Source organism: Hymenobacter sediminis (assembly GCF_003231285.1).
Taxonomy (GTDB): Bacteria; Bacteroidota; Bacteroidia; order Cytophagales; family Hymenobacteraceae; genus Hymenobacter; species Hymenobacter sediminis.
In genome coordinates this window covers 285619-400961 of the sequence record NZ_QKNS01000001.1, presented here as the reverse complement: position 1 = coordinate 400961, position 115343 = coordinate 285619, and the positions used below count along the sequence as shown (strand labels likewise).

At 58.2% G+C, this 115343-nt stretch carries 84 protein-coding genes and 1 riboswitch (1 of these 85 running past the window's edge); of the genes, 52 read left to right on the top strand and 32 right to left on the bottom strand.

Annotated elements, in window-relative coordinates; genetic code table 11:
* Positions 1-29: 29 nt before the first annotated feature.
* Together DNI29_RS01640 and DNI29_RS01635 are read left to right on the top strand one after the other, a co-directional pair.
* On the top strand, positions 30-1229 hold the full coding sequence (locus DNI29_RS01640; protein WP_110976326.1) for a glycoside hydrolase family 1 protein: 1200 nt from the start codon (positions 30-32) through the stop codon (positions 1227-1229).
* Complete coding sequence (locus DNI29_RS01635) at positions 1229-1957, top strand: phospholipase D-like domain-containing protein (RefSeq protein WP_110976325.1); 729 nt, start codon at positions 1229-1231, stop codon at positions 1955-1957. Before DNI29_RS01640 ends, DNI29_RS01635 begins: the two co-directional genes overlap by 1 nt.
* Positions 1958-2071: 114 nt before the next feature.
* On the opposite strand, the gene DNI29_RS01630 is transcribed toward DNI29_RS01635, so the two are convergent.
* Complete coding sequence (locus DNI29_RS01630) at positions 2072-3670, bottom strand: PA14 domain-containing protein (RefSeq protein WP_110976324.1); 1599 nt, start codon at positions 3668-3670, stop codon at positions 2072-2074.
* A gap of 237 nt (positions 3671-3907) precedes the next feature.
* Between DNI29_RS01630 and DNI29_RS01625 the strand changes: the two genes are divergently transcribed.
* On the top strand, positions 3908-4399 hold the full coding sequence (locus DNI29_RS01625) for a methylated-DNA--[protein]-cysteine S-methyltransferase (protein ID WP_110976323.1): 492 nt from the start codon (positions 3908-3910) through the stop codon (positions 4397-4399).
* A gap of 12 nt (positions 4400-4411) precedes the next feature.
* Here DNI29_RS01625 and DNI29_RS01620 read toward each other — a convergent pair whose 3' ends face one another.
* Positions 4412-5296, bottom strand: coding sequence for an alpha/beta hydrolase (locus DNI29_RS01620; RefSeq protein WP_110976322.1), 885 nt, complete (start codon positions 5294-5296; stop codon positions 4412-4414).
* A gap of 164 nt (positions 5297-5460) precedes the next feature.
* On the opposite strand from DNI29_RS01620, the gene DNI29_RS01615 reads away from it, so the two are divergent.
* Entirely contained in the window at positions 5461-6183 is a 723-nt protein-coding gene (locus tag DNI29_RS01615) for a tetratricopeptide repeat protein (protein WP_110976321.1), read from the top strand.
* 76 nt (positions 6184-6259) lie between these two features.
* Complete coding sequence (locus DNI29_RS01610) at positions 6260-7009, top strand: hypothetical protein (RefSeq protein ID WP_110976320.1); 750 nt, start codon at positions 6260-6262, stop codon at positions 7007-7009.
* Positions 7010-7193: 184 nt separating this feature from the next.
* Here DNI29_RS01610 and DNI29_RS01605 read toward each other — a convergent pair whose 3' ends face one another.
* Positions 7194-9686, bottom strand: a complete 2493-nt coding sequence (locus DNI29_RS01605; protein WP_110976319.1) for a M4 family metallopeptidase — start codon at positions 9684-9686, stop codon at positions 7194-7196.
* Positions 9687-9979: 293 nt separating this feature from the next.
* On the opposite strand from DNI29_RS01605, the gene DNI29_RS01600 reads away from it, so the two are divergent.
* On the top strand, positions 9980-10765 hold the full coding sequence (locus DNI29_RS01600) for an SDR family oxidoreductase (RefSeq protein WP_110977259.1): 786 nt from the start codon (positions 9980-9982) through the stop codon (positions 10763-10765).
* 147 nt (positions 10766-10912) lie between these two features.
* Here DNI29_RS01600 and DNI29_RS01595 read toward each other — a convergent pair whose 3' ends face one another.
* Positions 10913-11800, bottom strand: a complete 888-nt coding sequence (locus DNI29_RS01595) for an ATP-grasp domain-containing protein (RefSeq protein ID WP_110976318.1) — start codon at positions 11798-11800, stop codon at positions 10913-10915.
* Between the two features lie 185 nt (positions 11801-11985).
* Positions 11986-13296, bottom strand: a complete 1311-nt coding sequence (locus DNI29_RS01590; RefSeq protein WP_110976317.1) for an amidohydrolase — start codon at positions 13294-13296, stop codon at positions 11986-11988.
* 171 nt (positions 13297-13467) lie between these two features.
* Between DNI29_RS01590 and DNI29_RS01585 the strand changes: the two genes are divergently transcribed.
* A complete protein-coding gene (locus DNI29_RS01585) occupies positions 13468-14106 on the top strand; it encodes a phosphatase PAP2-related protein (RefSeq protein ID WP_110976316.1) in 639 nt (212 codons plus the stop codon).
* A 16-nt stretch (positions 14107-14122) separates the two neighbouring features.
* Here DNI29_RS01585 and DNI29_RS01580 read toward each other — a convergent pair whose 3' ends face one another.
* Positions 14123-14908, bottom strand: coding sequence for an SDR family NAD(P)-dependent oxidoreductase (locus DNI29_RS01580; protein WP_110976315.1), 786 nt, complete (start codon positions 14906-14908; stop codon positions 14123-14125).
* A gap of 125 nt (positions 14909-15033) precedes the next feature.
* Positions 15034-15849: a phytanoyl-CoA dioxygenase family protein gene (locus DNI29_RS01575; protein WP_110976314.1), complete on the bottom strand. Its 816-nt coding sequence runs from the start codon at positions 15847-15849 to the stop codon at positions 15034-15036.
* A 228-nt stretch (positions 15850-16077) separates the two neighbouring features.
* Here DNI29_RS01575 and DNI29_RS01570 point away from each other — a divergent pair, with 228 nt between their 5' ends.
* From DNI29_RS01570 to DNI29_RS01555, 4 genes are all read left to right on the top strand, one after another.
* Positions 16078-16854, top strand: coding sequence for a WG repeat-containing protein (locus DNI29_RS01570; RefSeq protein WP_110976313.1), 777 nt, complete (start codon positions 16078-16080; stop codon positions 16852-16854).
* A 64-nt stretch (positions 16855-16918) separates the two neighbouring features.
* A complete protein-coding gene (locus DNI29_RS01565) occupies positions 16919-17710 on the top strand; it encodes an energy transducer TonB (RefSeq protein WP_110976312.1) in 792 nt (263 codons plus the stop codon).
* A 185-nt stretch (positions 17711-17895) separates the two neighbouring features.
* Positions 17896-18210, top strand: a complete 315-nt coding sequence (locus tag DNI29_RS24815; protein WP_162303471.1) for an energy transducer TonB — start codon at positions 17896-17898, stop codon at positions 18208-18210.
* Between the two features lie 75 nt (positions 18211-18285).
* Positions 18286-19842, top strand: coding sequence for a hydroxymethylglutaryl-CoA reductase (locus tag DNI29_RS01555; protein WP_202910355.1), 1557 nt, complete (start codon positions 18286-18288; stop codon positions 19840-19842).
* Positions 19843-19924: 82 nt separating this feature from the next.
* On the opposite strand, the gene DNI29_RS01550 is transcribed toward DNI29_RS01555, so the two are convergent.
* The 3 genes from DNI29_RS01550 to DNI29_RS01540 all read right to left on the bottom strand — a co-directional run bounded on the left by DNI29_RS01550 (position 19925) and on the right by DNI29_RS01540 (position 22229).
* Positions 19925-20473: a hypothetical protein gene (locus DNI29_RS01550; protein WP_202910354.1), complete on the bottom strand. Its 549-nt coding sequence runs from the start codon at positions 20471-20473 to the stop codon at positions 19925-19927.
* Between the two features lie 274 nt (positions 20474-20747).
* The gene (locus tag DNI29_RS01545; RefSeq protein ID WP_110976310.1) at positions 20748-20939 is read right to left on the bottom strand and encodes a hypothetical protein; all 192 of its coding nucleotides are present in this window, start codon (positions 20937-20939) and stop codon (positions 20748-20750) included.
* An 81-nt stretch (positions 20940-21020) separates the two neighbouring features.
* Positions 21021-22229 (bottom strand): homogentisate 1,2-dioxygenase, encoded by a 1209-nt coding sequence (locus DNI29_RS01540; protein ID WP_110976309.1) that lies wholly within the window; start codon positions 22227-22229, stop codon positions 21021-21023.
* A 238-nt stretch (positions 22230-22467) separates the two neighbouring features.
* Here DNI29_RS01540 and DNI29_RS01535 point away from each other — a divergent pair, with 238 nt between their 5' ends.
* The gene (locus DNI29_RS01535) at positions 22468-23451 is read left to right on the top strand and encodes a transglutaminase-like domain-containing protein (RefSeq protein ID WP_110976308.1); all 984 of its coding nucleotides are present in this window, start codon (positions 22468-22470) and stop codon (positions 23449-23451) included.
* Between the two features lie 219 nt (positions 23452-23670).
* Here the strand turns inward: DNI29_RS01535 and DNI29_RS01530 are convergent, their stop codons facing one another.
* Positions 23671-25353, bottom strand: a complete 1683-nt coding sequence (locus DNI29_RS01530; RefSeq protein ID WP_110976307.1) for a S41 family peptidase — start codon at positions 25351-25353, stop codon at positions 23671-23673.
* A 423-nt stretch (positions 25354-25776) separates the two neighbouring features.
* On the opposite strand from DNI29_RS01530, the gene ruvX reads away from it, so the two are divergent.
* From ruvX to DNI29_RS01500, 6 genes are all read left to right on the top strand, one after another.
* Positions 25777-26187 (top strand): Holliday junction resolvase RuvX, encoded by a 411-nt coding sequence (ruvX, locus tag DNI29_RS01525; RefSeq protein WP_110976306.1) that lies wholly within the window; start codon positions 25777-25779, stop codon positions 26185-26187.
* Positions 26184-26783, top strand: coding sequence for a peptide deformylase (gene def / locus DNI29_RS01520; protein WP_110976305.1), 600 nt, complete (start codon positions 26184-26186; stop codon positions 26781-26783). The genes ruvX and def overlap by 4 nt, the downstream gene beginning before the upstream one ends.
* A 39-nt stretch (positions 26784-26822) precedes the next feature.
* Positions 26823-27686, top strand: coding sequence for a DUF4241 domain-containing protein (locus DNI29_RS01515; RefSeq protein ID WP_110976304.1), 864 nt, complete (start codon positions 26823-26825; stop codon positions 27684-27686).
* 32 nt (positions 27687-27718) lie between these two features.
* On the top strand, positions 27719-28696 hold the full coding sequence (locus DNI29_RS01510) for a zinc dependent phospholipase C family protein (protein ID WP_110976303.1): 978 nt from the start codon (positions 27719-27721) through the stop codon (positions 28694-28696).
* Positions 28697-28948: 252 nt separating this feature from the next.
* The gene (locus DNI29_RS01505) at positions 28949-29320 is read left to right on the top strand and encodes a DMT family protein (RefSeq protein WP_202910353.1); all 372 of its coding nucleotides are present in this window, start codon (positions 28949-28951) and stop codon (positions 29318-29320) included.
* Between the two features lie 205 nt (positions 29321-29525).
* Positions 29526-31862: a patatin-like phospholipase family protein gene (locus DNI29_RS01500; protein ID WP_110976301.1), complete on the top strand. Its 2337-nt coding sequence runs from the start codon at positions 29526-29528 to the stop codon at positions 31860-31862.
* 156 nt (positions 31863-32018) lie between these two features.
* Here DNI29_RS01500 and pulA read toward each other — a convergent pair whose 3' ends face one another.
* The 4 genes from pulA to DNI29_RS01480 all read right to left on the bottom strand — a co-directional run bounded on the left by pulA (position 32019) and on the right by DNI29_RS01480 (position 36514).
* Complete coding sequence (gene pulA / locus DNI29_RS01495) at positions 32019-34028, bottom strand: type I pullulanase (RefSeq protein WP_110976300.1); 2010 nt, start codon at positions 34026-34028, stop codon at positions 32019-32021.
* Positions 34029-34077: 49 nt separating this feature from the next.
* The gene (locus DNI29_RS01490) at positions 34078-34815 is read right to left on the bottom strand and encodes an alpha/beta fold hydrolase (protein ID WP_110976299.1); all 738 of its coding nucleotides are present in this window, start codon (positions 34813-34815) and stop codon (positions 34078-34080) included.
* Between the two features lie 95 nt (positions 34816-34910).
* Complete coding sequence (locus DNI29_RS01485) at positions 34911-35519, bottom strand: TlpA family protein disulfide reductase (RefSeq protein ID WP_238387973.1); 609 nt, start codon at positions 35517-35519, stop codon at positions 34911-34913.
* A 65-nt stretch (positions 35520-35584) separates the two neighbouring features.
* On the bottom strand, positions 35585-36514 hold the full coding sequence (locus tag DNI29_RS01480) for a LysR substrate-binding domain-containing protein (RefSeq protein WP_110976298.1): 930 nt from the start codon (positions 36512-36514) through the stop codon (positions 35585-35587).
* A gap of 293 nt (positions 36515-36807) precedes the next feature.
* On the opposite strand from DNI29_RS01480, the gene DNI29_RS01475 reads away from it, so the two are divergent.
* From DNI29_RS01475 to DNI29_RS01455, 5 genes are all read left to right on the top strand, one after another.
* On the top strand, positions 36808-37485 hold the full coding sequence (locus tag DNI29_RS01475) for a response regulator (protein ID WP_110976297.1): 678 nt from the start codon (positions 36808-36810) through the stop codon (positions 37483-37485).
* Entirely contained in the window at positions 37485-38861 is a 1377-nt protein-coding gene (locus DNI29_RS01470) for a HAMP domain-containing sensor histidine kinase (RefSeq protein WP_110976296.1), read from the top strand. The genes DNI29_RS01475 and DNI29_RS01470 overlap by 1 nt, the downstream gene beginning before the upstream one ends.
* A gap of 232 nt (positions 38862-39093) precedes the next feature.
* On the top strand, positions 39094-39369 hold the full coding sequence (locus DNI29_RS01465) for a hypothetical protein (protein ID WP_110976295.1): 276 nt from the start codon (positions 39094-39096) through the stop codon (positions 39367-39369).
* Between the two features lie 54 nt (positions 39370-39423).
* Positions 39424-40365, top strand: coding sequence for an SdiA-regulated domain-containing protein (locus DNI29_RS01460; protein WP_110976294.1), 942 nt, complete (start codon positions 39424-39426; stop codon positions 40363-40365).
* Between the two features lie 260 nt (positions 40366-40625).
* Positions 40626-42143: a catalase gene (locus DNI29_RS01455; RefSeq protein WP_110976293.1), complete on the top strand. Its 1518-nt coding sequence runs from the start codon at positions 40626-40628 to the stop codon at positions 42141-42143.
* 80 nt (positions 42144-42223) lie between these two features.
* On the opposite strand, the gene DNI29_RS01450 is transcribed toward DNI29_RS01455, so the two are convergent.
* The 8 genes from DNI29_RS01450 to DNI29_RS01415 all read right to left on the bottom strand — a co-directional run bounded on the left by DNI29_RS01450 (position 42224) and on the right by DNI29_RS01415 (position 53039).
* Positions 42224-43705: a M16 family metallopeptidase gene (locus tag DNI29_RS01450; protein WP_110976292.1), complete on the bottom strand. Its 1482-nt coding sequence runs from the start codon at positions 43703-43705 to the stop codon at positions 42224-42226.
* A gap of 11 nt (positions 43706-43716) precedes the next feature.
* Positions 43717-45165 carry a M16 family metallopeptidase gene (locus DNI29_RS01445; RefSeq protein ID WP_110976291.1) on the bottom strand — a complete coding sequence of 483 codons (1449 nt, stop codon included), beginning with the start codon at positions 45163-45165 and terminating at the stop codon, positions 43717-43719.
* A 156-nt stretch (positions 45166-45321) separates the two neighbouring features.
* Positions 45322-46659, bottom strand: coding sequence for a family 1 glycosylhydrolase (locus DNI29_RS01440; protein ID WP_110976290.1), 1338 nt, complete (start codon positions 46657-46659; stop codon positions 45322-45324).
* Between the two features lie 191 nt (positions 46660-46850).
* Positions 46851-48539: a GMC family oxidoreductase gene (locus tag DNI29_RS01435; RefSeq protein ID WP_110976289.1), complete on the bottom strand. Its 1689-nt coding sequence runs from the start codon at positions 48537-48539 to the stop codon at positions 46851-46853.
* A 94-nt stretch (positions 48540-48633) separates the two neighbouring features.
* Positions 48634-49233, bottom strand: a complete 600-nt coding sequence (locus tag DNI29_RS01430; RefSeq protein ID WP_110977255.1) for a gluconate 2-dehydrogenase subunit 3 family protein — start codon at positions 49231-49233, stop codon at positions 48634-48636.
* A gap of 189 nt (positions 49234-49422) precedes the next feature.
* A complete protein-coding gene (locus DNI29_RS01425; protein ID WP_438834624.1) occupies positions 49423-50268 on the bottom strand; it encodes an SDR family oxidoreductase in 846 nt (281 codons plus the stop codon).
* 305 nt (positions 50269-50573) lie between these two features.
* On the bottom strand, positions 50574-51707 hold the full coding sequence (locus DNI29_RS01420; protein WP_110976287.1) for an alkene reductase: 1134 nt from the start codon (positions 51705-51707) through the stop codon (positions 50574-50576).
* Positions 51708-51908: 201 nt separating this feature from the next.
* On the bottom strand, positions 51909-53039 hold the full coding sequence (locus DNI29_RS01415) for a PA14 domain-containing protein (protein WP_110976286.1): 1131 nt from the start codon (positions 53037-53039) through the stop codon (positions 51909-51911).
* A gap of 250 nt (positions 53040-53289) precedes the next feature.
* Positions 53290-53402: riboswitch (SAM riboswitch) on the top strand.
* A 72-nt stretch (positions 53403-53474) separates the two neighbouring features.
* On the opposite strand from DNI29_RS01415, the gene metH reads away from it, so the two are divergent.
* From metH to DNI29_RS01375, 9 genes are all read left to right on the top strand, one after another.
* Positions 53475-57185 carry a methionine synthase gene (gene metH / locus DNI29_RS01410; RefSeq protein WP_110976285.1) on the top strand — a complete coding sequence of 1237 codons (3711 nt, stop codon included), beginning with the start codon at positions 53475-53477 and terminating at the stop codon, positions 57183-57185.
* Positions 57186-57415: 230 nt separating this feature from the next.
* Positions 57416-58372: a methylenetetrahydrofolate reductase [NAD(P)H] gene (gene metF, locus DNI29_RS01405; protein ID WP_110976284.1), complete on the top strand. Its 957-nt coding sequence runs from the start codon at positions 57416-57418 to the stop codon at positions 58370-58372.
* A gap of 108 nt (positions 58373-58480) precedes the next feature.
* Positions 58481-58960 carry a tetratricopeptide repeat protein gene (locus tag DNI29_RS01400; RefSeq protein ID WP_110976283.1) on the top strand — a complete coding sequence of 160 codons (480 nt, stop codon included), beginning with the start codon at positions 58481-58483 and terminating at the stop codon, positions 58958-58960.
* A gap of 306 nt (positions 58961-59266) precedes the next feature.
* Entirely contained in the window at positions 59267-59836 is a 570-nt protein-coding gene (locus tag DNI29_RS01395; protein WP_110976282.1) for an energy transducer TonB, read from the top strand.
* Positions 59837-59970: 134 nt separating this feature from the next.
* Complete coding sequence (locus tag DNI29_RS01390) at positions 59971-60501, top strand: hypothetical protein (RefSeq protein ID WP_123823025.1); 531 nt, start codon at positions 59971-59973, stop codon at positions 60499-60501.
* 163 nt (positions 60502-60664) lie between these two features.
* Positions 60665-62230: an N-acetylmuramoyl-L-alanine amidase gene (locus DNI29_RS01385; protein WP_162303469.1), complete on the top strand. Its 1566-nt coding sequence runs from the start codon at positions 60665-60667 to the stop codon at positions 62228-62230.
* Between the two features lie 367 nt (positions 62231-62597).
* Complete coding sequence (locus tag DNI29_RS01380; protein ID WP_110976279.1) at positions 62598-64001, top strand: L-lactate MFS transporter; 1404 nt, start codon at positions 62598-62600, stop codon at positions 63999-64001.
* A 36-nt stretch (positions 64002-64037) separates the two neighbouring features.
* A complete protein-coding gene (locus DNI29_RS24705; protein WP_202910352.1) occupies positions 64038-64193 on the top strand; it encodes an MFS transporter small subunit in 156 nt (51 codons plus the stop codon).
* 94 nt (positions 64194-64287) lie between these two features.
* Entirely contained in the window at positions 64288-64716 is a 429-nt protein-coding gene (locus tag DNI29_RS01375) for a putative signal transducing protein (RefSeq protein ID WP_110976278.1), read from the top strand.
* Positions 64717-64791: 75 nt separating this feature from the next.
* Here DNI29_RS01375 and DNI29_RS01370 read toward each other — a convergent pair whose 3' ends face one another.
* Positions 64792-67683 carry a T9SS type B sorting domain-containing protein gene (locus DNI29_RS01370; RefSeq protein WP_110976277.1) on the bottom strand — a complete coding sequence of 964 codons (2892 nt, stop codon included), beginning with the start codon at positions 67681-67683 and terminating at the stop codon, positions 64792-64794.
* 415 nt (positions 67684-68098) lie between these two features.
* Between DNI29_RS01370 and DNI29_RS24385 the strand changes: the two genes are divergently transcribed.
* The 4 genes from DNI29_RS24385 to DNI29_RS01355 all read left to right on the top strand — a co-directional run bounded on the left by DNI29_RS24385 (position 68099) and on the right by DNI29_RS01355 (position 72733).
* Positions 68099-68257 (top strand): chryseobasin-related MNIO class RiPP peptide, encoded by a 159-nt coding sequence (locus DNI29_RS24385; protein ID WP_162303468.1) that lies wholly within the window; start codon positions 68099-68101, stop codon positions 68255-68257.
* 24 nt (positions 68258-68281) lie between these two features.
* Positions 68282-69412 (top strand): multinuclear nonheme iron-dependent oxidase, encoded by a 1131-nt coding sequence (locus DNI29_RS01365; protein WP_238387972.1) that lies wholly within the window; start codon positions 68282-68284, stop codon positions 69410-69412.
* A gap of 183 nt (positions 69413-69595) precedes the next feature.
* Positions 69596-72130 carry a hybrid sensor histidine kinase/response regulator gene (locus tag DNI29_RS01360; protein WP_110976276.1) on the top strand — a complete coding sequence of 845 codons (2535 nt, stop codon included), beginning with the start codon at positions 69596-69598 and terminating at the stop codon, positions 72128-72130.
* A gap of 84 nt (positions 72131-72214) precedes the next feature.
* Positions 72215-72733, top strand: a complete 519-nt coding sequence (locus DNI29_RS01355; RefSeq protein ID WP_110976275.1) for a hypothetical protein — start codon at positions 72215-72217, stop codon at positions 72731-72733.
* A 2-nt stretch (positions 72734-72735) separates the two neighbouring features.
* Here DNI29_RS01355 and DNI29_RS01350 read toward each other — a convergent pair whose 3' ends face one another.
* Positions 72736-73980: a molybdopterin molybdotransferase MoeA gene (locus DNI29_RS01350; protein WP_110976274.1), complete on the bottom strand. Its 1245-nt coding sequence runs from the start codon at positions 73978-73980 to the stop codon at positions 72736-72738.
* Between the two features lie 243 nt (positions 73981-74223).
* Between DNI29_RS01350 and moaC the strand changes: the two genes are divergently transcribed.
* Both moaC and DNI29_RS01340 read left to right on the top strand, forming a co-directional pair.
* Positions 74224-74712: a cyclic pyranopterin monophosphate synthase MoaC gene (gene moaC / locus DNI29_RS01345; RefSeq protein ID WP_110976273.1), complete on the top strand. Its 489-nt coding sequence runs from the start codon at positions 74224-74226 to the stop codon at positions 74710-74712.
* Positions 74702-75889, top strand: a complete 1188-nt coding sequence (locus DNI29_RS01340; protein WP_110976272.1) for an NTP transferase domain-containing protein — start codon at positions 74702-74704, stop codon at positions 75887-75889. The genes moaC and DNI29_RS01340 overlap by 11 nt, the downstream gene beginning before the upstream one ends.
* A gap of 212 nt (positions 75890-76101) precedes the next feature.
* Here DNI29_RS01340 and DNI29_RS01335 read toward each other — a convergent pair whose 3' ends face one another.
* Both DNI29_RS01335 and moaD read right to left on the bottom strand, forming a co-directional pair.
* Positions 76102-76521, bottom strand: coding sequence for a molybdenum cofactor biosynthesis protein MoaE (locus DNI29_RS01335; protein WP_110976271.1), 420 nt, complete (start codon positions 76519-76521; stop codon positions 76102-76104).
* Positions 76522-76772: 251 nt separating this feature from the next.
* Positions 76773-77015 carry a molybdopterin converting factor subunit 1 gene (gene moaD, locus DNI29_RS01330; RefSeq protein ID WP_110976270.1) on the bottom strand — a complete coding sequence of 81 codons (243 nt, stop codon included), beginning with the start codon at positions 77013-77015 and terminating at the stop codon, positions 76773-76775.
* Positions 77016-77170: 155 nt separating this feature from the next.
* Here moaD and moaA point away from each other — a divergent pair, with 155 nt between their 5' ends.
* The 7 genes from moaA (at position 77171) to DNI29_RS01295 (ending at position 83473) form a co-directional block, all read left to right on the top strand.
* Positions 77171-78178 carry a GTP 3',8-cyclase MoaA gene (moaA, locus tag DNI29_RS01325; protein WP_110976269.1) on the top strand — a complete coding sequence of 336 codons (1008 nt, stop codon included), beginning with the start codon at positions 77171-77173 and terminating at the stop codon, positions 78176-78178.
* Positions 78179-78754: 576 nt separating this feature from the next.
* The gene (locus DNI29_RS01320) at positions 78755-79561 is read left to right on the top strand and encodes an alpha/beta hydrolase (RefSeq protein ID WP_110976268.1); all 807 of its coding nucleotides are present in this window, start codon (positions 78755-78757) and stop codon (positions 79559-79561) included.
* 102 nt (positions 79562-79663) lie between these two features.
* Positions 79664-80209, top strand: coding sequence for an RNA polymerase sigma factor (locus DNI29_RS01315; RefSeq protein ID WP_110976267.1), 546 nt, complete (start codon positions 79664-79666; stop codon positions 80207-80209).
* A gap of 6 nt (positions 80210-80215) precedes the next feature.
* On the top strand, positions 80216-80512 hold the full coding sequence (locus DNI29_RS01310; RefSeq protein ID WP_110976266.1) for a hypothetical protein: 297 nt from the start codon (positions 80216-80218) through the stop codon (positions 80510-80512).
* Between the two features lie 90 nt (positions 80513-80602).
* Positions 80603-81298 carry a ClpP family protease gene (locus DNI29_RS01305; RefSeq protein WP_110976265.1) on the top strand — a complete coding sequence of 232 codons (696 nt, stop codon included), beginning with the start codon at positions 80603-80605 and terminating at the stop codon, positions 81296-81298.
* 88 nt (positions 81299-81386) lie between these two features.
* The gene (locus DNI29_RS01300) at positions 81387-82577 is read left to right on the top strand and encodes a glycoside hydrolase family 88 protein (RefSeq protein WP_110976264.1); all 1191 of its coding nucleotides are present in this window, start codon (positions 81387-81389) and stop codon (positions 82575-82577) included.
* A 77-nt stretch (positions 82578-82654) separates the two neighbouring features.
* Positions 82655-83473, top strand: a complete 819-nt coding sequence (locus DNI29_RS01295) for a DUF2490 domain-containing protein (protein ID WP_110976263.1) — start codon at positions 82655-82657, stop codon at positions 83471-83473.
* Between the two features lie 9 nt (positions 83474-83482).
* Here the strand turns inward: DNI29_RS01295 and DNI29_RS01290 are convergent, their stop codons facing one another.
* From DNI29_RS01290 to moeB, 3 genes are all read right to left on the bottom strand, one after another.
* Positions 83483-83824: a hypothetical protein gene (locus DNI29_RS01290; protein ID WP_110976262.1), complete on the bottom strand. Its 342-nt coding sequence runs from the start codon at positions 83822-83824 to the stop codon at positions 83483-83485.
* Between the two features lie 6 nt (positions 83825-83830).
* Positions 83831-84994 carry a putative sulfate/molybdate transporter gene (locus DNI29_RS01285; protein ID WP_110976261.1) on the bottom strand — a complete coding sequence of 388 codons (1164 nt, stop codon included), beginning with the start codon at positions 84992-84994 and terminating at the stop codon, positions 83831-83833.
* Positions 84995-85420: 426 nt separating this feature from the next.
* Positions 85421-86527: a molybdopterin-synthase adenylyltransferase MoeB gene (gene moeB / locus DNI29_RS01280; RefSeq protein ID WP_110976260.1), complete on the bottom strand. Its 1107-nt coding sequence runs from the start codon at positions 86525-86527 to the stop codon at positions 85421-85423.
* A gap of 292 nt (positions 86528-86819) precedes the next feature.
* On the opposite strand from moeB, the gene fdhD reads away from it, so the two are divergent.
* From fdhD to DNI29_RS01255, 4 genes are all read left to right on the top strand, one after another.
* A complete protein-coding gene (gene fdhD / locus DNI29_RS01275; RefSeq protein ID WP_110976259.1) occupies positions 86820-87695 on the top strand; it encodes a formate dehydrogenase accessory sulfurtransferase FdhD in 876 nt (291 codons plus the stop codon).
* 638 nt (positions 87696-88333) lie between these two features.
* The gene (locus DNI29_RS01265) at positions 88334-88657 is read left to right on the top strand and encodes a DUF7009 family protein (protein ID WP_110976257.1); all 324 of its coding nucleotides are present in this window, start codon (positions 88334-88336) and stop codon (positions 88655-88657) included.
* Between the two features lie 45 nt (positions 88658-88702).
* Entirely contained in the window at positions 88703-91261 is a 2559-nt protein-coding gene (locus DNI29_RS01260) for an FdhF/YdeP family oxidoreductase (RefSeq protein WP_110976256.1), read from the top strand.
* A gap of 448 nt (positions 91262-91709) precedes the next feature.
* Positions 91710-94262, top strand: a complete 2553-nt coding sequence (locus DNI29_RS01255) for an FdhF/YdeP family oxidoreductase (RefSeq protein WP_110976255.1) — start codon at positions 91710-91712, stop codon at positions 94260-94262.
* Between the two features lie 91 nt (positions 94263-94353).
* Here DNI29_RS01255 and tamL read toward each other — a convergent pair whose 3' ends face one another.
* Both tamL and DNI29_RS01245 read right to left on the bottom strand, forming a co-directional pair.
* Entirely contained in the window at positions 94354-96801 is a 2448-nt protein-coding gene (gene tamL / locus DNI29_RS01250; protein WP_110976254.1) for a translocation and assembly module lipoprotein TamL, read from the bottom strand.
* Positions 96802-96872: 71 nt separating this feature from the next.
* Positions 96873-102368: a translocation/assembly module TamB domain-containing protein gene (locus tag DNI29_RS01245; protein WP_110976253.1), complete on the bottom strand. Its 5496-nt coding sequence runs from the start codon at positions 102366-102368 to the stop codon at positions 96873-96875.
* A gap of 206 nt (positions 102369-102574) precedes the next feature.
* Between DNI29_RS01245 and DNI29_RS01240 the strand changes: the two genes are divergently transcribed.
* From DNI29_RS01240 to DNI29_RS01225, 3 genes are all read left to right on the top strand, one after another.
* A complete protein-coding gene (locus DNI29_RS01240) occupies positions 102575-103027 on the top strand; it encodes a carboxypeptidase regulatory-like domain-containing protein (RefSeq protein ID WP_110976252.1) in 453 nt (150 codons plus the stop codon).
* Positions 103028-103226: 199 nt separating this feature from the next.
* Positions 103227-105962: a 4-alpha-glucanotransferase gene (locus tag DNI29_RS01235; protein WP_110976251.1), complete on the top strand. Its 2736-nt coding sequence runs from the start codon at positions 103227-103229 to the stop codon at positions 105960-105962.
* Positions 105963-106907: 945 nt separating this feature from the next.
* Positions 106908-115343, top strand: partial view of a T9SS type A sorting domain-containing protein gene (locus DNI29_RS01225; protein ID WP_123823023.1) — the 5' portion only. Its footprint extends 153 nt past the window's final position; 8436 of the gene's 8589 nt are visible here — the first part of the coding sequence; the start codon lies at positions 106908-106910; the stop codon falls past the right edge of the window.

Genomic DNA, 115343 nt, shown 5'->3' with positions numbered 1-115343 from the left:
GCCTTTATGTTTCCCGACCTTCCTGCACTATGCGCAAAGACCTTTCCGCTCCCTCTCCTTTTCAATCATTCTGGATGGCTGGTTTCGAGTGCACCGACCAGCAAAATGCCTTTGGCAACCGCGTAGATTTTCTGACCCTTACGGGCCACCTGCAGCTTCTCGACGACGACTACCAGGCAGTGCAATCCTTTAACATGAGCACCGTGCGCGAAGGGATTCGCTGGAGCCAGGTAGAGCGCACGCCCTACCATTACGACTGGAGCACGGTGCAGGTGCTGCTGGATGCGGGGCGCCGCTACGGTATTCAGCAGATCTGGGACCTGTGCCATTTCGGCTACCCCGACGACCTAACGCCCCTGCACCCTATGTTCGCGCGCCGCTTCACGCACCTGTGCCGGGCCTTCGTGGAGTTTTACCGCAGTCAGCGCCCTGATGATGTGCTGATCGTCACGCCTATCAATGAGGTCAGCTTTATGAGCTGGCTGGGAGGCGATGTGCGCGGTACCTCGCCGTACTGCGTGGGCCAGGGCTGGGAAGTGAAGCGCGGTCTGATGCGGGCCTACATTGAAGGGGTGGCGGCCCTGCGCGAAGCCGACCCCAGCATCCGCATCCTGACCACTGAGCCGTTGATTAACATTGTGCCCCGTCCTGGAGCCAACGCCGGAGAAGTACGCCGGGCCCGTGAGTTTCATAACAACCAGTTTCAGAGCGTGGATATGCTGGCTGGGCACTTGTGCCCGGAACTGGGTGGCCGACCTGAGTACCTGGATTTGCTGGGCTTCAATTTTTACTATGACAACCAGTGGCAGTTGGACCCACACCAAACCCTACCCTGGGCCAACGAGCACAACGACCCACGCTTCCGCTCCCTAAGCCACTTGCTGAAGCAAGCGCATCGCCGCTACGGCCGCCCCGTGGTGCTTACTGAAACCAGCCACCCGGGCCAAGACCGCCCCCAGTGGCTGCGCATGATAGCACGCGAATCGGCGCGGGCCCTGAAGGCAGGAGTGCCACTGCTGGGTGTGTGCCTCTACCCCATCATCGACCGGCCCGACTGGGACCACCTTACCCCCTGGCATCGTGCCGGTCTTTGGGATGCCGACCTGACCCAACCCGCACCGGGCCTTACCCGCGTGCTGCATGAGCCCTCGGCCGAGGCGTTGACAAAGGCCCAGCGCCAAGTGGCCAAGGTGCTACCCCAGCAGGCCGAGCTAATCCCTATTTCCTGATGCCGCTATCATCTTCTAGTGTTTCTGCCCCCGATCTGCTCCGGCAGTTTCGTCAGGCCTTTACCGATGTCACCCTTTCTTCAACAGAAGCCCAGCAGCTGCGCCACCAGCTAACCGCTTTTGCCCAGCAGGGGGGCGATGTGGACCAACTGCGCCACGAGGTGTTCATGCTGGCGAAAGACCGGTTTAATACCTTCCAGGACAAAGCTGTGGTGGAGTGGCTAGAGGCGGCCAGCATCCTGCTCCCGGAGGCTGGTACCGCTCAGGCCGTACCTTCTCATGCGGAGGCACAGGTGTATTTCAGCCCGGGCGAGGAATGCGTGGCAGCCATCCGTGGCTTTATCCACAATGCCCGCCACACGCTGGATGTGTGCGTATTCACAGTGGCCGATGACCGGCTTTCGGCGGCGCTGCTGGTGGCCCACCAGCGCGGGGTGCGCCTGCGCCTGCTCACCGACAATGACAAAGTACTGGACCGGGGCTCCGATGTGCGGGAGCTACACTTTGCGGGCATTCCTGTGCGCACCGATTGCACGACCAATCACATGCACCACAAATTTGCCATTGCCGATGGCCAACTTGTGCTAACAGGCAGCTACAACTGGACCCGTTCGGCGGCCCAATACAACCTCGAAAACCTGCTCATCACCCCCGACGCGGCCATAGTAAAGCGCTACGCCGCGGAGTTCGAGCGCCTCTGGGGGGTTCTGTCGGAGTTTAAGGGGTAGGAAGAACAGGTTTTCACTCCTGATAGTACACAATCCGGCCCGCTGCCTACCCCTATGAAACAGGGTAAACAGCGGGCCGGATTAGGTAAGAACACTAGCCTACAGGCGAAACCTTTATTTGGCGGCCTGGGCTTGCGAGCCTTCTTCCGAAGGACGCCTAATCATGAGAGGCAGTTTAGTGGTTTCGGTGCCTACGGTCAGGTTCAGGTTGTAGTCGCCGGCGGGCAGGTCGCTGAAATCCAGGGATTGGTGGTGCGGACCGGCCGCTTGCTTGCGGTAGTCGGACACCCGCACGGCAATACCGCGCTGGTTGTACAGCACCCACCCCAACGGCTTCTCTTGCCCTAATTGATAGGACATCTGTACCACTCCTTTGCTAGGGTTAGGATACACACTCATTTTGTTGGTACCCACGCCCGGCAGGCTCATAGCGGCTGCTACGGGCGGGGCCTCGGCAGGCGCCACGGCCGTTAACTTCCACTGCTGAGCTTCCTTGCCGGAGTAACGACGCTGCTCTACTCCGCCGCCTTCAGCAACATCAGCAGAGTCTCTGGCAGAAAGTGCCTTGCGGCTGTGCTTAGCCAACAGCTTGTAGTAGCCGTCACCTACTTCCTCAATACGCCAGATCTGGTTGTTGCCGCTGTAGTAGTTCCAGAGGCTCATGGGAGCCCCGTTGGAGGTAGAGCTGCCCAGCACTTCCAGCACCTTGTTGCTTCCCTGCACTGAAATACGGTAGAATCCTTCGCCAGCTGGCTCAATTCGCCACTGGGGCGCCTTGGCCTTGCTGTTAGGATCCAGCACCCGGCTGGCATAGCGGCCTTCATCAGGAACTTCCAGCGGAGCCCCAGTGGTGCGCACCGTCAGGGTGTACACGCCGGGAGCCAGCGGGGCAGCAGGGGTAGCTGCAGTGGCTTTGGCTTTAGCAGCCTTGGCGGCAGCTTTATCGTCGGTTTTGGGTTTGGCAGCAACAGCGGCCGGGGCGGGCTTAGCGGGTGCCTTGGCTTTGGCCGGAGCAGCGGGGGTAGGGGCTGGCTTGGCAGGTGCCGGCTTAGCGGCCGCAACCGGAGCTGCCTTCGGGGCTGCAGGCTTGGGAGCTGCGGCTTTAGCCACCGGAGCCGGCTTGGCACCGGCCGGATCGGGGGTAGTAGGCGAGCCTAGAGGATAGAGGTTGCCCATTGGAATAACCTGAGCCGCCTGGCCCGGCGGTACCCACTGCAGCTGAATGCCCGCGTCGCCGCCCCCGTCGGTATACTCCAGGCGAATGGTGGTTTTCTCGCCAGCCGCCAAGCTCACGTTTGGGTCCAGGTCTGTGTTCTTCTTACCGTCCCAGGTGTCCAGCACCTTTTTCCCGTTTACCCATAGCCGCACCTCATCGCCGGTAACGGCCACGAAGCGGTAGCGGCCAGTAGCCGGAGCTGCCAGCAGACCTTCCCAACGCACCGAGAAGTTATCGGCTGGCACGCCCGGAGCCGGCGCGGCCGCACCCCAGCGGAAGTCAATGGCTGCATCGAGGCGCTGCAGGGCCGGGGCGCCTGCCAACGTGCCGTTGGTGAAGTAGAAGGCCGTGAGGCCGGTGCCCAATCCCTGCACGGGCTTTGCGGCCAGGCGGGCTGCCGCTTCGTTCCGGACTGGCGCGGGTGGGAGCGCCGCGTGAGCGGAGGTACCACCGGACAGGCCCAGCCAGGCAACGGAACAAGCTAGTAGATATCGCACAATATGGAGGCTTTGAATGAACAGATCAGAAGGGAAGCGAAGCGGGCCCGCGGACCGGGCATTTTTAGACGTTTCCGGGTTTGTGCTATTTCAACAAGGTAGGCCTTTTCCAGCACTATCTCTCCATCTCACTGCCAGTCTGTGCTTTTCGCTTCCGAACAGGTTTACAAATATCGGGCTTTACGGCGTAGGTACCGCCCTTCGCCTGTGTATTTTTGAGTTTTCTGTTTTGTTACGATGACCTACACAACGGCCTACCTGCCCACGCCCTTAGGCGTGCTGGAATTGCAAGCTTCTGATACAGGACTGCGGGCCGTGCAGTTCGTGCAGGAAGCCGTAGCCCCTACCCTACCGGGTCAGGTTCCGGACTGCCTGCGCGAAGCCTACCGCCAGTTGCAGGCCTACTTTCAGCGGGAGTTGCGGGAGTTCGACTTGCTGCTGGACGTGACTGGCGGCACCGAGTTTCAACGGCGGGTGTGGGCTACTCTGCCCTCCGTGGCCTATGGGCGTACAGCTTCCTACCTCGATCTGGCCCGGCAACTGGGCAACCCGGCCGCCGTGCGGGCGGTAGGAGCGGCCAACGGACAGAATCCCCTTACAATCATCTGGCCCTGCCACCGCATCATCGGCTCGGGTGGGCAACTGACGGGCTACGCCGGTGGCCTCAACCGCAAGCAGTGGCTACTGACCTTCGAGCAGCCTGCTGTGCAAACCTCTCTGTTCAGCTAACGAGCAAGCTGCTCAGGTGCCTACCCCTACAAAGCGCCGCAACTCCTGGTAAATAATATTGCCAGACCAGTAGAGCTGTAATACCATAGGAACGTGCTTCTTCCCGGGTAGTACTTGGTAGTAAGGGTGGTGCCCCAACGCCGTGAGCTTCTGCCGAAACTGGGCGCTGCTACTCGCAATAGACGGATAGGTTTCTCCGCCCACGAATAAAAGAAAAGGTGGTGTTTGGGCCGTAACATGATGGTAAGCCGATACTTCTTGCCACACTGCCGGCTGCCGGCCAAACGGCACCAAGTACTGTTCATCACCGGGGTACTGCATCTTCTGCAGATAATCGTACATATCCAGACCAGCCGGATCGTCCAGAATAGCTCCTTTGCAAGGATTTTGCGCTACTCCTCGGCGCTCAAACAGCCGATTATCGGCGGTGAGCAATGCTGCTAATCCAGCCCCGGCCGAGTGACCCATCAGAAAAATGCGCGCCGGGTCGCCGCCGTATTCTGTAATGTGAGTTGCCGTCCAGATAACGGCCCGAGTACAGTCGTCGGCCATTTGGGGCACCATCACTTGCGGGGAAAGCCGGTAGTTGATGACTACCGCCACCACGCCTTGTTTGGCCAAGCGCCGGCCAATGAACGAGTAAAAATTCTTGTTGCCGCTGTTCCAGTTGCCGCCATGAATAAACACTACCACCGGCCGCAGTGCTGGGCTAGCGGCCTTGGGCGCGTACACATCCAGTAGGTGTCGCTCAGGGTGGTAGGATGAGTCAGTAGCTGGCACATAAGAAATGTTGGCCGAGCGGCGGCTGGGGCGAGCCAAGGCATACTCGGTGGCTACAATCAACAGAAGCAGAAGTGCCAGGGCCGTGGGCAACGCCCGGAATAATAAGGTGTGCATACAGAGGAGAACAGGTAGGCAGCTACGAGGCCGGGTTGCCACCGGATTGAAGGAAGCAGCGTGCTTCAGCCAACGCGCAACGGCGGTGGAGGTTGCCTGGCTTGTTTTATCTTTGGCTATTCCCGACGGCGCACTTATTGCTTGCCGCGGCTCGTTAGGCATTTATGAAATCGACGATTGTATTGGCAGCTACTGCGCTGCTTCTTTGGGGGGCTACTCCCGCTCAGGCTCAACGCAAAGGAAAAACCGGAGCTTCGGACCTGGAAATGACCCTGGCCGCCCGGCGTTTGCAGCCCCTGTTTGGGGGGCTGGCCCCGGCTCAGGCCGAGCAGCTGGTGGGTTCTGCTTACTTGAACCAGGTAGCAGGCAGCTTTGCCTCGCGGGCCGAAGCCAGCCGCTTTTTCACCACTAAAGGCTACGAATACCTATCAGAAAGTCAGCCCGATACCGCGGCCTACCGCTTCAACCTGGCCTGGCTTCTTGACCCGAAGAACGCGGATGCCTACCGGGGTCTGGGCATTGTGGCCAGCCGCAACCCTACCCCCGACCAAGCCATCAACCTCCTGACCCAGGGCCTGGCGTTGGCTCCTACCAACACGCTTCTGCTCAGCGACCTGGGCACCAGCTACTTGATTCGTTACGAGCAAGGCAAAAAGAAGAAGGATCTGACTACCGGCATTGGGTTGCTGGAGAAAGCCACCACGCAGGACGCTACCAATGCCGTGGCGTGGCAGCAACTGGGCCGGGGCTACTACTACCAGGAGAAATACGACCAGGCCTGGGCCGCGGTGCACAAAGCCCAGAGTACCGATATGAGCGCCGTTGATTTCAGCCTGGTGTCTGACCTGCTGGCCCACCTACCCGACCCCCAGGGCAAATTCAAATAAACCAGCGCTGCCGGTCGTTACGCAACGACCACCCATCGGCCCGCGTATGCCGGGGGCTCACTTACCGTCTGACCGCGTGATTATTCGCCCGCTTTTGCCCGCTTTGCTGCTGACCCTGGCTAGCACCCAGCTTGCTACCGCCCAGGATGGCGGCCCCGAACGCCGCCGCCGCCATTACGATGGCAACGCCCGCCCCTATTACCGTGGCCCGGTGCGGCTCACCTTAGGCGGAGGGGTAGGCCTGTACAGCGGCGACCTGACCAGCGGGCTAAGCGAACAGCTGGTAGGGCCGAGCTTCAGTGCGGGGCTGTTGTACAAGGTGAGGCCGCATTGGCTGGTAGGCGGCGAGTTTTCCTACGTGCAGCTGGGCGCCAAAGACCAGCTGCCTGAGCGAAACCTGGCCTTCCGGACAAAGGCCGGCTCAGGGGTAGTGCTTTTCCGGTTCGAGCCCCTGCGTGATGAAGGCGCCTTTGCCGATCCGCGCAAACCTGCAGCCCTAATCAAGCCTTACCTAAAGGCAGGGGTAGGCTTTCTGCTGTATAGCCCCAAGGCCTACAACGGCACCCTGCGCCCCGACGATAACACCACCTTCCTACCCTCTGAGCGCAACGACTACCCCGCCATGGCTTTGGTGGCACCAGTCGGACTGGGCCTTACCTTGCGTCTCACACCTAAGCTAAACGCTTCTATTGAAGGCTCTTACTCCTTCATCAGCACTGATCAGCTCGACGACATCAGCCCGGCAGGTGGCCGCTCAACCTCTGACCGCAACGATGGTTACGGGCAGGTGGAACTGAAGCTGGAATACGCTCCGTGGCGCCGCTAACGACCTGCATATCTAAAGGAGCACCTCACTGTTAAGTGGCATGCCCCGTAGATGATATGCTACCCATACACAACAGAAAAGCCTGGTTTCTCAACCAGGCTTTTCTGTTGTGTATTACCTCGCTACACCAAACGAGCCCGCCAAATGGCGGGCTCGCGAGGTTAAGGTACCAGAGTTACTACCCTTATTGCTTCACGAAACGCTCGTGGAAGGTTTTCTGGCCGTCGCTGATGGACAGAAGATAGGTGCCTTGGGCAAGGGCGCTGATGTTGAGCGTGCCGTTTTCGAAACGGGCATTGGCTACGCGGGCGCCGCGCAGGTCCGTTACCGTAGCTGATACCACTGGAGCCTTGCTGGCCAGTACCACCTGCATTTCATTAACGGCCGGGTTAGGGAACAACACTACGGCTTTCTCCACCGCCGAGCTCAGGGTTGCCTCCGGGGTAGCGCTGCCGCCGGTAAGCGAAGCCACTACTGTGGAAGCCGAGGTGCCGCCCGTGATGGTAAGGGTGTAATCTTCGGTTTCGCCGTAGCTGTAGTTGTTGCAGCTCGTTGTGGCCGAGGCGTCGCTCATAATCACGCGCATCCGGGTGTTGCCCGACTTAGCGGTGGCGGGTACCGTGAAAGTAGCCGCGAGAGTGCCGGTGCTGGCCGAGGAACCCGATATCACCAGTTCGCCGGCATCGGTGAAGACGCCATTCTGGTTGTAGTCGATGTACACCTTCCAGTACTCTGTGTAAGCCGTGGAGGCAAAGCCCGCCGAGAAGTTGATGGTTTGCGAGGAGCCAGCAGCAACCGTAGTAGAAGTGGCCGTGCCGTTGTAGTAGCCCCCATCAGCCGTCGAAGTACGAGCAATGGTGCCCAGCTTCACGTAATCAATCCACTCGTACGCTACGTTGTTGCCCTTAGAAGTGCAGTACGTTACGGGAGTAGGGGTGGGGGTTGGCGTGGGGGTACCACCAGAAGCGGCGCCTACCCCTACAGCGTACCAAGCATCAGTAACCGCCGTTACCTGGGTTGAAGCAGCACCGTACAAGTCAGTAGCGGCCTGAATGGTAGCGGTGCGGGCGCTGGCGTAGGTAGCCGATGAGGTGAGGTACACACTTTCGGCGCGGTAGGCAATTTTGGCGGCGTCATCCATGCCAATGCCGGTTACTGAATAGACGCTGCCGATGTCGTTGGTACCGCTTTTCCCTACTGCCAGGATATAGAACCAGTGGTTGAGCACCCCGGAGTTAGTATGCACCCCGCCGTAGTCGTTAGACTGCGTAGGCGAGGTAGTAGTAGCTTTCCAGTAGGTGCCCTTGTAGGTATCAGGCTGGCCTTGGGATTTCGGGTCGCTCATGGAGCGAAGGGCAGGCCGCACCTTGTCGATGTCTTCGCCAATCAGCCAGGTAGATTTAGTCAGACCCAGCTTAGCGGTGGTGTACTGCTCCACGGCAGCACCCCAGATATCGGAGAAGCCCTCATTGAGCGCCCCCGATTCGTTTTGATACACGAGATTAGCCGTTTTCTCGCAGACTGCGTGGCCAATTTCGTGGGCGCACACATCGAGGGCGGTTAGGGGGCGGAAGCGGGTAGCGCCGTCGCCGTAGGTCATTACCGAGCCGTTCCAGTAGGCATTCTCAAACCCTACTCCGTCGCCGGGCGTGTCGTCGAAGTGCACGTAGCTCTTGATTTTGGCGCCGGCGTTGTCGTAGGAATTGCGGTTATGCACCAGCTTCCAGTAGTCGTACGTTGACTGGGCTCCGAAGTGAGCGTCGCCGGCTACGTTATCGAAGTTAGTGTTGTTGTACTCGGTCCAGTTGTTGTCGGCGTCGGTGAAGTCAACGGCGGCGGTGTAGCTGCTACCCTTCTTGGCATTATAGGTTTCGATGCCCAGGCCGCGGGTGTACTCGCGCAGGCGGTACTGCCCCGTAGTAGTCGATTCGTTGGCCAGCGTGCGGGTGCCGCTGTAAGCAGTAGCAAACGTGGCAGTGGCAGCAGCATGCTTAATAATAGCGTCTTGCAGTACCACTTCCCCAGAAGTAGCATCAACGTAGATGTAGGCGCGGCTCAAGGGCTGCTGAGCATACACATTAAACTTCCAGGCCAGGGTAGGCTTGCCAGCTTTCTGGGGGGTAGTAGAGCGCATGTTGCGCACAATTACCAGCTCGCCCTGGGGCTTGTAGGTAGCAGCCGGATTGCTGAGCTCTGCCTTTAGGCCAGCTTCTTCGCGGGCATCTTCCCACATGTACTTCTTAGCGCCCACAAAAGCCAGGGCCCGCTCCAGGGCGGCTTCGGCACTAAGGGAGGGGGTAGTGCTGAGGGCCAACAGGCGCTCGAACTGCCCGCTGATGCCGGTTACGTCGCCTTGGCGGGCGTGTACCGTATAATCAGCGTGCTCTACCCGAATGCCTTTGTAAAACTGCTGATACTTCTCGTGCACGTAGCCCAGGTTGTCGGAAGCCGTTTTGGTGGGCACCATCTGGTCGTCGGAGGAAAGCTGGAGCTGCTCGCGCAACGCTTTGCCCGCTTCGCTAAACTTGTACGCTTTGCCCGCGCGGAACTGCACGAGATAGGGCGTACCATTGTCGTTGAGGGCCCGGCTCTGCACCCGCGAGAGGTCCTGAGCGATAGTAGTGGAGGTTAAGCCACCAAGCAACAGTAAGGTTGCCGCGGAGTATTTGTTGATCATACCGTGTGGGTTGGTCGTGAAAATTGAAATTGAACTAAATGAGTACCGGCCCTGCTACCATCATCGCCGACAAAAGATTCCATCTAAATTAAATATTTTTTAACCAACCACCCCTTTTATAAAAACACCACCCTATTACAGGCCTTAACTTTAAATTATTCCAAATTTGACATTCCAAATTTGAAACCGTTCACAGTATTACAGCAGCAGGTTTTATGTCCAACGGCTTCAAATCTGACCTAAAAAGAGAAAACGCCGATCATAAAATTTTAAACATTCCTAAGAACACGTTCATGCAAGATTCCTTTCCTTCATCTAACCGCTGGAGCTTAACTGGCCAGGTAGCGCTGGTCACCGGGGCCTCAAAAGGCATAGGAGCGGCGGTAGCTACCGAGCTGCTTGCCCTAGGCGCAACCGTGGTAGCCGTAGCGCGCACCGCCCCCGACCTGGAGCAACATGTAGCGCAATGGCGGCAGCAGGGCCTCGATGCTCATGCGCTAGCAGCTGACATCAGCACCGCGGAAGGCCGAAACCAGTTGCTGGCAACAGTGGCCGAGCAGTGGCCCCAGCTGCATATCCTCGTTAATAACGTGGGCACTAACATCCGCAAGCCCACTTTGGAGTACTCTGAGCAGGAATACCGGCACATTCTGTCTACCAATCTCGACTCGGCCTGGGAGCTGAGCCGAGGGGTGCAGCCCCGGCTTGCGGCCGCTGGCGGGGGTAGCATTGTAAATATCTCATCGGTGGCCGGACTGGCGCACGTGCGCACCGGGGCAGTGTATGGCATGACCAAGGCTGCACTGGTGCAGCTCACGCGCAATCTGGCCGTAGAATGGGCCGGCCTAAACATTCGGGTGAATTGTGTGGCACCTTGGTACATTCAGACGCCGCTGGCCGCTGGCGTACTCAGCAACGAAACTTACCTGAACGATGTACTCAGCCGCACACCCATGCGCCGCGTCGGGGAGCCGGAGGAAGTTGCTGCCGCCGTGGCTTTCCTCTGCTTACCCGCCGCCAGCTACATCACCGGCCAAACCTTAAGCGTCGATGGAGGCTTCTCAGTGAATAGCTTCTAGAGAGTAACGACGCGCAGGCAGCTCAAACCCTGTCCCTTGGACAGGCCTGATAATCTAAGAAGCCCTTATCGTATGGATACGATAAGGGCTTCTTAGGTCCGGAGGGGGTAGGAAACTGGAGGGCGTAGTGCCTCCTCGCCCGTTCAGCTACTTTGCTATTTCGTTACTTAATTGGCGCAGCGCGGCGTTATAGCGCTGCAAGGAGCCCTCGGAGGAGGCCAGGTAGAGGAAGGGCTCAATCAATTCCAGCTCCATCAGCAAGAACTCGCCATTCTGGTCCAGTCCATCGACGCGGGCGTAGAGGCAGTCGGCAGCAAACTCCCGCACAATGGCATCGGCGGCCCGGCGCAGGTGAGCGGGTGCCTCGCGGGGTTCAATACCGCCGCCGAGGTAATGCTGCACCCGGAAGTCGCCGGACTTGGGCGTTTTCAGAACGCAATGGCTGAACTCGCCACCGAAGTAGATGAGCGACCATTCGCCTTCTTCCTGAATCTGGGGTTGGAAAGGCTGCACCAGGAAATCCTCATCGCGCAGCAGCTCCTGCAGTTGGGGCTGCCGCACCGATGACTCCTGCCGAGTCAGCACAAACGTGTTTTTGGCTCCACCGCTCACAGCTGGCTTCACTACCAGCGTATCGTGGCCGAGCGCGTCAAACAACGACTCTGTTTCAACGGCTTGGCCACGGCTCAGCCAGTGGGTAGGCACAATGCGGACACCGGCCCGCTCCATATCGAGCAGGTACTTTTTGTCGGCGTTCCAGCGTACGGTAGCAGCCGGGTTCAGCAGCTTTACTCCAAGACTTTCCATCCGGTCGAGCCACTGATAGAATTCCCCTACCCGGTCGAAGTAATCCCAAGGCGACTTTACCACGACTACATCATAGCGCAGCCAGTCTACGGCCGGATTGGTCCAGACGCGGGGCTCCACAGTATGCCCCTGCTCACGCAGGTAGCGGGTAAGCAGGCTGTCCTCGTCGTCGACGTTGGGGGCAGCGTACTGCGCGAGGCTTTCACAGGTAACAAGACCAATATTCATCACAGGTTGTTCGGATTTGGGGGATGCAGACGTGGATTGGTTGACAGTCTGAACGGGCTACTAGACGGCAAAGGACTGTTCGGGTTGCGCCCAGCCTTGTTTTTGCCCCAAAGGTGATTATTACGCGGTCATCAGCTGCCGAGAAGCAGCGACGAGAATCTGCGAGATTCGTCTCAGGCCATAACTTATTTCTTTCCGGCTGAGAGATAGTCAACGGCCAAGGTAGCCAGGGTTTTTACGCCGAGCGTCAGTCCGCTTTCATCTACGAAGAAGCCAGGAGTGTGGTGCGGGGCTGTTTCGGCGGGGTTCTTGCCTTTGGGCATGCCACCCACAAACACGAACATGCCGGGTATTTTTTCCTGGTAATAGGCAAAGTCTTCGGCCCCGGTCACGGCTTTCTGCACGCTCACGTTGGCGGCTCCGGCAGCGCTGTTCAGGCTGGGCACCATCTGGGCCGTGAGGCGCGGGTCGTTGTAAGTAACGGGGGCATAGTTCACAATTTCGACCTCGGCAGTGGCTCCGGCGCTTTCGGCAATGTTGGTGGCGGTGCGGCGTACGGCGGCCCAGATCTGCTGCTGCATTTCCTTGCTCAGGCTGCGGATGGTACCCGTCAGCTCCACCTGCTCCGGAATAATGTTGTTGCGCACCCCGCCATGTACCATGCCCACTGTCAGCACGGCCGCGTCTTCGGTGAGCTGGAGCTGGCGGCTGATGATGGTTTGCAGGCCCATGATAATCTGGGCGGAGGTTACAACGGGGTCAACGGCCAGCCAGGGGTAGGCACCGTGGGCCGACTTGCCTTTCACCCTAATAGTAAACACATCCGAGGAAGCCATTTCACCGCCGGGGCGGTAGGAAAGCTTGCCTACCTCGGTCTGGGCCTGAATGTGTACCCCGAAAATGGCATCGACCTTAAGGTTGCTGAGTACGCCTTCCTGCACCATGAGCTTGGCCCCACCCACTACACCCGGTAAGGAGCCTTCCTCGGCGGGCTGGAACACGAATTTTACGGTGCCGCTCAGGTCTTTTTTCATCTGGCTGAGCACTTCGGCCGCGCCCAGCAGCATGGCTACGTGGGTATCGTGGCCGCAGGCGTGCATCACGCCTACTTCCTGCCCGTTGTAAGTGGTGCGGGCTTTGGAAGCGAAGGGTAGGCTATTGCTTTCCGTTACGGGCAGGCCATCCATGTCGGCGCGTAGGGCTACTACGGGGCCCGGCTTGCCCCCTTTCAACAGTCCAACTACACCGGTGCGTGCTACCCCCGTTTGCACCTCAATCCCCATCTTTTTCAGTTGCTCAGCAATGAGGGCAGCGGTGCGGGTTTCCTGGTTGCCCAGCTCGGGGTGCTCATGAATGTCGCGCCGCCAGGCAATTACCTTACTTTCCTGCTGGGCAGCGAGTTTGGCAATTTGACCATGGAGGGCGCTGGTTTGTGCCAGCGCGGGCGTGGCAGTCAGCAGGCAGGAGGCGAGGATTGCAGCGTTGAAAATCTTCATTAAACAGGCAGGTCAGGAGGTTGCGGAGAATAGTCAGCTGAAAAGGTACGCCGCAAAGCGGTTCTGAAGGAATGCCCCAATCAGAAAAACTCAGCCGTGGGGCTACCTGCCTTTGTTAGTAGGTTTGCGCGTCATTTCACGGCTGGATTTCGGCCCCGACTACGCATTTACATGTCTGCTGACCTTTTTACCTGGCCCGAGGCCTGGCGGCAACCGGCTTTCCGGCGGCGGCTGGGGGTAGTGCTGGCCCTGCTCCTGACGCTGGCAGCCGTGCTGCCGCGCTTCTTCGCTTGGGTGCAGGCCCGCCCCGGCACCATTCTATCTGATCCGCTGCTGGCTTTGCTGCCGGCCCGCGACGTATCGGGGCTCACCTTCGCGGTTATCTACTTGGGCATTGCGTTGGGGGTAACCACGCTGCTGCCCCGGCCCTACCCCCTGCTGTGGGCCTTAACTGCTTACCTGCTGCTGCACCTGCTGCGTTGCACTACACTGGCCCTGCTCCCGCTGGAACCGCCTATCGGACTCATCATGCTTCGCGACCCGTTGGTGGAGCAGCTGTTTTACGCGGCCCCTGCGCCTATAACCAAGGACTTATTCTTCTCAGGTCACACTGCCACGCTGCTGCTGCTGGCCCTGGCTGTGCCGGCGGGCTGGCGCCGCTGGGTATTGTTCGGGACTACTCTGGTTATTGGGTTGCTGGTGATGGTGCAGCGCGCCCACTATAGCTACGATGTGCTGGCTGCTCCTCTATTCGCAGGCCTGAGTTTCTGGCTGGCGCAGCGGCTCATTCCTACCCCATCGGCTAAATAAAGAGAACCGGAAGAAGTTACTTCAGATGTTTCTCGTAGATACCGGCCGCAATGCGCTCTGTAATTCCCTTGGGCACCAGAGCTGTTAGCGCCGCCGATACTTTGTTTAACGCCCCCGGAATTGCCTCGGCCTCACCCGAGAGCATAGCGGCAATACCGAACTCGGCTACCTGGGCAGGCGTCATGGATACTTTGTTGGCTACAGCCTGCAGTTCGGAGTTCATGCCAGCCCGGTCGGCGAAGTCGGTGGTGGTAGCGCCGGGGCTGAGGCAGGTGACGGATACGCTGGTGCCGCGCAGCTCGTAGCGCAGGCCCCGGGAGAAGCTGATGATGAACGCCTTACTGGCTGCATAAAGCGTGAGCGTGGGCACGGCCTGGTAGGCGGCAGTGCTAGCCACGTTCAGGATATAGGATTTGGGCTGGCGACGCAGGGTAGGAAGCAGGGCATGGGTCAGCTCCACAGGCAGGTGCATATTCAGCTGCAGCATGTTCTGCTGCTCGGCTAGCGGCAATTCTTCAAAGCGCCCCCACAGGCCATAGCCCGCATTATTTACCAGCACGGCTAGTTCCGTAGTTTGGGCCATTACCCAGGCTGCCACCTGTTGGGCCGCGCCCGGTGCGGCCAGATCCAGCGCGAGATATTGGGCTTGCCGCCCTAACTGTCGGGTTTCGGCTGCCACCTGCTCCAACTGGTCGGCGGAGCGGGCCACCAGCAGCACATCGTAGCCGCGGCGGGCTAGGTCCAGGGCCATGGCCCGGCCAATGCCGCGGGAAGCTCCGGTAATTAGGGCAGCTTTTTTCAAGGGGCTTGAGGTAATAAAGTGAAAAGAGATGAGGTGAACAGTGACAGGGAAAAAGTAACAGGTGACAGGCTCGCAGTTACAGCTGCTTACTTGTCACCTGTTACTTTTTCCCTGTCACTCTATTACTATTTCACCAGGTGGAGAAACCGCAGATAGAAAGGCGTAGGGCTGTTTTCGTGCTTGGGCTCGTACTTACCGGCAATAATGGGCACGTACATCACCCGGCGGCGCGACACCTCACCCACCAGCGGCGACTGCGCCACGCGGTGCCACATGCGGCCGTCGTGCACGGTTAGGTCGCCGGGCTCGGTTTCCACGGCTACCTCATTAGGGTCGGGGCCTACGTCTTTGTAGTACTTCTTACGAAAGAGGATGTCGCGCAGGCCCTGGCGGTGCGTACCCGGAATGACGCGCAGACCGCCGTTGGTGGCGGGCGTACCATCCAAGTGCAAGCCCACGTTCAGCATCGGCCCAATTTTCTTGCCGTAAAACACGTCGCGCAGCGAGTCAGTATGCCAGCCCATCTGCGAGAACTCCGAGCCTTCCACGTTCACGTAGTGGTTGATAACGAGGCCATCTTTCTCGTTTTCGCCTACCCGGCCGCCGGGCGCTTCCAGCAGGGGAAACAGGGCCGTAAAGCGCGGGTCCTGCAGAAACTCGTGCAGCACGGGGCTATGGTGCGAGGCAAAGGCAAAGCGCTGCACAATCGGCGAGCCATCCACGTCCTTGCCATATTTAATCGGAACGCCGTTCACCTTCTTCACATCATCGGCCAGCCACTGGCGCTGCACCTCCTGGGAGGCTTGCAGCAGGCTTTGCACGGTTTCGGGGGAAATAAAGGCGCGGAAGTGCAGAAATCCGTGTTCCTGAAAGAAGGCCAACTGTTCAGCAGTAAGGCTTTCTCCTAAAGTAAAGCGCGGATAGGTTAGTTGTGATGACATAAGCAAAGGCGGTCAAGCAAACAGCCTAGTGAGGGGACGCAAAGATACGATGCTGCCGTTTTCACCACAGAAAAAGCGCGGCTCACACCGAAAAACCTGCGAAGCAGAAGGGCAAAATTGTGTTTCTCTGGGTGAAGAACGAGTGAACCAACCGCTCAAAGCGTATTTGGTTTGCACTGCGTGCGTACCTTAGCTGAAATAGCCGGTGCCTTCCCGACCCCGACCTGCATGAAACGCCCTCTGTTGCTGCTGCTTTTGCTGCTGGTTGCCAGTACCCCGGCGTGGGCCCAAACGGCAGCCTCGCGCCTTGTGCCTTTCCGGCAGGGTAGCAAGTGGGGCTACGCCGACCAAGCCCGCCGCCTTATCCTACCCCTGCGCTACGACGAAGCCGGCCCCTTCGTGCAGGAAATTGCCTGGGTGCGCCAGGGCCAGCTGTACGGCTACATTGATGGGGGCGGCAACCCCGTTACGCCCATACAGTACACCCGCGCCAGCACCTTCCGAAACGGCATTGCCGCAGTAGAGCTGAACGGCGAAACATTCCAGATTGGGCCTACCGGTCAGCGCCTGCCCGACGCGCCCCCGGCCGAGCCGGAAGAGGAGCCCCTGGAGCACGGCGACCTGGTGCGCAAGGAGGGCAAGGTGGGTTTCCGCTTCACGGTGGGCTCGGGCGTGATACCAGCCATCTATGATGAAATTCGGGAGAATTACAATGGACTCTTGTTTGTGCGGTTGGGCGCTAAGTGGGGGGTAGTAAACAGCAGCGGCAAGCTGGTGCAGCCCCTGCGTTACGATGCCATCCGGCTCACGGGCAACCTGCAATTTCCGGTGGTGCAACAAGGCAAGCTATTCGGCTACCTCGATGAAGACGGCAACACCCTCACGGAAGTCCGCTACCCCCAGGCTGAGCCCTTCCTCGGCGACGTGGCCCGTGTACTGGCCCCCGACGGTCAGCCCGGCTACCTCAACGCCAACGGCCAAGAGTTCTGGGAAGAGCAACGGTGAAATGGTGAGTTGATAGGCTGGCAACGTATATTCCGGCGGCTACCCTGCTCGTTGTTTGCTACCTATGCTGCCGCTGCCCATCCTCAACATCCGCCTGAATGCCTGCCACGAAGACTGGCAGCAGATGACGCCCGTGGCCCAGGGCCACCACTGCGCCCAGTGCAACCGCACCGTCCTCGACTTCACCGCCGCTACCCAGGCCGATGTGGATGCCGCTTTCCGGGCTTCTCCGCATGGCCGCGTCTGCGGGCGGTTCCGGGCAGAGCAGTTGGCCCCTACCCCTCAGCTGCGCCCCAAGCTGTGGCGGTTTCTGGTGGCCTTGGTGCTGGTGTGCGGGGTAGGGCTATCGGGGCGGGAGGCGGTGGCGCAGGTGCAGAAGGCAGCAGGCACCCATTCCGCTCAGCGGAAACCTAGGCTTCAGCATAAAAAAGCCATTCAGCCTTCTATTCCAAGCCAGGACACTGTTGTTTCAGATAGAATAATATCAGGTGACGTTATTATGGTACCCGAGAACTTATCTAATGTAGAAGACTCTGTCGATTACAACCCAGCACGGACGTACGTAGAGCAGATGCCCGAGTTTGTCGGTGGTCACGAAGCGTTACAGTTGTTTATAAGCCAACATTTGCGCTATCCTCCGCACACTAGTGCCGAAGGACGGGTGTTTGTAAGTTTTGTTATCAGTAAAACAGGCCAAATAGAACAGCCTGAAATTGCCAAAGGCTTAGATCCTTTACTTGATACGGAAGCACTGAGAATAATAAAGCTATTGAATAACAAGTTCATACCTGGCCGACAAAACAATAGGCCAGTAGCTGTGAAATATACCCTGCCTATTATTTTCACTCTTAAATGAGAACACCACTCGTTTTAGCAGCTACCATAGTGCTGTCTTTCCCTAGCTAAACAGCCGCTTCCCAGGTAGCGCCGGCTGTACCCGATGCGTTAGTCGACACGACTGGCCTGTTAACCAAGCCACAACATGAGGTAGATGCGTTCATCACCGGACAGACCTATCGTTGCTTTGGCAGTGACGACCAATTGCCAGTTTTCAAAGGGAGTCAGCAGAGTCTGAAAAGGTTCTTGGATAGAGCGAGCCACTGGCCTGATAGCCTTTCTCGAACGATAGCCGGGCAGGTATATGTCGAATTCATGATTAACGAGCTTGGTCAGGTACGAAACGCTTCAGTAGTACGCAGTTTTCACCCATTAGCCAGCACTGAAGCCTTACGACTTGTACAGCTTTTAGATGGTCGTTTTACTCCTGGAAGAGTGAATGGCCAGCCGGTAGCCATGAAACTGACGCTGCCTATTTCTTTTGGTACACAACCTGTCTCAATCAGGAAACAGCTGTAAGTATTTCGTCACTACCCGTTCATCTATTCCACGTACACCCCCTACCCTCTTTCTGCTCACCAACCCCTTCCGCCCATGATTTTCACGCCTAGCGCCATGATGCTCAAGCTGCTTTACACCCGTGGCAGCCTGCGTAATACGCCTGATGGGGTAGCCTTCAGCATCAAGAACCGCCTGGATACCGTGCGCATCACGCGGGTAGAGTACGTGGAGCTGGACGACGTGCGCATTGGCACCGAGCAGATTGCCCTGGACCTGGGCAATGGCGACATCCGCCCGGCCTCAGTATTCAACGCTGAGCGGGCAGGCTTTACACTCCCCGTAGGCCAGTCGGCTACCTTTCACCTGGCCGCCAAGCCCCTACCCGAAGGCTTGCACACCATCCGGGTACGCTTTGCAGCCGAGCCGTTTGGGGAGCTGACGGTGGAAGTGGAAGACGCCATTGCCGCCCGCCCTGAAAGCCGCACCCGCATTCCGCGCTCCGAAACCGACGACTATTCCGAAGCCGCCATTCAGGCCCGGCAGCAGTTCGCCGAGGAGTTTACGGGGGAGCAGTTTGAGCACCTCAAACAGTATTCCTTTGATGCCCAACTACTTAAGGGCAACTGCGAGCATTTCACGGGGGTAGCCCAGATTCCGGTGGGCCTGGCCGGCCCCCTGCACGTAAACGGCGAGCATGCCCAGGGCCAGTTTCTGATTCCGTTAGCTACCACCGAAGGCACGCTGGTAGCCAGCTACAACCGGGGCATTCAACTCCTGAACCTCTGCGGGGGCGTGAAGTGCACAGTTATCGGCGACGCCATGCAGCGGGCCCCGGTGTTTGTATTTGATGATGCCCGCGGGGCCCGCGACTTTGGCCGCTGGGTAGAAGAAGAAATAGAACGGATTCGGCCGGAGGCGGAAAGCACCTCGCGCATCGCCAAGCTGCAGTACATCGACACGTATTTAGCCGGCAAGTTTGCCTATCTGCGCTTCAACTTTTCAACCGGCGACGCGGCCGGGCAGAACATGGTGGGCCGCGCTACGTTTGCGGCTTGCTCCTGGATTCTGGAAAACTACAAGGGCGCGCCCATCCGGCACTTCTACCTCGAATCTAACTTCGCCACCGACAAGAAAGCCTCCCAAATTAACGTGATGCGCACCCGGGGCAAGCGGGTGGTAGCCGAGGCCGTAATTAAGCGCGACATTCTGCAGCAGCGCATGCGCGTGAAGCCCGAGCAGTTGGCTTACCACGGGCAAGTGAGCAACGTAGGCGCTTTTTTGTCGGGAGCCAACAACAACGGCGCGCACTCGGCCAATGCCATTACGGCCTTATTTATTGCTACTGGCCAAGATGTAGCCAACGTATCGGAGTCGTCGGCCGGAGTACTCTACTCTGAAATCACGCCCGAAGGCGACCTGTACATCAGCATCACTATTCCTTCTCTTATTGTGGCCACCCACGGCGGCGGCACCGGCTTAGCTACCCAGAACGAGTACCTCCGGATGCTAGGCTGCACCGGCCCAGGCACCGTGAACAAGCTGGCCGAAATAGTAGCTGGCGTAGTGCTGGCCGGCGAGCTAAGTTTGGGCGCCGCCATCAGCTCCTCTGATTGGGTCAGCAGCCATGAGCAGTACGGCCGCAACCGCTAAAGCTCAGATTCACTACCCTCTTAAAATAGCTAAGGCCCCTGCCTTGTAGCAGGGGCCTTAGCGACATGTTTATTAGTGGAGGCTACAGCGGATCGGCGGTGACTTTAAAGCGAGAATCAACGCGGATGGTAATGTCGCGGCTGATGGGCTTCCGGATTTTGGCTTCTGTGGAGAGCGTGTAGCTACTAGCCTTCACATACTTATCGAGCTTCTGGGAGGTAGGCGTCAGCTGAAAGCTATTTACTCCGGTGGGCACGTTATCGGCAGAAGCCAGCAGGATTTTATCGTTCTGGTCGGTGCTGATATAGAGGTTGATGCTCTGCAGAAAATCGAAGTTTTCGGAGTTGGGGTCGGTGATAGTAAGCGTGAGGCGGTCAAGCTTCACGTCTTTCACCAGGTTGGCACTGGTGTTTTCGTTCTTGAATTTCTCGTCGGAACGGGTAGTTACGGCAACGGGCGTGAGCGGAACAAGTGCCCCAGCCGGAAAAGCCCCCGCAATCTTCACCGACTGCGAATCTTCAATAGTAAACGTGAGCAGCTTGTCGATCTTTTCGCAGCTGGTAAGTACAGCCAGCACCAGTAGTGCCGGAAGTAACAACAGGATTTTTTTCATGGCAATGGTAGTATTCATGCAAAATACGAATCTACAACCACATCTGGTTTGGTACTAGCCTACCCACTCGTGCGACAAAAACCGGTAGAACAGGCGGAGCATCAGACCACTGTTGATTACTACTGCTAACGCCAGGGCCCCTGACCTGACCTTGCTGTTTTCATGTCCGCAGGCTACTCGCAAACACCGCTGCATTTACGCCGGCCATACCACGAGCCGATAGCTCCAGCCACCGCCATACGTAGGGGAACAGCGGAAAAAAGGCCGTGGTCTGAAAGTCGTAGCCTTGGTTCTAGATGTGTAGATAATGCTCCGTATCCCAGTTACTGAAGGCCGCTTCAGTGAGAACGGGTCGGCCCGTAAGCAAGGGCAGAGCCATCAGCAACAGCGCCATACATAAAACATAGCCGAAGGTAAGCCCCAGGTTTAAACCCAGCCGGCGGTAAAAGCCGGGGCGCTCTGGCCCCACAGTAGTAGGCATCATAACAATAAGGACGCTGCCTGCCAGATTGGCCCTAATGTGAGCCAGTTGGCAAGCAGCGTCCAAAGGTCCATAAAAACAGCGCTAATCCATCATGTCAGCGGATCGGGGTGGCTCGTGCTGAAAATCAGGCTGCCAGCTCATGGGGTAGCGTGGGTCCACGTAGGGTAGGGCGGCCTCAGTGAGGTAGAGCGGGCGGAAGGTATCGACCATCACGGCCAACTCCTTAGTTTCCTTTTTGCCGATGCTAGCCTCCACGGTGCCGGGGTGTGGCCCGTGCGGAATGCCGCTAGGATGCCAAGTGAACGAGGCCAGATCTACCCCGCGCCGCGACATGAAGTTGCCCGCTACGTAGTACAGCACCTCGTCGGAATCGACGTTGGAGTGGTTGTAAGGGGCCGGAATAGCTAGCGGGTGGTAGTCGAAGAGGCGCGGCACAAAGGAGCAGATGACGAAGTTGTGGCCCTCGAACTGCTGGTGCACGGGTGGGGGCTGGTGGATGCGGCCGGTTATGGGCTCGAAGTCGTGGATGCTGGTGGCGTAAGGGTAAAAGTACCCGTCCCAGCCCACCACATCGAAGGGCGAGTGGCCGTACACCAGCGTGTGCAGCAATCCGTCTTTCTTCACGCGCACCACGTACTCGCCCGATTCGCGCACGTCACCTTCTACTAGCTCCGAGGGTCCGCGGAAGTCCCGCTCGCAGTAAGGCGCATGCTCCAGCAGCTGCCCGAAGTGGTTGCGGTAGCGCCGACAGGTTTCTACGGGGCTAAACGACTCGATGATAAGCAAGCGCACCGGCCCTTCCTCGAAGTGCATCTGGTGGATGATGGTGCGCGGAATTACTACGTAGTCGCCGGGCTCGAAAGCCACTTTGCCCAGTTGGCTCCACAGCTCGCCCCGCCCTTCGTGCACGAAAATGACTTCATCGGCCAGCGCGTTTTTGTAGTAATATTCCATGCGCTGCTCCGTAGGGTTGCAAATGCTCAGGGTTACATCGGCGTTGCCCAGCACGGTCTGGCGGGCCTGAAGGTAGTCGCCGCCGGTGCTGGTCTGGGCCAGAGTGCGCAGGTGAGCTGGCTCCAGCGGCCGGTCTTTCAGCAGTTTGGGAGCATAAGGCTGGGGTTCGCCTACCTTTCGGATTTCGGTGGGTGCGTGCCGGTGGTAAAGCAGCGACGAAACGCCGTGGAAGCCCAGCGTACCCACCAACTGCTCATGATAAAGCGAGCCATCAGGCTGCCGAAACTGGGTATGCCGCTTGCGCGGAATCTGACCTAATCGTTGATAAAAAGGCATATGGGTGGGAGGTTGGGGTAGGAAGTTTGGGTAGAAATGCCAAGCAGTGAAGGTACAAAGTTTGACCTGTGTCTGCCGTGTTAAGCAAAGCTGTACGAAGAATCAGGCTGTTCATAAAGCGCTACCCTGGGCCTAAGCCCAATAAGGGGTAATGCCTTTTGAACCGGAACAACCTTCCATATCGTTTCTTTGTACTTTGACTATCAGCTCCCGAAGGTGGCGGCTGCTCACTTTGGCTATGCTCTCGTTTCTATTCCCCTCCTTGCTGGCTTTGCTTACCGTAGCCCAGCCACCTACCCCAACGCCACGCAGCCGCACATTCACCTTCGATTATGCGGCTACTATACCGGCCCAGCCGGCCGGCACGAAGATGGTAGATTTGTGGCTTCCAGTTCCGCATGATGATAAGTCGCAGCAAATCCGTGATTTGAAGGTGACGTCGCCGGTGCCTTACGATATTCAGACCGGTGCTTATGGCAACCGCATTTTGCACTTGCGGGCCACTGGCGAGGCGCTGCAAGGGTTTCGGGTGGATATGCGTTTGCAGGCAACCCGGCGCGAGCACCTGGCCTCAGCCCTCAATGGTCAGCGCCCACCCCAGGAAGCCCCCGACCCAAACCTCAAGCGCTGGCTGGCCGCCGACAGTCTCGTGCCCCTCGATCCACAAATCCGGCTGTGGGCGCTGGAAGTGGCCAACAAAGCCAAAGCAAAAACCAACCTAGAGAAGGCCAGGGCGGTGTATGAGCACGTGGTGAGCACCGTCAAGTACGACAAGACGGGCCAGGGCTGGGGCCGCGGCGACATTTATTACGCCTGCGACGCCCGCCGCGGCAACTGCACCGATTTCCACGCTGTGTTTATTGGTTACTGCCGTGCCCTAGGCATTCCGGCCCGTTTCAGCATTGGCTTCCCCCTACCCCCGGAGCGCGGCGCAGCCGAAATCAAAGGCTACCACTGCTGGGCCGAGTTCTATACTCCGGAAACCGGCTGGGTACCCGTCGATGCCTCCGAAGCGGCTAAGAATCCGGACCGCCGCAACTACTTCTTTGGCGCTCATGACGAAAACCGCCTAGAATTCACCCGTGGCCGCGACTTAGTGCTGGTACCTCGCCAGAACAACCCGGCTCTCAACTACTTTATCTATCCCTACGCCGAAGCCGACGGCAAACCGCTGACGGACATTAAGCAGGAGTTTCGGGTGCAGGACATAGTAAAGAAATAAGTCGGGTCTAGGGCTACTGTGCAGCGGCTGCAAGCGGCCATCCTCGTCTACATCGGGGCTGCGTGCACAATCCTACCCCTCTTTAAATGCCAAAAGTCAGCCAAGGCGAGCATAACGCCTTGGCTGACTTTTATAGCACATTCTATCCCAGTAGCAGTAGTTACCAAATAGCCCTGACGAGAAACCGCTACCTATGAGCTAATGTCTATCTGCCAGGGACTATTTGCCTAGCAGACCCAGCATAGCGGTGGTACCGGGCTCCTGAATAGCCCGCAGGGCTTGCTGCATTTCAGCATCTTCCTGGTTTAGCACTTGGTAGTAAGCTGATTTTCCGTAGGCACTACGGGCAATCAGGGCCTTCAGCTGGTTGCGAAGCAAAGTAGCGCTACGCTGCATACCGGCGGCATTTTGAGGAACCCCGTCGCGAGCAGCTTTGGCCGCCAGCTGCTGTAGCTGCACGTCGCTGATGCGGAAGCTTTGATTAAACTGCTCGAAGCGCAGGCCATCCAGCTCAGCTTTGTGTTCCTGGTAGTAGCTCAAAGCAAACTCTCGCACCAAGTTCAAACTTTGCAGCCGAGTGTAGTAAGGGGAAAAAGCTGTGGTGTCGCGGGGCACGAACAGGTCGGGCATGATGCCGCCCCCCCCATACACCGTACGACCATGGGCTGTGCGGTAGCGTAGAGAATCGGCAAAGTGAATGCTATCGGCGTGGAAGAACTCACCATGGCGCTGCCGGTTCTGCAACTCTTGCTCGTAGGCGGCCAAACCGCCGCGGTAGGACTTCTGGATGCTGCGGCCCGAAGGCGTGTAGTAGCGCGCAATGGTCAGACGCAACTCCGAGCCATCGTTTAGAGCAATAGGCTGCTGCACTAGGCCTTTCCCGAAAGTGCGGCGTCCTACCAACAGGGCTCGGTCGTGGTCCTGCAGAGCACCAGCCAGCACCTCGGCCGCCGAGGCACTACCTTCATCTACCAGCACAACTAAGGCACCTTCCTCAAACTCCCCTACTACTCGCGAGAAGGTCTGGGTGTCGTATTGGTCGCCTTTGCCGTCAGTATATACAATCTTCTTGGTGCCTCCGATGAACTCATCGGCCATTTTGGTGGCACGGTCGAGGTAGCCGCCGGGGTTGCCGCGCAAATCCAGAATCAGGCGGCCCAGGCCCTGTCGGCGCAAATCACCCAGCGCCGACTTAAACTCATCATAAGTACCGCTGGCAAAGCGACTTACTTTGATGTAGCCTGTTTGGTTATCCACCATGTAAGCCACATCCACCGAGGCGTTGGAAATGCGGTTGCGCGCTACCTGCACATTGATAGGGCGAGCCTGTCCGCGACGCAGAATTTGGAGCAGTACAGCGCTGCCGCGCGGGCCGCGCAGTTTGCTAAACATTTGCTCGGTGGTGGTGTGCACTCCCGAAACGCGTTGCCCGTTCACGGCCAGAATTCGGTCGCCGGGCTGTAAGCCGGCCCGTTCGGCGGGTCCATCACTGAGGGGAGCCACTACCGTTACAGTGTCACGGAACAGGTTGAACTCAACCCCAATGCCGTCGTAGTCACTCTGCAGAAAAGAGGAAGCCTGTTGCTGCTGCTTGGCCGGAATAAATACCGAGTGCGGATCAAGGCGCTCCAGCATGCGGCTGATAGCGTAGTCCGACAGCTCCTCTGCATTTACTGAGTCCACGTAGTCGCGGTCTACGTAGCTGAGAATCTCTTTGAACTTTAGATAGCCGCGGGCCGTGAGGTCAGGATTTTGGCTTGAGGGCCGAAACGGATTCGCGCCCAGCAATATCCCACAAGTCAACGCTAAGGCTAACAACAACGGCTGACGTACCTGCCAGCGGGAATTTCGCGGGGCAGGCTCCGACGCGGGAAGCGGCGAGTCGTTCGGCTCGATGTTCATAAAGCGTTGAAAGAGTAGGAGTTCAGGCGATACGCAACAAAATTCAATACGAACGGGTCTTCAAAACTATTGAAACTATTCCAAGAAAGCCACCCTGTACATAGAGGGATAGTCATTTTCGAATAACAATGCAATTTTTTATAGTTTAAACTCTAGATCATCTATTTCAACGACCTACGCAATGTGTGCAGAATTGCCTGATGATGAACTCAGTGCAAAGGTTATTTTATGATTTTAGAAAGACGGGTTCCTCTAGCTTAAGGCTTTGATTTCCCCGACCAACGTACGCCCCGGCCATCCCATTGGATTGCACTGTTCAGCTCTACAGGCGTCACCTTTCCGGGCAGGTATCGTATCTTTGAGGCGTGGCAGGGCTAACAAGCTGAACCGTTGCCGCTTGTCATTCTATTTTTTGTTTTTGCTATGGGCCGAATTCTTGCCATCGACTACGGGCACAAGCGCGTGGGGCTGGCCGTTACGGACCCGCTTCAGCTTATTGCTACCCCCCTCGAAACGGTGCACAGCCAGGACCTGCTGGCGTACCTGAAAGCTTACCATCTGCGCGAGCCCTTGGCGGCGCTGGTTATTGGCATGCCCAAAAACCTCAACAACGAAGCCACTGACTCGACACCGGCCGTGGTAGGGGTAGTACGGCGCCTACGTAAGGAGTTTCCGGAGGTGCCGGTACATGAAGTAGATGAGCGGTTTACCTCCCGCATGGCCCACGCCGCGATGCTGGCCGGGGGCCTGAGCAAAAAAGACCGCCGCGACAAAGCCACCGTTGATAAGGTCTCGGCCACCATCATTCTGCAATCTTTCCTTGAATCCCGATGATTTACCCCATTGTTGCCTTCGGCGACCCGGTGCTGAAAACTCCGGCTAAAGACATTCCGGCCGAATTCTCGGCTGCGGAGCTGAAACAGATTATTGCTGACATGTACGACACCATGTACCACGCCCACGGCGTGGGACTGGCGGCACCCCAGGTTGGCAAAAGCATACGCCTGTTCGTTATCGACTCGGAGCCTATGCTGGACGAGGACGAGGAGGGCAACCTCATTATTGAGGAGCCTACGGCGGCTCCAGTAAAGCGCGCTTTCATTAACCCCCGCATGGTAAGTGAAACCGGCGAGGAATGGGGCTTCGAAGAAGGCTGCCTGAGTATTCCGGGCATCCGGGAGAAAGTGGTGCGCCACTCTACTATTGTGCTGCGCTATGAGGATGAAGACCGTCAGCAGCACGAGGAAACCTTCTCGGGTATGACCGCCCGCGTAATTCAGCACGAATACGACCACCTTGAAGGCATCCTGTTCACCGACTACGCTTCGGGCCTGAAAAAGCAGCTGCTCAAAGGCAAGCTTGCCCGCATCAGCAAAGGCGACGTGAATGCCGACTACCGCATGCGGTTCGTGGGCCAAGGCCGACGGTAAACTTTACAGGTCAGTTACTTAGTAACAGGTGGCAGGATAATGTTCCGAATAAGGGAGCATTGTTTTGCCACCTGTTTGCGTGTTACCTTGAATCAGTCGATTACTGGTCCTTTCTTATCATATTGCCTTGTGTCTATTTCTATTCTACCTCGGCTACTAGTACTAGCAACACTTCTTGGTGGGTGCACCAACCCTACTACCTCTACTTCGCCTGACGCTGTGGGCTATGTTCTATCACCAGGACGGGCAACAGTCAGGCAGCTCCCTTATTCGGTGGAAGCCGAGCCAGCCATCTTTGAAACCAGCTTTTTTCCGGGCACTCAAATCAATCAAGATAGTCAGCAGCTTAAGCTGCAAAGTCGGTTTCTTGGTAACCTGCCGGTTTCATCGGGGCAAATAGTGGCCGCCGATCCAGTTTCGCTGCATTCGGAGACCCAGCCATTTATGACCCGGTTTCCCCGGGGCAGGTTTCCAGTAGAGTTAGCCCTGGCCCGCTTCAACGGCGACGAGCGGGTAGCTTTTGCCCGCATTTTGTTCTCGGATGCGCCCGTAGTAAGTTGGGAGCCAGCGCTATTACCCGGCCAGAAGCCGCTTCCGCTCCGCAGTAAAGAATACTATGGCTACCCAGTTGATGCAGGCATGGCCTTTTTTATGGACGCGGCCAGCATTGAGCCGCTGAATCGGTATCTGGCCGGCAAGTCGGCATCGGAAAACCTGATGGTTACCAGCTTTCGACTCGACACAAGCTCGCCGAGTCCGGGTTTCTTATATGGCATACCGCCCGATACAGTGGCCGCCTTCTCTACAGGCTTTGGGGACGGCAGCTATGCTAGCTACGTGGGCCTGGACGCTAAGCACCAACCCTGCCGACTGCTAACTGATTTTCAAGTTATTTCCTGGTAACAGGCTTATTCTTATCTATCTAACAATCTCTTATGCGACGTTTATTCCTACTCTCTATAACAGGAGTGCTCGTGCTGACCTCCTCCAATGCGGCGCAGGCCTGGGGCTTTTTCAGTCATCGGCTCATTAACCGGCTGGCTGTGTTTACACTGCCGCCTGAAATGATAGGCTTCTATAAGGCTAACATCGACTACCTCACTGATAACGCCACCCGGCCCGATTCGCGTCGCACGGTGGTACCCGGCGAGGCGCCGCGTCACTTCCTAGATGTAGACGTGTACGGTGACTCAGCCGTGCATAAACTGCCCCGCTTCTACCCCGATGCAGTGGCCCAACTCGGGGAAGATTCGTTGCTGAAGCACGGCATTGTGCCCTGGCAGGTGGTGCGCATGAAAGGCCAGCTCACGGCCGCTTTTCAGGCCCACGACACCGACCGGATTCTGCACCTCTCGGCCGACCTGGGCCATTATATTGCCGATGCCTGTGTGCCCCTGCACACCACCCACAATTACAACGGGCAGCTGACGGGGCAGCGCGGCATTCATGCTCTGTGGGAAAGCCGCCTGCCTGAGTTGCTTAGCTCTGGTTACGATTTCTTCACTGGCCCGGCACCCTACCTCGACCGCCCCACCCAAACGATTTGGGCGGCGGTAGGCCGTTCCCATGCAGCTGTCGATTCGGTACTGGGAGTTGAGCGGGAGTTAAGCCGAAAGATGCCCGAAGACCGAAAATACGGCTTCGAGCAGCGCGGCAACCTCACGGTACGCACCTACTCCCGCGACTTTGCCCGCGAGTATCACCAGCGCCTGAATGGGCAGGTGGAGCGGCAGATGCGACTAGCTTTGCGCTTGGTGGGCGCTTTCTGGTACACAGCTTGGGTGGATGCCGGCCAGCCCGACCTCAACGCCCTACCCCGCACGCCCTCTGAGAAGGAGCAACAGCGCCTAGCCCTCGAGGCCAAGCAAGCCGAGCAGGCACCTCCTACCCCCATAGCCGGCCACGAAGACTAGGTAACGAACTGGTGAAATAGTGAGCTTGGAGTTCCAGATGCGCGGAAGCCCTGGCGAGACAGTGAATCGGCCTACCCCTTGTATTCGTTCAAAGCCCTGGTAGAGTAGCACCTTTGCTGAACAATTAGCCTGCCCGGCAGGATCTTTAGCTGCTTGTACCGCCTATTTCTACCCAGGAGCTGCCCAACAGGAGCTTGAACAGGCGGTAGGGGGTAGCCGCCAGCGCATCAACTTCACCATCTCACCATTTCCATGAAAAGCCTCAGCACTATTGCTCTGCTCCTGATTTCCAACCTGTTCATGACGTTTGCCTGGTATGGGCACTTGCAGTTCAAGAAAATCAGCTGGCTGCATGGGTTGGGGTTGGTAGGCGTAATTCTGATTAGCTGGGGGCTAGCGTTTTTCGAATATGTGTTTCAGGTACCGGCCAACCGCATTGGGTTTGAGGAAAATGGCGGACCGTTCAGCCTGTTTCAGCTCAAGGTCATTCAGGAGGTTATTTCCCTGACCGTATTCACGCTCTGCGCCGTGTATGTTTTCAAAACCGATAAGCTGGCTTGGAACCACGTGGTAGGGTTTGCTTTGCTGGTGGCCGCTGTGTACGTCATCTTCAAGAAATGGTAGCCCCGGCCAGCACCCGTTTTGCTGGTGACTGGAGCTGCACCTAAGCTGGCTGCTAGCGCTGAGCTTAAAGCCTTTGCAGCTAGCTCTGGGCCATTCGTCGGGCCAGTTCAGTATTTCGCCGGATACCCGGCAACTCCGCCCAGTCGTATGCGTAGGAAACGCGCCCCGCTACCGGGGCTTTTCACGTTTTCTACTACCGGACTATATGCCGAAACAATACCGTTTTCTTTTACTACTGTGCCTCTGGCTTGTGGGTGCTCCGGCCGTGCGGGCCCAAAAAGTAGGCCTTGTATTGAGTGGGGGCGGGGCCAAGGGTTTGGCCCACGTAGGCGTACTCAAAGTGCTGGAGAAGAACCGCATCCCCATCGACTACATTGTGGGTACCAGCATGGGCGCCATTGTGGGTGGCATGTACGCAGCCGGGTACTCGCCCGCGGAAATCGAGGAAATAGTGCTTAAGCCTGAGTTTCAGAACTGGGTGGCCAACCGCCCCCTGGAAGGCAAGGTGTTCAACTTCTACGATGCCGACCCTTCGCCGGCGGCCTTGCACCTGGGTCTTTCTATTGATTCCTCGTTTCGCACCCGCGTAACGCCGCGCATCATCAACGATGCTACCCTGAACTATGTGCTGGCTACCATGCTGGCACCGGCCGGCGCCATTGCCAATTATAACTTCGATAACCTGTTTGTGCCCTACCGGGCCGTGGCCTCAGAGGTATTCACGCGCCAGAAGGTGGTGCAGCGCAATGGCTCCCTCTCCGATGCGGTGCGTAACTCCATGGCCTTCCCGTTAGCCTTCCGCCCCATCCGACAGGAAGATGGACGTTACCTTTTTGACGGAGCCGTAGTTGACAACTTTCCTACCGGCGTTATCAAGGACGAGTTTAAGCCCGATGTAATTATTGGGGTGAATGTGGGCGACGTGGCGTACCGCAAATACCCCAAGGAGAAAGATGACCAGCTACTAACCAGCACCCTGATTTTCCTGGGCTCGAATGGTGCTGATACGCTGTCGGTGGGCCCGAATGGCATCTTCATTCAGCCCGACCTAACGGATTACACCGCCGCCGACTTCGGGCGGGTACGCCGGCTGGTGGCCCTAGGCGAAAACGCAGCCCAGGATAAATTAGCCCTGATGCTCAAACGCATTCCGCGCCGTGAAGACACGCTGGCCTTGCAGCAGCGCCGCCGCGCCTTTCAGGAGCGTGCCCCGCGCCCCGATTTCACCAGTGTAACGGTGCAGGGCCTACCCCGCCAGCAACAGGAGTTTGTGCGCCGTTTCTTCCAGCGCACTGGCTCCACTTACACGCCCAGCGACATTGAGGAAGGCTACTTCCGACTTGTCAGCAACGATTTCTTTACCAATGTGTACCCACGGGTGCGCTACTCCGAGCAGCAGAAGGGCTACGGTCTTAATATTGACGCACGTCAAGCAAACAACCTCACCGCCGACCTGGGCGTGCTGCTTTCCTCCCGCTCCATGAGCAACTTTTACCTGGGTGGGGCTTACCGCTACCTTAGCCGCTACCTCTACACGGTGCGCGCCAATGCCACGGTGGGCCGCTTTTACAACGCCGTGCAGGGCTCATTCCGGGTAAGCGTACCGGGCCGGATTCCGCTGTACTTCGAGCCGCTTATTACCTTCAACAACCTAAACTACCAGGATACTGGTGGCCTGCTGGGCCAAAATGCCGAAACCAGCCAATTGGTGCAGCGCGACCTGAAAACGTCCCTCAACATCGGTATCAGCCCTAACTACCGCAGCCGCTACATCCTGGATATTGGGGCCTTCACGGACCGCGACCGGTTTGCCAATACCCGTGAGGTTAGCAGCTCCGATGAGCTGGACCTGAACCGCTTTCAGGGCATAACCGCAGGGCTACGCTTCGAGCGTAACTCCCTCGACCGACGCCAGTATGCTACCAAAGGCCGCCGGGTGGAGTTTGCTTTCCGGGGCATCACGGGGCAAGAGAAATACGATCCGGGCTCTACGGCCAATGATGTTCAGGGCCGGACAAAAAACCAACGCTGGGTTCGGGCTTCATTGTTCTCAGAACAGTATTTCTCGCTTTCCAAGAGCGACTCGGTGGGTGCTAAAACTCATGCCTGGGGTTACTTACTTGATGCTGTGGCCAGCACCCAAGGGCCTTTTGCTACCTACCGCTCTTCCCTTACTACTTCAGCCGCTTTCCTACCCCTGCCCGACTCCCGAACCCTTTTCCTCGATAATTACCGGGGCACGGCCTATGCAGGAGCTGGCCTGCGCTATGTAAAGGGTGTTTTTCGGGGACTGGAGTGGCGCACCGAGGGCTTTGCCCACGTGCTGGTGCGCCCCTGGCGGCCTGCTTACGATAACCCGGTATTGGTACGCCGCTCCAACAGCGTAAGCCGTCCCTACCTCACCCTCATGACTGGACTGGTGTACCAAACCCCCGTAGGGCCCCTCTCCGTGCAGGCCATCCACTACGACGACAAAAACCACCGTTTCGGTGTCTTTGCCCACATCGGCTACGTCCTCTTCCGCGAGCGGTCGTTGGAGTAAGTAAAGTATTCTGCTGGGTAAGTACTACAACGTTAGTCTTCTCCTTAGTTCCTACCCCCAATCAAGCCACAAGCCCTTACTTCCAGCAAGGAGGTAAGGGCTTGTGGCTTGATTGGGGGTAGGAACTAAGAAGCAGCTTTGCGGACCTCTACTTCATTACTTTTTTACCAGAATCAGGGCAGAGGAGGCGGGCACTTCTACGGTCAGGGTTTCGCCTACCCCTTCTACCTGCCGGATACCTTGAGGATTGATTTGATCTTCGGCCAGAATTACGGAGTAGCGGCCGGCAGGAATGGGCAGGCGGGCCGGCTGGCGGTTGCCATTGAACAGCACCACAATCGTGTCCCAGGCATCGCCGCCGGCGTGGTCTTTCAGGCGGTAGCCAATGGTAGTGGCGGGCAGGTTGGGCAGAAACTCCAGGTGCCGCTGCACCAGCTCCTGGGTGGGTAGCCGGAAAGCCGGGTGGGCACGGCGCAGGGCAATCAGCTGGCGGTAAAACGCATAGATGCGCGCGTAGTCAGTCTTGCGGCTCCAGTCTATCTGATTAACTGCATCGGGCTCGTTGTAAGAGTTGTGCGAGCCGCCTTTGGTCCGCAGAAACTCATCTCCAACGGGCAGAAACGGGATACCCTGCGACATAAACACGATGGTATTGCTGAGCAAATCCATCTTCATTCGGTCGGCCTCGGAGGCGGCGGGGTTAGAAGCGGCCAGCTTATCCCAGAGCACCTGATCGTCGTGGCAGGCTACATAGTTGATCGTTTGCAGAGGCGAGGTAGCCCAGGGCACTTTGGAGTAATTGACTTTGCTGTAGTCGAGCTGCGTATGCTGGGTAGCTGCTACAATCCCAAACTTGACGCTTTCTTCCAGCCCCGGCTGCCCGCTGGCAAAGCCCGGCTCCGTGCGGCGGGCAAAATGGCCTTTCACACCGTCGCGCAGTTCGTCGCTGAACGCAGCCACGCGGTCCAGTTTCCCGATGTTGGCTTTGAGAGCCCGCTCAGCTTCCGGCAACGGGCTGGCTCCGGCCGCCCAGCCCTCGCCGTACATCAGAATGCTATGGTCAACCTGGTCGAGGGCTACGCGCACGGCGCGCATGGTGTGCAAATCAAGCACCCCCATTAAATCAAACCGGAATCCATCCGCGTGGTACTCGCGGGCCCAGTACGCCACCGACTCTACGATGAGCTTACGCACCATGGGCCGCTCGGAGGCTACCTCGTTACCGCAGGCCGAAGCATTGGAATAGCCCCCATCGGGGGTGTGGCGGTAGTAGTACCCGGGCACTAGCTGCTCGAAGGAGCTGCGGCCGGCATCGGCGGTGTGGTTGTACACCACATCAAGCACCAGGCGCAAGCCTTGCTGATGCAGGCTTTGTACCAGCTGTTTCATTTCCCGGATGCGCGCCGCCGGATCGGTAGGGTCGGTGGCGAAGGAACCCTCCGGCACGGAGTAGTGCAGCGGGTCGTAGCCCCAGTTGTAGCGGTTTTCCGCCAGCCGACTTTCGTCAATGGAAGCAAAGTCGTTGGTAGGCAGCAGGTGCAGGTGCGTAATTCCCAACTCCGTGAGGTGGTCGAGGCCGGTTTTGACGCCGGCAGGGCCGCGGGTACCGGTTTCAGCCACACCCAGGAACTTGCCCTTGTGCCGCACCCCCGACTGCGGGTGCATGGTCAGGTCGCGGATGTGGGCTTCGCCGATGACTATGTCAGTGGGCTGTTGGAGGCGGGGGCGCAAATCTTCTTCCCACTGGCTGGGGCTGATGGCAGACGGATCGAGCAGGGCCCCGCGTTGGCCGTTTAGTCCCACGGCGTGCACGTAGGGGTCGGGCACTTCGGCCATCTGCTTGCCATTGATGGTGGCCTGCACCACATAAAACCGGCCGGCTGGTTGAGCTGGCAGGGTGTACACCCACGTACCGCCCGTCGATTTCTGCATGGCGTACTCGGCTACTGGGGCCCCGCCCGTGCCTTCGGCGTAGAGTTTGAGCTGCAGCTTTTCGGCCGTGGGCGCCCATACCCGCAGGCGGGCCTGTCCTTTCGTAAACGTCAGGCCCAAGTCAGGGCCATTGTAGGTGGGGTAAGCCGCGTAGGTATCGGTAACGCGGGCCGTGCGGCAGGTGGTAAGAAAGGTCAGGGCAAGTACGAGGGTAAGAAAGGTCCGAAACGTCATAGCCTCTAAGTTCGGGCTTTTGGACCGTAGCACGAAGCGTTCAGTTTGCCTAAAGCCCTTGAGCAAACGCGCGGAGCAGTTCGGCTACCTCTGCTGGGGCTTCGTAAGGAAGTAAATGGCCGGCTCCACCAATAATTTCCAGCGGGGTTCCAATGGGTAGCAGGGGTAGGGTTTCCAGGCCGTGCACCGAGGGAGACATTACATCATCCTGGTCGCCAACAATGATAGTGCAGGACACCTGCACGTTGCACATCTGGGCACTCAGGTCTTCGCGGCTGCCGTGCAGCAGCCAGGCATCCCAGGCCAGGCGGGTGCTGCGCAGGTTGTCATCCAGAATCTGCTGGTGTATGGCGGCAGTGAGGGGGCGGCCAGTTATTTTCCGGAAGGTCTTTTCGGCCTCGTCGGGCTTGCCGTACGCCTTCATGTTCGTCATCCGGTCTTCGTCGGTAAGTGGCTCGGGGCTGGGCGGCGAGGGGCTAAGCAGCGCTACCCCGGCCAGGCCTGCCGGCTGCCGGGCGGCCAAGGCAAGGGCTATTTTGCCGCCCATACTGTGGCCCACTAACACGTAGCGCCCTACCCCAATCTCTGCAATAAAAGACTCCAGCGCCTTCACATAGCTGGCCACCGAGTAGCTGCTGCCCGGCTCAGTAGCCGCCCCAAAACCCGGCAAGTCAGGAGCTAAGAAGGGGTAGTCGGGGGCCAGCAAATGGGCTAGTTGTTGAAACTCGCGGCCGGAGCCAGCCCAATAATGCAGGCCAATAAACGTAAGCGCAGGTACAGCAGGCATAGAAAAACAGCAGGTATGCGTCGGTCCAGAGCTAGGCGTACCCACGGGGTACAGGTTCTTGAACCGGACTATCTGCTGTACGTACGCAGGGCAGTTTAAAGCCGGGCTGAACCGGCAAGTTTCTCCAGCGCCTGCTTGAACTCGGGGGTATTATAGTCGGCCATGCCTTCGTGGCGGGCCGCTATTCGGCCATCCGGTCCTACAATGAGGGTAGTCGGAATGGCCTCTGAATCGAAGGCGGGGGGTAGGGCCCCGGCGGGGAAGTAGGCCGGAAACGTGTAGCCTTTGCGGGCCATCAGCCGCCGCGCTTTCTCGGGGTTCTGGTCCAGCGAAATCATCACGAAAGCCACCTTCTGCTTATCCACTTGATTGTACAGCTTTTGCAAGCCGGGCATTTCGGCTACGCAGGGCGGACACCAGCTGGCCCACAAATTCACCAATACTACCTTGCCCTGCAGGTCGCGCAGGTTGGCTGGCTTGCCATCCAGGGTGAGCAGCGGCAGGTTGTGGGGGTAGGTGCCGCCTGTAGGCTGAACCGGGGTTTGAGCTGGGGGTAGGGTTGGCTGCCACAAACCAGTAGCCAGCAACGCCCGCTGCATGCCACCCAGAACGGGCGTACGGAGGTCGGTGGACAGGATGATGAGAAAAGCTACTACCCCACCCCACTGGGCAATAGTGCCCCACTTCGGCTTTGAGAACTGCATGGTTGATTTTAGAACTACAAGGGAAAGATACAGCGGCTTCATGAACGATGCATGTAGCTCAGCGCTTAGCGCCACCGAATCTTTTGTTTGGCCTGACCGGCCTGTAACCGTTCCGGCACTTTGTTCAGGATAAGCTCACGCAGCGTGGTAAGCAGCGGCAGACGCACGAAGCCATGGTGTACTACCAGGCTGATTTCCCGAACGGGCTCGGGGGCTTCGAAACGCTTCACCATCGGGTTATCGAGCTCCGGCAGCACTGAAAGTTCGGGCACCAGCGTGTAGCCGTGGTTGTGGCGCACTAGTTCCTTGAGGGTTTCGATGGAGCCACTTTCGTAGGTGAAGGGCCGGCTGGTGGCGGCGGGCGCGGGCGCGCAGATGTTCAGGACCTGGTGGCGGAAGCAGTGCCCCTGCTGCAAGAGCCAGAGCCCCGGCGCGCCCATGTCCTGGGGGCTGATGGTAGGCTGGGCGTACAGTTCATGACTTTCTGAGATGTAGCCCAGAAACGGCTCTTCCAGCACCGGCACTTCGCGCAGCTGCCGGTCATCGAGGGGCGTGACGAGCAAGCCCACATCTAACTGATTGTCTTTTAGCTGCTGAATGATCTGGGCTGACTGCAGCTCCTGGACTTGCACGCGCAGTTGGGGGTAGCGCTCCACCAGCTCCACCAGAAATAGGGGTACTAAGTAGGGTGCCAAGGTTGGGATGATGCCTAGGCGCAGTTCGCCCACCAGCTCGCCTTTCTCTACCTGCACTACTTCGCGCAACTGCTTCACCTCGCGCAGCACTTGGCGGGCTTGCTGCACCACTTTCTCCCCCACGGCCGTAGGCTGCACTCCCTTGGTAGTGCGGTCGAAAAGCAACACGCCCAGCTCCTCCTCCAACTTCTGCAACTGCATACTGAGCGTGGGCTGGGTGACGTGGCACTTCTCGGCGGCCAGCACAAACTGCCGGTGCGTATCCAGGGCCACGAGGTACTCAAGCTGCTGAATGTTCATGCCGCAAATATAGACGTAGCCTATACGTTTGGCATTGAGAAGTCACTTTGGCTATAAATCTAATCTTGGTAATAAGCCATAAATCTCTAGGCCGTCATGTCGAGCTGGTCGAGACATCTCGCGTGCTGACGTTGCCAGGCTAACTCAACGATTCGAGCGAGATGTCTCGACCAGCTCGACATGACGGTTTAGAGAGTTGTATTAGGCCAGCAACCTGGATTATAACATCTTACTTGCTGTATCGCAACCCTAGGCCAGGTTTGTAGTTCAACCTGCTATACTGTTCTGTTGCTATGAAATTACTCCTGGTGGAAGACGAGCCCAAGCTGGCTTCCTTTGTGCAGAAAGGCTTTCAGAATGAAGGGTATGACCTGGATGTGGCCTACGATGGGCAGCTTGGGCTTTCCCTGTTCCGGCAGCACGCCTACGACCTCATCATCCTCGACGTCAACCTACCCTACATCAACGGGTTTGCCCTGTGCAAGCTCATCCGGGAGGATAACCCGCACGTGCCAGTGCTCTTCCTCACGGCCCTCGACAGCCTCGACGACAAGGTACTGGCTTTCGAGGCGGGCGCCGACGACTACCTCGTGAAGCCCTTCAAGTTTCAGGAGCTGCTGCTGCGCACCCGCGCCCTCACCAAGCGCAACGCCGACCACGCCGCCGTGAAGCGCGTGCTACAAATTGCCGATCTGGAACTGAACCTGGAGCGTAAAACCGTCACGCGCGGCGGCCAACGCATCGACCTCACGGCCAAGGAGTATGCCCTATTGGAGTATCTGCTCCTAAACCGGGGCAAAATCATTTCTCGCGTCGATATCACGGAGAAAGTCTGGGAGCTGGACTTCGACACCAACACCAACGTGATTGACGTGTACATCAGCCACCTGCGGCGCAAGCTCGATAAGGGCTTCGACACCAAGCTGATTCATACGGTGGTGGGCATGGGCTATGTGATGCGGGAAGGCTGATGCTGGTTCGGAACAAGTTGATTCTGCGGTTTATGGCGCTGGTGGTCACCATTCAGCTCTGCCTGACTGCGTTTATCTACTACTACAGCGCTCAGGCGCGGGAGCTGCGCTTCTACCACCGCCTGGAGGCCAAAGCCGAACAAACCGCCAACCTACTCATTCACCGCCTCGACCTGCAGCCCGACATGCTGCGCAGCCTGCGCAAGAAGGACTTGCTGACCATGCACAACGAGCGCATCAGCATCTATGACCCGCAGCGTCGGCTGGTTTTCCACATTGCCCAGGAGAGGAAGGACGCCGGAACGCCCACCCAGGACACGGCTTACTTCGACCAGATTACCCGCAAAAAACCCGCGCGCTTTCAACGGGGCAACATTGAAACCCTCGGGATGCTGTACCGCCACCACGGGCAGCCCTACCTCATTTTCGTGGCCGGACGCGACCAGTTTGGCGGCAAGGAGTTTGAAACGCTGCGTTCCATTCTGCTCGGCGGCAACCTGGGGGCGCTGGTGCTCATCATCGGGGCGGCGTGGTACTTCGCCAACCGCTCTTTGCAGCCTCTTTCGCGGATGGTATCAGAGGTGAAAGGCATTACGGCCACTAATCTGCGCCAGCGTGTGAACGAGGGCAACCGCCAAGACGAAATTGCCCAGCTGGCCATGACGTTCAACGAGATGCTCAGTGGCCTAGAGCAGGCCTTTGAGGCCCAGAAGAGCTTCCTTTCCCACGCCTCCCACGAGCTACGCACGCCCCTGGCCAACGTGCTGGGTACCCTGGAAACCTCCTCGGCCTACGATACGGAGCTAGCCGCCTCCAAGCGCAGCATCGACTCCGCGGTGGAGGAAATTCAGCGCATCATCGACCTCACCAACGGCCTGCTGGCCCTGGCCAAAGCCGATGATACCTCCTTCCGCCGCACCCCCGTGCAGCTCGATGACGTGGTACTGCAGGCCGTGGATGAATGCTCGGCCCGCTACCCCGGCCGCACGGTGCAGGTGGAATTTGGCACTTGGCCCGAGTCAGTAGAAGAGGTGTTTATGGTGCGCGGCAACGCCCAGCTGCTGCAAACGGCCGTGCTCAACCTGCTGGATAACGCCTGCAAATACTCCACCGAAGCCGTGACCGTGGGCTTGGGCTACGAAACCGCCCACCACATCCTGCTCACCATCACCGATACTGGCCTAGGCCTGCCTGCTGAAGAACTAGCGCGCATTCAGGAGCCTTTGTACCGGGGCACCAATGGCCGTGACAAGCCCGGTTACGGCCTCGGGCTGGCCATTACCCAGAAGATTATCCAAGTCCACGCAGGACAATTACAGATCGAATCTGAGGTAGGGAAAGGCACCCGGGTTTCAGTTCGCCTGCTTGCAGCCTAGCGCCTGCGGAGCAAATTACCTTAATTGTCATGCTGAGCTTGCCGAAGCATCTCTACTGCTTCGTTGCAATGCTAAACCCTCAGTAGAGATGCTTCAGCAAGCTCAGCATGACGTTCTTTCTTAGAGCGCAGGTTTCAACTCCTGGCCTAGGCGTTCATGTTATTTTAATGTGGTAGTCAGACGACGTTAATCTCGGGAGCGGTCCTTTGTGGGGTACTTACACGCTTCCCCAATGTCTGCAACTTCCTGCTCTACTGGTTCTCTGCTGACGTGGCTGCTCGCGCTGGCCCTGCTGGTTTCGGTGGGTGTCAACGTGTACTGCCTTACCCCCGGCTACCGCTCTGCTCGTACCGTCCCAGCGTCTGTCCTTAACGACCTCGACGATGATGACGATAACGACGATGATGAATCCTGGGCCGCCCTAACCGAGGAACTGCGCGCAACCCGTCAGCAACTGGCCGCTTGCCAGGGCCAAGCTGCCCCCAACGCTACGGCTACCGCTCTCTAAAGCCTAACTACTCCAGCTAGGCCACTTCTCATTTTCCGCTTCTACTACCCTCCCATGAAAACGCTTTTTTTGCCGCTATTACTGCTCACGAACTGGTGCAGCACCCCTACCACTCACTTAGCTTCTGGCTCCATTCCGGTAGTGCCGGTGCGCACCGTGAGCCAGCCCGGCGCGGGCACTGCGCCGCGCGCTTCCTCAGCTATGGCCTACGACTTTACCCGTCCGGCCGCCTCATACCCTATGCCCGCTGAGCTCATGGAACTCTCGGGTATTGCCCTCCACGGCGCCAACCAGATTACCGGCGTGGAAGACGAAACCGGCAACCTCTACGAGTACAACCTGACCACCAAACGCGTTGACCGTGTGGTCCCCTTCGGGAAAGATGGCGACTACGAGGACCTGGCCCGTGTGGGCAACGACTGGTTTATCCTGCGTAGCGACGGCACCCTTTTCCGCTACGATGGCACCAACACTCAGGAGTATGAAACCGGCCTCACCTTCGCCAACGAGCCCGAAGGTCTCACCTACGATACCGCCTCGCAAACACTTCTAATAGCCTGCAAAGGCGAACCGGGAGCCGACCTGCCGGAATCGAAGCGCGCCGTGTACCGCCTGAAGGCTGGCACCTACAAAGCGGAGACTACCCCTGCTTATATCCTCGATGTGGAATCGATAGTAGCCAGCGTGCCCGACCAGGATAGCGCCCCGAAGAAGTCGGGCAAGAAAGGCAAGAAGGGCGGTATGAAGGGCTTTGCGCCATCTGCCGTAGCGGTGCACCCTCTCACGCACCATGTGTTTGTGCTTTCGGCGCGGCAGAACGGTATTGTGGAGCTCGACAAAACGGGGCAATTGCTAGCCGCTCAGCCTCTCCCCGCTGATCTGTTTCCGCAGCCCGAGGGGCTGGCCTTCACCCCTAACGGAGAGTTGTATATAGCTACCGAAGCCGGTAAGAAGTCGGGCCAAGCTACTATCCACTTATTCCGTCCCCGGCAATAAGCACTTTCTGAGCCTACTAGGCCAGTTAAGCTAGCAGATTGCTCCCCTCTGCTTACACCAACTACACCCCGCTTACCTCTGTGGTAGGGGGGTGGTATCTATTTGCCCAATACGCCAACCACCAAACATCTATAGACATATGCTATAATGATATAGAAACAATCGATTTTACTTATACCCAGCGAAGCTCAACCTTTGTGCAACCCAAACGCCTACAAGCCGCGGGTCTTCGCTGACACTCCCTATTCTCTACTTCTCCCATGGAAGAATCAACCCAACCTCGGAAGCTGACCACGGCCGCTGGCCGTCCGATTTTCGACAACCAGAACTCTCTGTCGGCCGGTCCGCGCGGGCCGCTGTTGCTACAGGATTATTTCCTGCACGAGAAGCTGGCCCACTTCAACCGGGAGCGGATTCCGGAGCGGGTAGTACATGCTAAAGGCTCGGGCGCGTACGGCACGTTTACCGTCACGCATGACATAACAAGCCTCAGCCGCGCCCAAATCTTTAGTCAGGTGGGCAACCAGTGCCGCATTTTCTTGCGCTTCAGCACAGTAGGCGGCGAGAAAGGCTCGGCCGATACGGAGCGTGACCCCCGCGGCTTTGCTCTGAAGTTCTACACCCAAGGCGGCAACTGGGACGTGGTGGGTAACAACACGCCGGTGTTCTTTGTGAAAGACCCGGTGAAATTCCCCGACTTCATCCACACCCAGAAGCGCGAAGCTCGCTCGAATCTAAAGTCGGCCACGATGATGTGGGACTTCTGGAGCCTGAACCCCGAGAGCCTGCACCAGGTAACCATTCTGATGTCGGACCGCGGCACGCCCTACGGCTACCGCCACATGCACGGCTACGGCTCGCACACCTTCTCTCTGATCAATGCGGAGAATGAGCGCACTTGGGTGAAATTTCACTTCCGTACCGAGCAGGGCGTGAAGAACTTCTCGAGCGAAGAAGCCGCCCAGATGAAGGCCCAGGACGCCGACTTCGCCCAGCATGACCTAGTGGACGCCATCGACAGCGGCAACTTCCCTCGCTGGAAGATGTTCATCCAGACCATGACCCAGGAGCAGGCCAAAACTTTCCGCTGGAACCCCTTCGACCTGACCAAAGTGTGGCCCCAGGGTGAGTTTCCCCTGCAGGAAGTAGGCGTGCTGGAACTGAACGAGGTGCCCGTAAACTACCACGCCCACGTGGAGCAAGCCGCCTTCGCCCCCGCCCACGTGGTAGATGGCATTGGTTACTCGCCCGATAAAATGCTGCAAGGCCGCATCCTGAGCTACCCCGATGCCCAGCGCTACCGCCTGGGGGCCAACTACGACCACTTGCCCGTGAATGCGTGCCCCTACGGTTTCAGCAACTACCAGCGCGACGGTCAGATGGCCCTTGGTGACAACGGCGGCCCCGGCCCGAACTACTTCCCCAACTCCTTCGACGGTCCTGTGGAAGACAAGACCGTAGGCGAGCCCGACCAGGAACTGGATGGCCTGTTCGCCGACCGTTTCGACCGGAACGTAGGCCCCGGCGACGATGACCACTACACTCAGCCCGGCAACCTGTTCCGCCTGCTGGATGCCCAAGCTCAACGCAACCTCATCGACAACATTGTAGGCTCCATGAGCGGCATTGAGGGGCCCAAAAAGGACCTCATCATCCAGCGTCAGCTCTGCCACTGGTTCCGCGCCGATATCCGCCTGGGCATGGCCATTGCCAAAGGACTAGGCGTGGACGTGGAAATTCCCACTCAACACCCCCAGCCCGCCGTAGCGGCTGTTTAAATACACCCGACCTCGCACACCTATTGCAACAAACAGCCGCCCCGGCTTCCGGGGCGGCTGTTTTATTTAGTACCTCTAGCTTATAATGCCTTCTTCCGGCTATCCTTAAACTTCTTGATCTGGGGGTCGATGATTTTCTTGTCGCCTACCACCACGATGGTCATGGCCTCGGGGCGGACGTATTTGCGGGCGGTTTCCGAGACTTGCTGGGGCGTTACGGCGTTAATGTTCTTGACTTGCTCAGTGAGGTAGGAATCGGGGAGGTCGTGCAGGTCCAGGTTGTTGAGCTGGCTGATGATGCCACCGGGGGTAGAGTTGCGCAGCACAAATAGGCCCGACTCGTAGTTCTGAATGCCTTTCAGCTCCTCGGCCGTAGGCGGGGTTTTCTGCAGGCGCTCAATCTCATATACAATTTCCTTGAGCGAGTTGCCGGTTTCCTGGGTGGTCACGTCGGCGTTCTGGGTCCAGTTACCGGCGCGGTAGTGCGTTTCAATATTGCTGTAGGGCGAATAGGTGTAGCCCTTATCCTCCCGGATGTTGCGCGTGATGCGCGAGCCGAAGGAGCCGCCCAGCAGGGAGTTCATCACGCGCAGGCGCACGTAGTCGGGGTGCGAGGGGTCCACTACCGGCATGCCAATCATGAGGGTTGATTGGGGGGCGCTGGGCCGGTCCAGGGTCAGGATATCAGGCCGAATCTGGGCTTTGGCAATTTCGATGCGAGGCACGGGACCTTTGGCCCACTCGCTCCAGCTTTTGGTAATGGCTTGGCGCAGGGCATCTTTATCGAACTTGCCGGCTACGTACACGCTGGTCCGCTGGGCGCCGTACTGATTTTGGTAGAAGGCCTTTACTTGCTCCAGGGTCAAGGCATCAATGGCCGCATCAGTGGGTAGGGGCCGGCCGTAAGGGTGGTTGCCGTAAAGCGAGGCCACGAACTTCTGGCGGGCCTGCATGCTGGGCTGGGCGCGGGCCAGATTCATCTGGCGCTTAAAGTCGGTTTTGATGCGGGGTAGCTCGCTGGCGGGCAAAGCCGGGTGCTGCACCACATCGGCCATCAGGGTAGCCAACTCCGGCGCATACTCTGAGAGACAGGAAGCCCAGAGCATAGTTTGGTCCTGGCCCACCGAGATATTCAGGGAGCCGCCCATGCGGGCTACCTTGTCGGCAAGCTGGGTGGCGTTCAGGGTTGTAGTGCCTTCATTCATCAGCTTGCCCAGCAGGTCGGCAATGCCTACCTGGTCGGGGGCCTCGTGTACGTTGCCCGCCTGGATGGCCACCATCATGGTTACTTTAGGTACCTGGCCGTAGGGTACTAGCTTAGCCGAGAGGCCGTTGGGCAGTTCAAACTCTTCTTTGGCCGGCAGGGTAAAGTCGCGAGGCGTGCCACCGGGGGGTGGAGTTTCTTTTGGGGTAGTAGGGGCTGCTGGGGCGGAAGCCGCCGCGGGTTTAGCCGGGGTAGCGGCTTTGCTGGCCGGTTTGGGGGTAGGCTTGGTTTGGGCTTGAGCCGCCGGAGCAGCCAGCAGGAGGGCCGCACTGAGCAACCCGAGGTAGGAAGTTTTCATACGGTAGCGGGTTAGCTTTTGGCCAGTGGGTTTACAATAAGAATGGTGCGGTTAGTAGGCCGCAGGTATTCCTGAATAGTGCGCTGCATTACAGCGGGCGTGATTTTCCGGAACTCTCCTTCCAGGGTATTAATGCGCGACGGGTCATTATCGAACAAGGCAAAAGCCGCCAGCATATCGGCGCGGCCGAAGTTATCGGAGCCGGAAAGCTGGTCGTAGAGGGTGGAGCGCAGCTTCACCACGGCCAAGTCCAGGGTAGGCTGGTCGATGCCGCCTTTCGCTAAGCGGTTGATTTCCTGATCCAGCACGCTCACTACGGAGTCCGATTTCACGGTTTGGTCATAGGTCAGGTTGCCCATCCAGAGCATGGGGCCGGCGTAGTTGAAGGCGTTGCCGAGGTAGTTGATGCCCCCGCTCACGTCGTCGGTGAGGCCGCGCTTCTGCACCATGGCCTGGTAGAGGCGCGAGTCTTTGCCCTGCAGCAGAATCTGGTCGAGCAGAATGAGGGCGTAGTACTCGGGGGTGTTGCGCTCCGGCATGTGGTAGGCAAAGGCCAGAGCGGGTTTGGTGGCCAGCTTGTCGTCCTTGGTGAAGCGCTGCTCCTTTTCCTGGCGGGGCTCCGTGAGGTCGGGCTTGGGCGGCTGGGTAGCGGCCGGAATTTTGCCGAAGTACTTCTCTACCCAAGCCTTGGCCTGCGCCGGCTCAAAGTCGCCGACTACAGCCAGGGCGGCATTATTGGGGGCGTAGTAGGTTTTGAAGAATTGCTGGGCATCCTCCAGGGTAGCGGCGTCGAGGTCCTTCAGGTCGCCGTAGAAGTTGTGGGCGTTGTTCCAGTTTTTGTTGGCGTACTGGGGCATGTCCAGCCACGGAAAGCCGCCGTAGGGCTGGTTGAGCACGTTCACGCGCACCTCGTTTTTCACTACCCCTTGCTGGTTGGTGAGGTTGGCCTGGTTGATAGCGAGGCCGCGCATCCGGTCGGCTTCGGCCCAAAGCATGGTTTCCAGCTTGTGCGAGGGCACTACCTCGAAATAGTTGGTGAAGTCGAAGCGGGTAGAGCCGTTCAGGATGCCGCCGTTTTTCTGAATCAGCTGAATGAACTCCATTTTGCCCAGGTTCTGGGAGCCCTGAAACATAAGGTGCTCGAACAAGTGGGCAAACCCGGTGCGGTTGCGGGGCTCGTTGCGGAAGCCGATATTGTAATAAGCTGCCACCGTAGCCGTAGGGGCCGTGTGGTCGGGCGAGAGAACTACCTTCAGGCCGTTGGGCAGGGTGTAGTACTCCACCGGAATCTGGAACGAGGCCACCGCTGGCTGGGCGGGGGCAGCTTCGGCGGTGGGCGGGGGGGTAGTAGAGGCAGTAGTAACGGAGGTAGCCTTGGGGCTGCAGGCGCCCAAAGCCAGCAACAGGCCTGTGCCCCAGCTTAGCGCCCGCCCCGCAAATGCGGCAGTAACAGGTTTCATATCAGAAGGATAAGAGGATGAAAATCAAATCTGACCTTAACCTACTGAATCCAGCGCAAAGAATTAGCCTGCTTCTATATAAGCTATAAACCTAATCAACCAACCGGGCCAACGGAAGTACGGGCGGCTGAATTTCGTCAATGAAACCAGCCCAACTTATTTCTCTACTTTCAGGGTAGCGGGCCGGCTGGTAAACTCAAACATCTCGCCGTGGGGCACGATGGTGATTTGGCCGAACTCCCGGATCATCATTTTGTAGCTCTCCCCTACCGGCCGAATGCGGCGGTCGAGGTCGTAGAGGCCGCAGGGATTTACGGATAGACGTTTTTCGGCTAAGCTGATGTCCCAGTCGAGTTGGTCGAGGAGAGAATACCACGTAAAGCCTACCACCGGCACCCCATCCTGGCGGATGCGCTGCACGTTCACCCACTGCTTCCAAAGCCAGCATTCGGCATCCTGTTTATCGAAGGTGTTGGTTTCGGTGTGCATCACGGGCTTGCGGTACCGCTCGTAGTATTGGCGCGTCATAGTGTACCAGCCCAGCACGTCCTCGGCCGAGCACCAGTTGCCGTCGGGCTTGATAATCCGCTCGTTGCGGCCGTAATAGTCGTTGCCCATAATCTGGTAACCCGGCGGCTCGCCGGCCATAAACCACTTCAGCTCCTCGCGGGTCAGGCCATTGTCGAGGCAAAACAGCAGCACCTCCGCATCAATAGTGTGGGCATACAGCAAATCAAGGGACAGGAAACGCAGCTTGTTGGTCAGGCGCACCTCGGCGCTTTGCACGGCACGCATTTCGTGGATGTACTCCGCCGACTCACTTTGCACAATGATGCAGTCGGGCCGGTAGCGGGCAATTTGCTGGTTGCCCATGATGCTGGCCGCCGCCAAATGCTTTAGGGCGGTAATGAAAGCACAGTCGTCCTTAAGCTGCTCGTTCCAGATACCGTCGCGGGCAGAGGCCCGGGCCGTAACATAAATTTCGTTTACGGGGGTATAGAAGCGCACCCAGGGGTAGCGCTGGGCTACGGCCGCGCAATACTCAGCAAAGTGCACCGGCAGCTCGGGGTTCTGAAAGTTGCCTATCCAATCGGGCACCCCAAAGTGCAATAAGTCCAGAATTGGTGTAATGCCCAAGCGCTTGATTTCGGCCATAGCCTTATCAGCAAATTCCCAATCGAACTTGCCCGGTGCCTTGTGGGTGAGGTAGTAAGGCAGGTTATAGCGTAGCACCTTGAGTCCAAGCTCTTTTACCAGACCCAGATCTTCCTTATACCGATTGTAGTGGTCGGTTTCAGCCAGCAAATCGCGCCGGATGGTTCCGTTGCCGATGGTGGGGTAGGAACACTCAATACCGGTAGCAAACATGAAGTTGCCCGGACTATTAGTGGGCAGGCCGCTACCATCGTGGCCCGCCGCTCCGCCGTGCTCGTCGCCTTCGTAGTTGCCGTCGCCGAACTTGTCTTTGATATGCGTCAGAAAGCTTTTGGCCATTGGGAAAAAGGAGAATAACTGAACGGCAGCTCTCCTCCTTAGCGGAGGAGGAAATGAAAGTGGCTGACCTTATAACTGACGCTCTGTTAACTAGTACTGGGTGAAAAAGAAGCTATTCCGGGTTGTTCCAACGGCTATCCATCATCTCCTACCCCCTTCCCCGGCTAAAGAGGGGAGTTGCCGTTCAAGCATTACCCATCCAGCCGCTGCCGAGACGCCAGAAACTTATCGGCAGTGCGCAGGCTCAGGGCCATGATGGTGAGGGCCGGATTCACGCTGAGGGCGCTGGGAAACACGGAGTTGTCGCAGATATACAGGTTAGGCACGTCAAAGGCCCGGCCTTCGGAGTTTACTACCGCATCGTCGCCGCTGAGCCCCATCCGTGCTGTGCCAATGGTGTGGCAGTAACGTTCAAAGGCCCAGATGTCGCGGGCCCCAGCGGCTTCCCACAGCTGGCGCATCAGCTTCTCGGCGTGGGCAGCCATCCGGCGTTCATTTTCCTGCTCGGTAAAATGGATGCGCGGCTTCGGCAACCCCCGCACGTCCTTTTCCACTGAAAGCTCCAGAAAGTTACTGGCGGCCGGCAGACAGTCGCCGAGGATATTGATGCCGGCCACATGGTTGTAGTTGCGCATGTAGTCGCGCAGGGCTTGGCCCCACAGCTTGCGCTGCCGCACCATTTGAGAAGCAAACGTAACGGGCATCACACCAATGCTTTGCAGCAGGTAGCCGCCCGCAAAATCAGCGTCGGCGGGGCGGTGGGTATCTTCGGAGATAAGTCCGCCCGGAATGCCTTTATAGGGTCGGATGTCTTCCTCGAACGTGCCCCACACCTGGGTACCCACATGGGCCATATAGTTGCGGCCCACCTGCCCGCTCGTGAGAGCCAGCTCGTTGAGCAGCAGCAGACGTGGGGTTTCGATGGCACCGGCACACAGAAACAGGTGGCGGCAACGCTGCCGCTTCTGTTCCCCGTGCTGCTCATACACTACGGCCGTTACATGCCCCTTTGCGTTGCGCTCAATCTCCGTTACAAAAGCCTCCGACCTGATTTCGGCGCCATAGCTTTCAGCCAGGGGTAGGAAGGTGACATCCATGCTGGCTTTGGCGCCCCGGTTGCAGCCGGCCTGGCAGAAACCCCGATTTGTGCAGGCCTCCCGCCACCCAATGCCCTCTTGGTAGTAGCGCGCCGATAGCGCCGCATTAGCCGCCGGCGACGACTGCAGGCCTAGTTGGGTGCAGGCCTTTTGCATCAGCAGGGCGGCACCATTGAGCGGCAGCGGCGCCAAGGGGTAGCCTTTGCGTCGGGCCGGGTCCCAGGGGTAGGGCGTGGGCCCACTGACGCCTAGGAACTGCTCCAGCTCCTCGTAATACGGCTCCAACTCTTCCAGCCCAAATGGCCAGTCAACACCCTGCCCGAAGTCGGTGAACAGCTGCAGGTCGGCGCGGTGGGCGCGCGGGGTATAAGCCGTGTAGTGCAGGGTAGAGCCGCCTACCCCCGTACCGGAGTTGTTACGCCCGAAAGCCATTGGATTCTGCCCGGCCGACAGGCGCTCATCGTTCCAGAACAGAAAGTGTTGGGCCTTTTCATCGGTGGCATAGTCGCGGGTAGGGTCGCGGCGGGGGCCCGCCTCCAGGGCTACTACCTTCAGGCCGGCCATGGCCAGGCGAGCCAGCAAAGGGGCTCCACCAGCCCCAGTCCCTATCACTACGCAATCTACCTCGTCAGTAGGGTCAGGGAGCGGACTGAGTTGCTCTTGTTCAACAGGGGCCGCAGCAGAAAGCTCGTTCTCGGCCAGAATACTTTTGAGTAAAGGGTCCTGAATTTCCGGCTGCACCGGGTTCAACACGCCTTCCTCCAATACCTCTTCGTCGGGCATGTTCGGTAAGATGATGAAGTGGTGAAAGGGTGAGGTGATGAAGAGTTGAAACGGGAGTATGACGGAAGGCCAACCTCCCGCCTTAACTAGCTCACTACTTCACCGCCTGTGGTTCGCGGACTTCCAGGTGGTCAGGCTCAATGCGCTGCCAACCGGGCACATCGGCCATACCCACGTAGCCGATTTCCTCCTGAGCCAACGGATGCGAGTAATAAGCCTCCGTTAGCTCAGCCAACAACTCCTCGAAAAAACGGTCCATGGGTAACTGCTGCCAGTTGTCGCCGGGGGCGGAACCAGCTGCTACTGCTTCCAGTACTTCATCTTGCCGGGTTTCGGTCAGCTCCATGAAAGGCTGCCCAAATAGCGCCTGGGCAGCCTGATTGATGCCGCCCAGGCCTAGCCGATAAGCTTCACGGTCGGGAGGCATGGCGTCGTAGCGCCAGCCGTCAGACTGGCCTTCTGCCAACCGCTTATCGACCACCGCTGCCAGCTCAATGGGCTGTTCCCGGTCGGGCTGAGGGTAGATGCGGGCAGCTACGGCGCGCAAAAGCTCGTAGGTGGTCGCCTCAAAAAGCTGAGGGGTGTAGGGAGTGGTATCGAGGCGGGCAAGCAGCGCAGCACGAGTGGCTTCGGTCACCAAGTCGGTCTGGAGCAGGGCGCGCACGGTACCCGTAGGGTAGTGAGGGGAGGTCATCAGAATCGAAATCAGCCAAATGATAGTCAAGGGCTTACTTACTACTGACGAGCTGAAGCTGAACAAGGTTTTAGCTGAACAGGAAAAGTGCTTCTTCTGCCCAGAAAAAGCGTTTTTAAAGTATGAGCAGAAACGCCCAGTGTAGAGACGCATACGTGCGCCTCTACACTGGGCCATTACACCTCCCGCCTACTGGTCGCTGCTCATTTTGCCGCCCGTCACGTGCACCAGCGAGCCCGTCATGAAGGAGCCGTCTTGCGAGGCAAGCAGCACGTAGGCTGGTGCTAGCTCCTCGGGCTGACCTGGGCGAGCCAAAGCTACCTCGTAGCCAAACTTCTCGATTTCCTCCTGCGGCATGGTTGCGGGGATGTTGGGTGTCCAGACCGGGCCCGGCACCACGCAATTCACCCGAATGCCCTTTTCGCCGAGGTAGGTAGCCAGGCTTTTGGTGAGGGCATGAATGGCGGACTTCGTACAGGCATAATCTACCAGAATAGGAATGCCCGTGAGGCCGACAATGCTGCCTGTGTTGATGATGCAGTCGTGTTGCTTGAGGTGCGGAATGGCGGCCTGGGCCATCCAGATATAACCAAGAATATTGGTATCAAAGGTGCGGCGGATTTGCTCCTCAGAGATGTCTTCGAACTTCTCGGCACTCATCTGGAAGGCCGCGTTGTTGACGAGAATGTTGAGGCCGCCCAGCTCCTGCCGGGTTAGGCGAACGGCCTGTTTACACTGCTCCAAGTCGCGCACATCCAACTGTAGCAGCAGGCAGCGGCGGTTCTGAGCTTCGACCAGGCGGCGGGTTTCCTCCGCATCCACGGTGTTTTCATTATACAGCACAGCTACGTGGGCACCTTCCATAGCAAAGGCTACGGCTACGGCCCGCCCGATGCCAGAGTCGGCACCGGTTATGAGGGCAATTTTATCCTGGAGCTTGCCGGCGGCGCGGTAGGTAGAAAAATCCATGGCCGGCTGCAGCTTCATGTCGGCTTGCTTAGCGGGATAGGGCAACTTCTGGGCGTGCTGCTTCATGTCCTTGGCCGTGGGGCGCTTTACGGGCTTGGGTGCCTCGGTGGCCACGGCGGCAGCTTTGGCAGCAGGCGTAGCCGTTGGTTTCTTAGGGGCGGGTTTGGTAGAGTCAGAGGGGGTAGTGGTTTTCTTAGCAGCCATGGGTGTAGCGAGGTATGGTTGAGTTTTCCGCTTACGCAGATTTCAACCTCAACAGCTAAACCGCCGGTTACAGAACATTTATTCAACCTTCACGCTACCTATTAGCCAACAAAAAACCCGCCCCGGCGCGTGCCGAAACGGGTTTTAAGAGACCACGCGGGGTAGGCTTAGTTGTTCTGATAGTCAACGGGCTCCTTTGTATCTACGCCTTGGTCCTGCAAAGAGGGGTAGTCGATGTAGCCTTTGTCGCCGGGCACGTAGAACGTGCTGGGGTCAGGAGTGTTGAGGGCCGCCCCGATGCGGAAGCGCTCCACCAAATCGGGGTTGGCAATGAACGGTACCCCGAACGCAATAACGTCGGCCTCATTGTTGGCCAGGGCTGCTTCGGCCGTTTCCTGGGTGTAGCCACCGTTCAGGATAAAGGTGCCGTTGAAGATTTTGCGTAGGTGGGCCGCTACGGCCGGAGCCTGGGGCTGGGCCATGGGGTGGCCGGGCAGGGCTTCAATTACGTGCAGGTAAGCCAGGTTGAACTGGTTGAGCTGCTCGGTTACGTAGCTGAACGTTTTCACCGGGTCGGAGTCCTGGATGCTGGCGCTACCCTGAGGCGAGAGACGGATGCCCACACGGTCGGCGCCCAGCTCGTCAACTACAGCCTTCACTACCTCCAGCGCGAAGCGGCTGCGGTTTTCCAGGCTGCCGCCGTACTCATCGGTACGCTGGTTTGAACCGTCCTGAATAAACTGGTCAAGCAAATAGCCGTTGGCACCGTGAATTTCAGCGCCATCGAAACCGGCCAGCTTGGCGTTGCGGGCGGCCTGGCGGAACTGGTCTACTACCCCCGCAATTTCGCTCAACTCCAAAGCGCGCGGCGTGGGCACATCCTCAAAGCCCTGGCCGGTAAAGGCTTTTGCGCCTTCGGGCTTGATGGCCGAAGGACCTACCGGCAGCTCACCGTTGTGGAAGAAGGGGTGCGATACGCGGCCTACGTGCCAGAGCTGAATGAAAATGCGGCCACCAGCAGCATGCACGGCATCCGTCACCTTTTTCCAACCCGCTACCTGCTCCTCAGAGTAGATACCGGGCGTATTGATATAGCCCACGCCCTGAGGTGACACCTGCGAGCCTTCTGAAATAATCAGGCCGGCTGACGCGCGCTGTACGTAGTATTTCACCACAGACTCCGTGGGGACGGTGGCCTCATTGGTGGCACGGCTGCGCGTCATGGGGGCCATGGCGAAGCGGTTGGGAAGGGTAAGCGCGCCCACTTGCACGGACGTGAAAAGCTTGGAAGTCTGGCTCATGTTAAAGTCGATGTTTGATAAACGGCCTTATACCGTTTCAGCACCCATCAACTAATGTCTGTACAGCAATGTTTTCGCGGCTTCTTAAAAAGCGCTACCTATTCGCCCAAGCGCAGTGAGAACTAGGGCGGTCTGGTATAAGTTGCTCTGCATTCCTCGCTTCCCTGACATGACAGGTCTTCCGGCTTCGCCTGGCATAAGCTAGTGCACAACTACCTCTACCCGGCGGTTGCGCGGGCGTTGTTGCGGGTCGCGGTTATCGGCTATAGGCTTGGCCCCGCCATAGCCGCGGGCCGTGAGGCGCACGGAATCAATGCCTTGCTGCACCAGGTAGTGGCGCACCATGCGGGCGCGCTGCTCAGAGAGGCGCAGATTCAGAGCGGCCTCTCCCACGTTATCGGTGTGGCCGACTATTTCCAACCGCATAGTAGGCTGCTCACGCAGAGTACGAGCCAGCGCATTCAGCACGGGGCGCGAGGCCGGAAGCAGGGCTGCCGTGCTCTGCGTGAAATAGAGGTTGGGCAGCGTTACGGCCGTGCCTTTGCTAAGAGCCGTCAGATCGGGCAACTCGGCGGCAGCAGCAGTATCTGCTATGGCCGGAGCCGCTTTTGGTGTTGCCGGGGTTAGCACGGGCCCAGTCTGCGCAACGGGTTGCGGCACTGAACTGGCCGGCCCAGGCTTTCGCTTTGGTTTGCGGGTAGAAGTCGCCAGTGGTGCCGTTGGAACAGGAACCGCCGCTGCTTTGGGTTTTCGTGGGGTGGCTTCTACCAGAAGTAAGATATTGGTGGGCAGGTTGGAATAAAGATTCGCCGTTGGAATTGGCACTGGCTCGTTGAATGTATTAAGATCCGGCAACTGCCACGCGAGCAAGGCCCGCGAGTCCCGGTCGCTCTGGTAGTACTCCACGCGCACCGAGTAATATCCGCCCGCCTTCATTTTTAGGTGAGCCGTAGAAGTAGTAACCACCTGATCGTGCCAGGAATCGAGTATTTTCTGACCGCCAATCCAAACGCGCATGCCATCATCGGCAGCAATCTGAAAGGTATATACTCCCGTCACTGGAGCATATATATGCCCCGCCCAACGCACCGAAAACCACTCACCTGGCACACCTGGGCCCGGGGCTACAAAATGGTCGCCATTCGGCCCAATGGTCCAGTTAAAGTTAATAGCCGGATCGGTGCGGGTCAGTACCAGCTTCTCGAAGTTCTTTCCGTTGTAGTACTGTCCGCGCAGGCCGGTACCGGGCACGTGCTGCGCCAGGGCCAGGCTGCTAAACAGGCACAAGCAGCCCGTAAGGATTTGACGCAGAAGATAGGGTAGGCTCGTCATCAGGGAAATAGGTAACAATAGCAAGATGAACAGGAGGCCTGATGGCAGAAAGTTTATTCAACGAGCCACCTGATTTCCCTCAACGAATCAAGAAGCCCAGCCTATATAGGCTGGGCTTCTTGATGCTTTTTCTAAGCCTATTATTCGAACTCCGAGACGCTTGATAAGAGTACCCCCTCGCTACCCCTTCATGTATGGCAAACCTTCCTTCAATTGAAATTCGAAGATTCCTGCCGTATCTTCGCCCTGTTACTTATCCAGAAAGACCGAGGGATTGGGCCCGACGACGTCTTAGCAACCTGACTTAAAACAAGGTGCTAACTCCCATTTCAACCCGCGTTCTGGGTTGGAAGAAGATAAGTACAGGACTCGCGCCCCCACGCGGCTCTTTCTGGATAGGCACTTTTTCGCTGCTGATTTTCTTGAAGAGCTGATATGCCGACCGTCACTGACTCCCCGCTCCACGATATTCTTGCCAAGCGCGTCCTGATTTTGGACGGTGCCATGGGCACCATGATTCAGCGCCACAAGCTAGAAGAGGCTGACTTCCGCGGTACGCGCTTCGCGGACCACCCTAAGCCTCTGCGCGGCAACAACGACCTGCTCAGCATCACGCGCCCCGATATCATCAAAGGCATCCACGCCGATTACTTCGCGGCCGGCGCCGACATGGTGGAAACCAATACGTTCAGCGGCACTACCATCGCCCAGGCCGACTACGCCCTGGAGGATATTGTGTACGAGCTCAACTACGAGTCGGCGCGCATTGCAAAGGAGGTAGCCGACGAGTTTACGGCCCAGAACCCCGACAAGCCCCGCTTTGTGGCCGGCGCCATTGGGCCCACCAACCGCACTGCTAGCCTCTCCCCCGACGTGAACCGCCCTGGCTTCCGGGCCGTGACGTTTGATGAGCTGGCCACCGCTTACCACGAACAGGTGCGCGGCCTTATTGATGGCGGCTCCGACGCACTCCTCATCGAAACTATTTTCGACACGCTGAACGCCAAAGCGGCCCTGTTCGCGGTGCAGAAGTTCTTCGACGAAGGCGGCCGCGTGGTGCCCGTCATGATTTCCGGCACCATTACCGACGCCTCCGGCCGCACCCTCTCGGGCCAGACGGTGGAGGCCTTCTGGAACTCTATTCGCCACCTGCCCCTGCTGAGCGTGGGCCTGAACTGCGCCTTGGGTGCCGATCAGTTGCAGGTGTACATCAAGGAACTGAGCCGCATTGCCGACGTGCACATCTCGGCTTACCCAAATGCTGGTCTGCCGAATGCCTTTGGCGGCTACGATGAGTCGGCCCAGGAATTTGCGGGCGTGGTGGAAAACTACCTCAAGGAAGGCCTCGTGACGGTTGTGGGTGGCTGTTGTGGCACCACGCCCCAGCACATTGGGGAGCTGGCCCGCCTGGCCGATAAGTATGAGCCGCGTCGGCTGCCCGAACTACCGAAAGCTACCCGCCTGAGTGGCCTAGAGCCCTTCGGCATCTACCCCGACAGCCTCTTCGTGAACGTGGGCGAGCGGTGCAACGTGACCGGTAGCCGCGCCTTCGCCCGCCTCATCCGGACTGGCAACTACGAAGCCGCTCTGCAAGTAGCCCGCGACCAAGTGGAAGGAGGCGCCCAAGTCATCGACGTGAATATGGACGAAGGCATGCTCGACTCGGAGCAGGCCATGACGACGTTCCTGAACCTGATTGCCTCGGAGCCCGACATTTCGCGGGTGCCGATTATGATTGACTCCTCGAAGTGGAGCGTGCTAGAAGCCGGCCTAAAGTGCGTGCAGGGCAAGAGCATCGTCAATTCCATTTCCCTGAAGGAGGGCGAGGAAACTTTCAAGGAGCGCGCCCGCACCGTGCGCCAGTACGGGGCCGCCGTGGTGGTAATGGCCTTCGATGAGAACGGCCAGGCCGACAACTACGAAAAGCGCATCGAAATCTGTCAGCGCAGCTACGACATTTTGGTGAACGAAGTGGGCTTCCCGGCCGAGGACATCATCTTCGACCCCAACATCCTGACGGTGGGCACCGGCATGGAGGAGCACCGCACCTATGCCCTCGACTTCATTGAGGCCGTCCGCTGGATCAAGCAGAATCTGCCCGGCGCCCTCACCAGCGGCGGCGTCAGCAACATCAGCTTCTCCTTCCGCGGCAACGACGTGGTGCGCGAAGCCATGCACTCGGCCTTCCTCTACCACGCCATCCGGGCCGGCCTGGATATGGGCATTGTGAACCCCAGCCAGCTAGCGGTGTACGACGAAGTGCCCAAGGACCTGCTGGAACTGGTAGAAGACGTGCTCCTGAACCGTCGCCCCGATGCCACCGAGCGTCTCGTAGAATTCGCCGACACCGTAAAGCAGAAGGACAAAACGGAGGTAGTAGCCGACGCCTGGCGCAGCCTGCCCGTAACCGAGCGCCTGCAACACGCGCTGGTGAAAGGTATCACGGAGTTTATCGACGAGGATACCGAGCAGGTTCGCCAGCAAGTCGGCAGGCCACTTGAAGTGATTGAAGGCCCGCTGATGGCCGGCATGAACGTAGTCGGTGACCTGTTTGGTGCGGGCAAGATGTTCCTACCCCAGGTGGTGAAGTCGGCCCGCGTGATGAAGAAGGCGGTGGCCTACTTGGAGCCCTACCTGCTAGCCGACAAGCAAAGCGGCGACCGGCAAACCGCCGGTAAAATTCTGCTGGCCACGGTGAAAGGCGACGTGCATGACATCGGCAAGAATATCGTGGGCGTGGTCCTGGCCTGCAACAACTTCGACATCGTGGACCTGGGTGTAATGGTGCCCCTGGAAAAGATCCTTGACGAAGCCGTGAAGCAGCAGGTAGACGTGATTGGTCTCAGCGGCCTCATCACGCCCTCACTGGATGAGATGGTGTACGTGGCCCAGGAAATGGAAAAGCGCGGCCTGAAAACCCCGCTGCTCATTGGCGGTGCCACTACCTCCCGCCTGCACGCCGCCGTGAAAATTGCGCCCAACTACTCTGGCCCCGTAGTGCACGTAAACGATGCGTCCCGCTCGGTAGGTGTAGCCGCGGCCCTATTAGGCTCTGCCGATGTGGAGTACGCCCGCACGGTGCGCCAGGAGTATCGCCAGCTCCGCGAGGACTACGCCGGCCGTCAGCGCGAGAAGAACTACTTGACCATTGAAGCCGCCCGCGAAAACGGCTTCAAGGCCGATTGGGACACCACGCGCATCGTGAAGCCGAGCTTCCTAGGCACGAAGGTGCTGGAAGATTACCCGCTGGCCGAGCTGGCTGAGTACATCGACTGGACGCCCTTCTTCCAGACCTGGGAGCTGAAAGGCCGCTACCCCCGCATCCTCACCGACGAGAACGTAGGCGAAGCCGCCACCCAGCTCTTCAACGATGCCCAGAAAATGCTCCGCCAGATCATCGACGAGAAGCTGCTCACCGCCCGCGCCGTGCTGGGGTTCTGGCCCGCCAACACTGTAGGCCACGACACCATCCAGATTTTCAAGGATGACACCCGCCAGGAAATTCAGACGGAGTTCTTCACCCTGCGCCAGCAGAGCGAGAAAGCGCCCGGCGTACCTAACCTGGCCTTCTCCGACTTTGTGGCCCCGCGCGAAACCGGCCGCGAGGACTATATTGGTGGGTTTGCCGTGACGGCTGGCCTAGGCATTGAGAAGCTGCTGGAGAAGTACGAGCAAGAGCACGACGACTACTCCAGCATCATGGTGAAAGCCCTGGCCGACCGCCTCGCCGAAGCCTTTGCTGAGCGCCTGCACCAGCGCGTACGCGAGGAGTTCTGGGGATACGACCCGGCCGAAAATCTCTCCAACGAAGACCTCATTCAGGAGAAGTACAAAGGCGTGCGCCCCGCCCCCGGCTACCCCGGCTGCCCCGACCATACCGAGAAAGTCACCCTGTTTGAGCTCCTCGATGCGGAAAACACCACTGGCATCCGCCTCACCGAAAACCTGGCTATGTACCCCGCCTCCTCGGTCAGCGGCCTCTACTACGCCCATCCTGAGTCGCGCTACTTCGGCCTCGGCCGCATTGGCAAGGACCAGGTAGAGGACATTGCCGAGCGCAAGAACATGCCGCTACCCGAGTTAGAGCGCTGGCTGGCCCCCAACCTGAACTACGACCCCGCCAGCGTGCCTGTAACCGCCCTCTAGGCCACTAGAACACTACTTGATAGTCCGTCATGTCGAGCTTGTCGAGACATCTCGCGTGCTGACGTTGTCAAACTAACCTAATGATGCGAGCGAGATGTCTCGACAAGCTCGACATGACGGACTGGTGTAATTGTTCAATGGCCAGTCAACAACCCCCAACCCCTCCTCATCTGAGGAGGGGAGCTTGATTACTACTCCTTCGACTCACTAGCTGCCCGCTAGTGCTCTATATGAAAGTAACCGAACACTTGGCCCGCGCCAACGGCAAGACGCTGTTTTCCTTCGAGGTGCTACCCCCGAAAAAGGGCGAGAACATTCAGAACCTGTTCTCGAATATTGAACCCCTGATGGAGTTCAAGCCGCCGTTTATTGACGTAACGTACCACCGCGAGGAGTACGTGTACCGCCAGCACCCTAATGGGTTTCTGGAGAAGAAAACGGTGCGCAAGCGCCCCGGCACGGTAGGTATTTGCGCCGCCATCAAGAACCGCTTCGATGTGGACACGGTGCCCCACCTGATCTGCGGGGGCTTCTCGAAAGAGGAAACAGAAAACGCTCTCATCGACCTACACTTCCTCGGCATTGACAATGTGCTGGCCCTGCGCGGCGACCCTATCAAATCAGAAGGCCACTTTAAGCCCGACCCCGATGGGCACGCCTACGCCGCCGACCTCATTGGACAAGTCGCTAACCTCAATAAGGGCGAGTACCTGGATGAGGAGCAGGACGATACCTGGGCCACCAACTTCTGCATTGGCACGGCTGGCTACCCCGAGAAACATTTTGAGTCGCCGAACTACGGGGCCGATTTGCGCTACCTCAAGCACAAGGTTGACCGCGGCGCCGACTACATTGTGACCCAGATGTTTTTCGATAACGAGCAGTTTTTCAACTTCGAGAGGCGCTGCCGCGAGGCGGGCATTACGGTGCCCATCATCCCCGGCCTGAAGCCGCTCACTACCAAAAGCCAGCTCACCATGCTACCCCGGGCCTTCTACCTCAACATTCCGGAGGAACTGGCTGATGCCGTGCACCTGGCTCCCGATAACGCTGCGGCCCGCGAAATCGGGATTGAGTGGTGCATCAACCAGAGCAAGGAACTGATGGCTCACGGCGTACCAGTGCTCCACTACTACAGCATGGGCAAGTCGGAAAGCATCCGGCGGGTAGCGGCTGCTTTGTTCTAGGGGTGAAGTGGTGAGAGGTGAACTTGTGAAGTTATTTAACCGCTTTCCTGACTTAGCGTAGCATAAGAACACTCCTGTTCACAAATTCACTCTCACCTCTTCCGCCCCTTGGATACCCTCAACGACCTGTTTGCACGCCTGCGAGAGGCTACGGCTCCGGCCGAAATTGAGGCCTTACAAGATGGCATCTGGCAGATTTGGCTAACGGCCGGCCACCCCTTGCTCGACAAGTACCTGGAAGCGGGCATGCGCGCTCTTGCCGCTGGCGACCACACCCTGGCCATTCAGCAGTTTACGCTGCTCACGGAAGCCAGTCCGGACTACGCTGAGGGCTGGAATAAGCGTGCTACGGCCTATTACATGCGGGGCGAATACAATGCTTCCCTGCGCGATGTACGTGAAACCCTACGCCTGGAGCCCCGCCATTTCGGGGCTTTGTCCGGGTGGGCAATGATGCTTCGTATGCTGGGCGATTACCGAGGGGCCATGCGCGTGCTGACCCGATTAGAGAAAATTTGTCCGGCCTGGCCGGGCTTGCAGGTTCAGCTACGCGACCTGCGCGACCTGCTGGATGAACAGGCGGAGTAAGCCCCTGGACTAAGCGAGGCTATACTATGTGGGTTTGTTGGACTGAAAGGAAATTGGTAAATTTCCCGGACCGTGCTGTTTTGTAGCTATTCCCCCCAGCCGCTTCCAGTCTCGAATAACTGCTTCGGCAGTATGCTAATAGTCCCACCCCCTGTTAATCCGTCGTCTCAGGCCATTTAGGCCGTATAGAACTAAACCAAGACTTTCTTCCATTATAACCCTGTCGCCGACTGCTTTTTGCCAGTTGGCTGTCCGGGCCGTTTTGTCTGCACACTCTCCCCAAGATTCCCACACAAAATTCCCCCTATGAAACAACTTTTACTGCCTGTATTGGTATTTGCCTCCCTAGCCGCGCACGCCCAGAAAATGCGCAAAAATGACCTGGAAAGCGGTATGCTTGAGAAAGGCGAGAAGGTAGGCGTATGGGAATACTATGCTCATACCCGCGACGGTAGCCAAGTAGTAGCACAGAAGTACGACCACACTGCAAAGAAGCTGGTGTTCTTCCGCCCCTTCGACGACATTCCCTACCCCGTGCAGGACACCAAAGGCGAGTGGACGCGCCAGCGCGTAACCCAGCCCGTGTTCTTTATTGGTGGCGACGCGGCCCTGGCGCAATACATGACCAAGCTTAACTACCCCGTTGCAGCTCAAAGCAAAAACGTGCAGGGCCGGGTGCTGGTGTCGTTTGTGGTGGATACGCTAGGGCAGGCTTCAAGTCATCAGGTGGTGCTGGGCATTGGCTCCGGCTGCGACGAGGAGGCTCTGCGGGTGGCCCGCAGCATTCCGGCCCAGTGGATTCCGGCCCGCATTGGCAGCCGGGCGGTGGTTTCTAAGTATGAAATGCCTTTCACCTTCCGGATGCGGCCCCAATAGCCTACGGCCCACGGGCACCTGCTTCTTTATAACAACCTGCGCAGCTCACTTCGTAAAGAGGTGAGCTGCGCTGCGTATAAGGCCCGGCTAGCGCCGAGTGCGGCCTCTACCTCAACATTCAATACCTTGCCCTCATGAAACCTCTCCGTTTGTTTTTGCTCCCGATGGCCGGACTGCTGCTGGCGGCCTGCGACACGACCCCGCGCGAGCGGCAGGAAATGGTAAAACAAGAAGCCCGCCGGCTGGATACCGCTGCCGACCGCGCCGCCGCTAAGCTACGCGTGGCTGGCCGCCGCGCCGCCCGCTTCGATTCTACTTCCCGGGCCCGCAGCCGCCAACCCCTCGACAAAGCCGCCGAAACAACCTTCACTAACCAACTGCTGGGCACTTACGCCGAGATAGAAAAGCTGACGCCCCAGACCATTGAGCCTGCCTTTGTACAGTTTATGAAGCAAGTGCGGGCCCAACGCAAAGCCTGGACCCAGCGCGACTGGGATTATGCTACGGCCATCAGCCGCCGGCTCAATGCGCAGTTCCGGGCCATTCGTCTCGACATTAAGGGCCGCGATGAAATGCACATTCGGGCCCTGCAAACGGAATTCACGGCTCTGGAAACCGGCCGCGATGTGAAGGATTTAGGTCAAGCTGTAAAGCAGCCCGACTAAGTCAGCTTTCGGGCTATTGCTGAAAGGACTGCAGCAGATAGCTTTTTTCAATCTGGGCCCCGCCAATGGCGGGGCTTTTTCGTTGCCGCAAGAGGTAGGAAGCCGGGCATGCCCTACCCCCTCGCAACGCCCGAAGCCGCTTATGCGTCTGTACTTTCCACGTATGCGAATCTTCCGGACATCTGTTGCCTGCCTGTTCGGGCTAGGCGCCTTACTGGCACATGCTTCCACCGTGCGGGCTCAGCAGCGCCGCCTTTCGGCCCCTACCCTTCCCGTTATCAGCAATGCCGAAACCGTGCCCGCTACCGACCAGTGGCTCCGCCCCGGCGACCGGCTGCAGGTGCGCCTGACGGGTACGCCGGGGCTGCGGGCCAGCTTCCTGAACGGGCAACCTCTCACGGAATTACTACCTGCCCAAGCCCAAGGCAAGCGCGGTGTTTATCAAGGCACCTATGTGGTGCGGCCCGGCGATACGCTACAAAATAGGCGCATTGCGTTTCAGCTCCTGACCCCTGATAGCCTCATAGCCACTGCCTTCAGCAGAAATCGGGTTCGGTTTCTCAATCCGAATGAGCCGCAGCTGGCTGTAACCAAGGGCGAGCTGGCCTACCTCAACTATGGCCTTGGCGAAGACCGACTGGGTGGGGCCAAGCTCGGCTACCTCGACTCGGCGGTGGTGTTGCACCTTACCGGGCGGGTAGGTAACCAGTACCGGGTTCAGCTCAGTGAAATCCAAACGGCTTGGGTACCCCAAGAGGTGGTGCGCCTACTGCCACCGGGTGGCTTCGTACCTAGCTCGCTCACGGGCTCCTGGAGCGTACAAGGCGACTCAGTGTATGATTACGTGCGGGTGCCGCTCAGCCAGCGCCTGCCTTACCGCTCCCAGCTACTCACGGAGCCCAGCCGCCTAGTGGTTGACATTTTTGGGGCGACATCCAACACCAATTGGATAACCCAGCGCGACGGCCTTCAGGAGCTGGGCGACGTAACGTATGAGCAGGTGCAACCCGATGTGTTCCGGCTGGTGCTACCCCTGCGCCATCGCCAAAGCTGGGGGTACCACATCGGCTACCGCGGGAACACCCTGGAAATACGGGTGAAGCGGCCGCCTCAGAAGCTGCGCTTACAAGGCCTGCGGGTTGCTATTGATGCCGGCCATGGCGGCACCAATGTGGGTGCTACCGGTGCCAGCGGAGCCCGTGAGAAGGACCTAACGCTGGCCATTGCCCAAAAGCTGCGCCAAGAGCTGGAGCAAGCCGGTGCCCGCGTACTCATGACCCGCGAAACCGATGCCACCGTGGATAACGGCGACCGGGTGCTGCTGCTGCGCCGTCTCAACCCCGATTTGCTCGTCAGCATTCACGTTAACTCGGCGGGTAGCGCCAGTGCCCACGGCACCAGCACATACTACCGCTACGTAGCGTTTCGGCCTTTGTCGGTGGCTTTGTATGAGCAGATGCGCGGCACTGGGTTGGCGGGGTTTGGCAACGTAGGGAGCTTCAACTTCGGGCTGAATGGGCCTACTGAATATCTTAACGCTTTGGTGGAAACCGCTTTCGTATCAAACCCTGAGGACGAAAAGCGGCTCACGGACCCACAATTTCAACAGCGCATGGCGGAGGCCATGAAGCGGGGCTTAGAAGTATTTCTGAAACGCACCCGAGCTCAAGGGCCGCGCGGTTGGCTGCTGAAGGAGCCTGCAATGGAAGGCAAGGAGGGTAGATACTGAACAACTAGCCTGCGTGCCTTTATCAGCCCCACTTAATATTCAACAAGCTAACTATTAACAACATACCCCTACTATAAGGCTATAAATTGCACATAGCGGACCGTTTGTGGGCAGAAGAAAGATGGCTGATGTGTACCTACATCCGTTCTTCACGTAAGACAGCTAGCTTGGTATATATCGAGGCCTGAATGGGACTGGAGGAACAACTTCCAACTATAGGTTTTTAGCAACAATAGTTGGATTGCCCGCCAGAAACCCTACCCCGAACTTCTACCTTATTGGCTACCAACTCGTACAGCCAAGCACTGCATTACGTTGGCTGGCTTGCCAGCCCGTTCTTTCACTCCCCCAAACACCCGTTCAACTTATGGCAAACGATTCCTTACTGGACCGTAGTCGCACCATTGCCGGGCCGGGCTACAACCGGTGGCTGGTTCCGCCGGCTGCGCTGGCTATTCACCTCGCCATTGGGCAAGCCTACGCCTTTAGCGTGTTCAACAAGCCGCTGGGCTCCCTGATTAGCGGCGATGTTAATAACCCAGCCCCCGACGACTGGACGCCCACGCAAATCGGTATTACTTTTTCCATTGCCATTGTGCTGCTGGGCCTTTCAGCGGCAGTGTTTGGGAAGTGGCTTGAGCGGGTGGGCCCTCGCAAAGCCATGCTGGCGTCGGCGCTGTGCTTTGGCGGCGGCTTCCTGATTGCCTCTCTCGGAATTCATTTGCACAACATTTGGCTGCTGTACTTCGGCTATGGCTTTGTGGGCGGCATCGGGCTCGGCATCGGCTACATTTCGCCGGTAAGTACTCTCATTAAGTGGTTCCCGGACCGCAAGGGGGTAGCCACCGGCATGGCCATTATGGGTTTTGGCGGCGGAGCCATGATTGGCTCGCCCCTGGCCAACAACCTCATGAATCACTTCAAAGACTCTGCACCGCAGGGTGTGGCGCCCACCTTCATTGTGATGGGCCTCATTTACCTGCTGTTCATGCAGTTCGGCGTCTGGACCATTCGGGTGCCCGCCGACGACTGGAAACCGGCCGGCTACGTGCCCAGCACTGAGCACAACGACATGATAACCACGGCCAACGTATCGGCCGACAACGCCATCAAAACGCCGCAGTTCTGGCTGCTGTGGGTGGTGCTGCTTACCAACGTAACGGCAGGTATTGGGGTACTGGAAACGGCTTCGCCGCTGGTGCAAGAAACCTTCTCGGATGGGGCCATGGGCGCAGGGCGCGGCGTAACGGCTGCAGCAGCGGCCGGCTTCGTAGGCTTGCTGAGCTTGTTTAACCTGCTGGGCCGCTTTTTCTGGTCATCTGCTTCTGACAAGCTAGGCCGCAAGGTAACGTATGCCATCTACTTCGGGCTGGGTATTTTGCTGTACGCCTTGGTTCCAACGCTGGGGCATGGTCTGCAACTAACCTTATTCGTGGTGGTGGCCTGCGTGATTATCAGCATGTACGGCGGCGGTTTTGCCACTATTCCGGCTTACCTGTCAGATATGTTTGGCAAGTACCAGGTAGGCGCCATTCACGGCCGCCTGCTCACCGCCTGGAGTACGGCCGGGGTGCTGGGCCCCCTGATTGTGCACACCCTGCACGAGCATGCTCAAGAGCAAGGCCTTAAAGGCGCAGCCGCCTACCAAAACGTATTCTACACCATGGCCGGCGTGCTGGTGATAGGCCTATTGGCCAACCTGGCAGTGCGCCCCGTTAAGGAAGAATACTACGAGAAAGGCCCCGTAACCATTGAAGCCGGTGGGCACTAGCCCCTGCTTTTCCTACCTCTCTAACGATCAGCAACTATGAGCACTCCCGCTAATCCTTCTTCGGCCACGCCGCCCGCCCAAGAGCCGGCTGCTGTGGGTGGTTCGGCTATTCTGGCCTGGCTTTACGTGGGCATTCCCCTAGCTTGGGGGGTGTCGCAGACGTTTATTAAAGCACTAGCCCTGTTTAAGTAGCAGTTTCGGCCGCTTTTTCTCATCTTCAAAAGCACCCAAGCGGGTGCTTTTGTTGTTTTTGGCTTGGAGCGCCGTTGGGCGCTGCCTTTTGCTTATGCCTTCGGACTCCTCTTCGCCTACCCCCATCGTTGTGCTCGATTCGTTTCGGGACACTATAGCGGCGCATCTGGCTAAAAACCAGCTGGACGCGGCCGGTATTCCGTGCTTTCTCAGCAACGAAAACCGGCCTTACGGTCCTGCCCTAGGTGCCGTGCGCCTGTTCGTGCGTGCCCCCGATGTAGCAGCAGCTCAGGAGGTGCTCCACGCTCAGCAGGCACCTATGCACGCCATGCCCCCTGAAGAGCCTGATGAGAAGCCGGCCGCGGCCCTACGCTGCCCCCGCTGCCACCACACCGACGTGGTTTGCCGCCACCTGCCCCAGCCTAGTGATAATCTCTTTGTGAAGCTGCGCCTGTGGCTACTGGCTCCCGAGAAGCCCCAGTGTCATTGCTTTACCTGCGGCCTGGAGTTCGAGAAGGATTAGCAGGGCTGATGAAACCATAAAAAAGCGCTGGTGTAAGCTACACCAGCGCTTTTTTATGGTACCGAGCGACAACTCTTAGTAGGCAATGGTTACGTTGCCCTTGAACTGGCGCTGGTTGGAATACGTGATAAAGTAGAAGTACACCCCAGTTGGTTGTCCGCCCCCGTCCCAGCGGAATTCGCGGTTGGTGGAACTGTACACCTGCTTGCCCCAGCGGTTGTAAATCTTAATATCGAGGAAGCGCTGGGAGCAGTAGTCCGGCGGAAGAGTTGGCAGCTCAAACACGTCGTTTTTAGTATCGTGGTTGGGCGTGAAGATGTTAGGCGGGTTGAAGGCCACCTGCTCCGGGCTGATTACCTCGAAGCGGACCGTCTGGCGCTGGGGCTGGGGGCTGCAAGTGGTTTCCTGCAACTCAAACACTACCTCATAGCTGCTCTGGATTGCGGCTGCGCAGCTGGCATCCCAGCGGAAAGCACCAGTGGCCCGCCCGGCCTCGTTGCGCGCTGAGAACCGCATACCGGCGGCCGCCAGGTCAAACCCTACTCCGCGGGCGGTAAGAGTTAAGGGGTCAGTTTCTGCATCGAAGCCTGTTATGGTCGCCTCGAACGTGGTACCGGGCGTTTGCTGCACTACACGCGCCGCCGGAGCCGCCGCAAACAGCGCCGAGGTAAGGGTAGGCGGAGTATTAGGGTCTTCAATCAGGATAGGCACAACCAAGCTGGCGCTGGCCGCGGTGCCACATGGCACATCGGTAGCGGTAAACTCAAACTCATACAGCGACTTGGCAGCTGTAGGGCAAGGCACCCGCCAAACGAAGCGCCCCCGCAGTTGCGGCCCTACTGTGTTTTGAGTTAGCTGAGCGCCTACACCCGTAGCCCCGAATCCGCGGCCCGTCATAGTCAGGCCCATAGGGTCATTGTTGGGGTCCTGGGCCAGCAGGTCGAAGGTCAGAAGCTGCCCTGGTTTCACCCGTAGCGGCTGAGCGGTGTTGGCCGTAGCCGTCAGGGTAGGCGCATCGTTCTGAAGATCAATCCGGATGGGAATAACCAGTGCTGTGGTCTGTTGCTTGCCGCAGGAGGCCGAAGCAGCCGTGAATTCAAACTCGTAGAGCAGCTTATCGGCGGGTGGGCAGGGCACTACCCACCGGAAGGTGCCCCGGCGGCCTTGGGTACTGCTGGTTTGGTCTAGGCTAGCTCCCAGGGTAGGCGCCGAGAAATTGCGACCCTGCATGCTCAGGGTTACGGGGTCATTGTCGGCGTCGGTGGCATCTAAATCGAACACTACTACCTGCCCCGGTCGTACTACCAGGGGCCGGGCCGGATCGGCGGTGGTAGTCAGTGCGGGCGGCGCATTCTGGTAGTCAATCTCAATCGGAATGACCAGGCTGGTGGTCTGAAGACGGTTGCAGGGCGCAGCAGCGGCTTTAAACTCAAACTCATAGAGCTGTTTGCTAGTGGTTGGGCACGGCACCCGCCAACTGAAGCGGCCACGTACCTCGTTGCCGGTTTGAGACGGAGCAAACTGTGCTCCTACTCCGGCGACGGCAAAGCCCCGGCCCAGCATCTCCAGGATAATGGGGTCTTGGTCCGGGTCAGTACCGATTACGTCGAAGGTAACCAGCGTGCCGGGTTTCACGCGCAGCGGGGAGGTAGCGGTAGTGCGCAGCGTGGGGGCCGAGTTTGGGTCGGGAATGGCCATAAAGGCTACCTCCACCGTGTCGCGGCGCGGGAGACTGCAGCCGTTATCGGCCACAATCACATTCAGGTGGTACACTTTGCCATCGGTATCAAGGCACTCCGGAAAGCACAACTGTGAGGTAAGCGTATCGGGCTGACCGGGGGCACGCACTACCCCCTGCTGCACGCTAAAGTTTGGCAGCGGACCACTGAAATTGATGGGATTCAGTGACAGCGTGAGTTGGGAGTTGGCATCGGGGTCGGTGAAGCGCAGGCGCAGGCAACGATCGGCGCCCGGCTGCAGGCGTAGGGTGTCGCGGCCGGGTACGTAGGGGCGCGTCTGGCCAGGCAGGCGCACGCTCAGGTTGGGCGTTTGGTTAGGCGGGCAGTTGAGCACTTTCAGCTGGAAGTCGCGCCGCACCTCGCCCAGCTTTACGCCTTTGCGGTATTCAGAGCACTTAATAGCAAACACAAACAAGCCCAATTGGGAAGGCCGCACAGTTAGCCGGCCGGTGCGGCGGTCAATGCCCAGGGCTGGCACGCCAGGTATCTGATTAGTAACGCTCAGGCCGGGCAGCCAATTTACCGGGGCATAGGGAGCGGGCGAAGGATCGGGGGCGACATTGGTAGGCGAAGAGCTGCCATTAAGAGGCGTTGCCATTTCGTACACCAGCGAGTCGCCGTCGGCATCAGTCCCCCCAAAATCGTAGTAAAACAGCTCGCCGCGGCAGGCATAGTCGCTCAAGGGTGGAAAAATCTGGGGGGTAGAGTTGAGCAGGGGCTTGCCGTTTCGCACCACCGCCGGAAACTCCAGGTAGAAGGTTTGCCCGGCATCTTCCGGCCTCTCAATATTGCTGATGGTGCGGTTGCGGCAGCAGCGCTCCACGGCAGCATAATACCCGGCTGGGTTGGTATACACATTGGAGGGCAACTCAATGGTAGAGCGGTACACCAGCTTGCGCGTGCGCAGCGTGGGCGCCTCGCAGGCCGGGTTAGTGTAAGCCACAAACGTGTTGCTGACGAGCGGTAGCGACACCGACAGCATACGTTGATTGCTGCCCTGGGCAAACACCCCAGCCAGCAGGCTGGGGTCCAAGGCTCCCGGCTCGCCGTTTACATCATCAAAGTACAAGTTCAGGGTTAGCTGATACCGACTGCCGGCCACGTGCTGTAAATCCAGCTCGCCCCCAACAATATGGGTGGCCGATGCGGGCCGCGCCAATAGCATAATAGCAAGAACAAACCAGATTACTAGCTTGGTAGCTGCCTTAAAGGGTAGAAGTTTAATCATATAATCAGGAAAAAACTGATAACGTCATCAACCGTGCAAGGTACCACGCAGTGGCCGAGGCACCGCTACACCTTGACTATTATTTATAGTGGAGCTATATCCGTTTATTACTAATGACCTCTACTCTCTTGTGTTTCCTTAGGCCCTACTTTTTCCGTAGGTACAGCCGGCCAAGCAGCGTGCTTAGCCCTGGCGGTAGCAGCCCCGTTGGCGCCTAGCTAGTCTGGGCCGTGAGGCGGGTGAATGTATCAGAAGGATCTACCGGATATAAAGAGGTAGGCGTTTGGCAGTTGCACCACGAACTGACTCTGTCTTTTTAAGAGAACAGCGGGGCTAAGCATGCAACCAACCGGCTTAGCACAGACTCTTCCCCTAAACAACCTAGCTATTTGCCTTACTCTTACCCACTCTTCCTATGAAACTCTCCAAAGCCCTGCTCGGCGCCCTGGTAGTTGGCCTCACAGCTCAGGCCACCGGCTGCAAAACCAACGACCCCGCCCCAAAGGGAGAAGAAGGCAAGAAAACTGAAAGCAGCAAAACGCCTATTAACTGCCCCGCCTGCGGCCTAGGCTAACCCCCTGATTTAACCCTGCCTGCTGTGCAACCGGAGCCCGCCATTCTTGCTACCCTGGCCTGCAACCTCGATGCCGATATTCTGTCGGCAGCCCTGCCGCTGCTGGCTGAAGGCCGGGTAGAGGCATTAGAGTGGTCCTTTGATGCGCTGTTCTGGGCGGAGCAAGTGCCCGACTGGTTTTCGGAGCTTCTGACCACGTACAGCGCCGCAAACCGACTGCTGGGCCACGGTGTGTATTTCTCCCTGCTTTCGGGCCGCTGGACGCCGGAGCAGCAGCAGTGGCTGGAGCAGGTGCGGCAGGTAGTGGCCCAGTACCCACTGGCCCACCTCACGGAGCATTTTGGCTTTTTTACTGGTCAAAATTTTCACTCCGGAGCCCCGTTGCCAGTGCCCTACACGCCCGCTACCCTGCGCTTGGGTCAAGACAGACTCAGCCGCATCTACGAGGCCTGCCGCTGTCCGGTGGGCCTCGAAAACCTGGCTTTTGCGTATTCGCTGGATGAGGTGAAGCGCCACGGTGAGTTTCTAGGCCGGCTGCTGGAGCCCGTCAATGGCTTCCTGATCCTGGACCTGCATAACCTGTATTGCCAGATTCATAACTTTTCCGTTTCCTACGAGGAGCTTATTGGGCTTTACCCACTGGAACGAGTGCGGGAAATTCACATTTCGGGCGGCAGTTGGGAAAACTCCGAGTTGGCTCCCGGCCGCAAAATCCGGCGCGACACCCACGACGAGGGCGTGCCGGAAGAAGTATTTCAACTGCTGGAGCTGACTATTCCGCGGTGCCCCCGGCTGAAATACGTAGTGCTGGAGCAGTTGGGCCCTAGCTTGAAAACCGAAGAAAGCCGCATCCGCTTCCGCCACGACTTCGGCCGGATGGAAGAGGTAGTGCATCGGCACCGCGCTGGGCGCCTGGGCTATGCAGATGCGTTTTTCCTACCCCCGCAGCCTTTGCAAACCGGCCCTGCCCTGGAAGACGCCCAGCTTCACGCGCACCAGCAGCAACTTTCCCACATTCTGGAAACGGCACCGTCTTTCGCGGAGGCCCAGCGGCAACTACACGCTTCTGCCCTAGCCTCATCCGACTGGAAGCTGGAGCAGTGGGCCCCCTATATGCTGGAAACTGCCGTTAGCATCGCGCAGAAGTGGAAATAGGTAGCAGCAGGACGATGGAAAAAGATACGTAAACAAGCACTGCCTAGCTTTAAACTGATGGCGACACAAGCACAGTGACCAAATAATACTATTTATTCCCAAACTATTCATTTAATCATAAGTATATGACGCTTCATAGATTAGCTATATTTGTTGCTTTGTCACTGCGTGTATTTGTATTAGATGACTGCTATTTCGTCGTTCGGCTTTCAGGAAAACTCCGGTACCCCACCTACCGATGACCAAGCATGGCGCACCTGGGCCGAGCATCGCATACAGACTCTGGAGCAGGCGCTGGCAGCGGCGCAGGCTCAACTAGCCTCGCCGCCAAAAGTCACGCCCGACGCAGGCTCCCTACCCCCTGAGCGGTGTGCAGCCGCTGACCAGGACTTCTTTGAAACTGTGCTGCAGCAGCTCCCGGTAGAGGTTGCCGTCTTCGATACCGAGCGCCGCTACTGCTTCGTCAATACCAATGGCATTCAGGATCCGGAAATCCGTAGCTGGGTTATCGGCCACGATGATTTTGAGTATTTCGCCCATTTCGGGCGGCCCCAGGAGCTAGCCGTGCAGCGCCGTGAATGCTTTGAGCAAGCCCTGGCAACCCGTTCCCGCGTTACGTGGGAAGAAGTGATGGAAACCGCCGAGGGCCCTCAGCACATGCAGCGGCATTTCCTGCCCGTATTCACCCCTGATGGCTCCCTGCGCATGATGGTGGGCATGGGCGTGAACATCACGGAGCGCCGGCAGGTAGAAAAACAACTGGCCGATCAGCGGGCTTTTTACGAGTTCGTGCTCGATCAGCTACCCTGCGACGTAGGTGTTTTCGACGATAAATTCCGCTACCTGTTCGTGAATGCTAGCGGCATCAAGGACCCGGAAATGCGGAAGTGGATTATCGGCAAGGACAACTTCGACTATTTCTCCCGACGGAATTTTCCGGCCTCCATGGCCCAGGAGCGGCACGCCCAGCTAGAGTTAGTAGCTCGGGAGCGGCGGCTGGTTACCTACGAGGAAACGTTCCTGCGGCCCGATGGCGACCGGCACCAGTACCGTTGCCTGCAGCCCGTTTTCCACCCCGATGGTTCCCTGCACATGATTCTGGGCTACGGACTCGACGTGACGGAGCGCGTAGCCACGGAAAGGGCCCTGCGCCACGCCAAACTAGCGGCCGAGTCGGCGGTGCGGGCCCGGGAGATTTTTCTGGCCAACATGAGCCACGAGATTCGCACGCCCATGAACGCTATTCTGGGCATGAGTCAGCTGCTGGCCAAAACGGAGCTCACGCCTACCCAAAGCAGTTACCAGCAAGCCATTACCACCTCGGCCGATAACCTGCTGGTCATCATCAACGACATCCTGGACCTTTCGAAACTGGAAGCGGGCAAGATGGTGCTGGAGCAGGTTGGCTTTAAGCCCACTCAGCTTCTAAACCAGGTAGAGCAAACCCTGCACTACAAAGCTGAGGAAAAGGGCTTGTGCCTGCGCACCCAGTTAGGGCCAGACTTGCCCTCCGTACTGCTCGGCGACCCATACCGCATCACGCAGGTGCTGCTAAATCTGGCCGGCAACGCCATCAAGTTCACCGAGAAAGGCCACGTAGTTATTTCCTGCAATGTAGTAGATGCCCCGGACGCACCCGCCGATACGGTAGATGTGCTGTTTCGGGTAGAGGATACGGGTGTAGGCATTGAGCCCGCGTTTCTGGCCCACATTTTCCAGGAGTTCAGCCAAGAAGATGCCTCCGTGACGCGTAAGTTTGGCGGCACCGGTCTGGGCCTGCCTATTTGCCGCAACCTAGTAAAGCTCATGGGTGGCGACATGCAGCTGGAAAGTGAGAAGCACCGGGGCACGGTAACCCAGTTTACGTTGCGCCTACCCACAGGTACGGAGCAGGACCTGCTGCCCCAGGTGCTCCTGACCGAAGACAGCCCTCTGCGCCAGCACCTGCGCCACAAGCACGTACTACTGGTAGAGGACAACCGCTTCAACCGCCAGATTGCCAAGACCTTCCTGCAGCAAGCTCAGGTGCAGGTAACGGAGGCTGAAAACGGAGAGCAGGCCATAGCTCTGGCCCAGGAGCAGTCCTTCGACCTGATTTTAATGGACATTCAGATGCCCATTCTGGATGGGTACGGGGCCACGGCTGCCCTACGCCAGCAGTTGCAACTTACTACCCCCATTGTGGCCCTCACGGCTAATGCCATTAAAGGTGAGCGGGAAAAGTGCTTAGTGGCGGGCATGAATGGCTACCTGGCCAAGCCTTTCCAGGAAGCCGAGCTGCTACAGATTGTAAGCGAATGGGTAGTGCCCCAGGCCGCCGCAGCCCTACCGGCGGCTCCTACCCCGGCTCCAGCCTCAACCCCGGCCCTGTACCAGGTAGATGAATTACTGGCTGTGGGGCAGGGCGACCAGGAGTTTGTGAAGTTCATGCTGGAAACCTTTGTGGAAAGCAGCGAAGAGCTTCTGCAGGAGCTAGCCCACGGCTTACAGGGCCAGGATGTAACTCGGTTGAAAAGTGCGGCGCATACCCTCCGGCCCAGCTTGGCCCACTTGCGGGTGCAACACCTGCTGCCCGTGGTTACGGAGCTGGATCAGTGGTCGGCTGGCTTCCAGCCGGAGCTATTACTCCCAATGGTCGCCGACATCACAAGACAGCTGGAAGAAATTATCCAGCAGATTAAAAACGACTTAGCCAATGCCCCATCCCCTACCCCCTGATGCCACGGTAATCCTCCCGAAAGAGTTAGGCAGTATTTCTGTATTATGAGCGGTAGTGTTCCGTAACTGTGTCTTTGTTCTGATATGAAAATTACTTTCCTACCGATTCTGCTGGGCGAATTGCTAGCCGGCAGCTTAGCCGCTTGCAATGAGGAGTCGGCCAAGCTGCCGTTGGAGCAGCCGGCGTTCTTTGTAAAGGCGCAGAAGAACGACACCGCGTGGTCGGCTACTACCTCCGGTACTTATGTGAAGTCAACAGGCGCGTTTCTGCTGTTTGGCCACGACACTCTGGCTCAGACGCCCAGCTACCTCCGCCTGGGCTTCACCCTGCCCAAAGGCAAGCAGCAACTAAGCGCCGTGCAGCCCCTACCAGCCGAGTGGGACGTGCTGCTGGGTGGCGATGCCCGCATCGATTACTACTCCTCCGCCGCAGCCGAAACCGCCCCAAAGCTGGAAATCACCCGTCTAGATACCGTTAAGAAAATCGTGGAGGGTCGTTTTTCGGCTACCCTACGCCGCGACGCGCAGTACACCAAGCAGGTTGAGCTGTTGCGGTTCACGGAGGGCTCCTTCCGCGTGCAGTACCAAGAAGTAGAGCAGTAGCCCTACCGGCAACGCCACGCTGGCAGCACTGTGCCGGCCGGAAACAGCTCCTGTTCCGGCGGCAGTTCCAGGAAACCCGCCGAGGTCAGCAGGCTGGCCATGTCGCCGGAGCCGCCGGCCCGCTCGGGGGTAGCCAGCAGGCTACCATCGGGACCAGCTTCCAAACTCACGAGCAGGAAGTGGGTGAGGCGGGGCTTGAATTGTACATCCTCGGTAAGCACGGCTGAAACCGGACCGCCGAGCCAAGCCGTAACCGGTGAATCGGTAGCTTCAATGGTAGGTTGCTGCACGGCTAGCAGCCACGGACGGGCATAGCGGTAGAAGTTCACGAAGGTAGAAACCGGGTTGCCGGGCAGGGCAAACACCACCGCGCCGCCGGGCTGCTGCCCAAACCAGAACGGCTTACCAGGCCGCTGCTGCACCTCATGAAACACCTGCTCTACGCCCAATTCCCGCAGGGTTTCCGGCAGAAAATCGGCCTTGCCCTTGGATACACCTCCGCTCAGAATCACCGCGTCAAAGCCTTCCAGCAGGGCGGGCAGGCCCAGGCGCAGGGCCTCAGGGTCATCGTTGAAATGAAAGGTTTCAGCCTCGGCCCCGGCCTGCCAGGCGGCGGCCTGCAGCATCAGGGCGTTGGAGCGCCGAATTTGGTGGGCGGCGGGTTGCTCCGTGATAGGCACTAGCTCGTCGCCGGTACTGACCACGGCCACGCGGGGGCGGCGCGTGACGGCCACCGTAGCCGCCCCGATGGTAGCCGCCACCGCTACTTCGGCGGGCTCCAGGCGGGTGCCAGCGGGTACCAGCAGGTCGCCCTGGCGGCGGTCGGCGGCGCGGGCATGTACGTTGTGGCCCTGCCGAGGAGGTAGGGCCTGCACGGTGGCGTAGCGCTGCCCATCGGCATCGGTGCGGAACGTAAGATCTTCGTAGCGAATGACGGTATCCACTCCCTCGGGCAGGGCCGCACCGGTCATGATTTCCACGGCAGCTTCCGGGTCGTGCAGGGGGGTAGGCGGCTGGCCTGCAAATTGGGTGCTTTCGATGCGAAACTCCGGCTGGCCGGCTTCTACAGCAGCAAAGCGCAGGGCAATTCCATCCATGGCTACCCGGTTGAAGGGCGGGAAGTCCCGGTCGGCCCGCAGGTCTTCGCGCAGGATTCGGCCCGCCGCCAGGGGTAGCGACAGGTACTCCACGGACAGCGGGCGGACGGTAGCGGCAACAAAACGGGTGGCTTCTTCAACGGATATCATAAGCAGGGGCAGAGCGGTTACGGAAGCGCATCTTTGCGCTTCTTCTTGCAGGATGATGTCATTCCGTGCATGTGGCGCATCAAGCAGAGACGAGGCATCTGAGTTATCTCCTTGAATGGTGAACCCAGACTCCTCGCTGTGCTCGGAATGACAATATCCACAGCGAAAAAGCAAAGTACTGGTCTAGCCGGTTTGTTTACTATTCGCAACGACTGCGCGCAAAGATGCGTCTCTACAGCTACTATGTCTGACTCTCCCAAACTCACCCACCTCAACGCCGCCGGGCAGCCGGCTATGGTTGATGTGGGCCAGAAAACGCCCACCCGCCGCGTGGCCCGGGCCCGCAGCCGCGTGGTGCTCGGCCCCGACATCATGGCCCTCGTGAAAGAAGGCGACCTGCCCACCCGCAAGGGCCCCGTGTTCCAAACGGCTATTCTGGCCGGCATCATGGGGGCCAAGCGCACCTCGGAGTTGATTCCGCTCTGCCACCCGCTGGGCCTCGACGACTGCCAGGTGCGCATTGAAGTGGATGGGGAAGACGCCGTGCTGATTGAGTGCACGGCCACCGTAACCGGCAAAACCGGCGTGGAAATGGAGGCCCTAACCGGTGCCTCGGTGGCGGCTCTCACCATTTATGATATGTGCAAGGCGCTGTCGCACAACATTGTAATTCAGGAAACGCGCCTGCTGGAAAAAACCGGCGGCAAACAGGATTTTCATCATGCCGGATAACCAGCCTTCTGCTACCCCCACGCCCCGCACCAAGCATGCCCAGCTTGCCCGGCCTGATTTCGGTGAGTTTGGCCGCCATGAGTTGGCTATTCTGGGGGCACCCTGTGGCAAGATCAAGGAGCTAGCGGCTCGACTACTGCCGCTGCTTTCCCCTACCCTACGCGTAGCCTACGTAGATGCCGACCACGCCGCCGGTGACGACGCGGCTCAGGGCGGCACTGGGGGTCAGGATGCCGTGCTGCAAGCCGGCGCAGCCGCCGAGCTGACCGACAAAATCACCTTCACGCGCCTGAATCTGAAGCGCGGAATCGACAAGTTTAGCCAACAGGAGTGGCTGCAGCACCAGAGCCTGGTGCTGGTGAACGGCAACCACTTCCGGGCCCGGCAGCAGCTCGTGATTCTGGACCCGGCCAAACCCGTGGAGAAAAAGCTCGACCGCCTTACCGACGTGCGCGCCCTGCTTTTGCCCGAAGGTGTAACCGAAGTGCCCGCCTACCTGCGCGCGCACCTCGCTGAAGCCAACGTGCCCGTCCTACCCCTCCACGATACCGAAACCCTGTCTGACCTGATTTTGCGGGAGTGGCACGCTGCCGCACCGCCCCTGCGGGGACTGGTGCTGGCCGGTGGGCGCAGCCAACGCATGGGCCAGGATAAGGGTAAACTCAGCTACCACGAAGGCCGGGAGCAACGCGCCCACGCCGCCGAGTTGCTGGCCCAGTTCTGCCAGGATGTGCACGTTTCCTGCCGCCCCGATCAGGTGATGGAGCTGGAGTACGCCGGCCTGCGCCCCCTGCCCGACACCTTCGCTGATCTGGGCCCGCTAAGCGGCTTGCTCTCTGCCTTCCGCCTCGACCCCAACGCCGCCTGGCTGGTAGTGGCCTGCGACCTGCCCTTCCTCTCCGAAACTACCCTTGGCCACCTGGTAGCGCACCGCCAGCCGGCCCGCATGGCCACAGCCTACCAAAGCCCCGAAAACGAGTGGCCCGAGCCGCTCATCACCATCTGGGAGCCCGGCAGTTACGTTACCCTGCTGCGTTTTCTGAGCATGGGCTACAGTTGCCCCCGCAAGTCGCTCATCAACTCCGATATTGAGTTGCTACCCCCACCCGCGCCCCAGGAGCTACGCAACGTGAACACCCCGGAGGAAGCAGAGCAAGCTCGGCAGGAATTGGGGTAGAACCGTATTCTCTCAAAGAAGCACACTAAGAGTAGTTGACTGAAGTGCTGTTCACAGAACGGTCCTGTCGAACTGGTCAAGACATCTCGCGTGCTGACGTTGGATTACTACCCCAACGATTCGAGCGAGATGTCTCGACCAGCTCGACAGGACGGTCAGGACTAATTCTAAAAAGTAGTTTTAGGTAACGGGAGCTTTGCTTATTTGCTCTGCTATGGGTGGGCCGCTACCCATACGTCACCGTCCTCGTAAAACTCCTTTTTCCAGATAGTTACTACCTGCTTCAGGGTGTCAATGATGTACTGGCAGGCGGCGAAGCTCTCGGCGCGGTGAGGCGTGGATACGGCTACTACCACAGCTACGTCGCCGATGTAGAGGGTGCCTTTGCGGTGAATGACGGTGACTTTCTTCAGCATCGGCCACTGCTCCACGGCCTGCTCGGCTACTTTGCGGAGCTGGTGCAGGGCCATGCTGTCGTAGGCCTCATACTCGAGGCGTACCACAGGGCGGCCGGTGCTCTTGTTGCGCACCGCGCCAATGAATGTGTTGATAGCGCCGGCTCCGTCGTCTTCCACCGTGCGCAGGGCCGCGGCTACGTCAATGGGCTGATCGGTTAAGTCGATGTGAATCAAAGTGGAGGTGATGGGGCGGTGAAGTAAATGGTGACAGGTAAATCAGAACGTCATGCTGAGCGAAGGCGCAGCCGTAGTCGAAGCATCTCGCGTGCTGGCTAATCAACTGGCCTAGGCCTATGGTAACGAAGCGGTAGAGATGCTTCGACTCCGCGGACGCCAGATCAGGCATGACGGTTAGTGTGGCAACGTCAGCACGCGAGATGCTTCGGCAAGCTCAGCATGACGTTCTGCATTATCAAACCAAAGTCCTACCCTCCACTCACCGGCGGAATCAGGGCAATTTCGTCGCGCTCCGTGAGGGTCGTTTCTTCTTCGGCGTACTCGTTGTTCACGGCTACGGCCAGGCTTGACAGGCCCCCAAGGGCCGGATACTGCTCCCGCAGCCCCGCCAGGAGCGCCTGCACCGACTGGCCTTCCGGCGCCGAAACCTCCAGCGACGACTGCCCCACGATTTCGCGGGCAATGCCGAACAAAGCAATTTTCAAGTTCATTGGTTATCTACGTGTTCGTCGTGATGGAACGGGTTGGCTTGGCCGGGAGGAGTAACCTGAGCGGGCAGCCGCGCCCTTCACCCGAACGGAAAAGTCTGATTTACGTTGTTTGTTTCAGGACTTCACTTGAAGCCTGTGTTTTCTTCCCTCCGAGTATGTCTGCTCCTGTACCGTCCGTTTTATTTGATAACCACGGCCGCCCGCTGGAATACCTGCGCCTGGCCGTTACGGACCGCTGCAACCTGCGCTGCTTCTACTGCATGCCCGAGGAAGGCATCCAATACCTGCCCAAGCAACAGCTACTGACCTACGAGGAAATGGAGCGGTTAGTAGCGGTGATGGCCGGACTGGGCGTGCGCAAGGTACGTCTAACCGGAGGGGAGCCCTTCGTGCGCCGCGACCTGGTGCCGTTCATGAGTCGGCTGAGCACAATTCCGGGTATTGAGGAGCTTACCATGACCACCAATGGCGTGCTCACGGCCCCTCATGTGCCGGAACTGGCTCGCATGGGTGTAAAAGCCGTGAACCTGAGCCTCGATACCATGGACCGGGCTCGCTTCGCCAGCATTACCCGCCGCGACGAGCTGCCCCGCGTCATGGACACGTTCTATGCGTTGCTGGCGGCCGGCATCCGGGTGAAAATCAATGCTGTGGTAATGGATGGCCAGAACATCCAGGATATTCTGCCCCTAGCTGAACTAACCCGCGACCTGCCCGTGGACGTGCGCTTCATCGAGGAGATGCCCTTCAACGGAGGCAGTCACGCTGCTACCCTACCCTGGAATCACAACCGCATCCGGCAGCACCTAGAGCTAAACCTGGGCGAGCTGACGCCAGTAGCTACCCGCCCCGGCGACACGGCCTCGCACTACACCGTGGCCGGCCACCAGGGCCGCCTGGGCATTATTGCGGCCTACTCGCGCACCTTCTGCGGCACCTGCAACCGCATCCGCCTCACGGCCGAAGGCGGCCTTAAAACCTGCCTCTACGACCAAGGCGTGCTCGACATCCGGGCCCTGCTGCGCGGCGGCGCCTCCGATGCCGACCTTGTGGCCGCCCTCATCTCCGCCTTCCGCAACCGCGCCGCCAATGGCTTTGAGGCCGAGCAACAGCGCCCCCTGCACCAGCTCAGCTTCGAGTCCATGAGCACGATTGGGGGGTAGTTAGGTACAAGCTATGAGGTTGCACCACTTCCTTAGTATCTTCTTCCTATCCTTTCTTTGCTTATTCAGCAATTGCCATTCCTTTCGTTATCGATTTTCTGACCACGTTCAAACAAGCGCACTTTACGCCCCTAATGCTAAGGTGAATGGGCTAGAGACAGTAGTACCGGGAGACTTCACCGTATTTCGCTACTCAAGTAAACGGGGTAATCATCGTGTAGCTCACCGTACCCAGGCTACCGTTATTTTCCTACAAGCGTTACGGCCCGAAACCTGGCCTCTTGGCAAACGGGTGGTAGCCTCTGATAGCACGTTCATGATTAGTGGCTTTCAGTATGGAGGAGGCATGTTTGCACATGATTTCCCTGATATTACCGGAACTCTAACTCCCATATCGTTAAGCAGCAACACTTATCATGTACGGTTGCGTGTACATTATACAGATCGTAATCACAAGCGGCAGAGCTTGAGCCGCACTGTAGCGTTTCAGCTTGATTCTACCTTATTAGAAAATAAAGCGAGGTAGCGTGTATAAGGTGGCAGCTCTTTAAAAGCCTCTTCCTTCTCTGTTACGCTATGAAATTATTACTCTGGATTCTAGGTTTGGGAGCCGCGCTGTACATAGGCGTGTGCGTGTTGCTGTATTTCCAGCAGGAGCGGCTGCTGTTCTTTCCGACCCGGCTGGCCCCAAACTATCGTTTTCGGTTTCCCGGCCGGTTTGAGGAGCTTTGGATGACTGCCGCTGATGGCACCCGCCTTAATGGGTTGTTGTTCCGGGCCGATTCGGTACACGCGAAAGGCCTCATTTTCTACCTGCACGGCAATGGTGGGGCCTTGGATAGTTGGGGCGAGGTAGCACCTATCTACACGCGCTTGGGCTACGATGTATTCCTGCTCGACTACCGGGGCTACGGCAAAAGCGAGGGCCGTATAACTAGTCAGGCGCAGCTGCTGGCCGATGTGGAAGCGGCTTACCAGCAGATAGGTGCGCACTACCCCGAAAACCAAACGGTTATCCTAGGGTACTCGCTGGGCACGGGTGCGGCGGCGTGGTTAGCTTCGCGCCACAATCCGCGCCTGCTCCTACTGCAGGCGCCCTACCCCAGCATGCGCGCCATGGCCCGGCAGCACTACCCTTGGGTGCCGGGCTTTGTTGTGCGCTACCCCCTGCACACGGATAAAGTGCTGCCCCGCGTTGCTGCTCCCATCGTCATTTTCCACGGCGACCAGGACGAAATAATCAGCTACCAGAGCGCGCTACAGCTCAAATCCTTACTGAAGCTCCAGGACCAGTTTGTTACCCTGCGCGGCGCAGGCCATAACGGCATGACCGATACCCCTGATTACCTGGCTGTTATTCAAGATGTGCTGGCCAAGCCGTAGATGCGGCCAAAGAATTATTTCGTTGAAGCCGGGTGATAGTTGACGAGAAAACGGATTAACTATCAGAACGAATTCTGAACCTCACCTCGGCTCCTACCTCTCATGGAAACTACAGCAGCTTTGCGGCAGGCGCTTCTCGCGGATCGGGAACGAACCCTCACCCACCTGTACCAGCACACCTTCCCGATGGTGCGGCGCTACGTGCAGCAACACGGCGGCACGGCCCAAGATGCCAAGGACGTGTTCCATGATGCCCTGATTACGTTCTATGAGAAGGTAGTAGGCGAAACGCTTGTGCTGTCGGCTTCGGCCAGTACCTACCTGGTGGCCGTGTGCCGCAACCTGTGGCGACAGGAGCTGAGTCGCCGCACCCGGCAGCCGCTTGTTTCCCTTGCCGACGAACACGCGGAGGTAGCGGAAGCCGAATTGGCAGAGCAGCCCGTGCTTGCGGTGCTGGAGCAGGTAGAGCGGCTAGGCGAGCGATGCAAGGATATTCTTCTGGCTTTCTACTACTTCCAGCAGCCGCTGGAGCAGATTGCGGCCACGCACCAATACCGCACGGTGCGCTCGGCTACGGTACAGAAGTTTAAGTGCCTGGAGCGCCTGCGCAACTCCGTTCGGGCCCTGGTATCCACGGTTACTGCTTAGTCTGTCATGCGCCCCGCCCTCGAATACCTGCGCCAGCTGGAGCGCTACCTGCTCGGTCAGCCAACGGCCGCTGAAGCCGAGGCGTGGCGCGTACGCCAGTTGGTAGATGGTGAACTAGCCGCCGATGTTGCTACCCAACAGCTCCTCTACCAAGGCCTGCAACTAGCCGGCCGCCAGCAGCTGCGCCAAGAGTTGGAGCTGATTCATGCACGCCTGGAACGTCCGGCCCGTCGGCATACGTGGTGGCAATCGGCCACTGGGCCCCTACGCAGCCTGTTAGCCGCCCGCCGCAAAAGCAGCTAGCTACTCTCCCTATTTTCTGATTTCTCCCCTACCTCTTCCTACCCCCGGAAGGAGGCCGGACCGCTACACCCTTTTCTTTCCCTATTTGCCATGCTACTCCAGCAAGAATTCCGCAAGTTTGCCGTGCAGGGCCGCGGCCTGAATGGCCTCACCGTTGACCGCTACTTCCACCAGTTTGAAGGTGCTGCCTACCCCGGCGTGATGGGCATGACCCGTTCCGTGATTGAGGAGCGCCCCACCCGCTTCGCGGAAATCGACGTGTTTTCGCGCCTGATCATGGACCGTATCATCTTCCTGGGGCAGGCCGTGGATGACCAGATAGCCAACATCATCAACGCCCAATTGCTGTTTCTGGAATCGGTGAACAACCGCAAGGATATCCTGCTTTACATCAACTCGCCGGGGGGCTCGGTGTACGCTGGCCTGGGCATGTACGACACCATGCAGTACGTGGCTCCGGACGTGGCTACCATTTGTACCGGACTGGCGGCTAGTATGGGAGCATTTCTGTTGTGCGGCGGGGCCTTAGGCAAACGCTCGGCCCTACCCCACGCCCGCGTCATGATTCATCAGCCCAGCGGCGGAGTGCAGGGACCCTCGGCCGATATTGAAATTACGGCTCGTGAGGTGGTGAAGCTGCGCCAGGAACTCTATGCTATTTACGCTGAGCGCACCGGCAAAACCCCGCAGCAAATTCACGACGACTCGGACCGGGACTACTGGCTGCGTGCGGATGAAGCCAAAGAGTACGGCCTGATTGACGAAGTGCTGGAGCGCAAGCCTTAGGCCTGCTGTTAAGCTATGCTCATTCCGGCTGGGAGCGGCTGCTTGATGCTGGCTTTCCAAGCTTACGAATTTGCTGTAGCTTGACGCTATGCTCCGTCCTTCCTCCTTCCCGCGTTTGCTGGCCGCACTGTGCCTAGCCTTATCCGTAGTGCTGCCTACCTCGGCTCAGCAGCGCAAAGTCAATGTGCAGCAGGAGTTTGCCCGCGCCGGGCAGCAGCTCACGCGCCTGCTCCAGACCCACCCCGACGTTACGAAGTTTCCTTACTCCAGCCGGCCCGATGGCTCCCTCAAGGACACGCCCTCGGAGTGGTGGACCAGCGGCTTTTTTGGCGGGACGCTGTGGTACATGTATGAGTACACCAAGCAGCCCCAATGGCAGCAAGCCGCCGACCGTTGGACCCAGGCCATGGCGAAGGAGCAGCACAACACCGGCACCCACGATTTGGGCTTCATGCTGTATTGCCCCTTTGGCAATGGCCTACGCTTAACCAAAAACCCGGCCTACACGCCCGTGCTGCTTACCGGGGCGAAGTCCCTGGCCACGCGGTTCAACCCGGAAGTCGGGCTGATTAAGTCGTGGAATGAGTTTGCTGGCTATCAGTACCCGGTCATCATCGATAACATGATGAACCTGGAACTGCTCTGCTGGGCCGCCCGCACCTCCGGCGACTCCACCCTGCGCCGCCTCAGCATCACCCACGCCGACAACACGTTAAAGAACCACTTCCGGCCCGATGGCAGCACGTACCACGTCGTCTGCTACGATGAGCACGGGCAGGTGCTGGCGAAGAAAACCGCCCAGGGTGCCGCCGATAACTCGGCGTGGGCGCGGGGGCAGGCCTGGGCCATTTACGGCTACACCACCATGTACCGCGACACCAAGCTGACCCGCTACCGGGACCAAGCGCGCAAAACCGCCGACTTCTTCCTCAACCACCCCAACCTGCCCGCCGACAAGATTCCGTACTGGGATTTCAACGCCCCCAACATCCCCCGGGAGGAGCGTGATGCTTCGGCGGCGGCCATTGTGGCCTCGGCGCTGCTGGAGCTGCAACAGTACTGCCCCGCCCCCGATGCCAAGCGCTACCGCCAGGCCGCCGAGCAGATATTAGTGAGTTTGAGTAGCCCCGCCTACCGGGCTACCGTAGGCGAGAACAACAACTTTCTCATTAAGCATTGCGTGGCTCACAAACCGGCTAAGTCGGAAATAGATGCACCCCTGACTTACGCCGATTATTACTACCTGGAGGCATTGCTGCGCTACAATCAACTGAAATAAGGGCCCACAATGACAGGATGCTGTAGGCTAGCTCTGCCTCGGCGTGCCTACTTTCGCATCTCATTGCGCCCTACCCCATGTCTGCTGCCACAACCCGCATTACTTTATTTCTGACAGCTGCTCTGAGTGGCCTAGCCAGCCAGGCTGCCCAAGCTCAGACCAACGCCGTGCAGGACCGCCAGACTGGAACCTGGCACATTGCAACGGTGGTGCTGCCGGGCGGACCCAAACACTGGGGCGGCTACGTGGAGCTGCAGGCCCGCTCCAACGGGCTGTTTCGGCAATACTTCTACACCGAGATGAAGGGGGGCATCAGCTATGATGTAGCGAAGAATTTTACGTTCATGGTGGCTGGGGGCCGCTACTCTACCTCTGACTACCGCGACCTGAGCGAGGGGCCGCTGAACGCAGAAAAGCGCCTTTGGGAACAGGTAACTTTCACGCACTACAACGCCCGCCTGAAGGTGGAGCACCGCTACCGGGTAGAGCAGCGCTGGTTCACCTTCCGCGACGGGATAGTACCGGCCAATTCTTCGCGCTACCGCAACCGCATCCGTTACCGCCTGAACGCCTTTATTCCGCTCAATAACAGCACTGTCACCAACAAAACGGCCTTTCTCTCCCTCTACGACGAGGTTTTCTTCAACCCGAAAGGACCTTTTTTGGAGCGCAACCGCGTGTACGGCGGCGCGGGTTACCAGTTTGATTCGCACTGGACGGTACAGGCCGGCTGGTTGCGGCAGTCAAACTACACGCCTGCCAGCTACCAGCAAAATGTATTTACGCCCCAGGGCACCGTCAGCAAAAACAACCTGGTGCTCTCCGTGATGTATCGCCTCGGCCGCCGCAACACTGAAGGTCCCGCACCAGAATACGTGCCCTCGCAGCCCGACTAACCAGCAGGCCTAGGCGGCAGAAGCATCTGCAGCGGCGGGTATCAGGCTTAGGGTGAGGGTGTGCCGGGGTTGGCCCGCGTAGAGCATGTGCAGCTCCAGTACCAGATATTCCTCGGTAGCGGCCTGCACCAGCAGGTACAGGGCATCTTCCTTGCCGGGCTGCCTGATTTTGTCGGCCTGCCGGGTCCAGTGTCCTAGCGGGTTATCGGCGGGGTGGGCAGATGGAGGCGCATCGAGGTAGCGGAAGTCAAACAGCATGCTTTCCCCAATGCTGTAGTAGCCCTGAAACGGCTGAGGCCCCGCTTCTACTCGCACCGTTTTCCAGATCTGACAGAGTATATGTTCTTCCATACGCAGCTATTTTCCTAGGCCTACCCACCCCCGCTGCATGGCATAATACAGCGCGGTTCCTACTACCAGGCCCACAAGGTAACCATAGGGCAAGCCGCTGCACAACAGTCCTACCAGCAAGGCCAACAGTAAATCGGAGCGGGAGCCGCTGATGTCGCGGAGCAACGTGGCTAGGGTCAGAGCTTCAAACAGCAGGAGCACCCCCAAAACCGGCAGCGGGAAGATGTGCACAATTTGCTGGAAGCCTTGGCTAAAGAACAGCCCTAGCACCAAGAACAACAGCCCATACAGCACCACCGAGCCGCCCGTGCGCCCCCCAAACGTGTAGTGTCCTACCATGCCCCCGGAGCCATGGCATACCGGAAAGCCGCCCAGGAACGGATTCACCAGGTTCATGAGGGCATACGTGAAGCTGATTTTGCGCACCGTGAGAGGCCGCTCAGGGAAATAATCGTCTACTACCTGCTTGGTCGCCAGCACCGAGTTGCCCAACGACAGCGGAATCTGGGGCAGGGCCAGCAGCACGGCGCCCAGCAAAATATCGGCGCGGGCGGGCACGTGCCAGCTGGGCAGGTGCAGGCCCAAGGCACGCTGGGCAGTGGCCAGATCGAGCTTAAAGATGAGGCCATAGGTTACGCCCAGCGTCAGGACGATGAGGGCGGCGGGCCAGCGCCGATTGCCCAGCAGTACCACCGTCACGAGGAAACCTGCCGCGGCCAGCGCGTAGCCGGGCAGGCCATCGGCGGGCACGTATTCTTTCAGAGCCAGGGTAGCCAGCTGCAAGGCCAGCCCAAACTGAATGCCGCGGATAACAGTCTTGGGTACCAGCCGGGCCAGGGCATCAATCAGCCCCGTCACCGACAGCACCATCATGCTGATGCCAATGGCCAGCCCGCCCCCAAAAATCACGCGGCCCGGAATTTTCTGAGCAATAACCAAGGCTGCGAAGGCCTTCAGGGGCTGCACTGGCATGGGCATGCCATACCACAGTCCCGAAAACAGCTGCATCAGCCCGAACATGATGAGCACCCCGGCGCTATCCATGCCCGAGGCCGCAATAACCCCGATAAGTAAGGGCAAATCCGTGCCTAAGTCTCCGAAAGCACCAGCCAACTCATTTCTATCAAAACGAATACGGGGGCGAGACGGAAAGGTAGCTGTAAGCGGCATTCGGTTTGAAACTATGAAAGGGGTAGGAAGTGGGAAGAAGCCAAGCAGCTTCAGGAGGTAGGCAGGGCAGGAATGTAGAATTTTAACTACCCAGGCTGTGAAGCACAACCAACGACAAAATCTATATCTAGTTCTTTTCCTTAGATGATGTTGCGCATCACGTAAGGAGAGGTAGAAGTGCTTGAAATACTAAAGGTAAGCCTGTTCTCACCTGTCATGTCGAGCTGGTCGAGACATCTCGCTCGAATCGTTGGGGTAGTAATCCAACGCCAGCACGCGAGATGTCTCGACCAGCTCGACATAACGTGCGGGGGTGTTTCATTAGTCATCCACCCTTGGCCCCTATTTCTGAAGAGGAAAGAAACCAACTCCGACAGTAGCTTCAGCACGCTGCACTTGGGTCGACATCGTTTTCTTCTGGCCCGCTTAGCCTTTTACTACAGCTTCCTCGCTTTCCTCCCAAGCCAGAATCCCGCCGTCGAGGTTGATGAGGTTAGCAAAGCCGAACTCGTTTTGCAGACGCTCCACGGCTTGCTGGCTGCGGCGGCCGGAGCGGCAGTACACCACTACGGGGTGCTGCTTGGGCAAAGTAGCTACCCCCTTTTCCAGGCTGCTGAGGGGTAGGGAAGTAGCACCGGATAGGTGGCCAGCGGCAAACTCGTGGGGCTCACGCACATCGAGCAGAAAAGGCGGCTGGCCTGACTCTAGCTGCTCTTGCAGCTCGGCCACCGAAATAGTGTGCATGCCGGCTCCGCATAGGTCGGCGTAGTCGCGGGTGTCGGCGGTGTCGAGGTGGATGGCGGCCTGCTCGGGGCGGCGGGCAAACTTGAGAGTGCGGGTCTGGAAGGTCAATGCATCGAACATCCAGAGCCGCCCCGACAGCACTTCGCCGAGGCCCAGAATGACTTTCAGCGTTTCCGTGGCCTGGGCCGTGCCCACTAGGCCAGGTAGCACGCCCAGCACGCCAGTGGCGTCGCAGTTGGGTGCTTCCTGGGCCGAAGGCGGCTGCGGAAACAGGCAGCGGTAGGTGGGTCCGCCCTGGTAGTTGAACACCGAAACCTGCCCCTCAAACTTGTAAATAGCTCCCGACACCAGCGGGCGGTTCAGGCTTACGCAGGCATCGTTGAGCAGGTAGCGGGTAGGGAAGTTGTCGGAGCCATCCACCACCACATCGTACTTGCTAACCAGCTCGCGCACGTTGCCCAACCGGGCCCGGCAGCTATGCACCTCCGTGTGCACTAATGGGTTGATGCGCCTGATAGCGCGGGCGGCGGCTTCGACTTTTAGCTGGCCCAGGTCGGCGGGACCGTACAGTATCTGGCGCTGTAGGTTGCTGCGGTCTACTTTGTCGGCGTCCACAATGCCCAGGGTCCCTACCCCTGCGGCGGCCAGGTACTGCAGAATGGGGCAGCCCAGCCCACCGGCCCCCACCACCAGCACGCGGGCGTTTTTCAGCTTCTCCTGCCCGGCCTCGCCTATTTCGGGCAGTTGCAAGTGGCGGCGGTAAATCTGGCGTTCTTCAGAGGTAAGCATGGGGGTAATAGGTGACAAGTGATAGGTGACTGGTTCGTGACGAGGGTGAGGGGGTTGTAAGAGAACAGCAATAGGAATCAGGGCGGCAAGTGACAAAGAAATGACTTCCCTGCTACCTAAAACACTTTTCTACTTTACTTCCCTGTTACCTGTCACGATTCACCTGTCACCTCCTCCACCTCAAACTTACTTCCGGGCCATAAGGTTAAACAAATGCCGCCGCGCCTACGTCTGGCTTCCTGGGCGCCAGTTCTGGTGGCTTTTCTTTCCTCGCTCCTTTCCGATTCCTGCCGTGTCCGCTCCCGTTTTCCTACCCCCTACCTCCTACGACTACGTGACCGTGCACAAAGTGCAGGGCTCCGACGTGACCACCGCCTCCGATGTGCTGGCCGCCGAAGAGCCTCTGGAAATCAGGGTGGGTTACGGCCCCACCGGCCAGCGGGAGCACCGTACCCTGTCCATCACCATGCGCACCCCCGGCCACGACTTTGAGCTGGCGGCTGGCTTTCTGCTCACGGAGGGCATTATCAGGGGTAGGCAGGATCTGCACGGCGTCATCTACTGCCCCGATGTGGAAAAGGAAGAAGAGCGCGAAAACGTGGTGCGCGCCGAACTGGCCCCTACCACCACGCCCGATTTGCCCCGCTTAGAGCGCCACTTTTACACCAGCAGCAGCTGCGGCGTGTGCGGCAAAACCAGCATTGAAGCTGTGCATGCTGCGGCCTGCCCCGTGCTGCCTAAAGCCGGCCCCTACGTGGACCCTGCCGTAATACATCAGCTACCGGAGCGGCAACGGGCGGCCCAGGCCCTGTTTGAGCAAACCGGCGGCCTGCACGCAGCGGCGCTGTTTTCGCCGGAAGGTGAGCTGCTGCTGCTGCGCGAAGACGTGGGCCGGCACAACGCCCTTGATAAAGTAATTGGCGCAGCGCTATTTCAGGAGTTGCTGCCCCTAAATAACACCGTGCTGCTGGTGAGCGGACGGGCCTCGTTTGAGTTGGTGCAGAAGGCGGCCGTAGCGGGCATTCCGGTACTGGCAGCCGTAGGGGCGCCCAGTTCCCTAGCCGTTTCCGCCGCCCAGGACTTCGGCATGACTGTTTGCGGCTTCGTGCGCCAGAACCGCTACAACGTGTACTGCCACGAGTGGCGGCTGCGGCGCGAGGGAGAGTAGAGTGCGAAGCCACTTCCAAAGGTTCTCTAACAGCCTAGAAGTAAGGCTGACTTACCACCATTTATGCAGGTGCATACTGCTCAGCCACCACCATAAGCATCCCCATACTACTGTGGCCAGGAAGTAACAAGCAACTAACTGCCACCCTGACTGAGTTCGTTTTTTCAGTAGTATCCGCTGCCCTAGCCTTCGGATTATGACAAGGGAGGCACAAAGCAAGAGAAACGCATTCGCCAGACAGGCCATAGCAGCCAATCGCTTACCGCAGATAACAAAAATAAACACTGCCATTCCTTCAATTGCAGTAAGCAAAAGGATTCCGGCCACAAGCAGAAGCGCAAAAACTAGTCCGTTGAGAACCAACAGCGGCCGGAAAGAGTGTATAGGCGTAGGAGGAGAGGTCATAGCAACAGCAGGTGAGCCGCAAAGTATCATAAGTAAAAATAAGCCACTCGTACCCGCACTAACCCACGCATAACGCTTTGGCAGGTTTATCGACTGGGGCGCTTTACTACATCGATCAGCAGCGCACTTATTTCACAATAACGTTCAGATTTCCAAATAACTACCACCCCTACACATAAGCGCCACCGCAACATCCTACCACCCGGTTGCGTCTGACTTGTAAACCCTATCGCATGAAACTTCGCATCGAAGACAACTCGCTCCGCCTACGCCTTTCAGAAGAAGAAGTACAACAATTTGCTGATGCTGGCCGGGTAGCGGCCGTGGTGCCCCTGGGCCCAACCGATACCGACAGCCTGACCTACGCCCTGGAGCGGGCTGAAACCGAAGAATTTCGGGTTACCTACGGGGCCGGGGCCATTACCGTGAAAGTGCCCGCGACCCTGGCCACACACTGGACCACCACCGACCAAAACGGCCTTTCCGCTACCCTCATGGTAGCCGAGGACCAACCCCTGAAAATCTTAATTGAAAAGGATTTAGACTGTCGCCATTAGCGCGCAGTTCCGTCCATCCCCTCATCGTTCTTTCCATTCCGCGTCATGGACAAATCTCCCGCTTACGACCCCAGCCAGGCCGGCAAAACCGAGCAGCAAACTGCTGGCAACAACGTTCCTAAAAGCGGTGAGCGACCCGACCAGGGCACAGCGCCCACCAGTGACAACTGGAGCACCTCGCCGGAACGCGAAACCCTCGACGACCGGCCCATGGAAGCGCCCGACACGTTAGGGGCCAAGCACAAGCACCCCATTCTGGCCCAGCCACCCGAGGAGTTCACGGGCCTGAAGCTGACCAAGCCAGCCACGGTAGCGGCCGGCATCACGGCCGTACTGAAGTCGGGGGCCTTTGCCTTTGACTACGAGGGGCCCGTGCGCGGCACTCACGCCCTGCTGAAGATGAACCAGAAGGACGGCTTCGACTGCTCTAGCTGCGCCTGGCCCGACCCCGACGACCACCGCTCCGTAGCCGAGTTCTGCGAGAACGGGGCCAAGGCTACTACCTCCGATGCGCAGTCGGACCCGGTGGGGCCGGAGTTTTTTGCCAAGCATAGTCTGGCGGATCTTTCCCGCATGACGGACCGCGACCTGAACAACGCCGGCCGCCTCACCCACCCCATGGTACTGCGGCCCGGTGCTACGCACTACACGCCCATTTCCTGGCCCGAAGCCTTTGCCCTTGCCGGGCAGGAGCTGAACGCCCTGAGGTCGCCGAATGAGGCCATCTTCTACACCTCGGGCAAGGTGCCTAATGAGCCGGCCTACCTCTACCAACTGTTCGTGCGGCAGTTTGGGACCAACAACCTGCCCGACTGCTCCAACATGTGCCACGAGAGTAGCGGCGCCGCCCTGAGTAACACCACCGGCCTGGGCAAGGGCTCCGTTACGCTCAATGACTTTTATGAGGCCGAAGTCATCCTCATTATTGGGCAGAACCCGGGCACCAACCACCCGCGCATGCTCACGGCTCTGCAAAAGGCCAAGAAGAACGGAGCCAAGATTATCAGCATCAACCCCTTGCACGAGGCGGGCCTGCTGCACTTCAAGAACCCCCAGGATTTCATGAATCCCCTGAAAGCCCTGGGCACGTTGCTTGGCGATGGTACGCCCATCACCGACATTTATCTGCAGGTGCGCATTAACTCCGACCAGCTGGTAATGCGCGGCATCATGAAGTGCCTGCTGGAAGCTGAGGCTCTCAACCCCGGCATGGTGCTCGACCAGGAGTTTATTCGGGAGTACACCACGGGCTACCCCGAGTTGGTGGAAACCCTGAACAAGACTACCTGGGCCGATATTGAAGAGGCCAGCGGCATTTCGCGGGAGCAAATCCACGAAGCGGCCAGCCTGATTGCCCGCCATAAGAAGATTATTACCTGCTGGGCCATGGGCCTGACCCAGCAGAAAAACGGCGTGTACACGATTCAGGAAATTGTGAACATGCACTTTATGAAGGGCGCCGTGGGCATCCCCGGCGCCGGCCTGTGCCCGGTGCGCGGCCACTCCAACGTGCAGGGCGACCGGACCATGGGTATTTGGGAGCGGCCGACTGATACGTTCCTGGATGCGCTGGCTAAGGAGTTCAATTTTGAGCCACCCCGCGAATATGGCTGGGATGTGGTGGAAGCCGTGAAAGCCCTGCACGATGGCAAGGTGAAGGTGTTTATGGCCATGGGAGGCAACATGCTCTCGGCCTGCTCCGACACCGAGTTTGTGGCCGAAGGCATGCGTAAGCTACGCCTTTCCATTCACGTGACGCCCAAGCTCAACCGCAGCCACCTCGTCAATGGCGAAATGGCCCTGCTGCTACCCTGCAAAACCCGCATCGATATTGACATGCAGAAATCGGGGCAGCAGTTCATGACCTGCGAGAACTCCATGGGGGTAGTGAGCATGAGCAAAGGCGTACTCGAACCCATTTCTGAACAGATGCTGAGCGAAGTAGCCATTGTCTGCGGCATTGCCCTGGCCACGCTGGGCGAGCGGAGCACCGTGGACTGGGTAGGCTGCACCGAAAACTACGACCTCATCCGGGAGTACGTGGCGCGCACCATTCCGGGCTTCGAGGACTTCAATACCAAAGTGCGCCACCCCGGTGGCTTCTACCTGCCCAATGGCCCCCGGGAACGGAACTTCACCACCGAAAACGCCAAGGCTAACTTCACCAGCACCCCCCTGGAGAAACACACCTTCGAGCCGGGCCAACTGGTAATGATGACCATCCGCAGCCACGACCAGTTCAACACCACCGTGTACGACTACAACGACCGGTACCGCGGCGTGCACGGCGAGCGGCGCGTCATCTTCCTCAACCCCGAGGATATGGCCGAGCGCGGCATCAAGGAGAAAGGCCTGGTGAATATTACCAGCCACTTCCAGGGCCAGCAGCGCCACGCCGAAAACTTTATTGCCATTCCCTACGACATTCCGAAGGGTGACTGCGCTACCTACTTCCCCGAGGGCAACGTGCTGGTGCCCATTGGCTCGGTAGCTTACAAGAGCAACACGCCTACCTCCAAGTTTGTCATCGTAACGGTGGCGCCGGTAGACGTACCCATTGGCACCCAGATTCCGACTTCGGAACGAGTGACCGTACCCGCTTAGCACTTCCCTCAGCCTACAACCAGCCAGCCCGACCATGCACATGGTCGGGCTGGCTGGTTTAGTGCCCAGTTGGCTGGCCGCAAGGAAGGCTCTACCCCTTGGCTCAGAAGCCATGAATGTTCCTACAATGTACCAGCCGCTCGGGCTACCGGCACTCCAGACCAGCAAGGCCAGTCATATTATAGGTAACCTCCGTTGGCACTTCTGCGTCTGAGAAAGTACGCAATGTTCAGCCTGAGGCTCAACATAACGCGGGCCTGTCTGGTTGATAACTACCTGATTTCGTCTAGTATTCACTCATCGTGCGGGAGCATTGAGCCGGCTGGCTGGAAACTACCACCCGGTCCGGCTTATCGAATTCCTGAATTTTCACTGAAAAAGAACCGGCTGCTCCAACCCACCCGTTGCGTGTTCCGGTCCGTTTCCCTTTCCTCTTGTTCTGCTTGTCATGGAAGATTCCCCCATCAACGACCCCGGCAAAGCTGGCAAAACCCACCAGCAGGCCGCCGAGAACAACGTGCCCACCAGCGGGCAGCGGCCCGACCAAGGCACGGCTCCTACCAACGACCACTACCGCCCCGACCCGCAGCACGAGCGGGACGAGTCGGTGATTCCTGCTCCCGATGTGGCTAACGCGAAATACCACCACCCCATTCTGGCTCAGCCCCCGGAAGCGCCCACCGGCATCCGGCTGGAGCAGCGGGCTACCGTAGCGGCCGGCGTAACGGCGGTACTTAAATCTATGGAGTTCAGCTGGGGCGAAAGCGGCGTATCGCGCGGTACGCAGGTATTGCTGAAGATGAACCAGAAGGATGGCTTCGACTGCTCTAGCTGCGCCTGGCCCGACCCCGACGACCACCGCTCCGTAGCCGAGTTCTGCGAGAACGGCGCAAAAGCTTCGGCTTCGGATGCTGACAGCAAGCCGGCTGGCCCGGAGTTTTTTGCTAAGCACAGCCTGGCCCAGCTTTCTCAGATGACGGACCGCGACCAGAACAACGCTGGCCGCCTGACTCATCCCATGGTGAAGCGCCCCGGCGACAACCATTACTCGCCTATTGCCTGGCCCGAAGCCTTCAAGATTATTGCCGACAACCTGAACGCCTTGGACTCGCCCAATGAGGCCGTGTTCTACACGTCGGGCAAGGTGCCCAACGAGCCGGCTTTCCTGTTTCAGCTCTTCGCCAAGATGCTGGGCACCAATAACCTGCCGGACTGCTCCAATATGTGCCACGAGAGCAGCGGTGCCGCTCTCAGCCCCACCCTGGGCCTGGGCAAAGGATCTGTCACGCTCAATGACATTTATGAGGCGGAGGTAATCCTCATCATTGGGCAGAACCCGGGTACCAACCACCCGCGCATGCTCACGGCCCTGCAGAAGGCCAAGAAGAACGGGGCCAAAATCATCAGCGTAAACCCGCTGCTGGAAGCCGGCCTCATGAACTTCAAAAACCCCCAAGACTTCATGAACCCCCTGAAGGCTCTGGGCGCATTAATGGGCGACGGCACCCAGATTACTGACCTGTTCCTGCAGGTGCGGGTAGATGGCGACATGGCCTTGCTGCGCGGCATCATGAAGCACCTGTTCGAGGCCGAGGACCGCAACCCCGGCCAGGTAGTAGACCGCGCCTTTATTGCCGAGCACACCACGGGCTTCGAGTCGTTTGAGCAGAACATCCGCAATACGGCTTGGGAAGATATTGAGGAGCTGAGCGGCATTTCGCGCGAGAAACTGCTGGAAGCTGCCAACCTCATTGCTCGCAAGCAGAAGATTATCACTTGCTGGGCTATGGGTGTAACGCAGCAGCGCCAGGGCGTGCAAACCATCCAGGAAATTGTGAACCTGCACCTCATGAAGGGCGCCATCGGCAAGCCCGGTGCGGGCACCTGCCCCGTGCGCGGCCACTCCAACGTGCAGGGCGACCGGACCATGGGCATCTGGGAGCAGCCCACCAAGGAGTTCCAAGATGCCTTGGGCAAGGAATTCAACTTCACTCCGCCCTACGAGCACGGCTACGACACCGTAGAGGCCATTAAGGCCATGTACAAAGGCAAAACCAAGGTATTCTTCAGCCTGGGCGGCAATCTGCTGGCCGCCGGCCCCGATACCGAGATAATTGCCGAGGGTATGCGCAAGCAGAAGCTGACGGTGTTTGTAGGCACCAAGCTCAACCGCGGCCACCTGACCACCGGCGAAACCAGCCTGCTCCTCCCCTGCTTCGCTCACGCCGACATCGACATGCAGAAGTCGGGGCAGCAAATGACCTCTTGCGAGAACTCCATGGGGGTAGTCAGCCAGAACAAAGGCGTGCTGGTGCCCGTGGAAGGCCAGATGATGAGCGAAGTGGCCATTCTCTGCGGTGTGGCTATTGCTACCTTAGGCGAGCGGATAAACATTGCCGACTGGGTGGCCATGACAGAAAACTACGACGTTATCCGGGACCATATTTCGCGGGTAATTCCGGGCTTCGAGAAGTTTAATGAGCAGCTCCGGCAGCCCGGCGGCTTCTACCTGCCCAATGGCCCTCGGGAGCGGAAGTTTACCACCAAGAACGGCAAGGCCAACTTCACCACTACTGAGTTGGAGAAGTACCAGGTGGAGCCCGACCAGCTAATCCTGATGACCGTGCGCAGCCACGACCAGTTTAACACCACCATTTACGACTACAACGACCGGTACCGGGGCGTGTATGGCGAGCGGCGGGTGCTGTTCATGAACCCGCAGGACATGGCTGACCGCGGCATCAAAGCCAAGGACTTCATTGACATTACCAGCCACTTCAAAGGGGAGAAGCGCACCGTGGAGAAGTTCATTGCCGTGCCCTACGAAATTCCGAAAGGCAACGTGGCCGCTTACTTCCCCGAGGCTAACCCGCTGGTGCCGGTAGGCAGCGTGGCTAAAGTCAGCAACACGCCTACCTCCAAGTACGTGGTAGTAACCGTGGTGCCCACGCGCAAGACCGTAGGTGCCCCACTGGAAGAGCGCTTGGCGGTGGAGGCGTAACGCGCCCTACCCCCCTCGTTTCGTTCAACCGCACATTCATAAAAAAAGCCCGACCGTTTGCACGGTCGGGCTTTTTTGTGGTTTAGCAGTCTTAGAAGGGGTAGCCGATGGCAATATTGAAGCGGCCGGTATCGGGAGTCTTGTTATACAGATTTTTGGATTCGTCGTTGGGAAACAACGGGTTCCGGATTTCCGTGTTGCTGTAGGGTAGCCGCAGGGGGTAGGCGTAGTCGAAGCGTAGCACGAAGAACTGTACGTCGATGCGGAGGCCGGCGCCGGCGCCCACGGCCAGCTCTTTCAGGAAGGTATTGAACGCAAATTGCCCATTCTTGCCATCGGGGTTGCCGTTCTCGTCGATGGTCTGGCGGCTGGGGTCGTCGTTGATCAGCCAGATGTTGCCGGCATCCACGAACAGGGCCCCCTTCACGTAAGGAAACAGGTCCTGGCGGTACTCGGCGTTGGCTTCCAGGCGCAGGTCGCCTACCTGGTCGTAGAAGGCGCTGTTCTCACGATCGGCGGGGGTGCGGTAGGTGCCCGGCCCTAGGCCCCGGGCGGCAAAGGCCCGCACGCTGTTGGGGCCACCAATACCATATTGCTTCAGGTAGGGTAGCACCCGTGCGTTCTGGTAGGGCAGACCGGCCCCAATCAGCAGGCGAGTAGCAAACTTGTTGCCGCTGCTGGGGTTGGCGCTGGTGCGGAAGTAGTTGCGCAGCTCCAGATCTACCTTGGTGTACTGCGAAAACGGCTGGTTGAGAATAGTATAAGAGCGGCTGCCATCGGGGTTTTCTACCTGCGGCCGCCCTGCCAGGGAGCTAAGCAGGTAGGCCAGGTTGCCGGCTACCTCTATGCCACCACTGAAGTATAGCTGGTTGCGGCGTTGCTCCAAGGTTTGCTGGTTGTATGTGTAGCGGTAGGAGCTAGCCAGCACAAACTGCTGCCGGAAGGAGTTGTTCAGGAAAGGCCGGTCGCGCAGCAGTTGGCTGAAGGTGCGGCTGGTATCCGAGAGGCGCAGGTACTGGATGTCGATGGGCCGCAGCTCCTGCTCGTTGGTAATCTTGGTTTTCCAGGTGTAGCCGTAGTTGAAGTTAAAGCCTTGCTGGGTGAAGGCATCTACCCGCGTTACAGACCGTATGCCTACCCCGAAGGTAGTGCGGGGCTGAAAGTCGGAGTTGACCAGCCGGATGTTGAAGGGCGGCGTAATGAGGCGGGGCACCAGCAACTGGGCATCGGCCCCCAGCTCGTAGCTGGTCAGGCCGATGGTGTTCTTATTGCTGCGGCGCTGATTCTCGAAGGAGCCCGTCAGGTTCACTAGCAGCTGCTCGGCCCCGCGCAAGGCGGAGCGGTTGCGGAACTGCACCCGGAAGCCCGGCCCTACAAACCCGTTCGATTTGCTCACGAGCAGCACCTCGGCCCGCAGGCTTTTCTTGGGTAGTTGGGTCATGCGCACGTAGGAGTTCAGGAAGCCATAGCCCGCCGAGTCGGGTTTCTGGCGAGCGGGCCGGAAGCCCACGTCCACGTACTTAAAAGTACCCAGGCTCATGAGGCGGCTCAGGGTCTGGTCCTGGCGGCGACGGCGGTAAATGCTGTCGGGGTAAATGAAGGTAGCGTTGGCAATGGCTTTGGCCTTGAACACCTTCTCATCAGGGTAGTAAATGTACCCGCGGTACCGGATGGGCCGCTCACTTAGCGTGGTATCATTAAGTGAGTAGCTGGTATTCAGCCGGATGCGGTTCATGATGTAGGGCTTCACCGCCTGCTCCGGGGTACGCTCCTTAATTTTCAGGTACACGTTTACCTGGTTGTTCAGGGTGCTGTCAACCTGAAACAGTATGTAGTCGGGGTTAAAGAAGTAAAAGCCCTGGTTTTTGAGCGCTCCATCAATGCGGATCCGCTCGTTGGTGAACGTCTGCAGGTTGTAGGGGTCACCGACTTTTAATAGGGAGCCGGGCTGGGTTGCGCGCACTGCCTGGGGTAGCAAGGAGTCGCCTTCCGGGAAAAAAATCTCCTTAATAGTGTAGGGCTTCCCCACCGTGGCGGTATAATCGACGCTGGCAGCTTGCCCCTTGGTTTGGATGCGGCTGTGCACCACCGGCTGAAAGTACCCGTTGTTGTACAAGCGGTTGGTCATCAGACCTTTTACCTTCTGAGTATCAACCTGACTGAGCAGCACGGGTTTCTCGCCGTACTTGTTGGCCAACCAGTGTCCCAGGCCCTTGGTTTTGCCCTCGCCTAGGTGCCAGAAATACAGCTTGGGCCGGATGCCTAGGAAGGATGTGTTAGGCTTGGGCGTAATCACCGACTCCAACTCCGTGGTCAGTTCTGCCTCCCGCGGAATGGGACTTTCCGACTTCACCTTCACGGTGCTGCCGGTATAGAGCTTGCTACCCTCCGGAATGTATTTGGTGCCGGAGCAGGCAGCCAGCAATGCCAGCAGCGGCAGCCCTACCCCCCAGCCCCTACCCCGGCCCGGCGGGGAAGCCTGACGATGGGTATCGGCGGCGTCCTTGGTGTTCGGAAAGAAGGGCAGATGATGCAACATGAACAACTATTTCAGAAAGGGAGAGACGGTAGGTTTCCTTCGCGGCGGAAGGGTAGGAAAACCGGTGAGCATTAGCGCCGGGTAGAGTCGGGGCGGGCGGTAGCGCGGGCACTGACGCGCCGAGCCGAATCTGGCCGGGCCGCGTTCGGGCGGAGGCGGGTGGAGTCGCGGCGCGGAGTATTGGGGGCAGCGTTGGTCGAGTCGCGGCCGGCTTTCCGGTCGCGGCGCTGCTGCTTGCGCTCCAGCTTCACTTCTTCTTTCACCTCTTTATCAATCCCCCGGAACAGGTCGGCCAGGTCGCGGTAGTCGCGCTGGAAGATGAGCGAGGCACCCGTGCGTACAAACTGCCCATCAATGTCGCCGTAGGCGTTGTTGCGGAAAGCCTGCAGGCGAATACGCCCATTAGCCAGCACATTGTACTCCACGCTTACGTCGCCGGCAAATGCACTCACCTGCGACTGGCCGGGTCCGGCGCTACCCTGGTTGCCACCGCCCAGGGGCACATCGGTACCGAGGCGCACTGTGAGGCGGTTGTTAAGCAGCTGGCGGCGTACGGCCACGTTCAGGTCGGTACGGGTTTTCTCGGCCCCGCTGCTGAAGTCGGCATAAGAGTTCACGCCCAGCTCTACACCTAAGTTAGACAGGTAGGAGCCGGTGAGGTTATTGAGTTGCTGGGTAAGCACCTGGCTGGCGGAGCCACGTAGCTGTTCAGCCACCAGGTTGCCGCTGCTGCTCCGGAAGGGGTCATCGGCCAGGAAGCGGTTGAGGACCAGCAGGGAGAATACCTGCTTGTTCAGCTCACTTTCTTGCGAAGGCTGACGCAGCTGGGTGAGGCGGGCCTCGATAGGGCCGCGCAAATCAGAGCGGGCTTCCTCGGGCAGACGAATATCAAAGCTGATAATCGGCTTCAGCAGTTGGCCATCTACCTTCAGATCCACCTCGAAAGGCAGCTGATTGCGGGCCAGAGCATTCTGAGTTTCATCGGTGCCGCCCTGCGAGGAAATCAGCTCGGCGGGAGCGGCGCGTACTTTGTAAATAGCCGTTACGTCGGCCTGCCCATTGTAGGGGTCACCGCTCCAGGTGATGGACGAGCCCGGAGCAATGTCAAACTCGCGGGCGGCCAGATCATAAAGCGACATCTGGTACTTGCCCTTAGTTACATCAAGGCGGCCGGTCAGGGTAATGTTGCCCGTCGCGTCGATGGCCGTGTTCAGGGTGCCGTTGGCTTGCACGCGCAGGTTGTCGCCGGACGCTTCATCTACTACAATGGTAAAAGGTGTGTTATCGGTAACGGTTACCACGGCCTGAATATCGAAGCCGGAGGTGGTCTCAGCCGAATCGACAGGGACCTGCTGGGCCAGCATAGGATTGATGGGCGCGCTCTTGTCAACGAATTCCACAATGCCGTCGCGGGCTACCTCTACCGGGTCTTCGTTGGGTAGGCCCACGAAGAAGTTGGAGCCATCGGCCACGCGGGCGCGGGTGCGCACAATGGGCAGGTCGAGGGTGCCGGTGATGCGGGAGTCGGAATCAACCAGCAGCTTGCCCCAGAACAGGTTGTTTTCGCGCTGGGAGCTTTGAATGGCCAGGAAGTTGGTGGTAGTTGCCTGCAGGTCGAAGCGGAAATCGGAGGTGTAGTTGGTGGTGCGCACCGCTCCATTGATTACCGCCTCATTGCCCACTGAGTCCTTCACCACAAAGTTGCGGAAGCCGATGCCCTCGTTGCTGAAGTTGATATCCTGAGAAACCAGGAAGTAAGGTGCCCCTAACTGGGTGAGGGTGAAGGTAGCATCGGGGGTAGTGGAAAGCGTACCGTTGATGTTGGGTTGCGCCACGCTGCCCGTTACGGCTAGCTGCCCACTCACGCCGCCACCCATCTGCTGGAGCTGCCCCAGGGCAAACGGCTCAATAATCTTAAGGTCGAGCCGGTTCACGTTCACATCGAACTGAATGGGCGAAGGTGGGGTAGCGAGGTAGTAGCCTACGGCCCGTACGTCCATGCCCTGCTGGTTGGTCAGGCGGGCATCTACGTTGAAGCGGTCGGGGGTAGGGTTGGTGGCTTGCACAGCCACGTCGCCAATCACTGACTTATTGAAGGTGAAGCCCGCCAGGTTGGCATTGGCCGTGAACGCCTGCTTGGGCTGGCCCAGGCTATAGGCTACGGCTTGCCCGTTGAGAGTACCCGCAATCAGGGAGTCCTGGAAGCCGGCGGCCCGACCCAGGGCATTGATTTCGAGGTTTTCCATGCTGATTTGCAGCGGATTTTGGGCTCCGGGCAAGGTTTGCAGACTCAGGCGGCGCTGGTTGCGCGAGAAGCTTACGTTACGGGCGAAGATGGCCCCGGTAGAGGTAGTGTAGCGCAGCTCGTTATCGGCCGGGGTGTCCCAGGGCTTCTGGTCCAGCATCAGGCGCGGGTCGAAGCGGAAGGCGTAAGCGGCCCCACCGTTCAGCACCCGTAGCACGCCAGCCAGGTTCAGCCGCTCAGCGCTATCCGATTCCGCTATGCGCAGTCGCGTCCCGATTTCGTTGTTTTGGATACTACCCTGCAAGCTGGGGTTCGGAATGGTCAGGCTGGTGTCTTGGCTGATCTGGCGCAGGCCCAGGGCATAGTCCAGCTTCTGTGCATCCGACTGCACAGCCAGTTTCAAGGAGTCCAGGGCGTAGCCCATGTACACAATGCGGCCGATGCGGGTATTCATGCGCAGGTCGGCAGCCCGGCTGTCGTAAGAGCCCGTCAGTTTGAAGGGACTAAGGCCCGTGAGGTCGGGTACCAGTTGCTGCACCAGGCGCGGCTGCTTCAGGTTGGCCTCGAAGGTAAACTGCCGGTACTCAGAGGAAGGTTGGTACTGCACGCCCGGCAAGTCAAAGTACCTATCAATATGGCGCTGCAACTCCGTGGCCAAGTCACCCAGGCGAGTGTTGCCGCGCAACGTCAGATCGGCCACGCTGGAGGCAAAATCTACCTCGGTGCGGCCCGTACGCTGCACGATGCGTCCGCTCACCGAATCAAGGGCGAACGGCCGGTTGTTATTTACAATGACAATGCGGTTGCCCGAGAACGTACCGTTAATGGTGTTCAGATCGGCCCCACTGATGTTGGCTGTCAGGTCGCCCTGCACGCGCAGGTCGCCACCGGTATAGAAACCCAAGGCTGTAAGGTTGGCCCCGCGTAGGTTCAGGCGGTCAACGGTATAGGTGGGGTTGGAGGCATTGCGCAGGTCGATGGTGGCTAGCAGGTCGAGGTTGAGGTTGGGGTCGTCCTTGCTGCTGGCGTTTACCACGTAGCGGTTCCGGTCGATGTCCACATTTGCCGTGATGCCGTGGTAGGTGTAGCCGTTGTAAGTAGCCTGCTGCACCCTCGCGTTCAGTTGGCCGCGCAGCTGGTTGGGGTCGAGGCCACCGCGGCCCGTGAGGGTGCCATTGGCCGTTATCTTACCAATAGTGGGATCCCCCATAAACTTGCCAAGGTCGAGGCTTTGGGTGCTGAAGGTAGCGCGCACCGGCTCCTGCCCCACGGGCCCTTCGCCCACGTTTACTTTGGCCGCTACGTTGCCATAGGAGGTAACAGCCCGTAAATCGGTATCAAATACCAACGCCGTGGGCCGGCCCCGGAACGTACCGGTTACCGACATACGAGGGGGTAGGGAGTACCCGGCTGGCAGGGTGCCGGGGGGTAGCAAGCCTTTAATATCAGCGGCCGTAGAGGTGAACTCCTGCACGTTGAAATCGGCGTAGAGGCGACGGTCGGTGTTGGGCAGCCCCTGAATGCGGCCGCTGGTGCGGAGTCGGGTGCCGTTCAGCCCTTGCAGGTTGATGTTATTGAGAGCCAGGTTGCTGATACGGCCCCGAATCTGTCCGCTCATTGTAATTGGAGCACTCGGGTCGATGCCCAGCTCTGGCAAGGTACCAGCGGGTAGCAGGCTGCGCATATCGGCCTCTGTGGTGCGCACGTAGCCCAGGTTCAAATCCAGAATCAGACGGTCGTCGGTGTTAGGCAAGCCTTGAATTCGGCCGCCACCGCGCACCACGGTATTGCGGAAGCCTACAAAATCGAGGTTTTGCACTCGCAAATCACCCACGCGCCCGCTCACCAGCCCCGTAATCAGGAACGATTGGTTGGGGCCACTGCTGAACGGCGGCGTATCAATCAGGGAAGGCGTGATGTACAGCACGTCGCGGAAGCCCAGGCGGCTTTGGCGCAGGTCGCCGTTCAGCTGCAGGTTGGGCAGATCGTCGGCAATGCCTGCCAGGTCTTTATAGCCAATGCCAATGCGGCGGCGCAAGTGGCTGTGGGGCGTCACCAGATCAAGGTTGTTGAGTTGGATGCGGTGGTCGTCGTAGTGAATGTCGGCCGCAGTACGGGTAATGACGAAGCCGCTCTGCTCCTGCCCGGCCAATTGCGTAACGCGGCCGGTGGTGCTGTCAGCGGAGTAGCGTAGGTTCTCGGTGTTGAGTACCAGGTTCGTGAATTTCAAGTGGTTGTAATCCATGCCCCGCACCTTGGTGCGCTGCCGCGGCTCATTGAAATTATCGAAGGCGACATCTACCCCGTTGATATCCGACTGCTTCAGGGTTACTACCCAGCTGGCTTCCTGGCCAGTGGCGTTTTCTACCGATTTGTTCAGGTCGCGCACAGCTTCGGCGGGGTTTACTACCCGCTGCTCCACTGGCACATTCTCATTCTGGGCGTAGGCAAAGCTGGTGTTGCGCAGCTTCAACGTGTTCAGGGCCACGCGGCTGTTCACCAGATCAATATTGTCGGCCGTCACATCGGCTTCCCCAATGCGGGTGCTGATAAACTGGGCCGAAGGATCATTCTTATATGTCAGGCTGACGTTGCTGAGCTGGGCCCGGTTCAGGCCAAATTCCAGCTTAAGGGCCGAGGTATCCTGGGGGGTATCTGGTGGCACCTTGGTTTGCACGATGTTAATGCCCGTGTTGCGCAACGCCGCCTGATCGATGCGGTAAGTGGAGCCATCCACATCTACCTCGTCCATGTTCACGGCCAGTTCCCCTACCCGGGTGCGCACGTTCATGCCATCTACCTGGTCGTTGTAGGTAAGCAGCACGTTGGTCAGGCGCAGGTCGCCGATGTTGTACTGGAAGCCCGCGCCCGTGGTGTCGGCGGGGGTAGTAGCCACCGTGCTGGTGTCACCGCTGGCAAAGGCATTCACGATAAAGTCATAATTCGAGATACTGTCGGGCTCGGTGCGCGTAATGGCCAAGCGCCCGTCATTCAGCTCCAGACTTTTCAGGTTAATCTGCGACTTGGTTAGGGCCCACAGGTCCAGATCAATCCCCAAATGACCTACCGACAGCAGCGTATCACCCTTCTGATCTTCCAGATACACGCCGTCGAGGCTGATGGCGTGCTTAAAATCGGTGCGAAATTTGGCGATTCGTACGTCAGTTTGGAGTTTATCCCGTAAGTATTCCTCAGCCCTGCGGGCGGCAAAATCCTGCCCCGAGGAGGTTTGTAGGTACAAGAAGACGCCGGCCACTAGCAGCAGCACCAACCCAATGAGCCCGAGCAGGGCGTACAGAATACGACGCAGGTAGAGAGGCAAACGACAGACAGGTAGAAATGAAGACTTAGTCAGCCAAACGGGAAAACGCCCGCTCAGGTTGGCCTTTCCTTGTTTTTACGGGTTGGTTTCGTGCTTCAGCCAACCCAGCCAGATCCTTCGTCAAATAAACCGGGCTGCCTTCCCGGAAATCTCGTATTTTCAGAAGTTGCTTTGTCTGTTCAACACGCTGCTTTTCAGATTTTCACATGGCTTCGTTGGTTCTGCTTTCCCGTCTTCGCGCCGGAGTAGTTGGTTGCTCCCTACCCCTCTTCTGCCTTCTAATGCTGGCCGGTAGCTCTATCACCCGGGCCACCGCCCAAACGACGGCCGGCTCCTCCGTAACTAGCCCGGCCAGCTCCGGCACGGTACAGTTCACTGGGGCCGTGTTCAGCGAAGCGGGCCAGCCTTTGCCGGGTGCTACCGTATCGGTGGTTGGGAAGGCTACGCAGCTGGCCACCACCAACGCCGAGGGGTTCTTTCTGCTCCCCCTCCCGGCGGGCGTACCCGTGCGGTTCATAGTAGCCTACCCCGGCCACGTTCCTCAACAGGTAGAGCTACGGGCTCCCGAGGCCGAGAAAAATCTGGTAGTGACGCTGCAAACCGAGCAGGGCCGCTCCGGCAAAGCCGGCCGTAAACCGGGCAAAGGCAAGCGCAACTAGGTAGGCTTGGCGGGGGTAGGCGCCAGGGAGCAGAGGCAGGCTAATCAATCAGGCATCAACAGAAAGTCAATTTGCCATTAGCCTTGCATAATTGGCGAGAAAACAGAGTATTCTGCCGGGAATAAGCATCGGTTTACGGCGCCGGGTACGGGCTTTCCACCGTATCTTTCGGACCTGTTTCTAAGTAACTACGCCCCCGATGATTCTTCGCTTTACGCTACCCTTCCGCACGGTCTGGGGTCAGCGCCTGGTGGTTTGTGGCTCCCTACCCAGCCTGGGCCAGTGGAACCTCGATCAAGCCCTGAACCTGCACTATAACGCCGAGTACGGCATCTGGACCCAGGAAATAAGCCTGCCCGATGACCAACCCGGCACTGTAGAGTATAAATATGTATTGCTGGACGAAGGTGACGGAGGCAAGCACTGGGAATGGGGTCCGAACCGCACCGTCGGCTACGGTGATGGTCGTTTTACCCGCGTAGTGCTGGAAGACTTCTGGCGCGCCCCGGCCCTCCCTGAAAACGAACTGCACACGGCCGCCTTCACCAAGGCCCTGATGCGGCGCACGGCCCCGGCCGCTACAGCTCCTACCCCTGCGGACCCATCCAACGTGGTAGTGCGCTTCCAGCTTTCTGCCCCGCGCGTTGACTCCAACCACCAAGTATGCGTGCTTGGCTCCGATGCGGCCCTTGGTAGCTGGGATGCGCAAAAAGCCGTTATTCTTTCCGATGCTGCCTACCCCACTTGGAGCACCGAAGTGGCATTGCAAAATCCGGAGCAAACTACACAGTATAAGTACGGCATCTGGGACCCGGCGGAGCAGAGAATTGTGCATCTGGAGGCTGGCGAAGACCGTTTAATTTACGCTGCCACCGAGAAGCGCACCCTGCGCGTGAAGGCCGATGACCACTTCCGCTACCCCACCGGCCACTGGCGCGGAGCGGGTGTGGCCTTGCCGGTGTTTGCCCTACGCAGCCGGCGTGGACTGGGGGTAGGCGAGTTTCCTGATCTGAAGCTGCTGGTTGACTGGGCCGTTGCTACTGACCTCAAGCTGGTGCAGGTGTTGCCCATCAACGACACCGTGGCTACCCATACCTGGGTTGACAGCTACCCCTACGCGGCTATTTCGGTGTTTGCCCTGCACCCGCAGTACCTGAACCTCGATGCGGTAGCCGAACTGCAGGACCCCGCAGCCCGCCAAGAGCTGGAGCAACTACGCGAGGAACTGAACGCCAATGACTTCGTGGATTACGAACCCGTGATGAACGCCAAGTGGAAGTTTATCCGGCTCCTGTACCAGCAGGAAAAAACGCGCTTCCTGACCGATGCTGACTTCCAGCAATTCAGAGAAGAGCAGCAGGCGTGGTTGCTTCCCTATGCCACCTTCTCTGGCCTGCGCGACCGGTTTAACACCGCCGACTTTAGCCAGTGGCCTGAAGAGTATCGCACGCCTGCTCAGGTAGCAGATCTGTTGCGCGAAGACAGCGCCAGCTTTGATGAGTTTGGCCTGCACCTCTTCACCCAATACCACCTTGATAAGCAGTTGCGGGAAGCTGTGGAGTATGCCCGCCAGCGGGGGGTAGTAGTAAAGGGTGACCTGCCCATTGGCATCTACCGCCATTCCGTGGATGCCTGGACCCAACCGGAGCTGTACCACATGCACCAGCAGGCTGGCGCCCCGCCCGACGACTTTTCGGTAACGGGCCAGAACTGGCGCTTCCCTACCTATAACTGGGAGCGGATGGCCGAAGACGGTTACCAGTGGTGGCAGCAGCGCATGGGCCACCTAGCCCGCTACTTCGATGCCCTGCGCATCGACCACATCCTGGGTTTCTTCCGCATCTGGGAGATTCCCGGTCATTCGGTAGAGGGTTTGCTGGGTCACTTCTCTCCCGCCCTACCCCTGCACCAGAACGAAATCGAGCAGCGCATCGGTTGGTTTGACTACGCTCGCCTGTGTGAGCCCTACATCCGCTGGCACATTGTGCAGGAAATCTTCCATGGTCAGGCCCAGAATGTGTTTGATGAGTTCATGGAAGCGAATGAGCACGGTGTTATCCGGCTAAAGGAACACGTCCGGACCCAGCGCCAGATTGAGGCCGTTATCGAAGAGCAAATCAAGCAGGACCCCACCAACGCCGACCATTATCGGTGGTTGCGCACGGGCCTGTACAAGTTGGTGAATGAGGTGCTGTTTGTACCCGATGAACAGCAGGAGCACTTTTACCACCCGCGTATTACCCTGCACCTAAGCCGCTCGTTCCGGGAGCTCGACGACCATACGCGCCCGCGCCTGCAGGAGCTGTACTTCGACTTCTTCTACCGTCGGCACGAAGACTTCTGGCGTAAGCAGGGATTGGTAAAACTGCCCGCCGTCCGCTGGGCCACTGATATGCTAATTTGCGGCGAGGACCTGGGCATGGTGCCCGACTCGGTGCCCGGCGTGATGAAGGCCCTGGGTATTCTGGGCCTGAACATCCAGCGGATGCCCTCTGACCCCAGCGTGGAGTTCGGCGACCCAGGCCGCGCGCCTTACCTCTCGGTAGTAAGCCCCGGCTCGCACGACATGAGCACCGTGCGCGGTTGGTGGGAGGAGGACCGCGAGAAAACCCAGCGCTTCTTCGAAACGCTGTTGGGCCACCAGGGCCAGCACGCTCCCCTGCACTGCGAGCCTTGGGTAGCCCGCGAAATCACGCTGCAGCACCTGCACTCACCGGCCATGTGGGCCATCTTCCCCCTCCAGGACTTAGTGGCTATGGATGAGCAGCTCCGCCGCTCAGATGCCCAAGCCGAGCAGATCAATGTGCCCGCTAATCCTACTCACTTCTGGAAGTACCGTTTCCATATTCCGCTAGAGGACCTAGTACAGGAGCAGGGCTTCACGTCAGCTCTTCAGGATTTAGTACGCCTAAGCGCGCGCAATAGATCTTACTGATGTAATACTCTTATTAGCAGGTCTCTGTTTGGCATAGCCAATGTATTTGTTAAGCCCTCTCTCAGCTTGCTGAAAGGGGGCTTTTTGCTGCTTATCACCTAAAAGCCTAACAGTACACCTAGCAGTATGCTTTGAAGAGGTAGGCGGTTGGAAACTGATACTTATGCTGACTTTACTTGATAGCCTAGTCACCTCTTGGCTGCTGTTGGTAGCCTTTTACTAAGAATCATCAAACCCAACAAGCAGTCCCATTTTTGGACACCGTGTAAAGCTCTGTATTTCTATAATCAGTTTCAGAACATAAAAAATGACAAGTCTAAGGCATTGATATTCTCAAAAAGAACCATATCGAACAAGTTAAAGAAGCTCTGGATACATATTTGAAAGCCATGTAATCCTAAAATGAACTATATAATCCAATTTTGAAGCAAGGCCTAAGCAAATAATAATTATATTTTTAATATATGCTATCATTAAAGCAATTGACGCTTGATGATTACCGTTATTAGAAAAACAAATTTACACATCAAGACAGTTTTATAAATTTTCTAATTAAACCAAAAAATAATAATTCAACCTGGTTCATCAAATCTATTACTCATACTTCATCGTATATCACAAACCACTTGTTAACTTTCTATATTGCAGCTGTTTGCAACGCAAAATCAGTCCATTTCAAACAAACTCTTTCATGAAAGACAAAGTGATTTGGAGTAATATAACTGATTTATCTTATGACATCAATATGATTATTACAATCTGCTTTTCTGCTAATACTTACATTTTAATTTCAACTTATATCCAGAGTCTCCTATTACTCGTCGCCTGGATATGCCCTTTCGCCTAGAAATCCAATTCCCAGCAAAACGCTTTACTTAGGTTTGTATAAACTCCTTCTCTGCAATGCTTTGCTCAGCATAATTCTCCGCCACTAATACTTTCTTCATGAAAACACATTTACGCTTGGAGGCCTTATTTTGGCTTCTGCTCTTACTCCCTCTCCGGGTATGGGCGGCTCCATCAGTCGGTACCATTACCAATAACACCACTGTACGGCGTGACAACGTCATTACGGCTATGGCACCACTGGCTACTACTGCTGGTACGGCTACTGGCTACCGGATAACGGCTTTGCCACCTGCTGCTCAAGGAGTCCTTTACATAGCCGATGCTGCCATTTCAAACTATATTCCGGTAGTAGCCAATACGGTATATACGCCTCAACAAGCGCAATACATGGCTTTTGCAGCGAAAACTACCGCAACGCTGACGACTACCAGTTTTACCTTTCAGGCAGGAGATGCAACGGGCTTCTCGGGTAACGGCACGTATAACCTGGCCATTAGTGCGGCTCAGCCAGTAGCTGTTAACGAGGCCGCACCTATCATCCCCAAATCTTTTGGCGCCACCGCTCTTAAACCCCTTGAGTCCGTCGCGGCGGATGGGAGCAGTTCCGCCAGTAAGTACCGCATTCTATCTATTCCAACCCGCGGGGTCCTGAGAGTAAACGGCATTACGGTTAGTGGTCCGGTTGATGTAGCCTTGGCCGATATCGGAAAGTTGACTTACGACCCTGATGCAGCCTCACCCGCTGGCAACTATAGCTTTACTTACGCGGCTTATGTTACTACCACCGCAACAAGTGCTGCCGCGAATTACTCGCTGCCCGTCAGCAATGCGACCTGTGGCCAGAACAGTGCCATCGACTTTTCGGAGCGTACGGTGGGCGAAGATTGGAAAAATCAGCCCGGAGTGGCCGTTGGGAATACTACCCTAAGCACCAGTAACTACACCAGCACCGTTCAAGCCGGCCAAACCGATTTGCTGGGCATCAGCTACCAGCCCGGTGTTGTTTCCACCCAGGGCTTGGTATGGCAGTTGAACAACCAAAACGTATCGGGCGATAACCGGGCTACAGTACAGATGAGCTTCAGCCGTCCGGTGCGTAACCTGGCCTTCGCCATGGAGGATATTGACATCAGCACAAGCGCGGGCAACGGCAGCGACTTCATCGACGAGGTTACTTTCAATGCCTATGCCTTGGGCAGCAGCACGCCGTTTCAGCTTTCTGCTGCCGACGTAGCCTTAGCCTCAAACAATACTAACGTATTTGTAGCCGGTACCAACACCATTAAAGGTACGGGCGTAAACAACGGCCCTGCCGGAACCGTGGTACTTACGTTCCCGGCTAGTGTAGCTATTTCGCGCCTCGAAATCATTTACCGAAACACCCAGACCTATACGGCAGGTGTTAGCCGCACACAAACCGTAAACATCCCGTCTATGGTTTGGTGCGCTGAAGTAGACTTGGTGTCTACCCTCACGGGCCCCACACGGGCGCAAGCCGGCCAGACAGTGAGCTACGTTGTTACCACCGAAAACCGCGGTGATATTAATGCTGCCGGCGTAAGGGCTACCGTTCAGCTTGTACCCAACCTACAGAATGTGACGTTCCCGGGCGGCACCAATGCCAGCTACAATGCCACTAACGGCTTGCTTACCCTGGCGGATATTGGCACCCTTACGCCAGCCCAGAAGAGCATCTCTACCATTTCGTTTACCATGCCAGCTAGTGGCTCAGTCAATGGTCAGGCTAGAAGCACCACTACTGGTCTGGATGTAGAGCCAGTAAACAACAACGGCAGCCTAGCCGCCGCCAACATATCGACCTCGCAGAACCGGGCTCCGGTAGCCAATAACGTCACGAATTCGCCAGCGATGCTGAGCACGAACGCGGCTACTACCATTAACCCGTTCAACGCCACCGATCCGGACGCCACTACCTCACCGGCAAACACCACCATTGCCTCCTTTACTATTGTTACGCTGCCTACTGCGGCCCAGGGCATTCTGTATGTAAACGGCGCGGCAGCCACTGCGGGGCAGGTTATCACGGTACCTTCTTCGGCTACCCCTTCAGCACCTGGCTACGTGCTTTCCTTTGATCCGGCGGGCACATTTGCGGGTACTGCGTCCTTCACCTACCGCGCTACTGATGACTTGGGTGTGGCTTCAAACACGGCTACTTACGATGTACCAGTAACACCTGGAGCAGATATAGTTACTACCATTTCAGGAGCTACATCCGGGGTAGAAGGTCAGACCAGAACGTACAGCGCAAGCGTCACCAACAACGGTCCGGCCACGGCAAACGGGGTAGTAACTACCATTACGCTTTCGAATAAGCCACCATTTAACAGCGTTACGGTTTCTAATGGCAGCTACGACGCGGCTACGGGTATTGTGACCTTTAACGCGGTTACTCTAGTTAGCGGTGCTAAGGCCATCAACACGCTTACTCTGGTAGCACAGGCAGGCCCCTACAGCTTCACAGCCACGGCGGCCAGCACCAGCGCCACTGCTGATCCGGACGCAACCAACAACAACGGCACAGCATCCAATTCGCGTATCACTACTGCTGTGACCCAGGTAGGTCCGGCCGCCACAACGGCTCAGTTAGCGCCTTGCGCCACGCCCGGCAAAGACCTTTCCCCTACCATCAGCACGGCACCTAATGCTTACTACCCCGCCGGAGCTAACCAAACGGTAAGCGCAGGAGCAACAACCTTGGTGGTAGGAGCCCCTACCGGTAACGTATCCGTGCCTATCACGGCCGGCGACCTGCTGCTGATTATACAAATGCAGGGAGCTGATATAGATGTGTCTGACTCCGACTCGTACGGCGACGGCATAGCAGGTGGCTTTGCTACGGGCTACCTCAACAATAATAACTTCACGGCTGGCCAATACGAATACGCCGTGGCGGCAGGTCCTATCTCGAACGGTACACTGACCCTCACGACTGGGCTGAAAAATAGCTACCAGAATGTCAATTACAATCCCACTACCGGCTCCGGCCAGCGACGCTTCCAAGTAATACGGGTTCCTCAGTATGCTAACCTAACCTTAGGCGCCTCCCTGACGGCTGCGCCCTGGAACGGCAGCACCGGCGGACTTATCGTTCTGGACGTAACGGGCCAGCTGAACTTCAATGGCTTTACTATTGATGCCTCGGGCATAGGCTTCCGCGGTGGTGCCGGCCGTACGCTAAATGGTGCTACGGGTCAGAGTGGCACTACCTACCGCTCATTATCCACAGTAGCCGCGCATGCTATGAAAGGTGAAGGTATTGCTGGCACTCCGCGCTATGTAACTTCATTACCAAACGCCGCAACCCCAGGCCCAGTAGATACGGGTGTGGAAGGCTACTTCAATGGTAGCGCTGGCCGGGGTGCTGCTGGTAACGCTGGCGGCGGCGGAACAGATGCCAATCCGACAGCGAATGACCAGAACTCAGGCGGCGGTGGCGGCGGCAACGGCGCCCGCGGTGGCCGTGGCGGTAACGCCTGGACTTCTGCAGCAGCCGTAGGCGGTGAGCCGGGCATAGGCTTTGGCCCGCCCAGCAGCAGCCGCCTCATTATGGGTGGCGGCGGCGGTGCCGGTGTTACCAACAATGGCTCAGGCGGTAACGCTGGCTACGCGAGCAGTGGTGCCCCCGGCGGTGGTATTGTCATGATTCGTACTGGCTCAGTAAACGGTACGGGCTCAATTCTGGCTAATGGAGCTAGTGCCAGCAACGCCGTAATCGGCGATGGTAGCGGCGGTGCCGGTGCCGGTGGTTCTATCCTTCTAACCGCGAACAATCCATCTGGCCTTGGCTCTATCTCCTTAGCAGCCAATGGTGGTAAAGGTGGTACTAACAGTGCTACAGCAGCTCACGGCCCGGGTGGCGGCGGTGGCGGCGGCGTTATCCTCACGAACGCGCCAGTGGCCAGCGCATCTGTTGCAGCCGGCCAAAATGGTCTCACGGCTGGTAGCACTACTTATAGTGCCGAAGCAGGGGTAGTAGGTCTTTCGAGCGCGCAGATCAGCCGTAGCATTGCCAATAGCACAGCGGGCATCAACTGCAGCGTAGACATAACCGCAACTATTACTGGTCCGGCAGCTATTGCAGCGGGACAAACAGTAACCTTAACAGCTAACTTCGCCAATAATGGCGGCCAGGATGCAACCGGCGTTACGCGCCAAATAACGCTGCCGAAGGAGGTAACCAACATTTCGGCACCGAACGCAGTAGTAACCGGCGACGCAACTAGCGGATACACTATTACCTACCCTACCTTGCCTACCCTGTCTGCAGGTACCAACACTTCGTTTGGTGTTTCCTATACGGCGCCTGGCACGGCATCGGTAGCGGCGACGGCGACGACTAGCTCTGGCTCGGCGGAAACTATTACAACCAATAATACCCAAACAGTCACAACTCAGGTACTGGGTTCGGCAGATATAGTGACCGCTCTATCTGGCTTGACAACACTGAATGCTGGTCGTCCTTCAAGCACTTATACTGTAGTATACGCTAATAATGGCCCGGCTGCAGCTAATAACGTGACCCGGACGGTAACCTTGCCTGCCGGTATTGCGGCCACCGATCTGACCGTTCGGGATGGCGCTTCCTATACCTATAACGAGGCAACTGGCATCATTGACTTTGGTACGTTGTCTACTGTAAACAGCCGCGATGCGCAGTCTTTCCGCTTTAGCTTCCTAACCCCTTCCAACAACAGCACAATTGCGTTGACCAGTAACACAACTACTACCTCAGACCAAGGTAGTAACCTAGCTGGCGACAGCTTTGTCATCAATGCGACCATTAATAATGTGGCTGATGTGGAAAGTAGAATCACAGTACCATCCGGCACCGTGACGGCTGGGCAGACGGGCACGTTCAACGTGGCATTCCTGAACAACGGCCCTTCCGTTTCGACGGGGGTGCTCCGCCGGGTGCAGCTGCCAGCAAATTTGCAGAATGTAGTGGCTTCCAACGGCGGCACCTACGATCCGGCAACCGGCATAGTAACTTATGCTTCTACGCCCGACTTGCCTAGTGGCAGCAACGCCTCTTCGGTTATCACCTTTACGGCACCGGCTACCGGCCCAGTAACGGCTACGGCTAACATGAATGACGGCACTATTTTCTCGGGCCAGTCAAACAACAATCAGTCAACTGCATTTATCAACATCTCGCCGATAGCGGATATTACGACCAGCATTAGCAGCCCTGCCCCCACGGTAGCGGGCAACCTGGCTACTTTCACAGTGCTTACGTCGAATAATGGCCCCTCACCCGCTTCTGCTGTGCAACAGCAGGTACAGTTACCAGCCAACCTGAGTGGTGTATTTGCTTCCAACGGCGGCACTTACAACAACACGACGGGGGTAGTAACTTTCCCAGCCCTCAGCGTACTGCCGACGGGGGTAGTGGTGAACAACACCATTAGCTTTGTAGCTCCTGCTACGGGCTTTACCGCTACGGCTTCTGTAACCAGCGCCACAGCAGAGGCCAGCGGCACTACAGCGAACAACACTGCGGCCGCTCCGGCCAGTGTAGTTTCGCCAGCTACTACGGACCTGGCCAACGTGTACACCACGGTACAGTTCTCAAGCAGCAACGTAGCTCCTGATGTTCCGGTTGTTCTGACTGTTACTACAGGCAATAACGGCCCTAAGCCAGCTGCCAGCGTAGCGCAGCAAGTAGCCCTGCTCCCCGGCCTGACGAACGTAACTGCATCGGGCTCGGGCAACTATAACCCTACGACAGGTATCGTAACCTTCCCTGCTATTGCCAGCCAACTAAGCGGCACGAGTGTCACTAATACCATTACGCTTAATTCCCCCATAGCTGGCTCCATGACGGCAACGGCCAGCGTAACGGCCGCTACCTCAGATCCGATGCCAGCTAACAATCTGGCTACCACTTATCTGGAAGTAAACCCCGTAACGGACGTAGTTACCCTGCTGACTGGACCTTCTACCGCTTCGGTCGGGCAGGTACTTACTCTGACGGTTGCAACCCGCAACCAAGGCTTGGTAGCTGCTACCAATGTTCGCCAAACCACTACTATCCCGGCGGGTATCGACCCGACGTTGGTAACGGTTTCAGGTGATGGAACATATGATTCTGCCACGGGTACTATTTCCTTCCCAACGGTAAGCTTACTGGAGGCTGGCGAGTCTCGCCTCTACACAATAACCTATAAAGCGCCGGCCTTCCAGTCTACTGACAACAATGCACCGCGCACGTTCGAGACCAGAGCTACCGTTACAACGACTTCGCCGGAAGCCGTAACGTCAAACAACATTGCTACTGAGCCCATCCAGATTAAGTGGAACGCCGATATAGCCGTGACAGTGGATGGCCCTGCCGCTGCTATCGTTGGCAACCCGGTCACCTACGTGGTAGCTACGCTAAATAACGGTCCATCCCCGGCGGTGAGCATTGCGCCTAGTGTCCGGATTACAACAGGTCTGACGAACGTGGTAGCTTCAGGTGGTGGCGTGTATAACAGCCAGACTGGCATCGTTACTTTTCCGATTATCAGCAACTTGCCATCAGGTAGCGCCTCTGCTGTTAGCAACACCATTACCTTCACTGTACCTGACCGGCCGTTGATTGGTGTTTCGGCAATAGCTGACGTACCAATAGAAACTAATGATGCCAACCTAACCAATAACGCCGTCAGCCTAATTGTGCCGGTGCGGCCTGCTACTGCTAATCAAGTGGATCTGCGGACCACTATTGCGGCCAATGTTACCACCCAGAATGCCGGACAGCCTGTATTACTGACGGTAACGGCCACCAACGACGGCGATTTGGCTACAGGCATTCGAGAGCGGGTGACGCTGCCTATCGGCCTGAGCAGTGTGCTAGTAAGGAACTCTGATGGTAACGTAGTGGAGAATGCCTACAACCCCCTGACGGGTGTAGTAACTTTCCCGGCCACACTTACTTTGAATGCAGGTGCCAGCGCCACGTTCACGGTACTTGTAAGTGATGCCAACAACGATCCACTGGTTGCCACAGCCAGCATCAACGGTACCTCATACTCCGACCCTGTAGCGGCCAACAACACCAGTTCTGTGAGCGTGAACATTACGCCAGTAGTGGATGTGCTTACGCGCATCAGTGGGCCAGCTGCTATTTTGCCAAATGCTGAAGCAACCATCCGGATAGTTACCCTAAATAATGGGCCCTCTACCGCTAGAAGTGTTGCACAGAAACTGCAGTTGCCAACCGGCCTGACCAAGGTGTTGGTTTCGGGTGGCGGCAGCTATGACCCTACTTCAGGGACAGTTACCTTCCCCACCGCAGCCTCGCAGGCGGCGGGCGCAACGGGTGAGATAACCAACACGGTTTCTTTCCGGGCCCCTAGCACTGCCTTTACCGCAACTGCTAGCGTAATAACCACCACCACAGGCGACGCTCTGGACAACAACGCTGCAACACTGCAGATAGCTATGGCGAACCAGGTACCGACTGCCAACAACTATGTAAACCGCCTGCAGACTCCGCAGGGTAATACCGGCGGTCCGCTGCAGCTTTCTTCCCTCTCCGGATTCGACCAGGACGGCTCATTGGCTTCATTCAGCATTACGTCCCTACCCCCTACTACTCAAGGAACCCTACTACTGAACGGTAGCCCGGTAGGGGTAGGCCAAGTGATTTCCGTAGGTAATGCCGCTAATCTGTACTTCGATCCGGCATCAGCTTTCGTAGGAAGCTCCTTCTTCACATACACCGTAACTGACAACCAAGGAGCTGTTTCAAGCCCCGCCCACTACACCATTGTAGTAGGCCAAGACAACAACTCGGTTTACACCAATACCCCTGTAAAAGGAGGTGCTAACGTGTACAACAATGCTGATATCCTATCGAATGGATTTGACCTCAACGGAGGTACCTATGATAGCAGCGTACAGCCTATCGTCACCGATAATGGCATTCGTTCAGCAATGCTGGCTTTGGGTAGTAATGATCTACCTGCCGGGGTAAGCCTGAATCCTACCACAGGCGCACTCTTCGTCAGCGACCGGTCGCAGCTCTCAGCAGGCTCCTACACGGTAACTATCACAACGATCGATGCCAATGGAGGCATGAACACGCAACCTGTTAATTTCCGCATCGGCGACCGTCCCTTGCCGGTGACGCTGGTTTCGTTCACGGCTCAGGCGGCCGGCGCAGATGCCAAGCTGCTCTGGCGCACCAGCCAGGAGCTCAACAATGAGCGCTTCGTCGTCGAGCGTAGCTTCAACGGCACCAGCTTCCAGGCCATTGGCCAAGTACAGGGCCAGGGCACCAGCGCGCAAGCGCATGACTACGCTTTCTCTGACCGGGGTGTTGGTTCACAGGCTGCTGGCACGGTCTACTACCGCCTGCGCCAGGTGGACACCGACGGCACCTCCTCTCTGAGCCCCGTGCAGGTCGTGCGCTTTGCCAAAGCCCTGACAGCAGAGGTAGCCGTGTATCCTAACCCGACCTCGAACACGGCTGACACCCGTCTGGACCTGTCAGCTCTGCCCGCCGGCACCTACCGCGTGCTG

Coding starts and splice junctions, on each gene's coding strand:
- DNI29_RS01640 (WP_110976326.1), top strand. CDS start 30: ATGCGCAAAGACCTTTCCGCTCCCTCTCCTTTTCAATCATTCTGGATG.
- DNI29_RS01635 (WP_110976325.1), top strand. CDS start 1,229: ATGCCGCTATCATCTTCTAGTGTTTCTGCCCCCGATCTGCTCCGGCAG.
- DNI29_RS01625 (WP_110976323.1), top strand. CDS start 3,908: ATGACCTACACAACGGCCTACCTGCCCACGCCCTTAGGCGTGCTGGAA.
- DNI29_RS01620 (WP_110976322.1), bottom strand. CDS start 5,296: ATGCACACCTTATTATTCCGGGCGTTGCCCACGGCCCTGGCACTTCTG.
- DNI29_RS01615 (WP_110976321.1), top strand. CDS start 5,461: ATGAAATCGACGATTGTATTGGCAGCTACTGCGCTGCTTCTTTGGGGG.
- DNI29_RS01605 (WP_110976319.1), bottom strand. CDS start 9,686: ATGATCAACAAATACTCCGCGGCAACCTTACTGTTGCTTGGTGGCTTA.
- DNI29_RS01600 (WP_110977259.1), top strand. CDS start 9,980: ATGCAAGATTCCTTTCCTTCATCTAACCGCTGGAGCTTAACTGGCCAG.
- DNI29_RS01595 (WP_110976318.1), bottom strand. CDS start 11,800: ATGAATATTGGTCTTGTTACCTGTGAAAGCCTCGCGCAGTACGCTGCC.
- DNI29_RS01590 (WP_110976317.1), bottom strand. CDS start 13,296: ATGAAGATTTTCAACGCTGCAATCCTCGCCTCCTGCCTGCTGACTGCC.
- DNI29_RS01585 (WP_110976316.1), top strand. CDS start 13,468: ATGTCTGCTGACCTTTTTACCTGGCCCGAGGCCTGGCGGCAACCGGCT.
- DNI29_RS01575 (WP_110976314.1), bottom strand. CDS start 15,849: ATGTCATCACAACTAACCTATCCGCGCTTTACTTTAGGAGAAAGCCTT.
- DNI29_RS01570 (WP_110976313.1), top strand. CDS start 16,078: ATGAAACGCCCTCTGTTGCTGCTGCTTTTGCTGCTGGTTGCCAGTACC.
- DNI29_RS01565 (WP_110976312.1), top strand. CDS start 16,919: ATGCTGCCGCTGCCCATCCTCAACATCCGCCTGAATGCCTGCCACGAA.
- DNI29_RS01555 (WP_202910355.1), top strand. CDS start 18,286: ATGATTTTCACGCCTAGCGCCATGATGCTCAAGCTGCTTTACACCCGT.
- DNI29_RS01550 (WP_202910354.1), bottom strand. CDS start 20,473: ATGAATACTACCATTGCCATGAAAAAAATCCTGTTGTTACTTCCGGCA.
- DNI29_RS01545 (WP_110976310.1), bottom strand. CDS start 20,939: ATGATGCCTACTACTGTGGGGCCAGAGCGCCCCGGCTTTTACCGCCGG.
- DNI29_RS01540 (WP_110976309.1), bottom strand. CDS start 22,229: ATGCCTTTTTATCAACGATTAGGTCAGATTCCGCGCAAGCGGCATACC.
- DNI29_RS01535 (WP_110976308.1), top strand. CDS start 22,468: ATGCTCTCGTTTCTATTCCCCTCCTTGCTGGCTTTGCTTACCGTAGCC.
- DNI29_RS01530 (WP_110976307.1), bottom strand. CDS start 25,353: ATGAACATCGAGCCGAACGACTCGCCGCTTCCCGCGTCGGAGCCTGCC.
- ruvX (WP_110976306.1), top strand. CDS start 25,777: ATGGGCCGAATTCTTGCCATCGACTACGGGCACAAGCGCGTGGGGCTG.
- def (WP_110976305.1), top strand. CDS start 26,184: ATGATTTACCCCATTGTTGCCTTCGGCGACCCGGTGCTGAAAACTCCG.
- DNI29_RS01515 (WP_110976304.1), top strand. CDS start 26,823: ATGTTCCGAATAAGGGAGCATTGTTTTGCCACCTGTTTGCGTGTTACC.
- DNI29_RS01510 (WP_110976303.1), top strand. CDS start 27,719: ATGCGACGTTTATTCCTACTCTCTATAACAGGAGTGCTCGTGCTGACC.
- DNI29_RS01505 (WP_202910353.1), top strand. CDS start 28,949: ATGAAAAGCCTCAGCACTATTGCTCTGCTCCTGATTTCCAACCTGTTC.
- DNI29_RS01500 (WP_110976301.1), top strand. CDS start 29,526: ATGCCGAAACAATACCGTTTTCTTTTACTACTGTGCCTCTGGCTTGTG.
- pulA (WP_110976300.1), bottom strand. CDS start 34,028: ATGACGTTTCGGACCTTTCTTACCCTCGTACTTGCCCTGACCTTTCTT.
- DNI29_RS01490 (WP_110976299.1), bottom strand. CDS start 34,815: ATGCCTGCTGTACCTGCGCTTACGTTTATTGGCCTGCATTATTGGGCT.
- DNI29_RS01485 (WP_238387973.1), bottom strand. CDS start 35,519: ATGCAGTTCTCAAAGCCGAAGTGGGGCACTATTGCCCAGTGGGGTGGG.
- DNI29_RS01480 (WP_110976298.1), bottom strand. CDS start 36,514: ATGAACATTCAGCAGCTTGAGTACCTCGTGGCCCTGGATACGCACCGG.
- DNI29_RS01475 (WP_110976297.1), top strand. CDS start 36,808: ATGAAATTACTCCTGGTGGAAGACGAGCCCAAGCTGGCTTCCTTTGTG.
- DNI29_RS01470 (WP_110976296.1), top strand. CDS start 37,485: ATGCTGGTTCGGAACAAGTTGATTCTGCGGTTTATGGCGCTGGTGGTC.
- DNI29_RS01465 (WP_110976295.1), top strand. CDS start 39,094: ATGTCTGCAACTTCCTGCTCTACTGGTTCTCTGCTGACGTGGCTGCTC.
- DNI29_RS01460 (WP_110976294.1), top strand. CDS start 39,424: ATGAAAACGCTTTTTTTGCCGCTATTACTGCTCACGAACTGGTGCAGC.
- DNI29_RS01455 (WP_110976293.1), top strand. CDS start 40,626: ATGGAAGAATCAACCCAACCTCGGAAGCTGACCACGGCCGCTGGCCGT.
- DNI29_RS01450 (WP_110976292.1), bottom strand. CDS start 43,705: ATGAAAACTTCCTACCTCGGGTTGCTCAGTGCGGCCCTCCTGCTGGCT.
- DNI29_RS01445 (WP_110976291.1), bottom strand. CDS start 45,165: ATGAAACCTGTTACTGCCGCATTTGCGGGGCGGGCGCTAAGCTGGGGC.
- DNI29_RS01440 (WP_110976290.1), bottom strand. CDS start 46,659: ATGGCCAAAAGCTTTCTGACGCATATCAAAGACAAGTTCGGCGACGGC.
- DNI29_RS01435 (WP_110976289.1), bottom strand. CDS start 48,539: ATGCCCGACGAAGAGGTATTGGAGGAAGGCGTGTTGAACCCGGTGCAG.
- DNI29_RS01430 (WP_110977255.1), bottom strand. CDS start 49,233: ATGACCTCCCCTCACTACCCTACGGGTACCGTGCGCGCCCTGCTCCAG.
- DNI29_RS01425 (WP_438834624.1), bottom strand. CDS start 50,268: ATGAAGCAGCACGCCCAGAAGTTGCCCTATCCCGCTAAGCAAGCCGAC.
- DNI29_RS01420 (WP_110976287.1), bottom strand. CDS start 51,707: ATGAGCCAGACTTCCAAGCTTTTCACGTCCGTGCAAGTGGGCGCGCTT.
- DNI29_RS01415 (WP_110976286.1), bottom strand. CDS start 53,039: ATGACGAGCCTACCCTATCTTCTGCGTCAAATCCTTACGGGCTGCTTG.
- metH (WP_110976285.1), top strand. CDS start 53,475: ATGCCGACCGTCACTGACTCCCCGCTCCACGATATTCTTGCCAAGCGC.
- metF (WP_110976284.1), top strand. CDS start 57,416: ATGAAAGTAACCGAACACTTGGCCCGCGCCAACGGCAAGACGCTGTTT.
- DNI29_RS01395 (WP_110976282.1), top strand. CDS start 59,267: ATGAAACAACTTTTACTGCCTGTATTGGTATTTGCCTCCCTAGCCGCG.
- DNI29_RS01390 (WP_123823025.1), top strand. CDS start 59,971: ATGAAACCTCTCCGTTTGTTTTTGCTCCCGATGGCCGGACTGCTGCTG.
- DNI29_RS01385 (WP_162303469.1), top strand. CDS start 60,665: ATGCGAATCTTCCGGACATCTGTTGCCTGCCTGTTCGGGCTAGGCGCC.
- DNI29_RS01380 (WP_110976279.1), top strand. CDS start 62,598: ATGGCAAACGATTCCTTACTGGACCGTAGTCGCACCATTGCCGGGCCG.
- DNI29_RS24705 (WP_202910352.1), top strand. CDS start 64,038: ATGAGCACTCCCGCTAATCCTTCTTCGGCCACGCCGCCCGCCCAAGAG.
- DNI29_RS01375 (WP_110976278.1), top strand. CDS start 64,288: ATGCCTTCGGACTCCTCTTCGCCTACCCCCATCGTTGTGCTCGATTCG.
- DNI29_RS01370 (WP_110976277.1), bottom strand. CDS start 67,683: ATGATTAAACTTCTACCCTTTAAGGCAGCTACCAAGCTAGTAATCTGG.
- DNI29_RS24385 (WP_162303468.1), top strand. CDS start 68,099: ATGAAACTCTCCAAAGCCCTGCTCGGCGCCCTGGTAGTTGGCCTCACA.
- DNI29_RS01360 (WP_110976276.1), top strand. CDS start 69,596: ATGACTGCTATTTCGTCGTTCGGCTTTCAGGAAAACTCCGGTACCCCA.
- DNI29_RS01355 (WP_110976275.1), top strand. CDS start 72,215: ATGAAAATTACTTTCCTACCGATTCTGCTGGGCGAATTGCTAGCCGGC.
- DNI29_RS01350 (WP_110976274.1), bottom strand. CDS start 73,980: ATGATATCCGTTGAAGAAGCCACCCGTTTTGTTGCCGCTACCGTCCGC.
- moaC (WP_110976273.1), top strand. CDS start 74,224: ATGTCTGACTCTCCCAAACTCACCCACCTCAACGCCGCCGGGCAGCCG.
- DNI29_RS01340 (WP_110976272.1), top strand. CDS start 74,702: ATGCCGGATAACCAGCCTTCTGCTACCCCCACGCCCCGCACCAAGCAT.
- moaD (WP_110976270.1), bottom strand. CDS start 77,015: ATGAACTTGAAAATTGCTTTGTTCGGCATTGCCCGCGAAATCGTGGGG.
- moaA (WP_110976269.1), top strand. CDS start 77,171: ATGTCTGCTCCTGTACCGTCCGTTTTATTTGATAACCACGGCCGCCCG.
- DNI29_RS01320 (WP_110976268.1), top strand. CDS start 78,755: ATGAAATTATTACTCTGGATTCTAGGTTTGGGAGCCGCGCTGTACATA.
- DNI29_RS01315 (WP_110976267.1), top strand. CDS start 79,664: ATGGAAACTACAGCAGCTTTGCGGCAGGCGCTTCTCGCGGATCGGGAA.
- DNI29_RS01310 (WP_110976266.1), top strand. CDS start 80,216: ATGCGCCCCGCCCTCGAATACCTGCGCCAGCTGGAGCGCTACCTGCTC.
- DNI29_RS01305 (WP_110976265.1), top strand. CDS start 80,603: ATGCTACTCCAGCAAGAATTCCGCAAGTTTGCCGTGCAGGGCCGCGGC.
- DNI29_RS01300 (WP_110976264.1), top strand. CDS start 81,387: ATGCTCCGTCCTTCCTCCTTCCCGCGTTTGCTGGCCGCACTGTGCCTA.
- DNI29_RS01295 (WP_110976263.1), top strand. CDS start 82,655: ATGTCTGCTGCCACAACCCGCATTACTTTATTTCTGACAGCTGCTCTG.
- DNI29_RS01290 (WP_110976262.1), bottom strand. CDS start 83,824: ATGGAAGAACATATACTCTGTCAGATCTGGAAAACGGTGCGAGTAGAA.
- DNI29_RS01285 (WP_110976261.1), bottom strand. CDS start 84,994: ATGCCGCTTACAGCTACCTTTCCGTCTCGCCCCCGTATTCGTTTTGAT.
- moeB (WP_110976260.1), bottom strand. CDS start 86,527: ATGCTTACCTCTGAAGAACGCCAGATTTACCGCCGCCACTTGCAACTG.
- DNI29_RS01265 (WP_110976257.1), top strand. CDS start 88,334: ATGAAACTTCGCATCGAAGACAACTCGCTCCGCCTACGCCTTTCAGAA.
- DNI29_RS01260 (WP_110976256.1), top strand. CDS start 88,703: ATGGACAAATCTCCCGCTTACGACCCCAGCCAGGCCGGCAAAACCGAG.
- DNI29_RS01255 (WP_110976255.1), top strand. CDS start 91,710: ATGGAAGATTCCCCCATCAACGACCCCGGCAAAGCTGGCAAAACCCAC.
- tamL (WP_110976254.1), bottom strand. CDS start 96,801: ATGTTGCATCATCTGCCCTTCTTTCCGAACACCAAGGACGCCGCCGAT.
- DNI29_RS01240 (WP_110976252.1), top strand. CDS start 102,575: ATGGCTTCGTTGGTTCTGCTTTCCCGTCTTCGCGCCGGAGTAGTTGGT.
- DNI29_RS01235 (WP_110976251.1), top strand. CDS start 103,227: ATGATTCTTCGCTTTACGCTACCCTTCCGCACGGTCTGGGGTCAGCGC.